We start from the raw sequence: 114122 nt of genomic DNA on the forward strand, positions 1-114122 counted from the left end.
CCCGTGTCACCCGCACGACCGGAGGAGTCGTCCCAGAAATAGGACGCCGTCGTCGAACCGGCCAGCACACCCCGGCCGTTCACATCGGCATCGGCATGCGCCGGATGGGCGGCGGCACCGATCGTCAGCGCCGACAGGGCAGCGGCGGAAAGCATGGCGAAAGAACGCAGGCGAGCAGTCATCAGCAGTCTCCTTGGTGACATCGATCATCAGGGCGGCATGCGCTCGCTTGACTCAGACAAGACATGAAGGCCGTAGCCGGGCACCAACGCCATCGGTCGCTACGTGGAGCGCAAAGGGGGGCGGACCCGGGAAAGGAAGGGTCTCTCACCCGCCGATAGGTACAACACTAACCCAAGAAACGGACAAACGCAAACCTAACACCCCAAAACAGGCAAAGACCTACCGCTGAACCGTAAACCCCGGGCAAGTCACCCCAACATGGGCAAAAGCCCAGGTCACTGTCGCGGGGTGTCCGTATGCAAACCCCGGGCAACGCGCGGGCATTTCCGCCCCCCGCGGACGCCATGACCTGGGCATGAGCCGCGCGGCGGTCACGGCCTGCGGTAGTCGGCCGCCACCCCCACCAGCGAGATCAGGCCCGCGGCGAACTCCATCGCCTCGGCGTGCCCCTCCTCGAACGGCGGCTGGAAGCCGACGCCCTCCCACGTCCGCGCCGCCGGGTTCCACAGGTCGGCGCCGACCTCGAAGTCCCAGCCGTAGACGCCGTGGTCGTACCAGAGCTCGTCGGCGGAGTTGCCGGCCGCCGAGTAGAGCACGTCGGTCACCGGCCCGGTCTGCTGCGGCCAGATGACCGTGCCGCGCTCGGCGGCGATGGCCTGCTCGATGGTGCGGGCCGAGCGCATGAAGTACGCCTCCTCCTGGGCGCTCGGCCTGGGCAGCGCCACCCGGCCGTCGAGCTTGTACGCCCCGGGCGGCCACATGAAGTAGCCGCCGTAGCTGTGCACGTTCATGGCGAAGCGGATGTTGCGGTACGTCTCGGCCAGCCACATCACGTTGCGGCTCTCCGGCTCCGAGTGCTCGGCCGGACCGGCGTACGTGCCGCTCTGGCAGTTGGCCGAGGCGCCGAAGTAGCCGTCCGACAGGGAGCCGACGGCGTAGTTGCGGTTGACGTCCACGCCCCAGGTGTTGCGCTGCGCCGGGTCGGACTGCGCGGCCGGGCAGTGGTTGGTCATGTTCTTCCGCTGGCCGTTGAAGTCGTAGAAGCTGTAGTTCGCGCCGTCGGGGTTGACGGTGGGGACGATGAAGATGTCGGTGCGCTGCAGCAGCCTGCGGGTGGCGGGGTCGCGGGCGTAGTTGCGCAGCAGCCGCTCGGCGGCCTCCACGGTGGCCAGCGGCGCCACCCATTCCCTGGCGTGCTCCTGGGCGTAGGCCAGCACGCCGGTGCGCGAGCCGTCACGGTGGACGCCGACGCGCAGCGCCAGCACCCGCATGGGCTTGCGGGAGACGTCGGCGGGCGCCTTGAGCGAGTCGGTGAGCCGGGTGGCGGGGGCCGCGGCCATGACGCCGGCGCCGGGGTCGGTGCGGTAGGCGGCGGCCTTCAGCCCGGCGCCCGCGGTGGCGTTGATCGCGGCGACGACCTGGGCTGCGGTGCTGACCGGCGTGCCGGAGCCGTCGGTGGCCAGGCTCACCGTGACCTGCTTGCCGGCCACGCTCACCTGGAGCGGCCGGTCCGGCGCGCCGGGGGCGGCCAGCTCGACGGACAGGTCGTTGCCGCCCTCGGAGCCGTAGGCGTCGGAGGTGACCACGATCGCGGCGCCGGGCGGCGTGCCGATCAGCGCCTGGGCGCGGCGGCGGTAGCCGTTGGTGAGGTTGGGCAGCGGGATGACGTCGGTGAGCGACGGGTAACGCCGGTGCAGCGCCTGGATCCGCTCGTTGAGCTGGGCGGGCGGCATGTACTGGCTGACGAAGTCCGTCTGGTAGCCCGGCGCCCGGCGGTCGGGGCGCTCCCCGCCGGGCCATTCCCGGACGCGGGCCTCGGCCGTGCCGCCGGTCGCCGAGGTGACCGTGACGCGCTGCGGCTCGGCCGGCACCGGGGCCGGCGTGCTGAACTGGTGGCCCAGGTAGGCGCCGGCGTCGACGTACGGGACCATCGCGACCTGGCCGGTGGCGCCGCGGCGGCCCGTCCAGGTGGCGGTGAGGGCGGCGCTCTCGCCCGCGCTGCTGCCGGCCTCGACCGACAGGAAGTACCCGTCCCGCGACTTGTACCAGACGGCCCGTTCGATGACGATCTGGTCCTGCGCGGCGGTGGCGGACGGCGCCTGCCGGGCGGCGGGCGGCGTGCCGGCGGCCAGGCCCACGCCGATCGCCCTCAGCTCGGCGAGCTTGCCGGCCGTGACCACGGCGTCCACCTGGACGCTGCCGTCGGCCTGCGGACGCACGCGCTCGGTCAGGTCCGCGCCGGAGGCGACCAGCCGCTCCATCGCGGCCCTGTCGGGCACGGAGAGCGTGACCAGCGACGCCGGCTCGGGGTCGGCCGGCCCCGCCACCGCCGGCAGCGACGACGGCCCGGAGGCGAGGAACGTCGAGGCGACGATCATCAGGATGACTGCGGACGCCCTCAAGCCACGCATCGGCTCCTCCAGGATCACCGGTATCCCGATCATTGAAAGCCGACTTGACCCAACCGGCAAGACCCAGTTTCACCTTTCTGTGGAGGCGGCGACGTCCCGAATCGCCGTGACGACCAGGTCGGGCTGCCGGTACTGGATGTAGTGCTCGGAGGTGCCGGCCACCACCACCCGCCCGCGCGTGGACCGGGCGGCCACCCGCCGGGCCTGGTCCAGGGCGCCGCGCGGCCCGCCGGACGGGATGACGACCACGACCGGCGGGCCGCCCGCCTCCTGCGCCGTCCCGGCGACCTCCGCCGCGCTGTCCAGCGAGGCCCACGCCTCGGCCCTGGCCGCGGCCATGCTGCCCGGCCCGTAGACGACGGGGGCGGCGGCGCGGGCCGCCGGGGTGGCGTCGCCGGGCACCAGGAGACCGCCGGCCAGCCGGAGCAGGCCGATCCTGGCCAGCGCCTGGTTGACGGTGAGCTGGGCGGCCATCAGCGGCCGGGACACCCGCATGGCCGCCACCGCCTCCTCGTCGGTGGCGTCGATCAGCACCAGGCCCGCCGTCACGTCGGGGTACCGCGCGGCGAACAGGCGGACGATCTGGCCGCCGTAGGAGTGCCCGGCCAGGACGTACGGGCCGGGCTCGCCCGCGGCGGCGAGCAGCGCGCGCAGCTCCCCCGCCGCCCGGCCCGCCGTGCGCGGCCCGGGACCCTCCTCGCTCCAGGCGTAGCCGGCCCGGTCGTAGGAGCACACGCGCAGCCCGGCCGACAGCCGCCGCTGGACCTCCTCCCAGCTCGCGCTGGACTCGACCAGGCCCGCCTCCAGCACCACCACCGGGCCGCCGGAACCCGTGCAGCGCAGGTGCAGGCGGTGGCCGCCGACGTCCACCAGGCGGCCCGGGGGCGGGTGGCGGGTGGCGTCGCCGCGCCGGGCGGCCGTCTCGTAGCCGAGCCCCGCGCAGGCTGCCACCAGCACCAGCCCCGCACACCAGGCGGCCAGCCGCCGCACTCTCGTCATGCCGTCGAATCTAGGGATCCGGCCGCCGGGTTTCCTCGTCCTGGCGGGCGAACGCGGGATGGGAGCGGGGTCCCGGAAGGCGGTCCTTCAGCGGGAGGAGGCCGCCCGGCAGGCAAGCTGGAGGGCCAGGCGCTGCCGCGGGTCGGCTAGGTCGGCCTGGAGCAGGCTCTCGATGCGCCGCACGTTCCTGCTGACGGCGTTGCGGTGCAGGTGCAGCTCCTCGGCGGCGCGGGCGGGCGAGCCGTTGTGGTCGAGGTAGGCACGCAGGATGGCCAGCAGGTGGGCGGCCCGCTCGCCGCCGAGGTCGAGGATCGGCTGCAGCAGCTCCCTGACGGCGTGCTGGGCGGCGTCGGAGGCGTACCACTCCTCCAGCATGCGGTCGAGGCCGGCCAGGTCGTAGGTGGCCAGCGGCAGGGTGCTGCGGCGCAGGGCCGTACGCGCCTCGGAGGCGGAGGTGCGCAGGCCGAGCAGGCCCTGGTGGGCGGTGCTGACCCCGCAACGCAGCTCGGCGCCCGCCGGGCGGACCCGTTCCAGCAGGCGGGCGGCGTCGCGCACGGCCTCGCGCAGGCCCGCCCTGCCCTGGTCGCGCCGCTGGCTGCGGACCACGACGAGCGCATCGCCGGCGAGCGCGGCGTTCCAGGCGGCGCCGCCCAGCTCGCGGGCCGCGCGCACGGCCCGCGAGGCGGCGGTCTCCAGCAGGGCGTAGCGTTCCTGGCCGCCGTCGGCCGCGCCGTCGGCGCCGGTGTCCTGGGTCTTGGCGGGGTCCTTCGCGGGTTCCAGGCGCAGGACGACGTGCCAGTCGTCGATCGGCAGGCCGAGGGCCCTGGCGCGGGGGGCCAGCTCCTGGGCCTGGTTCTCGGGGGCGACCAGCAGCTCGGTGAGGAGCTGGGCGCGGGACCGTCCGGGCAGCTCGTCGGAGGGGCCAGCGGCGGCGGCCAGGGCGGCGACCCTGAGCACGATCCCGGCGGCCAGGTCGAAGTGCGTGCCGGCGGGCCCGCCGTCCTGGGCGGTGAACGCGCCGCCGTCGGCCCGGACGGGACGGCCCAGCGCGGCGCCGGCCGCCTCGGCGATGCGCTCCGGGACGCCGCCCGCCGCCGTCACGGCCTCGGCGGCGCGCGCCGTACGGACCAGCGCCTCGGCGGCGTCGCCCGCGATGGCCCGGTCGATGGCCACCACCAGCTCCGCCAGGTCCCCGCCGGCCGCCAGCAGCGCGACCCCGCCCCGCTCGGCCAGCGCGGCGGCGCTCCGGTCGACCGCGGCCTCCAGGGCCTCCAGTGCCGGCCCGGACTCCGCGGTGAGCACGAGCGCCACGGCTGCGGCCGCGGCGGCGTCGCGCAGCGCGACGTCGAGCCGGTAGCCGGCCGCCTGCCGCGCGGCCACGCCGGTCAGGACCAGCACCGACCCCGGCGGCTGGCCCGCGATCCCGCCCAGGTCCTCCACCAGGCGCACGCCCGAGGCCGCCGCCGGCACCGCCGGCCCGGCCAGCCGGCGTACGGCGGGACGCAGCTCTTCCAGCAGAAACATGCCATCAGTGTGCCATCGGCACCCGAAGCCCGGCAAAAAGGTGCGGCGGGAACATCCCTCTCGACCTGCGGCTTCGTAACCTCGACAGCATGGACATCGACACCGGGCTGCTGCCCGCCTTCGCCCGCGGCTGCGCCGTGCTGGGCTCGGGCGGCGGCGGTCCCGTGACCATCGCCCGCGCCGCGGCGCTGCAGGCGCTGGAGGACCACGGGCCGGTACGCGTCGTGCAGCCCGCCGAGCTGGACCCCGAGCTGCTGGTCATGCCTGTGGGCACCGCGGGCTCCTCGGCCGTCATGTCCGAGCGCGTCGGCGGCACCGACGAGCCCGTCTACCTGCGCGACAAGATCGAGGAGCTGTACGGCGCGCCCGTCGGCGCGGTGCTGGCCAGCGAGATCGGCGGCGCGAACGGCTGCCTGGCGGTGGCCTGGGCGGCCCGCGTCGGCCTGCCGCTGGTGGACGCCGACGGCATGAGCCGCGCCTTCCCCCGCATGGACCAGACGGTGATGCAGCTGCGCGGCATCGCGCCCACCCCGGCCGTGCTGTGCGACGAGCGCGGCCGGACCGTCGTCGTCGACCGGGTGACCGGCGGCTGGCTGGAACGGCTGGTACGGGCGTCGCTGGAGGCGTTCGGCGGCCAGGTCGCGACCAGCGAGTACATCATGCGCGGCGACCAGGTGGCCGGCGCCACCGCGCTCGGGTCGGTCACCCGCGCCGTGCGCCTCGGGACGCGGCTGCCCGACCCGCTGGTCACCGGCAAGGTCGCGGAGACGTCCGGGTCGATCCTGGTCGAAGGGCTCGGGTACGACCAGGGGCGGCTGGTCCGCGTCCAGGCGGGCAGCGAGTTCCTGGCCGTCGTCGAGGACGGCGTGCCGCTGGCTGTGGTGCCCGACGTGATCGCGATGCTGGACACGCGTACGGGCGAGGTCGTGCAGGCCGAGCAGGTCCGGTACGGGCTGCGGGTCAGCCTGGTGCGCGTCCCCTGCGACCCGGTCTGGCACACCCCGGAGGGGCTGCGGCTGGCCGGGCCCGCCGCGTTCGGTCTCACGGGCCTTCCCGCCCCTCCCCCACCGCAGGCGCCCCCTGCCCCCGCGACGCCGGGAACCCCGGCGGGCACGGCCTTCAGCCCCTCCCCCACCGAATCCACGGGGTCCACGGGGTCCACGGGGTCCATCGGGTCCACCGAGTCCACCGCATCCACCCGGCCTTCCGGGCCCGCCGGGCGGGAGGCGGGGGCGTGAGGGCCGGGGTGGACGTCGGGCCGACCAACACCGACGCGGCCGTCGTCGCCGACGACGGCCGGGTGCTGGCCACCGTCAAGATCGCGTCGATCCCCGGCGACCCGGTGGCCGGCGTGCGCGCCGCGCTGGAACGCCTGCCGATGGACGGCGAGCCGGCCCAGGTCGCCGTCGGCCTGCGGGGCGCCGCCACCGCCGTGACCAGGCGGTCCGGGCTGCGCAAGGTGGCCGTGCTGCGCATCGCGGGCGTGTCGGCGACCGCGGTGCGCCCGCTGTCCGGCTGGCCGCCCGACCTGCGCGCCGCGGTGAACGCCGGCACCGCCGTCGTGGACGGCGGCGGCGGACTCGACCGCGAGGACCGCACGCCTCTCGACCGCGACGCCGTGGCCCGCTTCGCCGCGGGCGTGGCCGGCACCGCGCAGGCCGTCGCCGTCGCGGGCCTGTTCTCGCCCCTGGACGGCGAGCAGGAGCGCGAGGCGGCCGAGATCGTCCGGGCGGAGCTGGGCGAGGGCGTGCCGATCGCGCTGTCGGCCGATCTCGGCTCGCTCGGCCTGCTGGAACGCGAGAACGCGACCGTGCTGGACGCCGCCCTGTCGGGGTTCGCGGGCGCGGTCTCCGGCGGGCTGGCCACCGCGCTGTCCGGCCTGTGCCCGGGGGCGGCGGTGTTCGTGACGCGCGGCGACGGCACGCTGATGAGCCTGGAGCACCTGGCCCGCCATCCCGGCCTCAGCCTGGGCAGCGGCCCGGCGAGCGTGCTGCGCGGCGCCGGCGCGCTGACCGGGCTCGGTGACGCGGTGGTCGCCGACGTGGGCGCCACCCGCGTCCGCGTCGGCGTGCTGGCCGGCGGGTATCCGGAGGAGGCCGTGGGCGGCGCGGACATCGGCGGCGTGCCCGTCGGGCTGCGCATCCCCGGGCTGATCAGGGTGCCGCGGCCGGTCGATCCGACCGAGCTGGCCGAGGCCGTGGACCGGCTGCAGCCGGGCGCCGGGCTGCTGCCGCTCGTGGTCGTGGGCGGCGGGGAGCACGCCGTGCCGGAGGGGCTGCATCCCGAGCACGGGCCGGCGGCCGGCGCCATCGGCGCGGCGGTCAGCCCGGTCGGCGGCCAGTACGAGCGCATCGTCCGCCTGCCCGACCGCTCGGCGCTGGCGGCGGCGCTCGAACCCGTCGCGGAGGAGGCCAGGGCGGCGGCCGTGCGCGCCGGGGCCGATCCGCGGCGGGTGCGGGTCATCGGCGTGGAGGAGATCCCGCTCGCCTACCTGCCCGGCCCGTTCGTCCGGCTGCGCGCCCGCGCCGCCGGGCCGCCCTCCCTCCTGTGACCCCCGCCCTGAGGCCCCCGCCCTGAGACCAGCCCCGTGACCAGCCCTGAGATCAGACCCAGGACCAGCCCCGTGACCAGCCCCGTGACCAGCTCTGTGACCGCCTGCTCGTGAGCCTCCGCTCGTGAGCCCCCACCACGACCCCCCGACGCGAAGGAAGACCACCATGACCGACTCCGACTACCCGCTGGAGCGGGTGCCGCAGGCCGCCCGCTACTCCTGGTTCAACGTGGCCGTGCAGCGGTTCGGCCAGCTCTCCGACCTGACGCAGTTCCTGCTGGGCGCCACGCTCGGCGCCGGGCTGTCGTTCTGGGGGGCGTTCTGGGCGTTCACGCTCGGCTCGGTGATCCTGGAGGTGGTGTGCATCTTCGTCGGCATCGCCGGGATGCGCGAGGGCCTGTCCACCTCCATGCTGGCCCGCTGGACGGGCTTCGGCCGGTACGGCTCCACGATCATCGGCGTGATCATCGCCCTGAGCCTGTTCGGCTGGTTCGGCGTGCAGACCGCGGTCTTCGCCTCGGGCCTGCACTCGATCATGTCCTGGCTGCCGCTCTGGGTGTGGGCCATGATCGCGGGCATCGGCGTGACGCTGCTGGTCATCCGGGGGTTCAAGGCGATGGGGATGACGGCGTTCATCACCGTGCCGGCGTTCCTGGGCCTGGCCGGCTGGGCGATGTGGGTGGAAATTTCGCGACATGACCTGGGGTCGCTGGTGGCCTCGCCGCCGTTCGGCGAGCCGATCAGCATCGCGACCGGCGCCACCATCGTGGCCGGCTCCTACATCATCGGCGCGGTGACCACGCCCGACATGACCAGGTTCAACCGCAACACCGGCGACGTCGTCAAGCAGACCCTCGTCGGCATCTCCCTCGGCGAGTACGTGCTCGGCCTGGCCGGCGTGCTGCTGGCCTACGCGGTCAAGTCCTCGGACGTCATCGCGATCATCACGGCCTCCTCCGGCGTGATCGGCGTCATCGTCCTCATCTCGGCCACCGTGAAGATCAACAACTGGAACCTGTACTCCGCCGCGCTCGGCCTGCTCAACGCCGTGGAGTCGACGATCGGCGTGCGGCTGAACCGGGTCGCCGTCACCGTGGGCATCGGCGTGCTGGGCAGCGTGCTGGCCGCCGCCGGGATCCTGGAGCGCTTCACCGACTTCCTGCTGATCCTCGGCGTCATCACGCCGCCGGTGGCCGGGATCATGGTCGCCGAGTACTTCATCGTGCGGCGCTGGCGTCCGGTGCTGGACGCCTCCCGCGCCACCGGCACGCTGCCCGAGACCGAGCCGACGTGGGTGCCCGCCACGCTGGTCATCTGGGCCGCCGCCGCGCTGGTCGGCTGGCTCAGCGACCACTACCAGTGGATCGGCATCCCCGCCCTGAACTCCCTGATCCTCGCGGGCCTCGGCTACGTCGTCGCGGGCCGGCTCGGCCTGGTCCGCGGCACCCGCGAGGTCCCCGTCGAGCGGCCCGCGCTCACCGTCTGAGAGTCGCGCGGCCCGCGCTCACCGTCTGAGAAGAGAGTCCTCCTTCATGCGTATCGGCATCGACGTGGGCGGCACCAACACCGACGCCGCCCTCATCGGCGACGACGGCCAGGTGCTGGCCACCGTCAAGTCCCCCACCACCGCGGACGTCACGGGCGGCGTCGCCGCCGCCCTGGCCGGCCTGGGAGCCACCCGGGTGTCCGCGGTGATGATCGGCACCACCCACTTCGTCAACGCCCTGGTGGAGGCCGCCCGGCTGGAGCCCGTCGCGGCCGTCCGGCTCGGCCTGCCCGCCACCGCCGCGCTGCCGCCGCTGGTGGACTGGCCCGACCGCCTGCGCCGGGCGGTCGAGGGCGCGGTCTACCTGTGCCACGGCGGCTGCGAGTACGACGGCGCCCCCGTCTCCCCCCTCGACCCGGACGAGCTGCGCGGCGTCGCCGCCGACATCAGGCGGCGCGGCCTGCGCACGGTCGCGATCTCCTCGGTGTTCTCCCCGGTCAGCGACGCCCACGAGCGCGAGGCCGCGCGGATCCTGGCCGCCGAGCTGGGCCCCGATGTGCACCTGTCGCTGTCCTGCGAGATCGGCCGGGTCGGCCTGCTGGCCAGGGAGAACGCCACGATCGTGAACGCCGCCCTGCGCCCGCTGGCCGGCCGGACCGTGGCCGCCTTCGGCGAGGCGCTGCGGGTGGCCGGGATCGAGGCGCCGCTGTTCCTGTCCCAGAACGACGGCACCCTCATGGACGTGGACCAGGCCCGCCGCTACCCGGTGGCCACCTTCGCGTCGGGGCCGACGAACTCGATGCGCGGCGCGGCGTACCTGTCGGGGCTGACCGACTGCGCGGTGGTGGACATCGGCGGCACCACGTCCGACGTGGGCATCCTGGTCGGCGGGTTCCCGCGCGAGGCCGCAGGGGAGGCGCTGGTCGCCGAGGTGCGCACCAACTTCCGCATCCCCGACGTGCTGTCGATCGGCATCGGCGGCGGCTCCCTGGTCGCCGAGGACGGCACCACCGGCCCGCGCAGCGTCGGCTACCGGCTGACCGAGGAGGCGCTGGTGTTCGGCGGCGGCACGCTGACCGCCACCGACCTGGCCGTGGCCGCCGGGCTGGCCGACATCGGCGACCGCGACAGGGTCGCGCACGTCGACCCGCAGCGCCCGCTCAAGCTCATCGCCGAGCGCGTCTCGGAGGCGGTCGACCGCATGCGCACCTCGTCCGCGCCGCTGCCCGTCGTGCTGGTCGGCGGCGGCAGCGTGCTCATCCAGGAGCTGCCCGGCTTCGACGACGTGCGCCGCCCGGCGCACTTCGAGGTGGCCAACGCGGTCGGCGCGGCCATCGCCCAGGTCGGCGGCGAGGTGGACCGGGTCTTCTCCGGCCCGCGCGAGCGCATCCTGGAGGAGGCCAAGAGCGAGGCGATCATCCGCGCCGAGCGCGGCGGCGCCCGCGCGGGCAGCGTGCGGATCGTGGACGTGGAGGAGCTGCCGCTCGCCTACCTGCCCGGCGACGCCACCCGGATCAGGGTGAAGGCCGTCGGCGACCTGGACCTGGAGAAGATCGATGCGTGAGATCGGAATCGACCGGCTGGACGACATGGCGCGCGGCGCCGGGATCCTCGGCACCGGCGGCGGCGGCGACCCGTACGTGGGCAAGCTGCTGGCCCGCGAGGCCATCCGCAGGCACGGTCCGGTGCCGCTGGTGGCCATCGACGAGGTGCCCGCGGACGCGACCGTCGTGGCCGTCTCGGGCATGGGGGCGCCGACCGTGCTGCTGGAGAAGCTGCCGGCGGGCACCGAGGAGCTGACCGCGCTGCGCGCCCTGGAGGCGGTGCTCGGCCGTCCGGCCACGCACATCGTGCCCATCGAGGTCGGCGGGGTGAACTCGATGATCCCGATCGCCGCCGCCGCCCAGGCGGGCCTGCCGATCGTGGACGGCGACGCGATGGGCCGCGCCTTCCCCGAGGCGCAGATGGTGCTGCCGACGCTGATCGGCGTGCCGAACACGCCGATGGCGCTGGCCGACGACAAGGGCAACACGCTGGTGCTGGAGACGGTGTCCAACGTGTGGGCCGAGCGCCTGGCCAGGGCGGCGTGCGTGCAGATGGGCTGCCAGGTCTCCTGCGCCGACACCGTCATGCGCGGCGACCAGCTGCGCGACGGTCTCGTGCCGGCCACGCTGACGCTGGCCGAGGACCTGGGCCGGGCCGTGCGGCTGGCCCGCGCCGGGCACGCCGACCCGGTGGCGGCGGCCCTGGACGTGCTGGGCGGCCTGAAGCTGTTCACCGGCAAGGTGGTGGACGTCGAGCGCCGCACCACCGGCGGCTTCGCCCGCGGCCAGGCCCGCCTGGAGGGCACCGGCACGCTGGAGCTCAGCTTCCAGAACGAGCACCTGCTGGCCCGCCGGGACGGCGAGATCGTGGCCACCACGCCCGACCTGATCTGCGTGCTGGACACCGACTCGGGCGAGCCGGTCACCACCGAGGCCATGCGCTACGGCCTGCGCGTCACGGTCATCGGCGTGCCGTGCGACCCGCGCTGGGCCTCGCCGGGCGGGCTGGAGCTGGCCGGGCCGCGGTACTTCGGCTACGACTGCGACTACCGGCCGCTGGCCACGACCCCGGCGTAGACCCAGCGTCCGTCGAGCCGGACGAACCTGCTGTGCTCGTCGAGCACGCCCGGCACCCGCCGGTTGACGAAGTGGGCGCGGAACCGCACGGTGCCCTCGGTGTGGACGGGGCTGCCGCCGGTGCTCTCCAGCACCTCCAGCTCCGTCCACGCGACCTTCCTGTCGAGGTCGAGGCGGGCGGGGCGGTCGGCGGGATGCCAGGTGGCCATGAGGTAGGCCTCGTCGCCCACGGCGAACGCGCTGAACCTGGACCGCATGAGCGACTCCGCGGTGGGGGCCGACCCCTCACCGCGGTGGTATCTCCCGCAGCAGTCCGCGTAGGACGCGGGCAGACCGCAGGGGCATGGACGAGGAGGCATGCCCCCCATTGTGCCGCCCCGATGCCGGTCCCGTGCCGCCCTTGCGGCCCCCGGGGGTGCGCGCTGTGGGGTCAGAGGCGGGCGGCCAGCGCGGTCAGGGTCGCCCCGAGCGGGGCGTCGAGCAGGAGCGCGGCGTCGGCGTCGGCGCCGGTCGGGCCCTGGTTGACGATGGCGACGGGCAGCCCCAGCTCGGCGGCCCTGGTGACGAAGCGCAGCCCCGACCTGATCGCCAGCGACGACCCCAGCACGAGCAGCGAGCGCGCCCCGCCCACGAGCGCGAAGCACTCCGCCACCCGATCCCTCGGCACGTTCTCGCCGAAGAAGATCACGTCAGGTTTGAGCAGGCCGCCGCAGGAGCGGCAGTCGACCACCTGGAACCCGGCGACCTGGGCGTCGGTGAGGGCGGCGTCGCCGTCGGGGTTGACGCGGCCCTCGGCGGCCCAGCGCGGGTTGGCCGCGCTGAGGCGGCGCTCCAGCTCGGCGCGCGGGGTGCGTTCGCGGCACGACAGGCACACGACGCGGTCGAGGCCGCCGTGCAGCTCGATCACCCGGCGCGCCCCGGCGGCCTGGTGGAGGCCGTCGACGTTCTGGGTGACGATGCCGGCCAGCAGGCCGCGCCGCTCCAGCTCGGCCACCGCGCGGTGGCCGGCGTTGGGTGCGGCCCGGCCGATCTGCCGCCAGCCGACGTGGCTGCGCGCCCAGTAGCGCCGCCGCGCCTCGGCGCTGCCGGTGAAGCGCTGGTACGTCATCGGCTCGGCGCGCCGGGCCCGCCCGGTCGGGCCCCGGTAGTCGGGAATGCCCGACTCGGTGGACAGCCCGGCCCCGCTGAGCACCACGACACCGCCCCCGGCCACCAGCTCGGCCAGCCGGGCGACGCCGGACACACCGGCCAGAACGGCCGCAGTCTCTCCCACACCCTCCATCATGCCCGCTCAGAGGCAGTGGCCGAGCTCGCCGAGGCCGCCCGCTCAGAGGTGGTGACGCAGCTCGGCCAGGTGGGGCCGCTCAGAGGTAGTTGCTGAGCTCGACCAGGTTCCCGTCGGGGTCCCGCAGGTAGACGCTCCTGATGGGGCCGAGCGCTCCGGTCCGCTCCACCGGGCCCTCCTCGATCCCGACGCCGTGGCGGGCCAGCTCGTCCATGACCGTCTCGACGGGGTCGGCGGTGATCAGGCACAGGTCGGCGCTGCCCGGCACGGGCCGGGCCGCCTTCGGCTCGAACTCGCGTCCCGCCTGGTGCAGGTTGATCTTGCTCTGCCCGAACGCCAGCGCCTGCCGCCCCTCGCCGAACGTCACCGCCTCCATCCCCAGCACCGCGGTGTAGAAGCGCACCGCGGCCTCGACGTCGGCGACGGTCAGCACCAGGTGGTCCAGGCGGTCGATCCTCATGTGGTCCCTCGTTCCTCGATCGGTTCTGCGTTCCATATTCTGCGCATCTCGGGACACGTCCCCAGCAGCTCCCCCAGCGGCCCGCGGCCCGCGACGCGGCCGCGGTCGAGGACGACCACCTGGTCGGCGCGTTCGAGCGCGGCCCGGCGGGAGGAGACCACCAGCAGCGTGGCGGGGCCGTGCCGGGCGACGCGCTCCCACAGCAGGTTCTCGGTCCCGACGTCCAGGGCGGACGACACGTCGTCCACGACGAGCAGGTCCGGGGCGCGGACCAGGGCGCGGGCGGCGGTGGCGCGCTGCACCTGGCCGCCCGACAGGCGCACGCCCCGGGGGCCGACGACGGTCTCCAGGCCGTCCGGCATGGCGGCCAGGTCGTCCTCGAAGGCGGCCAGCTCCAGGGCGCGGGCCAGGTCGGCGTCGTCCGCGGGCAGGCCGAGGAGCAGGTTCTCGCGCAGGGTCTCGGAGAACAGGCGCGGGATCTGGCTCGCGTACGCCGCCCGTCCCGGCACGAGGAACGCGCCGGGGTCGGTCACCGGGCGGCCGTTCCAGGTGATCGTCCCGGCGTCCAGGGGGAGCAGGCCGAGCAGGGCGCGCACGAGCGTGGTCTTGCCCGCGCCGACGGCCCCGGTGACGACGGTGAACGTGCCGCGCCGCAGCGTCAGGTCCACGTCGTGCACCCCGCGCCCACCGGGGTGCCGCACGCTCAGCCCGCGCGCTTCCAGCACCTCCAGCGCCGTCGGCCCGGCCGCCCCCTCGCCGCGCCGCGACGGCTCAGCCGGAGGGGGGAGGCGGGGAGCGGGGCTGGCGGGCGCCCCGTCCGCAGGCGCGAGCGGGGCGGGGTGGACGCGGGTCAGGTCGGAGGTGCCCTGGTGGGGGGCGAGCAGGGCGGTCAGGCGTCCGGCGGAGACGTCCGCTCGGGGCAGGCGGTACAGGACGGAGCCGATGGTGCGCGGCAGCGCGGTCAGCCAGCCGACGTAGCTGGTGAACAGCGCGAGGTCGCCCACGGTGAACTCGCCGCGCCGCATCGCCCCGGCGGCCAGCAGCAGCACGACGCCGACGCCCAGCTCGACCGTGGTGCCGGTGGCGGCCTCCAGCAGGTCGGTGGCCAGGCGGCTGCGTACGGCGGCGTCCCGGCGGCGGGCGTTGAGCGCGCGCAGGCGGTCCAGCGCGGCCCGCTCGGCCCCGGCCGTCTTCAGCACGAGCACGCCGCCGAACAGCTCGCCGACGAAGGCCGTCACGCCCGCGCCCAGCTCCCTGGCCCGCTGGTGCCGCCGTCTGACCACCCGTCCCATGAGCCTGCTCAGCACGCCGATCGCGAGCATCGGCACGACCAGCGTCACCGTGACGACGGGGTCGATCGAGACCATGACCGCCAGCGCCGCCCCGCCGAACAGCACGCCTCCGGCCAGGGGGACCGACTCGTCGGCGAGCTCGACCAGCTCGGCCACGTCGTCGCGCAGCCGGGCCAGCGACTCGCCCGGGGAGCGCGGCAGCCGGGCGGCGACCGGGCCGCGCGCGGTCAGCACCGAGCCCAGCACGTTGGCGCGCAGCAGCGTGGCCGCCGCGTCCCACCAGCAGGAGCCGTAGGACCAGGCGAACAGCAGGACGATCCCGCGGACCAGCTCGACGCCCGCGAACGCCGCGCACAGCCACAACGACTGCCGCAACGTCGCCGGGCTGTGCCCGCTGATCTGGTCGAAGAGCTGCCGCAGCACGAGACCGCCGCCGAGCGGCAGCACGTGGACCGGCAGCCACAGCAGGATCTGCAGCACGTACAGGCGCACGTCGAAGCCGATCAGGCGGCCCGCCACGCCCAGGGCCCGGCGGGCGCTCACCGGCTCACCCCCGCGGCGTCCAGGAGCCGGCCGAACCTGCTGGCGGGGTCGGCGGCCAGGTCGGCGCGGCGGCCGTACTCGACGAGCTTGCCGCGTTCCAGCACGGCGATCTTGTCCACGTGCGCCAGCGAGGAGAGCCGGTGCGCGATGAGCACGCCGGTCCGCCCGTCCAGCAGCCGCCGTACGCCGTCCTCGACGTGCCGTTCTGTGGCCGGGTCGAGCCTGCTGGACGCCTCGTCCAGGATCACCAGGCCGGGGTCGGCCAGGAAGGCCCGCGCGAAGGCGAGCAACTGGGCCTCCCCCGCCGACAGGCCGCCCGGCTCGCCGTCGAGCCCGCCGGGCAGCGCGGCCAGCCGGCCCCCGAGCCCCACCCCGTCCAGCACCTCCAGCAGGCGGGCGTCGTCGTGGGCGGAGGTCAGGGCGCCGAACAGGGTGAGGTTGTCGCGGACGCTGCCGTCGAACAGCCGGACGTCCTGGGTGACCACGCCGACCCGGCGGCGCAGCGACTCGGGGTCGCACTCGCGCAGGTCGAGGCCGCCGATCTCGACCGTGCCGCCGGTCGGGTCGTACAGGCGCAGCAGCAGCTTGGCGAGGGTGGTCTTGCCGCTGCCGGTGCGTCCCACCAGGCCCAGGCGTTCGCCGGGGGCCAGGGTGAGGGTGATGCCCGACAGCGCGCTCTCGCCGTCGTCGGGGTAGGCGAAGCTCACGTCGTCCAGGCGCAGGCCGAGCGCGCCCGAGGCGGGCAGCGGCCGGGGCGCGGCGTGGACGGGCAGCGCGGGCCGCTCGGCCAGCAGGGAGCCGATGCGGGCGAACCCGGCCAGCGCCCCCTGGAACTGCCTGAGCTGGTCGATCAGCCGCTCGAACGGCGTGCGGATCATCAGGGTGTACTGGAAGAGCAGCACGGCGGTGCCGACCGTGAGCGCCCCGGCGTCCAGCAGCCAGGCGGCCAGGGCGAGTATCAGCGCGGTCCCGGCCGCGAACGCCACGTTGGTGGCCGCGAGCAGGCCGCCCGCGATGCGCGAGCCGTGCCACTCGGCGCGGAACCAGGCCGCGGCGACCTGGTGGAAGCGGCCGAGCGCGTGCCGGCCCGCGCCGTTGGCCCGCAGGTCCTCGGCCCCGGCCAGCCGCTCTTCGAGGTGGCCGTAGAGCGCGGCGCTCGCCTCCCGCGACCGGGTCGCCGACGGCACGGCGAGCCGCTGCGCGCCCGCCATGGCGAGGCCGGTCAGCAGGCAGTAGGCCAGGAGCGCCGCGCCCAGCCGCCAGTCGACGGCGAGCACGACGGCGAGCACGCCGGCCAGCAGCAGCAGCCCGGCCACGACGTCGAGCACGAAGGCCACGACGAAGTCGGCCACGGCCGCCACGTCGCCGTCGACGCGTTCGATCAGCTCGCCGGGCGAGTGGCGGGCGTGGAAGGCCAGGTCGAGGCCGAGCGCGTGCCCGGCCAGGTGTTCGCGCAGGCGGTTGGTGCCGTCCCAGGCCAGGCGGCCGGCGAGCCAGGCGGCGGCCATGCGGGCCGCCTGACCGGCGGCGGCCAGGCCGAGATATCCGAGCGCGATGACGATCAGGTGGCGCAGCCCGGCGCCGGCGACGGCGTCGTCGACGAAGCGGCGGGTGACGTGCGGCGCGGCCAGCGGCAGCGCGGTGGCCGCGGCGGTGGCGGCGCCCAGCGCGAGCGCGGCGCGCGGGGCCGGCCGCAGGTGGCGCAGGGCCTGCCGGGCGGGGCTAGTTACATGCGGACGTGTCCTGGTGAGCGGGGATCTCAAGAAGCGTCATGCCCTCTGGATAGGTGGGTGTCCTGTGCTGGGAGGTCATGGACGCTGTCCTCATCGATCCGCTCCTTCGTCCGGCGATCGGTGCCGCCGGGAAGTACAACAGCCGCCGGCGCCGCGCCGCAACCGGTTTTGGCCGCCTACGGGATCTATACGCCGCCTATACAGCCGCTGCTCACGCTGAGCACCGAACGGCCTTACACCCCCCGCGGAGGTTGGACGGTGTTGAAGAAACCCAGGCGGCTGACTCCCTTACCGCCGCTCGTCGTCCTGTTGCTGACGTCAACGGCCCTCGTGCCGCTCCCCGCGCGGGCCGCCCCGCCCGCGCCCGCCAAGGCCCAGGCGGCGGTCGCCTGCCCGGACGAGATGCCCACCGAGATCTCCGCCCGGCTGGCCGCCGCGGTCTGCGGCAAGCGGATCAGGGCGGTCTCGCTGACCACCGAGACCGACGAGTTCTACGTCAACCCGGCCGGCACGGTCACCCAGGAGCACCGCTACCGCCCGGTCCGGGTCAGGCGGGGCGAGGCGTGGGTGCCCGCCGACCCGACGCTCACGGCGGGCCAGGACGGCACGGTCGCGCCGAAGGCCGCCGCGGTGTCCTACAGCTTCTCCGGCGGCGGCGACGGCCCGCTGGTCACCGCCACCGAGCGGGGCACCCGGCTCACCCTCGGCACGCCGCTCGGGGCCCTGCCCAAGCCGGTGCTGGACGGCGCCACCGCCACCTACCCCGACGTGCTGCCGGGCGTGGACCTGGTGCTGACCGCGGACGTGGACGGCTTCGCCGAGAAGCTCGTCGTCAGGACCCGGCAGGCCGCGGCGAACCCGGCGCTGAAGGAGCTGACGTTCGCCACGTCGGTGAAGAAGGGCGAGGTCAGGGCCGACAGGCACGGCAACGTCTCGGTCCTCGACGCCGAGGGCGAGCCGGTGTTCGGCTCGGCGGCGCCGGAGATGTGGGACGCCGCCACCGAGTCGGCCATGACCCGCAACCCGGCCACCCCGGCGCTGGCCGCCCAGCCGGGCCGGCGGGCCAGGATGGGCGTGCGGCTGTCGGGCCGCGAGCTGCGCGTCACCCCCGACGCCGCGCTGCTGGCCGACCCCGCCACGGTCTACCCGGTGACGATCGACCCGAGCTTCACCTCGGCCAAGTCCGGCTGGACGTACGTGGACTCGGCCTATCCCTCCAGCGCGTACTGGAACTCGGCGAACGACGCGACGGCCGGCACCAGCAACGGCGGCGGCTACAAGCGGCGCTCGTTCTTCAACATGGGCCTGTCGGGCCTGGCCGGCAAGCACATCACGGCGGCCACGTTCAACATCAAGGAGACGTGGGCCTGGTCCTGCTCGGCGCGGAACGTCGAGCTGCACAGGACCGCGGCCGTCGGCTCGGGCACGACGTGGAACAACCAGCCCGCCTCGAACCTGAACATCGGCGCCAAGAACGTCGCCTACGGCTGGTCGTCGGCCGGTCAGGGCGGCGCGTCGAGCTGCCCGGCGGCCTGGGTCGGCTGGGACGTCACCGGCGCCGTGCAGAGCGTGGTGAGCGCGAACGGCACGTCGGTCACCTTCATGGTCAAGGCCGGCAGCGAGACCGACAACTACTACTGGAAGCGCTTCGCCAACAACCCCAACATCGCGATCACCTACAACTCGCTGCCGGGCACGCCGTCGGCCCTGGCCGTCGCGCCCTGCTCGGTGTGCGCCAGCCCGGCCGTGGTGGGCGCGGCGCAGCCGACGCTGTCGGCCAAGGTGAGCGACGCCGACGGGCAGGCGCAGCGGGCCGACTTCGAGATATGGACGGCCGACCACGCGACCAAGGTGACCGGCGGCTCGGCCGCGAACGTGGCGAACGGCGCCACCGCCTCCTGGAAGGCCGGCACGGCCCTGGCGAGCACGTCGTACGCCTGGCGGGTGCGCTCGCACGACGGCACCGACTACGGCCCCTGGTCGGCGTGGTTCGCCTTCACGGTGGACGCCGCCCCGCCGCCCGCCCCCGAGGTGTCCTCCGGCGACTACCCGCAGGACGCCTGGGCCAAGGGCGCCGGTCAGGCCGGCCGGTTCACCATCACGCCGGGTTCGGCCGACGCGTCCGCGGTGTTGTGGTCGTTCGACGGCGGCGCCCAGCAGTCCGCCGCCAACACCGGCTCCCCGCACACGGTGAGCTGGACGCCGCCCGCCGACGGCCCGCACACGCTCAAGGCGTGGGTCAAGGACAAGGCGGGCAACCTGTCGGAGGCGACGACGTACGCGTTCAACGCGGGCGGCTCGGCGGTCACCTCGCCCAAGGACGGGCAGTCCACCGCCCGCCGGACGGTCCTCGCCGCCACCGGCAGCGCGGGGCTGAGCGCGGTCGCCTTCTCCTACCGGCGCGGCGAGGCCGACTCCTGGCACCAGGTGCCGGCGGCCGACGTGCGCAGGAAGTCCGACGGGTCGGCGGTCGCCTGGCCGGTGGCGATGAGCGCGGGCGCCTCGCCCGAGCTGGTCTGGGACACCACGCACACGCTGGCCGAGGACGGCTCGATCGAGATCAGGGCCGAGTTCGTCACCTCCTCGGGCACGGCCGCCTCCCAGCCGGTGGACCTGATCGTGGACCGGGACGGCGAGGGCGCCTCCACCCAGCCCGTCGGCCCCGGCTCGGTCAACACGCTGACCGGCGACTTCAGGATGGCCGCCACGGACGCCAACGTGTACGGCATCGGCCTGATGCGCTCGTTCTCCTCGCGTGACCCGCGCAAGGGCTCGGCGCTGCCGGGCGTGGCGGCGATCTTCGGCACCGAGTGGACGCCGACCGGGCTCGCCCAGTCGGGGCAGGGCACGTTCGCCCAGCTCCGGGCCACCTCCGCCACCTCGGTCGAGCTGAGCGGCGAGGGCTCGGCGGTGGCCTTCACCAAGAACGCCGACGGCTCGTACGAGCCGCAGCAGGACGCGGCGAGCCTGAAGCTCACCTTCGACGCCGCGGCCGACCGCTACACCCTGTCGGACGCGAACTCGGCCGAGCGCACGGTGTTCGCCAAGGTGGACGCCGCCGCGCCGATCTACCTGGTGCGGGCGGTCTACCCGGCCAGCGGCAAGGGCAGCACGGCGTTCGTGTGGCAGTCGGTGACCGGCTCGGACGGCAAGGCGCTGGCCCGGCCCGTCAAGATCATCGCGCCGTCGTACACGCAGGCCGACTGCGACGTGGACACGCTGGCGAGCCTGCCGCAGGGCTGCCGCCTGATCAAGCTGGACTACGCCACCACCACGACCGCGGGCGCGCAGCTCGGCGACGTGGCCGGGCAGGTCAAGGCGATCAGCCTGTGGGAGGGCGGCGCGAGCGCGCCGCTGGGCCTGTCGGAGTACCGCTACGACGACCTGGGCCGCCTGCGCGAGCAGTGGAACCCGGCCACCCCCGACATCAGGACGCGCTACGACTACGACCTCGGCGGCCGGGTGAACCGCTACACCCCGCCCGGCGAGCTGCCGTGGACGTTCGCCTACGGCAAGGCCGGCAACGCCGACACCGCCGCGGACGGCATGCTGCTCGCCGTCTCCCGTCCGACGCTGCGGCCCGGCACGCCGAGCGAGACGAACGGCACCGCGGTCACGTCGGTGGTCTACGACGTGCCGATCAGCGGGACGGGGGCGCCGTACGGGATGAGCGAGACGGCCACGGCCGCCTGGGGGCAGAGCGACTCCCCGGTGGACGCGACCGCGATCTTCCCGGCCGACCAGGTGCCGGCCAACCACACCGGCCGCGGCGGCCTGGCCGCCTCCGACTACGGCCGCGCCACGATCACCTACCTGAACGCCTCCGGGCAGACGGTCAACCGGGTGGAGCCCGGCGGCGCGGTCTCCACCAGCCAGTACGACGCGCAGGGCAACACGGTGTTGTCGCTGTCGGCCGGCAACCGGGCGCTCGCCCTCGCCCAGACGCCGGACGCGGGCGCCGAGCTGACCCGGCTCGGGCTGCTCAACGCCTCGCCCGCCGACCGGGCGCGGCTGCTGGCCGAGGAGTCCGCCTACAGCTCCGACGGGCAGCGGATGGTCTCCGAGCTGGGCCCGCTGCACCTGGTCACGCTGAACGGCACGCAGGTCGCGGCCAGGAAGCACACGGTCAACACCTTCGACGAGGGCCGTCCGGCCGACGCCAAGGTGTCGAACCTGGCCACGACGGTGGCGGTGGGCGCGTACGTGCCCGGCGCGACCGCCGACGCCGACGTGCGGACGAGCCGGACGTACTACGACTGGAACACCGGCAAGAGCGTCAGGACGGTGGAGGACCCCGGCGGCCTGGCGATCACCAAGACCACGACGTACGACGCCGACGGCCGGGTGGTGGCCACCACGATGCCGAAGTCGTCGGGCGACGACGCGGGCACCACGACCAGCGAGTACTACACCGCCGACGGCGCCGGCGCGTGCGGCGGCAAGGCCGAGTGGGCCGGGCAGCTGTGCCGGACGAGGTCCAAGACGGGCGTCGGCGACAGCGGCACCCGTCCGGCCGAGCTGGTCACCAAGGTGTACGCCTACGAGCCCGGCGGCCGCGTGTCGTCGGTGACCGAGACGGCCAACGGGGTGACCAGGACGACGACGACCACGTACAACCCGGCGGGCGACATCGTGAAGACCGTCGTGTCCGGCGGCGCCGGGACGGCGGTGCCGGAGGTGAGCACCGTCTACGACGCGGCCGGCCGGGCGGTCAGGACGACGGCCTCCAACGGCACCTCGATCACCCGCGAGTACGACGCGCTGGGCCGCCAGACGTCCTACACCGACGCCGACGGCGGCGTGACCAGGGTCGAGTACGACGCCCTCGACCGCATCACCAGGAAGACCGACGGCGCGCCCTCGACGGTCACCTACGCCTACGACGACGTGCGCGGCGCGCTGTCCACCATGACCGACTCGGTGGCCGGGACGTTCACCGCCACGTACACCGTGGACGGCTCGATCAGCCACGAGAACCTGCCCGGCGGCCTGTCCTACGACCTGGCCCGGGACCCGTCCGGCGCGCCGGTCTCGCGGGTCTACCGGACCGCGGCGGGGGCGCGGCTGCTGGACGACTCGGTGACCTGGTCGATCCACGGCCAGCAGGTGAGCCACAACGGGCTGTCCGCCCAGCGGATCGGCTACGACAAGCTGGGCAGGATCGCCTCGGTGGACGACACCGTGAGCGGCGTGTGCTCGCGCCGGGCCTACGGCTACGACGCCAACTCCAACAGGACGGGCCTGACGACGAGCGCCTGCGACGGCTCGGGGGCGGTCACCGAGAACCACGCCTACGACGGCGGCGACCGGCTGGCCGACGCCGGCTACGAGTACGACGCCTACGGCCGCACCACGGCCACGCCGGCCGGGCTGAAGGCGGAGTACTACACCACCGACCTGGTCCGGCAGATGACGTCGGGGGCGGTGCGGCAGTCGTACACGCTGGATCCGGAGCTGCGCCGCAACACCACCACGCTGGAGCAGCTGTCCGGCGGCACGTGGAGCGCGGCCGGCAGGCGGGTCGAGCACTTCGACGCCGACGACGACACGCCCGCCTGGGTCGTGGAGGGCGGCGCGGTCACCAGGAACGTGCACTCCATCTCCGGCGGCCTGGCCGCGGTCACCTCGGCGACCGGGGACGTGCGGCTCCAGCTGACGAACCTGCACGACGACATCAACGTGGTCTACGCCGGCGGCGTGCCGCTGGCGCTGGACTTCGACGAGTTCGGCAACCCGCGCGCCGGTCAGCCCGCGATGCGCTACGGCTGGCACGGCGCGGCCGAGCGGGCCGCCGACACCCCCGACGGCACGATCCTCATGGGCGTGCGGCTCTACCAGCCGAGACTCGGGCGGTTCCTGCAGACCGACCCGGTGGAGGGCGGCAGCGCCAACGCCTACGACTACGCCAACCAGTCGCCGACCTCCAACGCCGACCTGGACGGCAAGAAGTGGTACTGGTGCACCAACTTCTGGCACTTCGCCTTCAACCACTGCGGCGTCAGCTACGCCTACTACCACGGGAGCTGGCGTTACGTGCAGTGGAAGAAGACGCCGGCCGGGTGGTGGGTGCGCGGCGTGTACTACGACTACTGCACCAAGTCACCCGACAAGCCGCTCGGCTACGACTTCCGCCAGGCGTGCATGATGCACGACTACGGGTACGCCCTGCGCAATATGGGGTATATCCATAGCAAGTACCAGGTGGACTACATCTTCTATTACGTCCTGTACTGGGGCGTGTGCTCCCACTACTTCTTCAAGGGGACATGTCGCCGCATCGCGTACGCGTACTTCCTTTCGGTGGTCGCCTTCGGCCACCCGTGACCTAGGATGAACCACCGGCGGGAGCTACCACGAAAGGCTCCCGCCGGTGCCCTTTTCTCCCGGTCGGCGCAGGGTTGACGGGAGTCGGACGTTGATGCACATTGAAGCAGCTTTGATCTTCCTTGTGCACCAACGTCCTCGCGGGGAGCGCGATGGAGTTCGCCGTACTTGGGCCGCTTCACGTCTCGGATGACCAAGGGCCGCTGCCGCTCGGCGTCGGCAAGCAGCGCACCCTGCTGGCCGAGCTCCTGTGCCGGGCCGGCCGCCCCGTCTCCCCCGCCACGCTCGTCGAGGCCCTGTGGGAGCAGCGCCCGCCGCGCACCGCCGCCGACAACCTCCGCCTGTACGTCCACCAGCTCCGCCGGACGCTCGGCCAGGACCGCATCACCCGCACCGACGCCGGTTTCGTGCTGGCCGTGCACCCCGGCGAGCTGGACGCCGAACGCTTCGAGACCCTGGCCGGCCGCGGCGGCGACGCGCTGTCCGGCGGCGACCACGAACAGGCCGCCACGCTGCTGCGGCAGGCGCTGGAGCTGTGGCGCGGGCCCGCCTACGCGGGGCTGAACCTCACCGCCGGGCTGCGCGACCACGCCCGCCGCCTGGAGGAGGAGCGCCTGGCGGCCCTGGAGCACCGGATCGAGGCGGACCTGGCCCGGGGCCTGCACGCCGTGCTCATCGCGGAGCTGACCGAGCTGGTCGCCGAGCACCCGCTGCGCGAACGCCCGCGCCGCCAGCTCATGCTCGCCCTGGCCCGGTCGGGGCGGCAGGCCGAGGCGCTGGCCAGCTACCGCGAGGCCCGCCGGGTGTTCGCCGCCGAGCTGGGCCTCGACCCCGGCGCCGAGCTCAACCGCCTGCACCAGGCCATCCTCACCGGCACCCTCGACCCGGCCTCGGGCGCCGCCGGGCCCGCGGCGCGCTCCCCCGCCCAGCTCCCGACCGACATATCCGACTTCACCGGACGCGGCGAGCAGCTCGCCCAGCTCACCGCCCTGCTCGGCGACGAGCCGCAGGGCCCCGGCCAGGTGCGGGTGTGCGTGATCGCGGGCATGGGCGGCGTCGGCAAGACCACGCTGGCCGTGCACGCCGCGCACCGCATCGCCCGCCACTACCCCGACGGCCAGCTGCACACGAACCTGCACGGCGCCGAGGCCAGCCCCGCCGACCCCGGCCAGGTGCTGGCCGCCTTCCTCACCGCGCTCGGCGTGCCGCGCTCCACGCTGCCCGAGAGCGTGGACGAGCGGGCCGCGCTGTTCCGCAGCAGCCTGGCCGAGCGGCGCATGCTGATCGTGCTGGACAACGCCGCCTCCGAGCAGCAGGTGCGCCCGCTGCTGCCGGGCACGTCCGGCTGCGCCGTCATCATCACCAGCAGGGCCAGGCTGAGCGGGCTGTCCGGCGCGGCCCTGATCGAGCTGTCGGTGCTGCACCTGCGGCAGGGCGTGCGCCTGCTGTCCAGGATCGCCGGCGCCGGGCGGGTGGAGGCCGAGCCGGAGGCGGCGGCGGAGATCGTCCGGCTCTCCGACGGGATCCCGCTGGCCGTGCGGGTGGCCGGGGCCCGGCTGGTGGCCCGCCCGCACTGGCCGCTGACCCGCCTGGCCGGGCAGCTCAAGGACGAGCGCCGGCGGCTCGACCAGTTCGCCACCGGCGACCTGGCGGTCCGGGCGAGCCTGGCGCTCAGCTACGTGGGGCTGGAACCGGCCGCGCGGCGGGCCTTCCGGCTGCTCGGCACGCTGGAGGTGCCCGACTTCGCCGGATGGGTGGCGGGCGCGCTGCTGGACGTGCCCGTGCCGGTGGGCGAGGAGCTGGTGGAGTCGCTGGTGGACACCCAGCTCGTGCTGATCAGCGGCGTCGATCCGGCCGGGCAGCCGCGCTACCGCTTCCACGACCTGGTCCGCCTGTACGCCCGCGAGCGCGCCGAGCTGGAGGACCGTCCCGAGGCGGTCGCGGCGGCGCTCGGCCGGGCCTTCGGCGGCTGGCTGGCGCTGGCCGAGCAGGCGACCGAGCGTGTCCAGGGCAGTTCGTCGGCCATCATCCACGGCTCGGCCCCGCGCTGGAGCCCGCCCGACGGCACGCCGTGGGACATCCGGCAGGACCCGATGGCCTGGTTCGACACCGAGCGCACCGCGCTGGTCGCGGCGATCCGGCAGGCGTGCGCGCTCGGCCTGGCCGAGGTCGCCTGGGACACCGCCTGCTGCGCCGAGCGCTACTTCGACGTCAGCGGCCTGTTCGACGACTGGCGGGCGCTGCACGAGCGGGTGCTGGCCGCCTGCCTGGCCGCCGGCGACCGGCTGGGCGAGGCGGTGATCCGGCGCGGCCTCATGCACGCCACCACCTGGACCGAGACCGGCGGCGCCATGGCCGCCCAGTACGACGGCGCCGAACGCCTGATCGCCATGTTCACCGAGCTGGACGAGCGGCGCGGCCTGTCCGACGCGTACGTGCTGCGCGCCTGGGGCGAGGCGGCCAGGGGCGACATGGCGCAGGGCCTGCGCTCGGGCCGCATCGCGCTGGAGCTGGCCGAGCGCAGCGGCCACCAGGGCGGCGAGGCCAGGGCGCACGTGTGCATGGCCGTCGCCTACGGCACCAGGGACATCAAGATGGCCATCGTCCACCTGCTGCGCGGCCTGGACCTGGCCGCCAAGCTCGGCAACCCCCGCTTCGAGGCCACCACCCTGCAGTTCCTCGGTCTCGCCCACGCCCACGCCAAGGAGTTCGAGGCCGGGCTGGAGTACATGGTGCGGGCGCTGGCCATCTACCGGCAGATCCGCGACCCGCTGCTGGAGGCGATGGGCCTGGTCGCCCTGGCCAAGCTGTACGCCGGCCACCACGACCCGCGGGCCAGGGCGGTCGCCGAGGCGGCCGAGCTGCTCAGCCGCTCCCACCGGCTGGCCCACCACCGGGCCGACGCGCTGTGGGTGCTGGGCGGGGTGGACCTGGCCGAGGGCCGGGTGAAGGAGGCCGTCGCGCACCTGGAGGAGTCGGTGCGGCTGTGGCGCGCGCGGGGCTGGCAGGAGTTCCTGGCGGGGGCGCTGGACAGCCTGGCCGAGGCGTACACGGCGGCGGGCGACCCGGCGGCGGCGGCCGCGGCCCGGCTGGAGGCTCATTCGCTTGCCGGTTCTCCTCAGCCGGGTTGAGTATCCGAGCGCTCGTGTCCCCGTCCCCGTCGCGGGCATGCTGGCCGTCAGGACCAGTGTGAGGAGAGAGATGCCGCGTTCCGCCCTGCTGTGGGCCGTGATCCTGATCGCCGGAGGCGTCGCCGCCGTGACCGTGTGCGTGCTCACCGCGCCCGCGGTCGCGCCCGGCGCGCCGAAGGACGTCCTCGACTCCCCGGCGCTTGTGCCGGCCTTCGCCGCGCTGGCGGTCCTGGCCGGGCTGGCCGCGTGGGCCGTCCCCCATCCGCTGTGGGGTGCCGTCGCCGCCGCGCCGTTCTTCGTGCACTTCGCCGCCGGGGTGGTGGGCGAGCTGCGCGGGGGCGGGCAGGGGTTGTGGCCGGTCGGGCTGATCTTCCTTATCGGCCTGACGCTGCTGCCGCTGGCCGCCTCGCTCGTCACGTCGCTGATCGCCAGAGCCCGCTGAGCGCCGGTTCCCGCGGAGCCCACGGCGACCGTACTGCGTACGGTACGATCGCCTACCCGCTCCCCATTTGATGTGACAAGAAGGGATTCCGTGGCCACCAGCGCCAAGCCCGACGCCGTACGCACCCGATCCACCGATCACACCGCCGCCGACAGCCACGACGTCATCCAGGTACGCGGCGCCCGCGAGAACAACCTCACCGGCGTCGACCTCGACCTGCCCAAGCGCCGCCTCACCGTCTTCACCGGCGTGTCCGGCTCGGGGAAGTCCTCGCTCGTCTTCGACACGATCGCCGCGGAGTCCCGGCGGCTGATCGACGAGACGTACACCACGTTCGTCCAGAACTTCATGCCGAGCCTGGCCCGTCCCGACGTGGACTCGCTGCGGAACCTCAGCGCGGCGATCATCGTGGACCAGGAGCGGATGGGCGCCAACGCCCGCTCGACCGTCGGCACCGCCACCGACACCTACACGATGCTCCGGATCCTGTTCAGCCGGCTCGGCTCCCCGCAGGTGGGGCCGCCGTTCGCGTTCAGCTTCAACCGCGCCGAGGGCATGTGCCCCGAGTGCGAGGGGCTCGGCAGGGTCGCCGGCGTCGACGTCGACGAGCTGGTGGACCGGGACAAGTCGCTGAACGAGGGCGCCATCAAGGTCCCCGGGTACGCGGTGGACACCTGGTACTGGCAGATCATGGTCGGCTCGGGCCTGTACGACCCCGACACCAAGCTGCGCGACTTCACCCCCGAGCAGTGGGCGGACCTGCTCGACAAGCCCGCCACGAAGATCAAGTACGGCACCAGCAACTTCACCTACGAAGGGCTGGTCACCAAGGTCAAGCGCCAGTACCTGGCCAAGGACCGCGAGTCGATGCAGCCGCAGGCGCGCGCCTTCGCCGACCGGGCGCTCAAGCTGACCGGCTGCACCGCCTGCGGCGGCTCGCGCCTGAACGAGGCCGCCCGGTCCTCCCGCATCGACGGCCGCAACATCGCCGACTGCTCGGCCATGCAGATCAACGACCTGGCCGAGTTCGTCAAGGGCATCGGCGACCCGAGCGTCGGCCCGGTGCTCCAGGGGCTGCGCGACACGCTGGACTCGCTGGTCGAGATCGGCCTCGGCTACCTCAGCCTCGACCGCGAGTCCGGCACGCTGTCGGGCGGCGAGGCCCAGCGGGTGAAGATGGTGCGCCACCTCACCTCCAGCCTGACCGACGTCACCTACGTCTTCGACGAGCCGACGGCCGGGCTGCACCCGCACGACATCCAGCGGATGAACAACCTGCTGCTCCAGCTCCGCGACAAGGGCAACACCGTGCTCGTGGTCGAGCACAAGCCCGAGGTGATCGAGATCGCCGACCACATCGTGGACCTCGGTCCCGGCGCGGGCACCGGCGGCGGCCGCATCTGCTACGCCGGCGACCTCGACGGGCTGCCCGGCTCGGGCACCCTGACCGGCCGCTACCTCGGCCACCGGGCCGCGCTGCGCGCCTCCGCCCGTCCGGCCAAGGGGTGGCTGGAGGTGCGCGGAGCCACGCTGCACAACCTGCGCGGCGTCGACGTGGACATCCCGCTCGGGGTGCTCACCGTCGTCACGGGCGTGGCCGGCTCGGGCAAGAGCTCCCTCATCCACGGGTACGTGTCCGGCCGCGAGGGGGTGGTGGTCGCCGACCAGTCGCCGATCCGCGGGTCGCGGCGCAGCAACCCGGCCACGTACACGGGCGTGCTCGACCCCATCCGCACGGCGTTCGCCAAGGCCAACGGGGTCAAGCCGGCCCTGTTCAGCGCGAACTCCGAGGGCGCCTGCCAGGCCTGCAAGGGCATCGGCCTGATCTACACCGAGCTGGCGATGATGGCCGACGTGGCCTCGGTGTGCGAGGCGTGCGAGGGGCGCCGGTTCACGCCGGAGGTGCTGACGTACCGGCTGCGCGGCAAGAACATCAGCGAGGTGCTGGAGATGCCGGTGGCCGAGGCGCGCGCGTTCTTCCCCAGCGGCCAGGCCAGGACGATCCTCGACCGTCTCGACTCGGTCGGCCTGGGCTACCTCGGGCTCGGCCAGCCGCTCACCACGCTGTCGGGCGGCGAGCGCCAGCGGCTCAAGCTGGCCATCAACATGGCCAAGAACGGCACCACGTACGTGCTGGACGAGCCCACCACCGGCCTGCACCTGGCCGACGTCGACCAGCTCCTGGCCCTGCTCGACCGGCTGGTGGACGACGGCAACACGGTCATCGTCATCGAGCACCACCAGGCGGTGATGGCCCACGCCGACTGGATCATCGACCTGGGCCCCGGCGCCGGCCACGACGGCGGCCAGGTGGTGTTCACCGGCACCCCGGCCGAACTGGTGACGAAGGGCGACTCGCTCACCGCCGTGCACCTGCGCGACTACGTGGGACACCAGGCCCCGTAGCGGACCGGGGCCTCCCGGGCGACGGGCCCGGGAGGCCCCGTGGCGTCGGATCGTCGCGCCCACAGGCAGACCGCGATGCCGCCAGGCAGCACGTCGACCAGCCGTTGCACCTGACGCCCTGGTCGCCGTGGTCGCGGCACAGGCCGTTCTCGCGCTCGACCCAGCGGCCGGCCGTCTGAGCGATTTCTCGATGACTTCTCAATGCCATCTCGAAGACATGACAACGCGGGATGAACCGGTCTCCCTTGATTAGGCTCGAAGATCATGATGATTCGGTTGCTCGGACCGGTGGAGCTGGAGCGCGCGGATCAGACCGGACCGGTACGGCCCCCGCAGGCCGCGCTCGCGCTCGCCGCGCTGGCCTGGGAGGTGGGCCGGGTCGTCCCCGTCGAGACGCTGCTGGCCCGGATCTGGGGCGAGCAGGTGCCGCCGGGCGCCCGGAACACGCTGCACACGATCATCACCCGGCTGCGCCGCGAGGTGCTCGGCGACGAGGGCCGCGTGCTGCGCCGGGTCGGCGGTTATCTGCTCGACGTGGCCGAGCCGGGCGTGGACCTGCGGCGGTTCCGGAGCCTGGCCGAGGAGGCGGCGACGGCGGCCGATCCACGTCCGCCGCTGGAGGAGGCCCTGGCGTTGTGGCGCGGCGACCCGCTGACGGGGCTGCCGGGCGAATGGGCCGCGCGGGTGCGGCGGCGGCTGTGGGAGGAGCGCAAGGAGGTCGTGCTGCGCTGGGCCCGCACGGTCTCGGCCGAGGACCCCGGGGCCGCGGTCGCGGCACTGTCGCCGCTGGCCGAGGCGTACCCGCTGGACGAGCTGGTGGCCGCCGCGCTCATCGGGGCGCTGCACGAGGGCGGCCGGACCGCCGAGGCGCTGGCCCGCTACGCCGGCGTACGCCGCACCCTGGCCGAGGAGCTGGGCGTCGAACCCGGCGCCGCCCTCCGCGACCTCCACCACCAGCTCCTGCGCACCGGCGCGACAGGCCGCACCCGCGGGACGGACCGCCAGGCGACGCCGGAGCCCCGCCCCGGCCCACCGAACAGGGACACACCAGACAGGGAGGCGCCGAGTGTGGCCGTGCCGCCGGTTCCGGCGCAGTTGCCCGCCCGGCTCGCCGGTTTCGTGGGCCGCAAGGCCGAGCTGGAGCGCCTGGCCGGTTCCGCGGCCGTCTGGGTGATCTCGGGACCGCCCGGCGTCGGCAAGTCCTCGCTGGCGCTGCACTGGGCGCACCACCACCGCGACCGGTTCCCCGGCGGTCAGCTCCACGCCCATCTCGGCGCCCTCGACCCGGCCGACGCCTCCGCCGTGCTGCCCCGCTTCCTGGGCGCGCTCGGCGTGCCGGAGTCCCGGATCCCGCTGGGCGTCGAGGACCGGACCGGGCTCTACCGCAGCCTGCTGGCCACCCGCCGGGTGCTCGTCCTGCTGGACGACGCCCGCGCCGCCGACCAGGTCACCCCCCTCCTGGCCACCGCGCCCGGCTGCCTGACGCTGATCACCAGCCGGACGGAGCTGCCCGCGCTGTCGGTCACCACGGGCGCGTCCCTGCTGCACCTGGACACCCTCACCGCCGACGAGTCCCGCCACCTCCTGGCCGCCCGGGTGGGCGAGGCGCGCCTGGCCGCCGAGCCCGAGGCCGCGGAGCTGATCATCGACCGGTGCGGCCGGCTGCCGCTGGCCCTGGCCATCGTCGCCGCCCGGACGGTACGAAGGTCCGACCTGCCGCTGGCCGACATCGCCGCCGACCTGGAACACGCGGACGCCGACCTGGAGCCGTTCGCCGACGCCGATCCGGCGATCGACCTGCGGGCCGTGTTCGGCCGGTCCTACCGGGAGCTCCCGCAGGCGGCGGCGCGGCTGTTCCGCCTGCTCGGGCAGGCGCCCCCGCACCTCCCGCCGGCCGCGGTCGCGAGCCTGGCCGGCCTGCCCGTGGAGCGGACCCGCAGGCTCGTGGACCTTCTGCACCGGGCCAACCTCGTCGAGCTGTCCGCCCGCGACCGCCCGAGGCTGCACGACCTGCTGCGGGCCTACGCCGCCGAGCAGGCCCGCGCCACCGACCGGCTCGCCGCCCGCGAGGCCGCGACCCGCCGCCTGCTGGACCACTACCTGCACTCGGCCTGCGCGGCCAGCGCCGCCTGCTACCCCCACCGTGAGCGCGTCCGGCGGGAGCGGCCCGCCCGCGGCGTCACCGTGGAGCGCTTCACCGGCCAGGCCGAGGCGCTGAGCTGGTACGCCGCGGAGTCGGCGGTGGTGCCCGGGCTGGTGGACGAGGCCGCGCGGGCGGGGCTGGACCGGCACGCCTGGCAGCTCGCCTGGGGGTTCGGCGAGTTCATGCAGCGCCGCGGCCTGTGGGAGGAGAACCTGCGGGTGCAGACGGTGGCGCTGGAGTGCGCCGCGCGGCTCGGCGACCGGCTGGCGCAGGCCGGATGCCACAACGGCCTGGCGCGCGCGCACGCCAGGCTCGGCTCCGACCGGCAGGCGGTCGAGCACTTCGACCGGGCCGTCGAGCTGCACCAGGGCCTCGGCGAGCCGGTCCTTGAGGCGCACCTGCATCTCGGCCTGGCCGTCGCGGTCGGCCGGGTGCGGCCGGGCGAGGAGCTGCGGCACGCGCTGCGGGCCCAGGAGCTGTTCGAGGAGGGCGGCGACGCCATCGGCCAGGCCCGCGCGCTGAACACCGCGGGCTGGTGGCGGGCCCAGCTCGGCCGGTACGACCAGGCGTACGCCGACTGCCGCCGGGCGCAGCGCATCCTGGCCGACCTCGGCTACGCCCAGGGCGAGGGCCACGCCTGGGACAGCATCGCGTACGTGCTGGAGGCCAAGGGCGACCGCGCGGGCGCGGTGGCCTGCTACGAGCGGGCGGCCGCGCTCCTGCTGTCCTGCGACGACCTGCACCCCGCCGCCCAGACGCTGGTCCGGCTCGGCGAGACGCACGCCGCCGCCGGGAACCGCGCGGGCGCCCTGGACGCCTGGCGGCGGGCCGTGGAGTGCTACGAGACGCTCGGCGACGCCGAGGCCGAGACGATCCGCACCCGCTGCGCCGTCCTGCGCCGCCACTGACCAGGCGGGCCGCTACAAGGGCGCTCAGACGGCCAGGCGGGCGAGGATGCGGGCGAACTCCGGCGGCGGCGCCACCACCAGCCTCGTCTGCCCCTGCTGCAACACGATGTCGGCCTTGATCAGCGTCAGCCGTCCCTGGTGCCACCAGTAGACCTGCGCGCTCAGCCCGCCGGTGCGGGCCGCGTGCACCCGCAGCCGCTCGATGGCGCGCACCACCCCGATGCCGTCCACCGGCCGCACCAGCACCGTGTACGGGTCCGGCAGCACCACCAGCACCCCGTCGGCGGGCACCGTGAGGTGGTCGCCGAGCCAGCGCAGATGCGTGGCGGCCGACGGGCTCGCGCCGGTCAGCCGGATCACCGGCGTGCCGCCCAGCTCGATGCGCTCGACCTGCAGCCGCTCGGCCCGCCGGACGTTCGCCACGGCCAGGTCGAGCGCCTGGGCCGTCGGGACGGGCCAGCAGCCGGCCTCCTCGGGCCGCACCAGGCGGGAGCCGACGGTCAGCAGCTCCACCAGGTCGGCGTTGAGGTGCCGCCCCACCACCCGGGTCAGGTCGGGGACCTCGTCCACCGCCTCCACCCGGGTGCGCAGCAGCGGCGCGGCCTGGTCGAGGTCGCAGGCGTCGTAACGCTCGCCGGCGGTGGCCAGGGCGTGCGCGAGGTGCTCGGAGACCAGCACCGGCCAGTCCTCCCTGGCCCGGCGGCCGGCCTCGCGGCGCAGCCCGGTCAGCTTCACCACCAGCTCCGCGACGCCGTCGCCGCGCAGGCTCAGCGACGCGCCGTCGCGGGCGAACTCGCACACGAACCCCAGGGACTCCGCGACGAGGCCGAGCAGGGAGTCGAGGTCGACGTCCTCGATCGGCCGGCGGGAGGGCTCCCGGTCACGCCTGAAGAAGCTCACACACCGTCCCCTCTGTCGGATTCGTCCCTTTAGGTGTCTTCCTACCTTGCCTGCTCGCCGTCGCGGAACGGACCAGCCAGGGAGCACGATTCGGTATCGATAGCCCCAAGCTCCCCCAGCCACACGCTCATCTGTGGTGACCCGTGCCCCACCGGAAGCCCGGCCACCACCGGCACCCCCAGCGGCGCCAGCCGGTCCGCCAGCACCGGGTACGGATCGCCGCAGTCCACCCACGACCCGAGCGCGATCCCGCGCACGCCGTCGAACGCCCCGGCCTGCAGCAGTTGCGTCAGCATCCGGTCGATCCGGTACGGCTCCTCCCCGATGTCCTCCAGCAGCACCAGCTTGCCGTCGAAGGAGGGCTGGTACCGGGTGCCGCACATCGAGGCCAGCAGCGACAGGTTGCCCCCGGTGAGCACGCCCTCGGCCCGTCCGGGCACCAGCACCCGGTCGCCCCGCACGGTCGCGCTCTCCCCCGCCAGCGCCGCCAGCAGGCTCTCCCACGAACGCGGCTCGGGACCCTCCTCGGCGGCGATCGTGTCGCAGGCCGTCATCGGCCCGTGCAGCGTGGGTACGCCCAGCTCGATCGCGAAGGCGTTGTGCAGGGCCGTGATGTCGCTCGACCCGACCAGCACCTTGGGGCCGGCCGCGCGCATGGCGTCCCAGTCGAGCAGGCCGAGCAGCCGGGCCGCGCCGTAGCCGCCCCGGCCGCAGAACACCACCGACACGGCCGGGTCGCACCAGGCGGCCTGGAGGTCGGCGGCGCGGGCGGCGTCCTGGCCGGCCAGGTAGTCGAGGTCCTGGCGGTCGAGCGCGTGCGCCCCGGCCACCACCTTCAGCCCGAGGGCCTCCAACCGCTCGACGCCGCGCTGGAACAGGACGGGTGAGGGCGGCCCCGACGGCATGACGATCGCCACGGTGTCACCTTGCTGCATCGGTCAACTCCTGCACGCCTGGGAGCGCCGGGGCCCGGGTAAGCACCGAAACGCTGATTGGCTCGTTCACCTGCCAAACGGTGTCACACTTGTGGTCCAGTATGCGACTTCCGCCCCACATCCTCGTGGTCAACGGCATCAAGGTCCGCAGGCCCGTCTTCCTGCTCGGCGCCCCGCACTCCGGCGCGGACCTGCTGGCCCGCGCCCTCAAACGCTCCCCCGGCTTCCACGTCACGACCGGCCGGGCGAGCGTGGCGCACGTCGTGTACGCCTTCGCCCGCAAACCGTCCATCGGCCGCACGTCGGGCGCGGTCCGCGTGCTGCGCGACGCGCTGGCCGAGTCCTGGCAGGTCTCCGCGCGGTCGTGCGGGCAGTGCGCCGAGCCGTGCCGGGAGGCGGGCGGCGTGACCGGCAGCGGACCGTGCGTGGAGCCCGGCGAGGTGACGCGGTTCGGCGACGGCAGCCCCGACCTGCTCTACAGCGCGCCCGTGCTGCTCCAGGCGTTCCCCGACGCCCGGTTCGTCCAGCTCATCAGGGACGGCAGGGACGCCGTCGCCGGCATGCTCGGCGACCCGGCGTGCCTGGCCTGGTTCAAGCCCGCGATGCTCTCCGACAGCACCGAGTTCCCCAACGCCTTCCTCGGCGTCAACAAGGACGAGCACCTCGACCGGTGGAAGGGCATGCCCGCGGCGGGCAAGGCGGCGCTGCGCTGGCGCAGCGCCGTGCGGCTGAGCGCCGAGCTGCGCCGCGAGCTGCCCGAGCGGCAGCTCCTCACCGTCCGCTACGAGGACCTGGCGCTGAAGCCCGCCGACACGCTCGCCGCGCTCACCGAGTTCCTGGAGACGCGCGTGTCCAAGGTCGCGCTGTACGGCTCGCGCGCCCCCGAGGTCGGCGCCTGGCGGGCCCGGCTGCGGCCGGCCGACCTGGAGCTGGTGGAGAAGGTCGCCCGGCAGGAGCTCACCCGGCTGGGCTATCTCCCGAGCTGAACTGGGTGCGGTAGAGCTCGGCGTAGTGGCCGCCGCGGGCCAGCAGCTCCTCGTGCCGGCCGCGCTCGGCCACGCGCCCGTCGTGCACGACCAGGATCTCGTCGGCCTCCCTGATCGTGGACAGCCGGTGGGCGATGACCAGCGACGTACGGCCGTGCAGGGCCGTCTTGAGCGCGAGCTGCACGGCCGCCTCGGACTCGGAGTCGAGGTGCGCGGTCGCCTCGTCGAGCACGACCACGCGCGGCGCCTTCAGCAACAGCCTGGCCAGCGCGAGCCGCTGCTTCTCGCCGCCGGACAGCCGGTAGCCGCGGTCGCCGACGACGGTGTCGAGCCCGTCGGGCAGCCCCTCGACGAGGTCGCCGATCTGCGCGGCCCGAAGCGCGTCGCGGATCTCCTCCTCGCTCGCGCCGGGCCTGGCGTAGCGGAGGTTGGCCCCGATCGTGTCGTGGAACAGGTGGGCGTCCTGCATGACGACGCCGACGGTGTCGCGCAGCGAGTCGAGCGTGGCCTCGCGCACGTCGAGCCCGTTGATCCGGACGGCCCCCGCGTTGACGTCGTAGAGCCGGGAGACCAGGGAGGTGATGGTGGTCTTGCCCGCGCCGGAGTGGCCGACCAGCGCGATCATCTCGCCGGGCCGGGCGGTGAAGGAGACGCCCTTCAGCACCTCCTGCGACGGGCCCCCGGAGTCCTGGCGGGCCACCGACTCCAGGGAGGCCAGCGAGACCTCCTCGGCCGCCGGGTAGCGGAAGCGCACGTCGTCGAACTCGACGGTGACCGGGCCCTCGGGCACCGGACGCGCGCCGGGCCGCTGCGCGACCATCGGCTTGAGGTCGAGGATCTCGAAGACGCGGTCGAAGCTGACCAGCGCCGTCATCACGTCGACGTGCACGTTGGACAGGGACGTCAGCGGGCCGTACAGGCGCATCAGCAGGGCGGTCAGGGCCACCAGCGTGCCCAGCTCGAAGGCGCCGCCGACGGCCAGCACGCCGCCGATGCCGTAGACCAGCGCGGTGGCCAGGGCGGCGACCAGGCCGAGCGCGACCCGGAAGACCGTGCCGTACATGCCGACGGTCACGCCGACGTCGCGGACGCGCCCGGCCCGGGCGGCGTAGGTGGCCGCGTCGTCCTCGGGCCTGCCGTAGAGCTTGGCGACCATCGCGCCGGCCACGTTGAACCGCTCGGTGGTGACCGAGCTCATCTCGGCGTCGAGCTGCATCTGCTCGCGGGTCAGCGCGGACATGCGCCGGCCGACGTACTTGGCGGGCACGATGAAGATCGGCAGCAGCACCAGCGCGACCAGCGTGACCTGCCACGACAGCGCCAGCATCGCGCCCAGCACCAGCACCAGGCTGACCACGTTGGACACCACGGACGACAGCGTGCTGGTCAGCGCCCGCTGGGCGCCGATCACGTCGCTGTTGAGCCGGCTGACCAGCGCGCCGGTCTGCGCCCGCATGAAGAAGGCCACCGGCATGCGCTGCACGTGGTCGAAGACCTCGGTGCGCAGGTCGTAGATGAGCCCCTCGCCGATGCGGGCGGAGAACCAGCGCTGCGCCAGCGTCAGGGCGGCGTCGAGGACCGCGAGCGCCGCGATGGCCACCGCCAGGCCGATCACCACGTCGGTGCGGCGGGTCAGGATGCCGTCGTCGATGATCGCCTTCATCAGCAGCGGGTTGGCCACCACGATCACCGCCCCGGCCACCACGAGCAGCAGGAACGCCGCGATCTTCCTGATGTGCGGGCGCGCGTGCCGGCCGATGCGCCGGACCGTGCCCGGCGCGATGCGCTGCTTGGTCACCGAGCCGTCACGGCGCAGTGACGACCAGACCTGAGGGCCGAAGCCCCCTCCCATCATCGCCATACGGGGGATCCCTCCTCCTCCCCCGGATCAGCGTCGCGAGGGCCTGCGGCGATTCCGCGATCCGCTCACGGCGAACCGGAGCCCCGCCTCCGGCCGTCCTACCGCGGGCCGAACAGGGCCTTGACGCGCTTGGCCTGCTCCCTGCCCTCGGCCGCACTCTGCTCCTCCAGGGTGCGCGCCCGCGCCCCCTGGAGGAGGCGCTTCGTCGCCACCGCCGCGTCCCGGTTCGTCGACAGCAGCTCCGCGATCTTGTTCTGTACGGTCTTGTCCAGGTCGCCCCCGGCGACCACCTGCTCCGCGAGGCCGATGCGCATGGCCTCCTCGGCGTACACGTTCCTGGCGGTCAGGCAGATGTCGATCGCCTTGGCCAGTCCGACCAGCTCGACCAGCGGTTTGGTCCCCGTCAGATCCGGGACCAGGCCCAGTGCGGGCTCTTTCATGCAGAAGGTGACGTCGTCGGCCACAATCCGCAGGTCACAGGCGAGCGCGAGCTGGAACCCCGCGCCGATCGCGTGCCCCTGCACGGCGGCGATGGAGACGATCTCCGGGCGGCGCAGCCACAGGAAACCGTCCTGTGCCTGACGTATGCGCTGCTCGAAGGTCTCGCCGTCGGTTGCGGCGGCCGAGCTGAACGAGCCCTGTCCGGGCACTCCCTCCGGTGTGAACATCCGCAGGTCGATTCCTGCCGAGAAGGACGGTCCCTCACCTTTCACGACGACGACGCGCACCTGTTCGGGAAGGCTCTCCCCGATGCGAGCCAACGCCGACCATGTCGCGAACGTCTGGGCGTTGCGCTTTTCCGGCCGGTCCAGCGTGATCGTCGCTATCTCACCGTCCACCTCATGGCGAAGCCCGATCTCCGCCAGCCTTTCGGCAGAGACGTCCTCCGCGTTCCCCCCGCGCCGTGGTGCCTGTGCTTCCGCCATCGCCTGCTCCCTGTGTCCGGTCGCGCACGGGGTGCGCCACCAAGGCTGACCGTCGCGCCCGAGCTTACAGAATATGATTCTGGCTCGGGCGCGACAGCGGCTGACTAGGGACGGGCGGCTGCGGTCGCACGTTCCGAGGCAGCCGTCAGCGCTTGGACTTGCCTCGAGTCGCCCCGCCGCGCCCGCGCAGAGTCACACCGGACTCGCTAAGGATGCGGTGGATGAACCCGTAGGACCGACCGGTCGAAGCGGCCAGGGCGCGGATGCTCTCGCCCTGCGCATAGCGCTTCTTGAGATCGCCGGCCAGTTTTTCCCGGTCGGCCCCGGTGACCCGGGTGCCCTTCTTCAGTGTCTCGGCCACGAGTACCTCCTGTAGTGCCGGACTTCCGCAGCGTTACTCCGCCATGATCAGTCATTTCAGCGGGATCGGCTACCTACTCCACGGGAAAAGATCCGTACCCACTCAAATTAAGATCAGGCAAGTGCCACAAGATCGGAAAATTCGTCGCTCCACGCGTCTTCAGTTCCGTCAGGCAGCAAGATCACCCTATCCGGTGACAAGGCGTCAACGGCACCCTCGTCATGGGTGACGAGGACGATTGCTCCTGAATACGACCTCAGAGCGTTGAGAACCTGCTCGCGGCTGACCGGATCGAGGTTGTTCGTGGGCTCGTCGAGCAGCAGGACGTTGGCGCTCGACAGCACCAGGATCGCCAGCGCGAGCCGGGTCTTCTCGCCGCCGGACAGGACGCCGGCGGGCTTGTCGACGTCGTCGCCGGAGAACAGGAAGGAGCCGAGGACCTTGCGCAGCTCGGTGTCGGTGAACTCGCCGCCCGCCGAGCGCATGTTCTCCAGCAGCGTGCGGGAGGGGTCGAGGGTCTCGTGCTCCTGGGCGTAGTAGCCGACCTTCAGGCCGTGGCCGGGCCGCAGCTCGCCGGTGTCGGGAGACTCGATGCCGCCGAGTATGCGCAGCAGCGTGGTCTTGCCGGCGCCGTTGAGGCCGAGGATGACGACCCTGTGACCTCGGTCGATGGCCACGTTGACGTCGGTGAACACCTCCAGGGAGCCGTAGGACTTCGACAGGCCCTCGGCCATGAGCGGCGTGCGGCCGCACGGCAGGGGCTCGGGGAAGCGCAGGCGGGCGACCTTGTCGCTCTGGCGCTCCTCCTCGGTGCCGGCCAGCAGGCGGTGGGCGCGGCGCATCATGTCCTGGGCCGCCTTGGCCTTGGTGGCCTTGGCGCGCATCTTGTCGGCCTGGGCCAGCAGCGCGCCCGCCTGCTTCTCGGCGTTGGCGCGCTCGCGCTTCCTGCGCTTCTCGTCGGTCTCGCGCTGGGCCAGGTAGGCCGTCCAGCCGACGTTGTAGTGGTCGATCACCGAACGGTTGGCGTCGAGGTGGAGGACCTTGTTGACCGTGGCTTCAAGAAGGCCGACGTCGTGACTGATGATCACCAAGCCACCTTGATGAGATCGCAAAAAATCACGAAGCCACCCGATTGAGTCCGCATCTAGGTGGTTTGTCGGCTCGTCGAGAAGGAGAGTTTCCGCTCCGCTGAAAAGAATTCGCGCCAATTCCACGCGGCGCCGCTGACCGCCGGAAAGCGTTTGCAACGTCTGGCCGAGGACCCGGTCGGGCAGGCCGAGGCTGGAGGCGATGGAGGCGGCCTCGGACTCGGCCGCGTAGCCGCCCAGCACGTGCATCTGGTCTTCGAGCCTGCCGTACTGCTTGACGGCCTTCTCGCGGGTGCGCTCGTCGGCGGAGGACATGCCGACCTCGGCCTCGCGCAGCTTGCGCAGGACCTCGTCGAGGCCGCGCGCCGACAGGATGCGGTCGCGGGCCAGCACCTGCAGGTCGCCCGTACGGGGGTCCTGGGGCAGGTAGCCGATGCTGCCGGAGGAGGTGACCGAGCCCGCGGCCGGCAGCGCCTCCCCCGCGAGCACCTTGGTCAGGGTGGTCTTGCCCGCGCCGTTGCGGCCGACCAGACCTATCTTGTCGCCGGGGTTGACCCGGAAGGAGGCGTTCTCGATGAGCAGGCGCGCGCCCGCGCGCAGCTCGATGTCACTGGCGATGATCATATTGGCGGACACTCCCGAGCTAGGAAACGAGGATTGGGCGTGCGACCGCCGGTCAATCGGGAGTATGCATACAGATCAGTGTAGGGCCCTCGTGCCAGGCGCTACCTCTGCTTATAGGGGCTCCAGGTGCTCTCCGGTACGCGTGTGACGGGTGCCGTCAGGCGGGCAGCGACGTCGCGGCGCCGGCGGCCATCCCGTCGAGCATGAGGTGCAGGTACTTCTCCGGACGGGCGGCCACGGGGGCGGGCAGCCCCCCGGGGTGGCAGGTGAAGACGTTGAGCAGGCTGACGACGTCCTCCCAGGTCACGTCGGGACGCATGCCGCCCTCCGCCTGGGCCCGGCGCACGAGCCCCTGGAGCAGCTCCACCCAGCGCTCCTTGCTCTCGGCGAACTCCGCCGTGCCCGCGACGGCCTCCTGCGGCAGGTGGGCGAGGGCGGCGGCCAGCGCGACGCGGCCGGGGGCGGCGGCCCACAGCACGAAGCCGCGCAGCGCGCTCCAGGCGTCCCGCTCGCCGTCGACGGCGTGCTCCAGGGCCTCGGCCAGCGACTGGACGTAATGCTCGCCCAGCGCGGCGATGAGCGCGTCGCGGTCGGGGAAGCGACGGTACAGGGTGCCGACTCCGACGCCGGCCTGCCGCGCGATGAGCTCCATGGGCGCGTTGACGCCGCGCTCGGCCATCACCCGGGCGGCCGCGTCGAGGATCTTGACCAGGTTCCTTCTGGCGTCCGCGCGCACGTCGCGACCTCCTAAGTGGACGGATCGTTTCCGCTTAGTGTACCGTCCGGCCAAGCGGAAGAAGAGGTTCCACTTAGGAGGCCCATCATGATCGTGATCACCGGCGCGACCGGTTCCATCGGCCGGGCCCTGGTCGCCCAGCTCGCCGACCAGGACGTGCTCGCGGTGTCGCGCACCCCCGCCGACCTGGGCGTACGGCACGCCGTCGGCGACTTCACCCGGCCGGAGACGATCGGCCGGCTGCTGTCCCCCGGCGACCGGCTGTTCCTCAACAGCTCGCCGTTCCCCGGGTTCGCCGAGCGGCTCAACCAGGTCATCGACCTGGCCGCCGAGGCGGGCGTGGCGCAGATCGTCGAGGTCTCGGTGCGCGACGCCGCCCCCGGCGCCGCGCTCAGCGCCGGGCCCCACGGCGAGGTCGACGAGCACCTGCGGGCCTCCGGCGTGCCGCACGCCGTCCTGCAGCCGACCGGGTTCATGCAGAACCTGCTCGCCGAGGTGCGCGGCGACCGCTTCCACGGCTCCTGGGGCAGCGGCGGGATGAACTACATCGACGCCAGGGACATCGCCGCCGTGGCCGCCGCCCTGCTGACCCGGCCGGTGGGCCCGTCGGGCTCGTACCTGCTGACCGGCCCGGAATCGCCCACCCACGAGGAGATCGCGGCGACGCTGACCGGCGTGCTCGGGCGGCCCGTGACCTACGTGGACCTGCCGGTGCCCGAGATGGCCGCGCGGCTGGCCGGGCAGGGGATCCCGGAGCCGTTCGCCACCGAGCTGGCCACCACGCAGGCGACGCTGAGCCGGACCGGCTGGGCGGAGATCACCACGACCGTCCAGGACGTCACCGGCCGCCCGCCGCGCACCCTGGCCGCCTTCGTCGCCGACCACGCCGACGCCTTCGCGTCCTGACCGCTCGACGGACCCCGCAGGGCTCAGGACGGGTCGACCACCCGGATCCGGACGGCCCGGAACCGGGCGGGCGCCTCGCGCAGGACCGCGAGCCTCGGGTCGGGCACCACCAGGAACGGCTCGCTCTCCAGCGCGAACACCGGCGCGAGCCGCCGGTCGCCGCGCAGCGCGTCGACCGCCCGCCGGTCGCCGCCGAGCACCACCGCCTCCAGCTCCCCGAGCCGCGGCACGAGCACCCGCACCGCCGTCTCCGCCGCGCTGTCGAACGCCTGGGCCGCCTGCTTCTGCCGCCTCCTGGCGAAGCGCTGCTGCGACCACCCGCCGGCCGCCGTACGGCCCTGCACCAGCCGCGAGCCGACCTTGGAGTCGAGCAGCTCGGCGCCGTGGAACACCCCGGCCGCGTAACCGCCGAGCCGGACCAGCAGCACGCCCACCCGCCGGGCGGCCTGCGCGTGCGCGACCAGCCTGGTCACGTGCGGCGGGCCGGGGGTCATGGGCGGGAACGGCACGTGCAGCTCGGCCAGCGCGCCGTCGGCGGCGGTCAGGCGGACCACGCGGTCGTCGCCGGCGGCCTCGAAGGGCCCGTGGCGGCCGGCGAACCCGTCGATCCAGGGGTGCACGCGCTCGGGCGGCACCGTGACCCAGCGGCCGCCGCCTCTGGCCGGACGCGCGCTCATGCGGGAAGGGTAACCGAACGACATTCCCTTCACGAGAAGGGGGGAACTATAGCGGAAATGTCGGTGAACTTCGTTTCGGGGGGCTTCTGCCGTAACCGTGCCGGTCGGATCATCTGAACGTGTCCTCCCTGCTCACCAGCCCCGTAGTGGATCTCGACACCGGGGCCGTCATCGCGCAGCCGGCCGTCGTCGACCCGGCGGGCGTGCTCCGGGCGGCTCCGCTGCCCATGGTGCTGCCGCTGCCCCTGCACGTGGTGCTCTCGGGCGCCGGGGCGCTGGCGCCACTCCACGAGGCCCTGCGGCGGGCGGGCAGGCATCCTCGTGAGGCGATCCTGATGCTCACCGGAACGTGCCAGGAGCAGGACCGCCGCCTGCTGAAGGTGGCCCTGGACGGGCTGCGCACGATCGGCTACCTGCTGGGCTTCGCCGACGTGGGCGCGGGCGGCCCGGCGCTGGACGTCGTCACCGACTCCGCGCCGTACCTGCTGGCGCTGGACGAGGAGCTGGTGACCAGGTTGCCCGGCGACCACCGGGCGGCGGCCGTGGCGCGCGCGGTGGTGACGCTGGCCCGCGGGATCGGCGCGCACGTGCTGGCCCCGGGCGTCGAGCGCGAGGGGCAGGTGGCGGTGGCCCGCGGCCTGGGCGTGCGCCTGGCCCACGGCCCGCTGCTGGCGCCCGGCCCCGACGGCAAGATCCGGGTGCCGCTCCCGGTGGCCGACGAGTCGCCGGACACGCTGATGCTCGGCCCGCGGGTGCAGGAGCTGCTGCTCCCGGCGGTGACGCTGCCGGCCGGGGCCAAGGCGGAGGAGGTCGTGGCGGCGTTCGGGCACGAGCCCACGATCACCAGCGTGATCCTGGTGGACGAGTACCAGCGCCCCAAGGGCAGCCTCGACCGCAGCCGCTTCCTGCTGTCCTTCGCCGCCCGGTACGGCCACGCCCTGCACGGCGCCAAGCCCGCCCAGCGCCTGGCCGACCCGCCGCGCACGGTCCCGAGGACGACCCCCGCCATCGCCGCCATGCAGGCCGCCGGCCGGGACGCGGCCCGCATCTACGACGACCTGGTGGTCACCGACGAGCTCAACCGCTGCCTGGGCATCGTCCGGGTGTCGGACCTGATCCGGCAGATCGCCGCCATGCGGACGTGAGACACGGCTGGACCCAGCCCTGTCAGACCCAGCCCTGTGCCTTGGCCCGACGCACGGCCTCGATGCGGTTGCGCGCGTGCGTCTTCTGGATGGCCGAGGACAGGTAGTTGCGTACCGTGCCCTCCGACAGGTGCAGGCGGCGGGCGATGTCCCCGATCGTGGAGCCGTCGGCGGCGGCGGCCAGCACGTCGCGCTCGCGCGCCGACAGCGGGTTCGGCCCCGCGCTCAGCGCCGCCGCGGCCAGCCCAGGGTCGATGACCCGCTCCCCGGCCTGCACCCGGCGGATGGCCGCCGCGAGGTCCTTGGCCGGGCTGTCCTTGACCAGGAACGCCACCGCCCCGGCCTCCATCGCGGTACGCAGGTAGCCGGGCCGCCCGAACGTGGTCAGGATCATCACCCGGCAGCCCGGCACCCGGGCGGCGATCTCGGCGGCGGCGGTGAGGCCGTCCTTGCCGGGCATCTCGATGTCGAGCAGCGCGATGTCGGGGGTCGCGGCGACCGCGACGGCCACGGCCTCCTCCCCGTCGGCGGCCTCGCCGACCACCTCGATGTCGGGCTCCAGGCCCAGCAGCGAGGCCAGCGCGCCGCGGATCATGCCCTGGTCCTCGGCCAGCATCACCCGGATCACGCGGCCGTCCCCACCCTGACCGGCACGAGCACCCGCAGCCGGAACCCGCCCTTGGGCGCGCCGCCGGCCTCCATGGTGCCGCCCGCGCCCGTCACCCGTTCGCGCAGGCCGCTGAGCCCGCTGCCGGTGCCCTGCGGCTCGCCGCCGCGTCCGTCGTCCATGATCTCAAGGGTGGCGTGTTCGCCGTCGTACGTCACCTGGATCTCGCAGCGGGCGGCCCGCGCGTGCCGTACGACGTTGGTGACGCCCTCGCGCACCGCCCAGCCGAACAGCCCGTCGAGCAGGTCGGGCAGCGGTGTGCCGGACACCCGCACCTCGGCCCGCACGCCCGCCGCGCGCAGCACCGACCGGGCGCCGTCGATCTCCTCCGACAGGCTGCGCTGCCGGTAGCCGGTGACCGCCTCGCGCACCTCCACCAGCGCCTGCCTGGCCACCGACTCGATGTCGGCGATCTCCTGCCGCACCTGCGGCGACTCCTCGGCCAGCCGCCCGGCCAGCTCGCTCTTGAGCACGATCAGCGACAGGCTGTGGCCGAGCAGGTCGTGCAGGTCGCGGGCGATGCGCAGGCGCTCCTCCGTGGCCGCCAGCCTGGCCACCTCGCCCTGCGCCTCCTGCAGCCGCAACGTCAGCACCCGGCTGTTGCGGATGCTGATGAACAGCACGCCCAGCGTGACGACCTGCAGCCCCAGGACGATGACGCCGGCGAACTCGTCGCCGGTCAGCACCCCGGCCGCCACCACCACCGCCAGGTTCACCCCCACCCCGGCCAGCGCCCAGGCGGGCGGGAGGGTGAACCCGTAGAGCACGACCGTGTAGACCGGCAGCGTGAGCCAGGCGCCGCCGAAGGCGAACGCGCTGACCACCGCGATCACCGCGGTCACGCCGAGCAGGGGGAAGGTGGCGCGCGAGCGCTCGTGGAAGCTCTTGGCGCTGATCACCGTGCCGACGAAGCAGCCGATGAACGCGACCAGCGCCGCGGCCCCCCAGACCGCCCTGGCCCCCGTGACATCGCCCGCGACGATCTCGGCGATCGGGAAGACGAGGTAGACCATGCCGACGGACATCCCGAGCAACCGCCGCCTGGGCGACGGCCGCCCGTCACCGAAGTGCAGCTTGTCGGCGAAACTCATGCCCGAACAGTAGCCCGGCGGTAGAGGTAGGCGGCAGCCCCGCCCAGGACGACCGCCCATCCGCCGACCACCAGCACGTCGGTCAGCGCGACGCCGTGCCCGGCGACGATGCTCCAGCCGAGGCTCGCGTAGTGGTAGGAGGGCATGACGTCGGCCACGGTCCGCATGGTGTCGCCGAACACCTCCGGCGGGAACCACAGGCCGCCCGCGATGGCCAGGACGAACATGCAGATCATCGCGGCCGGCTGCGCGGCGTCGGCCGTCAGCAGCGACCCGATCGCCAGGCCCAGCGCGATGAACGGGATCGTCCCCAGCCACATGGCCAGCAGCAGCGGCACCCACCGGCCGACCGGCATCGACACGCCCTGCTGGACGATCCCGACGACGGCCACCAGCAGCAGCGAGGGCAGCACGAGCAGCATGGCGGTGCCGAGCTTGGTCGCGATGATCATCCAGTTGGGCAGCGGGGTGATCTGGAGCTGGCGCAGCCAGCCGGACTGCCGTTCGGTCGCCCACGGCACCGCCGAGCTCATCATCGACGAGGCCAGCGCCCCGTAGGCGGCCATGGAGACCATCAGCACGACGCTGTAGCTCACCCCGGCGCCGTCGGTCTGCTTGCCGTAGATGTTGGCGTTGATCAGGTACAGCACGACCGGGAAGATGACCACGAAGATGATGTAGCGCCGGTTGCGCAGCATGCGCATCGCCTCGGTCTTGGCGTAGAACAGCATCAGGACTCCCTGGTGAGCGCGAGGAAGGCGTCTTCGAGGTCGGCGCCGGTGAGCTGGAGGCCCCGTACGTCGAGCTCGGTGCCCCGGAACAGGGCGGCCACGGTCGCGTCGGGGTCGGAGGTGTGCAGCGTGGCGGTGCCGGCGGCGACCTCGACGGCGGTGACGCCGGGCAGCCGGTCGAGCCCGGCCGCGGGCTGGTCGCCCAGCGTGAAGCGGACGACCTGGCCGCCCACGCCCGCCTTGATCTCGGCGGCGGTGCCGTCGGCGGCCAGCCGGCCGCGGGCGATGACGATCACCCGGTCGGAGTGCGCGTCGGCCTCCTCCAGGTAGTGGGTGGCGAACAGCACGGTCCTGCCGCCGGCGGCGTAGTCGTGCATGCTGGCCCAGAACCGCAGCCTGGATTCCACGTCCATGGCGGCGGTGGGCTCGTCGAGCAGCAGGATCTTCGGCGCGCCCGCGATGGCCAGGGCGAACCTGACGCGCTGCGTCTGGCCGCCGGACAGCTTGTTCGCGCGCCGCTTGACCAGGTCCGACAGGTCGGCCAGCTTGAGGATCTCGGCCAGCGGCAGCGGGTCGGGGTAGAGCCGGCGGACGAGGTCGATGAGCTCCTTGACCGACAGCTCGGGGATGAGGGCGCCGTTCTGGAGCATCGCGCCCAGCTCGCCGGCGCGCACCGCGTGGTCGGGCGTGCGGCCGTGGATGGTGATCGTGCCGCTGGTGGGACGCAGCAGGCCGAGCAGCATGTTGATCGAGGTGGACTTGCCGGCGCCGTTGGGGCCGAGCAGAGCCACGGTCTTGCCCGGCTCGATGGCGAGCGAGAGGTCGTCGACGGCAAGCACGTCCCCGTAGCGCTTGCTGACCTGGTCGAACACGATGGCGTTCATGCCAGCAAACGCTACGGGCGCGGCCTTTCCCCCGTTAGTGTGATCCTTCCGGGGTTGGGCGTGACATTTGTCAGAGGCGGCAGGCGTAGATGTCGGTGACCAGGATGGCCCGCGCGCCGATGTCCCAGAGCTGGTCCATCACCTGCTGGTGGCCCTTGCGCCGGACCATGGCCCGGACGGCGACCCAGCCCTCGCGGTGGAGCGGCGAGACCGTGGGCCCCTCCATGCCGGGCGTGAGGGCGATGGCCTCCTCGATGCGCTCGGCGCGGATGTCGTAGTCCATCATCACGAAGTCGCGGGCGTGCACGACGCCCTGCAGGCGGCGGACGAGCTGCCCCATGCCCGGCGTCTCCGGCGCGCTCTGCCGCTTGATCAGCACGCCCTCGGAGCGCATGATCGGCTCGCCGAACACCTCCAGGCCGACGTTGCGCAGCGTGGTGCCGGTCTCCACGACGTCGGCGACCGCGTCGGCCACGCCGAGCCGGATCGCGGTCTCGACGGCGCCGTCGAGCTTGATCACGCGGGCGTCGACGCCCTGGTCGGACAGGTACTTGTCGAGCAGCCCCGCGTAGGAGGTGGCGATGCGCTGCCCGTCGAGGTCCTTGACCGACGACATCGTGCCCGCCTTGGCGGCCAGGCGGAAGGTGGAGCCGCCGAAGCCGAGCGGCATGATCTCCTCCACCGGCGCGCCGGAGTCGATCAGCATGTCGCGGCCGGTGATGCCGAGGTCGAGGGTGCCCTCCCCGACGTAGACGGCGATGTCACGGGGACGCAGGAAGAACAGCTCGCAGCCGTTGTCCTCGTCGACGACGACGAGCTCCTTGCTGTCCCTGCGGGACCGGTAGCCGGCCTCCTTGAGCATGTTCTGGGCGGCTTCGCTGAGCGCGCCCTTGTTCGGTACGGCCAGACGCAGCATGTTCGGGTCTTCTTCCTCACTCATGGTCGACGGGACTCCGGAAGCGGGCGCGAGGCGCCCTAGAGATGCTTGTACACCTCGTCGAGCCCGATGCCCTTGGCGATCATGAGCACCTGCACGTGGTAGAGGAGCTGGGAGATCTCCTCCGCCGCCCTGTCGTTCGACTCGTGCTCGGCGGCCATCCAGCTCTCGGCGGCCTCCTCGACGACCTTCTTGCCGATGGCATGCACGCCGGCGTCGAGCGCGGCCACGGTGCCCGAGCCCGCGGGCCTGGTACGCGCCTTGTCTGACAGCTCGGCGAACAGCTCTTCGAAGGTCTTCATGGTCTCTCTCGTCGGTCGGTTGGCGTGCCTGACAAGCCTAGTCTGCGCGCGGCGGTGACGCCGCCCGGAGTCCGCCACGCGAGACGGCCGCTTCCGGCCCGTCGTCCGGGGGCCGTTCGGTCTCCGGAGGGCCGTTCTAGGCTGGTGGTCATGGACATCGCGACCGTGGGCAAGCTCTGGGACGCCGATCCCGGCTGGTTCAACACCCCTTCGTACGGCCTTCCGCCCCGCCCGGCCTTCGAGGAGTTGCAGGCCGTGCTCACCGAGTGGCGGCACGGCAGCGGCGACTGGGCGCCCTGGGACGCCTCCGTCGGCCGGGCCCGCACGGCCTTCGCCCACCTGGTCGGCGCCGAACCGGCCGACGTGACGGTCGGCTCGACGGTGTCGCAGATCATGTCCACGGTGGCGACCGCGCTGCCGCCGGGGGCGCGGGTGCTGGTGCCGGAGATCGAGTTCACCAGCAACCTGTTCCCGTGGGCGGTGGCGGCCGAGGTCGAGACCGTGCCCGCCGAGCGCCTGGCCGACGCCGTCACGAGCCGCACCGACGCCGTCGCCTTCAGCCTCGTGCAGTCGGCCACCGGCTACGTGACGCCGCTGCACGACGTCGTCGCCGCCGCCCGCGCCCACGACGCGCTGGTCATCGCCGACGGCTCGCAGGCGTGCGGGTGGCTGCCGGTGTCGGTGGCCGACGGGATCGACGTGCTGGCGTGCGCGGCCTACAAGTGGCTCATGGCGCCGCGCGGGGCCGCGTTCGGGTACCTGTCGCCCCGGGTGCGCTCCCGGATGCGCCCGCTGGCGGCCAACTGGTACGCCGGCGACGATCCGGGCGGCTCCTACTACGGGCCGCCGCTGCGGCTGGCCGCCGACGCCCGCGCCTTCGACCTGTCGCCGGCCTGGTTCTGCTACGTCGGCGCGGCGCCCGCGCTCGAACTGCTCAACGAGATCGGCGCCCAGCGCGTCCACGAGCACGACGTCGAGCTGGCCAACCGGTTCAGGGCCGGGCTCGGGCTGGAGCCGTCCGACTCGGCGATCGTGTCGGTGGAGGCGCCGGGCGAGCGGCTGGCGGCGGCCGGCATCCGCGCCGCGGTGCGCGCCGGCCGGGTGCGCGCGGGCTTCCACGTCTACAACACCGTCGACGACGTCGACCGGGCTCTCGACGTCCTGACCTCCTAGCCCTCAGGGAACGGCGAAGCCCGTCGCCCCTCCCCTGCGGGAGGTGCGACGGGCCTGGTCGTTCAGCGGCTCCGGGCGGGATCAGCGCTCGAAGCGGCGGCCGCCGTTGTTGCGGCGGAACCCGCCGTTGCCGCGCTCCTCGGGACGGAAGCCGCCGCCGGAGCGGAAGCCGTCGCGGGGGGCGCGCTCGTCGGAGCGGGCGGGCCGGTCACGGTCGCCCGAGAACGGGCGGCCACGATCGGCGCCGAAGCGGCCGCGGTCGTCGGAGCGGAAGCCGCCGCCGCCACGCTGGCCGTCACGGAACCCGCCGCCACGCGGCCCCTCGGACCGGTAGCCGCGGTCGTCCTGACGGAACGGGCGGTCGTCGGAACGGAAGCCACCACGGTCGTCCTGACGGGCGGGACGCTCGTCGGAGCGGAAACCGCCGCGGTCGTCCTGACGGGCGGGACGGTCGTCGGAGCGGAAACCGCCGCGCGGCCGCTCGCCACGCCTGCGGTCGTCGCCGAACGTGCGCGGCTCGGCCGGACGCTGCCCGCCGCCGAACGGCCGCTCGCCCTCGGCGTGCCGGCGCGGACGACGGTCCTCGCCGGACTCCTCGTGACGGCGCGGACGACGGTCGTCGCCGCCGGCGAAGGTGCCGTCCTCGTGCCGGCGCGGACGGCGCTCGCCGTCGAACTCGCGGCGCGGACGACGCCCGCCCCGGCGCTCGGCGCCGCCGTGACCGCCCTCGCGGCGCGGGCGCAGCGGCTTGCGCACGTCGGGCTCCCACACGGGGATGGCCTCGCCGCTCGGCGTCCTGGCCCCGGCCACCTCGGCCAGCCGGGGGTGCCCCGGGGTGGCCTTGAGCCGGAACGGGTGGATGCCGGCGCGCCTGGTCAGGGCGTCGGTCGAGCGGCGCTCGTTGGGCAGCACCAGGGTGACGACGGTGCCCTTCTCGCCCGCACGGGCGGTACGGCCGCCGCGGTGCAGGTAGCTCTTGTGGTCCTGCGGCGGGTCGACGTGCAGCACCAGGCTGATGTTGTCGACGTGGATGCCGCGGGCCGCGACGTCGGTGCAGACCAGCACGTTGATCGAGCCCTCGCGGAACTCGGCCAGGATGCGGGTGCGCTGGTTCTGGCGCTTGCCGCCGTGCAGGCCGCCGGCCTTGATGCCGACCCGGGCGAGCTGCTTGCACAGCCGGTCGACGCCGTGCTGGGTGCGGACGAAGATGATCGTACGGCCCTCGCGGTTGGCGATCTCGGCCGTGACGTCGAACTTGTCGTCCCGCGTGACCTGCATCACGTGGTGCTCCATGGTGTCGACCGGCGAGGTCGCCGGGGCCACGGAGTGGGTGATCGGGTCCTTGAGGAAGCGGCGCACCAGCTTGTCGACGTCGCCGTCGAGGGTGGCCGAGAACAGCAGGCGCTGCCCGTCGGTCGGGGTCTGGGCCAGCAGCTCGGTGACGACGGGGAAGAAGCCGAGGTCGCACATGTGGTCGGCCTCGTCGAGGACGGAGACCTCGACCTGCGCCAGCGAGCACTCGCCCTGCCGGATCAGGTCGCCCAGGCGGCCCGGGGTGGCGATCACGATGTCGACGCCGCGGCGCAAAGCCTCGATCTGCTTGCCCATGGACATGCCGCCCACGACGACCTTCATCCGCAGCCCGAGGCCGCGGCCGAGCGGTTCGAGCGCGTCGTGCACCTGAAGGGCCAGCTCACGGGTGGGCACAAGGATCATCGCGCGCGGGTGGCCGGCGGCGGGCCGCACCCCCGCGATGCGAGCCATGGTCGGCAAACCGAAGGCCAGGGTCTTGCCCGAGCCGGTCTGGCCACGGCCCAGGACGTCATGGCCGGCGAGCACGTCGGGGATCGTCGCACTCTGGATGGGGAACGGGCTGTCGATGCCCTGCTTGGCCAGACCGCTGATGAGCGGCTTGGGAAGGCCGAGCAGTTCGAACTCGGACGGGCCCGTCTCGGGGGCGGTCTCGTCGAACGCGGGCATGACAGCGTCAAGCATGGTCACGAAATTCGTGCCTTTCAGTCGAAGTGGCGCGTCACTTCTGCGAAAGGACGAGCCGGGACATACGGCCTGATGCCGTACACGTTGCAGTACGCCCGCCATCGTGGCGGGACTTCACAGGGGGGATACACCGGGGCACCGGCCGCAGGCGGCGCGATGACGCGAGATGAGGCGTCTGGTGTATACCTGGTGCCAACGCCGGGGATGTTATCGGATATTCCCTGGCTGGGTACGGACCTTCCGAAACCCTTCGTTGGCACACTGAAACGGCTGACGCCCAACGCCAGCCGTTACAGCTAGAAAGATCAGACGTTGAAGCCTAGCATACGGAGCTGCTCACGCCCCTCGTCAGTGATTTTGTCGGGGCCCCACGGCGGCAGCCAGACCCAGTTGATCTTGACGTCGGAGACCATGCCCTCCAGGGCGGAGTGGGCCTGGTCCTCGATGACGTCGGTCAGCGGGCAGGCCGCGCTGGTCAGCGTCATGTCGATGGTGGCCACCGGCTGACCGGCGTCGGACGGGTCGAGGTTGAGCCCGTAGATGAGCCCCAGGTCGACGACGTTGATGCCGAGCTCGGGGTCGACGACGTCTTTGAGCGCCTCCATGACCTCTTCGACGGTGGTGTCACCGTCGAAGCCGGTCGGAGTCTCCACTGGCTTGCTCATTGGGCACTCCTCACCACAGCGTCCTTGTAGGCCATCCACGACAGCAGCGCGCACTTGACGCGTGCCGGGAACTTGGCCACGCCCGCGAACGCCACCGCGTCCCCGAGCACCTCCTCGTCGGCCTCGACCTGCCCCCGGCCCTGCATGAGCCTGGTGAACTCGTCGACCACCGACAGCGACTCCTCGACCGTCGAGCCGGTGGCCAGCTCGTGCAGCACGGAGGCGGCCGCCTGGCTGATCGAGCAGCCCTGGCCGTCGTAGGAGACGTCTTCGATCTTACCGGCGTCGCCCACCCTGACCCGCAGCGTGATCTCGTCGCCGCACGTCGGGTTCACGTGGTGAACCTCGGCGTCGTACGGCTCGCGCAGCCCCCGCCCCTGCGGGTGCTTGTAGTGTTCCAGGATCAGCTCCTGGTACATCGACTCGCCGATCATGGCTATGCGAACACCTTCTGAACGTGATGGAGGCCGCGCACCAGGGCGTCGATCTCGCCCGTGGTGTTGTACAGGTAGAACGACGCCCGCGTGGTCGCCGGTATTCCGAACCGCAGGTGCAGCGGGCGCGCGCAGTGGTGCCCGACCCGCACGGCGACGCCGAACTGGTCGTCCAGGATCTGCCCCACATCGTGGGGGTGTATGCCTTCCAGCGTGAACGACAGCGTGCTGCCGCGCTGGTCGAGGGAGTCGGGCCCGATCAGCCGCAGCGACGGCACCTCGCGCAGGGCATCGAGGGCGTAGGCCGTCAGCGAGCGCTCGTGCGCCTCGATGGCGTCCATGCCGACCGCGGTGAGGTAGTCGACCGCCGCGCCGAGACCGATCGCCTCGACGATGGGCGGCGTGCCGGCCTCGAACTTGTGCGGGATCGGCGCGTACGTCGAGCGGTCCATCCAGACCGCCTCGATCATCTCGCCGCCGCCCAGGAACGGCGGCATGGCCTCCAGCAGCTCGGTACGGCCCCACAGCACGCCGATGCCCGAAGGGCCGACCATCTTGTGACCGGTGAAGGCCACGAAGTCGGCGCCCAGCGCGGCCATGTCCACCGGGTGGTGCGGCACGGACTGCGAGGCGTCGAGCATGATCAGCGCGCCGACCTCGTGCGCCCGCGCGGCAACGGCGGTGACCGGGTTGACCGTGCCGAGCACGTTCGACTGGTGGGCGATCGAGACGATCTTCGTCCGCTCGGTGACGAGGGCCGGGTCGAAGTCGAGCCGCCCGTCGTCGGTGACGCCGAACCACTTCAGCGTCGCTCCGGTGCGCTGCGCGAGCATCTGCCACGGCACGATGTTGGAGTGGTGCTCCATCTCGGAGATGACGATCTCGTCGCCGGGGCCCAGGGTGAAGCGGGGGTCGCTGTTGGCGGGGTTGCCGAAGGAGTAGGCCACGAGGTTGAGGGCCTCGGAGGCGTTCTTGGTGAAGATCACCTCATCGCGCGAGCCCGCCCCGACGAACGCCGCCACCTTGTCGCGCGCGCTCTCGTACGCCTCGGTCGACTCCGAGCCGAGCACGTGCATGGCCCGCCCGACGTTGCTGTAGTGCAGCGCCAGGTGGTCGCGCATGGTGTCGATGACCTGGTTGGGCTTCTGCGAGGAGTTGCCCGAGTCCAGGTAGACGAGCGGGCGCCCGTCGGGCAGCTCGCGGGAGAAGATCGGGAAGTCCTTCCTGATCTTCTCCACGTCCAAGCTGGTGGAAGTCATGCAGATGCCTTCGTGTACTGCTCGTAGCCCTCGGCCTCGAGCTTGTCGGCCAGCTCCGGCCCGCCCTCCTCGACGATCCGGCCGCCGGCGAAGACGTGCACGAAGTCGGGCTTCACGTAGCGCAGGATGCGGGTGTAGTGGGTGATCAGCAGCACGCCGGTCTCACCCGTGGAGCGGAAGCGGTTGATGCCCTCGGAGACCACCCGCAGCGCGTCGACGTCGAGGCCGGAGTCGGTCTCGTCGAGCACGGCGATCTTCGGCTTGAGCAGCTCGAGCTGGAGGATCTCGTGGCGCTTCTTCTCGCCGCCGGAGAAGCCCTCGTTGAGGTTGCGCTGGGCGAAGGCGGCGTCGATGGACAGGGCGTCCATGCCGGCCTTGAGGTCTTTGGCGAACTCGCGCAGCTTGGGCGCCTCGCCGCGGACCGAGGTGACGGCCGAGCGCAGGAAGTTCGACACCGACACGCCGGGGACCTCGACCGGGTACTGCATGGCGAGGAACAGGCCGGCGCGGGCGCGCTCGTCGACCGACAGCTCCAGCAGGTCGACGCCGTCGAGCAGCACCTGGCCGCCGGTGATCGTGTACTTGGGGTGACCGGCGATCGCGTAGGCGAGGGTGGACTTGCCCGAGCCGTTGGGGCCCATGATGGCGTGCGTCTCGCCGGACTTCACCGTCAGGTTGACGCCGCGCAGGATTTCCTTGTCCTCGACGGCGACCTTGAGGTCACGGATCTCTAGGGTGGACACGTTTATGACTCCTTCGAGAGCGAGACGAGGACGTCGTCGCCGTCGATCTTGACTGTGTAGACGTTCACGGGCTTGGTGGCGGGCGGGCCGGTGGGCTTGCCGGAGCGCACGTCGAAGCACGAGCCGTGCAGCCAGCACTCCAGCGTGCCGTCGTAGACCTCGCCCTCGCTGAGCTTCACCTCGGCGTGCGAGCAGACGTCGTGCAGGGCGAAGACGTCGGCGCCCTTGCGCACCAGCGCCACCGGGGTCTCCCCGACCTCGACGCCGATGACGCCGCCGTCGGGGATGTCGGCGACCTGGCAGACCTTCTCGAAACTCATCGCGCGAGCTCCGCCTCCACCGCGGCCAGCACGCGGTCGCGGATCTCCTCGATCTGGATCTTCTCGATGAGCTGGCCGAGGAAGCCCCTGATGACCAGGCGGCGGGCCTCGTCGTAGGGGATGCCGCGGGCCTGGAGGTAGAAGATGTGCTCGTCGTCGAGGCGGCCCGAGGCCGAGGCGTGCCCGGCTCCGGCGACCTCGCCGGTGAGGATCTCCAGGTTGGGGACCGAGTCGGCGCGGGCGCCGTCGGTGAGGATGAGGTTGCGGTTGAGCTCGTAGGTGTCGGTGCCCTCGGCCTCGACCCTGATGATCACGTCGCCGATCCAGACGGCGTGCGCGTCCTGGCCCTGCAGCGCGCCGCGGTAGTCGACGTTGCTCTTGCAGTTGGGCTGGGAGTGGTCGACCAGGAGGCGGTGCTCCAGGTGCTGACCGGCGTCGACGAAGTAGACGCCGGACATGTCGGCGTCGCCGCCGGGCGCGGTGTAGGCCACGCTGGGCGAGAGCCGGACCAGGTCGCCGCCGAGGGTCACCACGAAGCTGCGGAAGGTCGCGTCCTTGGCGAGCTGGGCGTGGTGGTGGGAGACGTGCACGGCGTCGTCGTCCCAGTCCTGGAGGCTGACGACCTTGAGGTTGGCGCCGTCGCCGACGACGAACTCGATGTTGTCGGCGTAGACGGCGCTGCCCTTGTGGTCGAGCACGACCACGGCCTCGGCCATCGGCTCCACCTTGACCACGATGTGGCCGTAGGCGGCGCCGTCGCCCTCACCGGTCAGGGTGAGCACGGTCGGCCTCGACGTGACGGCCTCGCGCGGCACCGTGATCACGGTCGCCTTCTCGAAGCTGTTCCACGCCTGCGCGCTGACCCGGTCGGTGGGCGTGAACGCCTTGCCGACGCGGGCGTCGTCGCGCCCGACCGTCTCGACGACGACCTCGGGCGCGGCCTCGACGTCGAGGCGCACGTGGCCCACGGGGTCGGCCTTGCCGTTGTGCAGGCCCTTCAGGCGGGACAGCGGCGTGAAGCGCCACGACTCCTCGCGCCCGGTCGGGACCTCGAAGTCGCCCAGTTCGTAGGACGCCTTCTCGTGCAGGGTCGACAGGGGCTTCTCGTTCAGGCCCATCAGCCGACGGCTCCTTCCATCTGCAGCTCGATCAGCCGGTTGAGCTCGAGCGCGTATTCCATGGGCAGCTCGCGGGCGATCGGCTCGACGAAGCCGCGCACGATCATCGCCATGGCCTCGTCCTCGCCGAGCCCGCGGCTCATGAGGTAGAAGAGCTGGTCCTCGCTGACCTTGGAGACCGTGGCCTCGTGGCCCATCGAGACGTCGTCCTCGCGCACGTCGACGTAGGGGTAGGTGTCGGAGCGGCTGATCTGGTCGACCAGGAGCGCGTCGCACTTGACGGTGCTGGCGCTGCCGTGGGCGCCCTCCTCGATCTGCACGAGACCGCGGTAGGAGGTGCGGCCGCCGCCGCGCGCCACCGACTTGGAGATGACGCTGGAGCTGGTGTTGGGCGCCAGGTGCACCATCTTGGAGCCGGCGTCCTGGTGCTGGCCCTCGCCGGCGAAGGCGACGCTCAGCGTCTCGCCCTTGGCGTGCTCGCCCATCAGGTAGACGGCCGGGTACTTCATCGTGACCTTGGAGCCGATGTTGCCGTCGATCCACTCCATGGTCGCGCCCTCGTAGGCGACGGCGCGCTTGGTGACCAGGTTGTAGACGTTGTTCGACCAGTTCTGGATGGTCGTGTAACGGCAGCGGGCGTTCTTCTTCACGATGATCTCCACGACCGCGCTGTGCAGCGAGTCGGAGGAGTAGATCGGCGCGGTGCAGCCCTCGACGTAGTGGACGTAGGAGTTCTCGTCGACGACGATCAGCGTCCGCTCGAACTGGCCCATGTTCTCGGTGTTGATCCGGAAGTAGGCCTGCAGCGGGATCTCGACCTCGACGTTCGGCGGCACGTAGATGAACGAGCCACCGGACCACACGGCGGTGTTGAGCGCGGCGAACTTGTTGTCGCCGACCGGGATCACCGAGCCGAAGTACTCCTTGAAGAGCTCCTCGTGCTCCTTCAGGCCCGTGTCGGTGTCGACGAAGATGACGCCCTTCTCCTCAAGGTCCTCACGGATCTTGTGGTAGACGACCTCCGACTCGTACTGGGCCGCGACGCCGGCGATGAGGCGCTGCTTCTCCGCCTCGGGGATGCCGAGCTTGTCGTAGGTGTTCTTGATGTCGGCGGGCAGCTCGTCCCAGGAAGCGGCCTGCTTCTCGGTCGAGCGCACGAAGTACTTGATGTTGTCGAAGTCGATGCCGGTGAGGTCGGAGCCCCAGGTGGGCAGCGGCTTCTTGGCGAACAGGCGGAGGCCCTTCAGGCGAAGGTCGAGCATCCACTCCGGCTCGTTCTTGAGCGCGGAGATGTTGCGGACGACCTCCTCGGACAGGCCACGCTTGGCCGCCGCGCCCGCGGCATCCGGGTCGGCCCAGCCGAACTTGTAATTCCCGAGGCCTTCCAGCTCCGGGCGGTCGGTGACAGTCACCTTCCGGTCTCCTTGCTCTTGTCTCTGTGTGCGGATTCAGCCAGCGACTTGGGGCTCACGTGGGTCGTGCAGACCCCGTCGCCGTGCGCGATCGTGGCCAGGCGCTGCACCGGGGTGCCGAGCAGTTGCGCGAACGCCTCCGTCTCGGCCTCGCAGAGCTGCGGGAACTCCGCGGCCGCGTGAGCCACCGGGCAGTGGTGCTGGCAGAGCTGGTCGCCGCCCGACTTGGCCTTGCTGGCCGAGGCGGCGTACCCCTCTGCCGACAGCGCCTGCGCCAGCACCTGTACGCGCTGGTCCGCCGGCACCGTCCGCATGACCGGCTCCAGCCGCGTCAGCAGGCTCGACACCTGCGAGCGGGCGAAGTCGGTCACGGCTTCTCGTCCCATGCGCTCGGCCAGGAAGCGGAGTGCGCTCCCGGCGAGGTCGTCATAGGCGTGCTCGAAAGCACTGCGCCCCGCGTCGGTGATGGCGAACAGCTTGGCGGGCCGTCCGCGCCCGCGCTGACCGCGCGGCCTGACCGTGCGAGGCTCTATCATTCCCTCGGCCAGCAACGCGTCGAGGTGCCTGCGCACCGCGGCGGGCGTCAGCCCCAGCCGCTCGCCGAGCGAGGCGGCCGTCACGGGACCATGCTCAAGGATGAGCCTGGCGACGCGCGCGCGGGTGCTGCGCTCGCTACCGGGCTCGATCGTGGGCATGTTTTTCACAACATCAGTGTGCCGTAATTCCTTCCCGCTGCACAAATGAATCGGAGCAGGCCACCAATGGAATTGCTCACGCAGGTAAGGCTTACCTAACCTTTCGGCGTCCCAGGATCGCGAACGCGAGCGTGGAGCAGATGATCAGGCCGAGCATCACGCAGGCCATCGGCACGGCCGTGCCCTCGCCCGCCAGGCCGACCAGCGGGGCCGCCAGCGCGCCCAGCGCGAACTGCAGCACGCCGAGCAGCGCCGAGGCGCTGCCGGCGATCTGGGCGGGCTGCCCGGCCAGCGCGAGCGCGCCCGTGCCGGGCAGGACGAGCCCCTGACCCAGCATGATCACGAACAGGCCCGCCACGATGCCGGCCAGGCCGAGCCCGGTCAGCGCGGCGGTCACCAGCAGCCCGGCGCCCACCAGGCCGGTGACCAGCCCCACGACGACCAGGCGGGCGGGCTCCACGCGGCCCGACAGGCGGCCGCCGAGCTGGGCCATCGCGGTCAGGCCGAGCGCGTTGAGCCCGAAGATGAGCGAGTACTGCTGCGGGGTGGCGCCGTACACCTGCTGGAGCACGAACGGCGAGCCGGAGATGTAGCCGAACATCGCCGCGAAGGCCAGCCCCGCGGTGAGCGCGCAGCCCATGAACGCGCGGTCGCGCAGGAGCTGCCAGAAGGTGCGCACGGTGTGCGCCAGCCCGCCGCTCTCGCGCCGGTCGGCGGGCAGCGTCTCGCGCACCCCCGGCAGCACGGCCAGCAGCAGCACGAGCCCGGCGACGCTGAGCGCCACGAACACGCCGCGCCAGGAGGTGAAGGCCAGCAACTGGGCCCCGGCGATGGGGGCGAGGATCGGCGCCAGGCCGCTGACCAGCATGAGCGTGGCGAAGATGCGGGCGATGGCGGCGCCGTCGTACAGGTCGCGGACGACCGCGCGGACGATGACCAGCGCCGCCCCGCCCAGGACGCCCTGGAGCAGCCGCAGGACGATCAGCACGGGCACCGACGGCGCGAACGCGCACAGCAGCGAGGCCACCATGAACCCCGCCACGCCCACGATCAGCGGGACGCGCCGCCCGCGCACGTCGCTGACCGGGCCGGCGACGACCTGGCCGACGGAGACGCCGATCAGGCAGGCGGTGAGGGTGAGCTGGACCTGCGCGGGAGCGCTGAGCATCTCCTCGGTGATGGCGGGCAGGGCGGGCAGGTACATGTCGATGGACAGCGGGCCGATCGCCGACAGCGCGCCCAGGATCACCAGCAGCAGCCCCCGCCTCCCGCCCTTGGTCTCGCCCTTGCTCCCAATGGCGGCGGACGCGGCTTCTGCCACGGACATGCCTGAACCCCTTCCCCTCGCAGGCCGATGACCCACGAGGGCCGAGGGATCAAACCGGGATTCGGTCCTCCTAATTCCCGGTTATCAGATATTTCATGATGTTTCGTTGAGCTGGATGACGGCGAACGCCGCACCCTGCGGATCGATGAGCTGCGCGAACCTGCCGGGCGGCGCCTCGGTCACGCCGGTGAGCACGTCGGCGCCCGCCTCGGCGGCGGCGTGCAGGGCCGCGTCGAGGTCGGCGACCGCGAAGTAGGTCAGCCAGAACGACGGCAGCTCCGCCGGAGCCTCGCCGGGCATCGGGATCATCCCCGCCACGGCCGCCTCCCCCGCCACCCACTCGGTGTAGGCCATGCCGCCCAGGTCGGACGTGCGCGACGTCCAGCCGAAGACCGCCGAGTAGAAGCGCTCGGCGGCCGGCGCGTCCCGGGTGCACAGCTCGTTCCAGCAGAACGCGCCGGGCTCGTTGACCAGCTCCGCCCCCGCGTGGGCGGCCGCCTGCCAGGCGCCGGCGCAGGAGCCGTCGGGGGCCCGCAGGGTGACCATGGTGCCCTCGTCGAAGACCTCCATGGGCTCCGCCACGACGGCGCCGCCGGCGTCCCTGACCCGGGCGGCCAGCGCGGCGGCGTCGTCGGTGGCGACGTAGGTGTTCCAGAGCGAGGCCGAGCCGCCGTCGCGGACGGGGCCGATCCCGGCGACCTTGCTGCCCTCGTGGACGAACATCCCGTAGCCGCCGGCCGCCGGGTCGTCGACCATGTCGGCCGTCCAGCCGAACAGATCCCCGTAGAACCGGGCCGAGCCGGGAACGTCGGTGCTGGCCAGGTCCACCCAGCACGGGACTCCTGGGTCGTATCCACTGCGTCGCGACATGTGAGGCTCATCGCCGCGCTTCCCCCCGTTCTCACGCCTTTCCGGGGAACGGTCCGGTCAAGGGCCGTCCATTTCCGGGCAGGGCGGCCCGACGGGCGTTCGCCGGGCGCGTACCTGGGGGCCGGACCGCCCGGCGCAGTCCCTAAACTCGTGGCCATGGATTCCCCAGCCGTCGAGATCGTCGACCTGGTCAAACGCTACGGCGGCCGGACCGCCCTCGACGGCCTCACCCTGCGGGCCGGCCGCGGCGCCGTCACCGCCGTCCTCGGGCCCAACGGCGCGGGCAAGACGTCCACGGTCGAGATCTGCGAGGGGTTCCGCAAGGCCGACTCCGGCACGGTGCGGGTGCTCGGCATGTCGCCCACGCTGCCCGAGCTGCGCCCGCGCGTCGGGGTGATGCTCCAGGCGGGCGGGGTGCCGCCGGCGATGCGCTGCGCCGAGTGGCTGCGCCTGGTCGCGCGCTTCTACGCCCGTCCCCACGATCCCGGCGCGCTGCTGACCCGGCTCGGGCTGGCCGAGCACGCGCGCACCCCCTACCGGCGGCTGTCGGGCGGCCAGCAGCAGCGGCTGTCGCTGGCCGCGGCCGTGATCGGCAGGCCGGAGCTGGTGTTCCTCGACGAGCCGACCGCCGGGCTCGACCCGCAGGCCCGGCACGCCTGCTGGGACCTGGTCGGCGAGCTGCGCGGCGCCGGGGTGTCGGTGGTGCTGACCACCCACCACATGGAGGAGGCCGAGCGGCTGGCCGACCACGTCGTGATCATCGACAGGGGGCGCGTGGTGGCCGAGGGCAGCCCGGCCTCGCTGACCGGGGCCGAGCGGCAGCTCAGGTTCAGGGCCCGGCCGGGGCTCACGCTGGAGGAGCTGCTCAACGCGCTCCCGGTGGGCAGCGCGGCCAAGGAGTCGCCGGCCGGCCACTACATCATCGAGGGCCAGGTGGGGCCCGAGCTGCTGGCCACCGTCACGGCCTGGTGCGCGGCGGAGGGCGTCACGGCCGACGACCTGCGCATCGAGCGCCGTACCCTCGAAGACGTCTTCCTCGAACTGACCGGCAGGGAGCTGCGATGACCCCCGTGCTCGACCTCTCGCCCGCGCCGGGCGCCGCGCCGTTCCCGCGCATGGTGCTCGCGCAGGCCGGCTCGGAGGTCCGCACGATGCTCCGCAACGGCGAGCAGCTCCTGCTCACCCTGATCATCCCGGTGCTGCTGCTGGTCGGCTTCTCGCTGGCGCCGCTGGTCGACGTCGGGGGCGGCCGTCGGGTCGACTTCCTGGTGCCGGGCGTGCTGGCCCTGGCCGTCATGTCCACGGCCTTCACCGGGCAGGCCATCGGCACGGGCTTCGAGCGCCGCTACGGCGTGCTCAAGCGGCTGGGCGCGACCCCGCTGTCCAGGGCCGGGCTCATGCTGGCCAAGACGGCCGCGGTGGTGGCCGTGGAGGTCATCCAGGCGGCCGTGATCGTGGCCGTCGGGCTGGCGCTGGGCTGGCGGCCCCACGGGTCGTTCCTGGCCGCGGCGGTGCTGGTCGTGCTCGGCACGGCGGCCTTCAGCGGCCTCGGCCTGCTGATGGCGGGCACGCTGCGGGCCGAGGCGACGCTGGCCGCGGCCAACCTGGTCTACCTGGTGCTGCTGGGGGCGGGCGGGGTGGTGTTCCCGCTGTCGAAGTTCCCCGAGGGCGCGCGGCCGGTCCTGGAGCTGCTGCCGATCTCGGCGCTGACCGGCGGCCTGCGCGCGGTGCTCGCCCAGGGAGCGGCGCTGCCGCTGGGGCCGGTGCTCGTCCTGGCCGGCTGGGCGGTGCTGACCCTGGCGCTGGTCTCACGGCTGTTCCGCTGGGAGTGAGGCGGCCGTTCCGCTGGGGGTGAGGGGCGCGGCCCCCGCGTGCGGAGATGTCGTCCGAGGTCAGTACGCTCTGGACGACCGCCCCACCTGCCGCGCGAGGAGTTCCGTGACCGACTTCGCCCTCGACGATCCCTTCGATCGCCGCCCGGCGCTGCCCCGTCCTGGCCGCCTGCTGCGCCAGGCCGCGGACTCGATCCCGCCCTCGTCGCTCGTCCTGCTGTCCATCGTCTCGGTGCAGCTCGGCGCCGCGTTCGCCAAGAACCTGTTCGCCGTCCTGCCGCCGAGCGCCGTGGTGTTCCTGCGCATCGCGGCGGGCGGCCTGATCATGGCCGCGGTGGCCAGGCCGAAGCTGCGGGGGCTGGGGTGGCGCGACTGGGCGGTGGGGGCCGGTTTCGGCCTGACGCTCGCGCTGATGAACCTGTCGTACTACGAGGCCCTGTCGCGGCTGCCGATGGGCGTCGCGGTGGCGATCGAGTTCCTCGGCCCGCTGGGCGTGGCCGTGGCCGCCTCCCGGCGCAGGCTCGACCTGGCCTGGATCGGCCTGGCGGGGCTCGGCGTGGCGCTGCTGGCGCCCTGGGGGCAGCAGGCGTCGGCGGCCTGGTGGCTCGGCATCGGGTTCGCCCTGGTGGCGGGCGCGTGCTGGGCGGCCTACATCCTGCTGTCGGCGGCGGCCGGGCGGCGTTTCCCCGGCACGACCGGGCTGTCGTTCGCGATGATCGTCTCGACCCTGGTGATCGCGCCGGTGGGCGTCACGACCGGCGGCGCCGACCTGCTCCAGCCGTCGCTGCTGCTGATCGGGCTGGGGGTGGGGCTGCTGTCGTCGGTGATCCCGTACTCGCTGGAGCTGCACGCGCTGCGGCGCATGCCCAAGCACGTGTTCGGCATTCTGATGAGCCTGGAGCCGGCCGTGGCGGCGCTGGCGGGCGTGCTGGTGCTGGGCGAGGTCCTGCACGTGCAGCAGTGGGCGGCGATCGTGTGCGTCGTGGCCGCCAGCCTCGGCTCGACCCGGATGACGGGGCGGTGATCACCGGGCGGTGAGGGCGGCTGAGAAGGTGCCGCCGCGCGCCCGCGGGGATGGGGATCTCTCGGGCGCGCGGCGGAGGGCTCGGCTTGAGGTGGGCGGGTCGCCGAGCCCGGTGAAGGTCAGCGGACGCGGGCGTCCGCGTGACCGGGCTGGTGAGGCCTTCAGGAAGGCGAGTTCGTGAAAGCTTTCACCAACACATTACCGCAAAACGGACAAACCCTCTTAATTCGGACGGTAAAGAACCGCGGCAGCCGTCAGTGCTCGGCCCAGATGCCCCGGACGTGGCCGATGTGCTCGCCCATCAGATGGCCGACCGCCTTGCCGTCGCCGCTCTTGAGCGCGTCGAGCATGGCCAGGTGCTCCCTGGCGGAGTCGGTCAGCGAGCCGCGCTCGGCCAGCTGCGACAGGCCGTAGAGCCGGGCCCGGTTGCGCAGGTCGCGCACCACCTCCACCAGGTGGACGTTCCCGGCCAGGGCCAGCAGCTCCAGATGGAAGCGCAGGTCGGCGTCGATGTAGGCGAGCAGGTCGGCCCGGTCGGCGGCCGAGACGATCTCCTCGGCGATCGGGCGCAGCCGTTCGAACTCCTCGGCGCGGGCACTGTCGGCCAGCCGCGAGACGGTGGGCACCTCGATCAGCTCGCGGATCTGGGTCAGCTCGTCGAGGTCGCGGTCGGACAGCTCGGTCACCCGGAAGCCCTTGTTGCGCACGGCCTCGACCAGGCCCTCCTTGGCCAGGTCGAGCATGGCCTCGCGGACCGGCGTGGCCGAGACGCCGAACTGCGCGGCGAGCACGGGCGCGGAGTAGACCACCCCTGGCCGCATCTCGCCGGTGATCAGCGCGGCCCGCAGCGCGTGCGCGACCTGCTCGCGCAGACTCTGCCGCTCCCCCACCATCGGCAGGTCGAGCCGGTCCTCGGCAGCCATCCGCCTTCCCCTCCTACTTCCACGCCTCGTACGCGGCCGCGGCGACCACCAGGTCCTGCCACGCCATGCCCGTGCTCTTGAACACCCGCGGGCCGGGACCGGCCACCACCCTCCCGGCGATCAGCTCGGCGAGGTTCCCGGCGAGATGACCAGAGGTGATCGTACCGTGGCGGATCGGGATGATCACGTCGCCGGCTTCCTCCAGGGCGGCCGATCTGGCCTCGACGACCACGGTGGCGCGGGCGACGAGGTCGCCGTCGAGCTCGCGGACGCCGGGCTCGTGCGACCCGACCGCGACCACGGTGACGCCGTCCCGGGCGAGCTTACCGGGGAACAGCGGCCGCGCGGCCGTGGTGCAGCAGGCGACGAGGTCGGCGGCCCGGATCGCGTCGGCCACCGCACCGGGCAGCGCACCGGCGGGGGTTCCGGCGGTCGGGGGTTCGGCCGTCAGGGGTTGGGCGGTCAGGGGTTCGGTGGTCAGGGGTTCGGTGGTCAGGGGTTCGGCCGTCAGGGATTCGGTGGTCAGGGGTTCGGCGGTGAGGCCCAGGGCGTGGCAGCGGGCGGCCAGGGCGGCGGCGCGGGCGGGGTCGCGGCCCACGATCGTGACGTGCTCGACCGGCCGCACCTCGCGCAGGGCCAGGACGTGCCCGTACGCCTGCGGCCCGCTGCCGAACACCACCAGGCGGCGCGCGTCCGGCTCGGCCAGGTAGGAGACGGCCAGGGCCGAGACGGCGGGCGTGCGCAGGGACGTGAGCGCGATGCCGTCCAGGGCGGCGAGCGGGGCCAGGGTCGGGCCGTCCAGCAGCAGGTACGTCCCCTGGATGCGGGGCAGGCCGCGCCCGGGGTTGGCGGGCGTGACGGTGACGGCCTTGACCCCGGCGTAGCGGCCGGCGGCGGCGGGCATGAGCAGGAGCTGCCCGGCCGGCAGGTCCACGGCCGGCCGCCGGGGCGTCAGCTCGGGGTCGAGCCCGTCGCGCAGGGCCTGTTCGAGGACGGCCACCGCGCGGCCGACCGGCACCAGCCGCTCCAGCACGGGCCCGTCAATGTAGGGAAGCGCGCTCATCGCAGCGTGAACCCCGTTCCGATCGGGTCGGCGGGATCGAGCTCGAAGACGTGCCGGCCGGTGCGGTAGGCCATGCCCTCGATCTCCGGCACGATCCCCTCGGCCGTCACCCCGGCCACCCGGGCCAGGAAGACGGACCCGACGACGCTCTCGTGCACCAGGGTGCCGCGCAGGCCCGCGTCGTGCAGCAGCGCCATCCTGGCGGCGGTGCCCGACCCGCACGGCGACCGGTCCACCTCGCCGTCGGCGAAGACGGTGACGTTGCGCTGCCGGACACTCCGCCCGGCCCCCGGCAGCTCGCCGCCCGCCGATCCGCCGCCCGCCGATCCCCCGTCCGGCGCGGCGGCGGCCGGCAGGTCGTCGTCCGGCAGGTCGTCGTGGAAGATGACGCCGTAGACGCCGGACAGGCGGTCGTCGCGGGGGTGGCGGGTGGCGGGGTGGCCGGCCAGGGCGGCCTTGATGCGGCGGGCGTGCCCGACCAGGGCGGTCAGATGGCGGGGCTCGACGGACAGACCCAACTCCCCAGCCGAAATAGACGCATAAATCGCCCCGCCGTACGAAATATCAACCTTGGTTCCGGCGACGGCCACGTCCCGGGCGATCACGTACGACGGCACGCTCACGAACGTCACCCCCACAACCCGCCCGCCCGAGCACCGCACCCGCGCCCTGACCCGCCCCGACGGCACGTCCACCACCACGTCGGTCTCCCCGTCGGGATCGGCCGCGACCAGCCCCTCCTGCACCGCGTACGCCCCGAGGGCGATCGTGCCGTGCCCGCAGGCGGTGGAGAAGCCGTCCTTGTGCCAGAACAGCGCGCCGAGATGGGCCCCGGCGTCGTCGGGCGGGACGAGGAAGCAGCCGTACATGTCGGCGTGCCCGCGCGGCTCGTGGCACAGCAGCCGCCTGACGTGGTCGGCGTGGGCGGGCGCGTTCTCCCGCCGGGTGAGCACGTCCGCCCCGGGGATGCCGGGGACGCCTCCGGTGACGATCCGGAACGGCTCACCGCCCGTGTGGTAGTCGACAGTTGTGATCACAGTTCGAAGCCCTCCGGGAACCGGGTCGAGGAAGCCGCCAGGAGTAACATGTCACATTGTCACGTTCCGGAGAAGCCCCTGACGGGACCGTCCCACCTGGCCCGTACCATCGTTGACGTGAAGGAATCCACCGGCCGTCCCAACGTCCTCGTCCGCGCCCTGCGCTCGTTCTGGGCGCCGACCACGCGCTCGATGCGCGGCTGGGCGGTGGCCTCCGTCGTGGCCAACGCGGGCATCGCGGTGACCGGCGCGGGCGTGCGGGTGACCGGTTCCGGGCTCGGCTGCCCGACCTGGCCGAAGTGCACGCCCGACAGTTTCGTGCCCGTCGCCCATCCCGAGATGTCGATGCTCACGATGCTCATCGAGTTCGGCAACCGGCTGCTGACGTTCCTGGTGCTGGCGGTGGGCGCGGCGTGCGTCGTCGCGGCGCTGCGCCTGGTCCCGCGCAGGCGGGCCCTGGTGCGCCTGTCGCTGTTGCAGCCGGCGGGCGTGCTGGCCCAGGCCCTGTGGGGCGGGCTGGTGGTCAGGACCGCGCTCAGCCCGTTCACGGTCGGCATGCACTTCCTGATCTCCATGGCCCTGATCGCCGCCTGCTGGATGCTCTACGCCCGCGCCGGCGAGGGCGACGGCCCGGCCGCCGGGGTCGCCCACCGCGACGTCCGGCGGCTCGGCCACGCGCTGCTCGCGGCCACGGCGGTGCTGCTGGTGGCGGGCGTGGTGGTCAGCGGCACGGGCCCGCACTCGGGCGACGTCATCGCCTCGCGGTTCGGCTTCGACATCGAGACCGTGGCCCGGCTGCACGCCGACATCGTCTACGTCGTCGTCGGCCTGACGTTCGCGCTGCTGTTCGCGCTGCGCGTGACCGGCGCGCCCCGGGCCGCCAGGCGGGCCGCGCTCGGGCTGTTCGCGGTGGAGCTGGCCCAGGGCGTGATCGGCTACACCCAGTACTTCCTGGCCGTGCCGGCCGCGCTGGTGCTGCTGCACGTGCTCGGCGCCTCGCTGGTGTGGATCGCCGCGCTGCGGGTGGTCACCTCGCTGCGCGCCAGAGGCCCGCTGGAGGCCCCGGCCGGCGCCGCTCACACGGAAGCGCCCGTTCCGGTCTGACCGTTGTGCGATGGTATGGGGTGTGGTGCGACTCCCTAGGCTCTCGCGCAGGCTGCTGCGCCGTACCTACCAGGGGCTGGTGCTGGTCAGCGTGCTCGCGCTGGCGCCCATGACCTGGGCCTGGCTCGACAGCTCGCCGCACCGCGTGGTGGCCGACACGGGGGGCTGGCTGGGCCGGGTGCCGCCCGCGCAGGCCGCGCTGGTGCTCGGCGCCGGGCTGTGGCGCACGCAGCCCACGCCCATGCTGGCCCGCCGGCTCGACGTGGCCGCCGAGCTCTACCGGGCGGGCAAGGTGCGGGCGCTGCTGCTGTCGGGCGACAACAGCCGCAAGGACTACGACGAGCCCACCGCCATGCGCGACTACCTGCTGCGCAGGGGCGTGCCGGCGGACGTGATCGTGCTCGACTACGCCGGCTTCGACACCTGGGACTCGTGCGTACGGGCCCGCCGGGTGTTCGGCGCCGAGCGGGTCACCGTCGTCACCCAGGTCTTCCACCTGCCGAGAGCCGTCGCGCTGTGCCGGACGGCCGGGCTGGAGACGTTCGGCGTCGGCGACGACTCCACCCGCCAGTGGGCGGCCACCACGTACGCCTACGCCACCCGGGAGCTGCTGGCCACCGGCAAGGCCGTCGTGGACGCGCTGCTGCTGCACTCCGACCCGGTCTACCCGGGGCCGCGCGAGGTCTCGCTGACCGAGATCCTGGCTCAGCCGGGCGCGCCGGGCGCGTAGCCGGGCGGCGGGGTGCCCCTGGCCATCCGGCGGGCGTGCACGGGCGGCACCGGGAAGTCGGCGCGGGCGGTGCTCATGCACTCCAGCAGGGCCCGCTGCTCCTCGTGGAAGGCCTGCTCGTCGACGATGTGGCGGGCCGCCCGCTCGTGCAGCAGGCCCAGCTCGGTGGCGGCGAGCTGGTAGTCGCGCATGGCGCGCACGCCCCGCTTGCCGCCGTAGGCCCTGGCCCACTGCCTGGCCTGGCGGCGCCTGGCGAACGTGGACAGCATGTAGATGTCGGCCGGCCCGACCAGCTTGGTCGGCTCGTACGGCGGCAGGTAGGTCTGGATGAGCGCGACGATGCGCCGCCGGTCGCGGAACACCACGCCGATCAGCACGACCAGCACCACCAGCAGCGCCAGGTAGGCCACCACGAGCCCCGGGAAGCCGCCGTAGGAGGCCAGGCCGTTCCACAGGCCGTGCAGGATCATCGCCCCCGACCACCCGGCCAGCACCAGGAAGACCCGCTCGGGCCCCTGCCGCTGGGCCGCGTAGGCGACGGCCACCCCGATCATCGAGCTGAACAGCGGATGGGCGAACGGCGACAGGATGCCGCGCAGCACCACGGTGACCGCCAGGCTGCTGACGCCGTTGCCGTTGAGCGCCGACAGGTAGTAGCTGACGTTCTCGCTCATGGCGAAGCCGAGGCCGACCATGCTGGCGTAGATGATGCCGTCGGTGGGGCCGTCGAGCTCGGCCCGGCGGAACTTCAGCAGGCCGAGCAGCACCAGGCCTTTCATCGTCTCCTCGACCACCGGCGCGCCGAAGGTGGCCGCCAGGTTGCGGGCGCTGGTCGGCGAGAGCTTGGCGGTGTCGATGAAGTAGTGGAGGTTGAGCGAGTTGATCGCGCCGGCGACCAGCACGGCGATGCCCGCGCCCCAGGCGAAGGCGAAGATCAGGTTGCTGCGCGGCTCCGGCTCCATGCGGTCCAGCGCCAGCACGGCGGCCAGGAGCAGCGGCACCGGCGCCAGGGCGAGCCCGAGCGCGATGAAGAACTGCACCGGCTCGCCGTTGATCACGTCGAAGGAGAACGAGACCAGGGCGCAGATGCCGGTGAGGACCAGCCCGGTGATCAACGCGAACGACGGGCGGTCCTTCAACACCCAGCGTGGATCACGGGTCGCCATACCGTGACTTTAACGGATCGAAGGGCCGGGGTCCGTGCCGACCGCCCGCCCGGGACAGCCACTCCTCACCGTCCGGACACGCGCCGCGGGGGCCTCGCGCACGGCGGCCGGGACGGTCACGGCGGTCAGGCCAGCAGCGGGTCGATCGCGACGGCGAGGAAGAGCAGCGCGAGGTAGGCGTTGGACCAGTGGAAGAAGCGCATCGGGCGCAGGTCGACGCCGCTCTTGCCGGCGTTGAGCCGGGCCAGCAGGCGGTGGACCTCCCACAGGCAGACCACGCCGAGCACGACCGCGACGACCGGGTAGAACAGCGTGGTGCCGGCCACCGGCCACAGGGCCAGCGAGCACAGCACGGTCGCCCAGGTGTAGGCCACGGACTCCAGGATCACCCGCCGCTCGGTGGCCACCACCGGCAGCATCGGCACCTTGGCCGCCGCGTAGTCCTCCTTGTAGCGCATGGCGAGGGTCCAGGTGTGGGGCGGCGTCCAGAAGAACACCACGCCGAACAGCACCAGGGGCGCCCAGTCGAGCCGCTCGGTGATGCCCGCCCAGCCGATCATGACCGGCATGCAGCCCGCGATGCCGCCCCAGACGATGTTCTGGGCCGTGCGGCGCTTGAGCAGCATCGAGTAGACGATGACGTAGAACAGGATCGCGCCGGTGGACAGCACCGCGGCCAGCCAATTGGTGGTGAGCCACAGGCCAACAGTGGACAAAATCCCCAGGACGATCCCGAAGACCAGCGCGCCGCGCGGCGAGACCTGGTGCCGGGCCAGCGGCCGGCGGCGGGTGCGCCGCATCTTCTGGTCGATGTCGCGGTCGACGTAGCAGTTGAGCGCGTTGGCGCTGCCCGCCGACAGGGTGCCGAAGACCATGACGGCGATCGACTTCCACAGCGGCGGCAGGCCGCCGGCCGCCAGGAACATCACCGGAAGGGTCGTGATCAGCAGCAGCTCGATGATCCGCGGCTTGGTGAGCGCGACGTAGGCCTTCACGACCATGCCGAACGTGCGCGGCGCCCCGGGCTCGGTCGAGGGGGCCGTGGCCTGCCTGTTGGTCAGCACCGTCAAGGCGCTTCCAGCCTGTGCGGAGTCAACGCGTAACCTCTGATTAGAGCGGATCGATGAGTGGCGCCGTGGCGCCTCTGCGAACAAACAAACTGTAGTCGCAGGGGCGGACGGTCCGGCCAATGGGGGGCTTGCGCCATTCATGGACACGCGAGGGTGGAATGGGAATCGATCGCCAGCTCCACTCGGTTAGGGTCCCGTGTGGGCGGGATAGCCAACAGGTACTGCCAAATGACAACTAGATTCCGGAGATCGAGCACTTGAGCACCGAACTCGTGCCAGCCCTTGAATGGACCGACCTCGACAAGAAGGCCGTCGACGTCGTCCGGGCCCTGGCGATGGACGCAGTGGAGAAGGCGGGCTCGGGTCACCCCGGCACCGCCATGAGCCTGGCCCCCGCCGCATACCTGCTGTTCCAGCGCGTGATGCGCCACGACCCCAGCGACCCCAACTGGGCGGGCCGCGACCGGTTCGTGCTGTCGTGCGGCCACACCAGCCTGACGCTCTACATCCAGCTCTACCTGTCGGGCTACGGCCTCACGCTCGACGACCTGCGCCGGCTGCGCCAGTGGGACAGCCTGACCCCGGGCCACCCCGAGCACGGCCACACCGCGGGCGTGGAGACCACCACCGGCCCGCTCGGCCAGGGCCTGGGCAACGCGGTCGGCATGGCGATGGCGGCCCGCCGCGAGCGCGGCCTGTTCGACCCCGACGCCGAGCGCGGCTCCTCGCCGTTCGACCACCACATCTGGTGCTTCGTCAGCGACGGCGACATCGAGGAGGGCATCAGCCACGAGGCCAGCGCCCTGGCCGGCCACCAGAAGCTGGGCAACCTCGTCGTCCTGTACGACGACAACCACATCTCCATCGAGGACGACACCCTCATCGCCAAGTCCGAGGACGTCGTCAAGCGCTACGAGGCCTACGGCTGGCACACCGAGAGCGTCGACTGGACCGCCGGCGGCGAGTACGAGGAGGACGTCCAGGCGCTGTACGAGGCGCTGGAGGCGGCCAAGGCCGAGACCGACCGGCCCTCCTTCATCCGGCTGCGCACGATCATCGGCTGGCCGGCGCCGAACAAGAAGAACACCGGCAAGATCCATGGCGCGGCCCTGGGCGAGGCGGAGATCGCCGCGACCAAGGAGATCCTGGGCATGGACCCGGCCAAGAGCTTCGACGTGCCGGCCGAGGTGCTCCAGCACGCCCGCGAGGTGGTCGCCCGCGGCCGCAACGACCGCGCCGAGTGGGACAAGGGCTACGCCGAATGGCGCCTGGCCAACCCCGAGCGGGCCAAGGAGTTCGACCGCATCTCCCACCGCGAGCTGCCCGCCGGCTGGGCCACGGCCCTGCCCGAGTTCGAGACCGGCTCCTCGATGGCCACCCGCAAGGCCAGCGGCGAGGTGCTGGGCGCGCTCGCGCCGGTGCTGCCCGAGCTGTGGGGCGGCTCGGCCGACCTGGCCGAGTCGAACCTGACCACGATGAAGGGCGAGCCGTCCTTCATCCCCGAGGAGTACCAGACCAAGGACTTCCCGGGTAACCGCTACGGCCGCACGCTGCACTTCGGCATCCGCGAGCACGCCATGGGCGCGATACTCAACGGCATCGCCCTGCACGGCGGCACCCGCCCCTACGGCGGCACGTTCCTGGTCTTCTCCGACTACATGCGCCCGTCGGTGCGCCTGGCCGCGCTGATGAAGCTGCCGGTCACCTACGTCTGGACGCACGACTCCATCGGCCTGGGCGAGGACGGCCCCACCCACCAGCCGATCGAGCACCTGTGGGCGCTGCGCGCGATCCCCGGCCTCGACGTCGTCCGCCCGGCCGACGCCAACGAGACCGCCTACGCGTGGAAGACGATCCTTGAGCACACCGACCGTCCCGCCGCCCTGGCTCTGACCAGGCAGAACGTACCGGTCTACGAGGGCACGAACGCCGACGGCGTGGCCCGCGGCGGCTACGTGCTGCGCGAGGCGTCCGACGGCCAGCCGCACGTGATCATCATCGCCACCGGCAGCGAGGTCGAGGTGGCCGTGCAGGGCCGCGAGCTGCTGGAGGCGCAGGGCATCCCGGCACGAGTGGTGTCGATGCCGTGTGTCGAGTGGTTCAACGGGCAGGACTCCGCTTACCGGCAGACCGTCCTGCCGAGCTCGATCAGGGCTCGGGTCGCGGTCGAGGCCGGCGTCGCGCTCGGCTGGCACCAGTTCGTCGGCGAGTGCGGCGAAGTGGTCAGCCTGGAGCACTTCGGCGCCTCGGCGCCGTACAAGACGCTGTACGAGCAGTTCGGGCTCACGGCCGAGCGCGTGGCGGCCGCGGCCAAGGCGAGCCTCGCCAAGCTGGGTCAGGACAAGGGCGAGACGACGGGAAACTGAGAAGAAGATGAGCGAGAACCTCAACAAGCTGTCCGGCCAGGGCGTTTCCATCTGGCTCGACGACATCAGCCGCGAACGGCTGCGCACGGGCAACCTCGACCAGCTGATCCGCGAGAAGAACGTCGTCGGGGTCACCTCCAACCCGACGATCTTCGCAAGCGCGCTCAGCAAGGGCGACGCCTACAACTCCCAGCTCCACGACCTGGCCGTGCGCGGCGTCACCGTGGAGGAGGCCGTACGCGCCATCACCACGTACGACATCCGCTGGGCCGCCGACGTGCTGCGCCCGGTCTACGACGCCACCGGCGGCGTGGACGGCCGCGTCTCGCTGGAGGTCGACCCCCGCCTGGCCCGCGAGAGCGAGAAGACCGTGGCCGAGGCCAGGGCGCTGTGGTGGATGGTCGACCGGCCCAACCTGTTCATCAAGATCCCGGCCACCCTTGAGGGCCTGCCCGCGATCACGCAGGCGCTGTCGGAGGGCATCAGCGTCAACGTCACGCTGATCTTCTCCCTGGAGCGCTACCGCGCGGTCATGGACGCCTGGCTGGCCGGGCTGGAGGCCGCGCAGGCCAAGGGCCTGGACCTGGCCACGATCGAGTCGGTGGCCTCGTTCTTCGTCAGCCGCGTCGACACCGAGATCGACAAGCGGCTCGACAAGCTCGGCAAGCCGGAGCTGAAGGGCAAGGCGGGCATCGCCAACGCGCGCCTGGCCTACGCCGCCTACGAGGAGGTCGTCAGCTCCGAGCGCTGGCAGCGCCTGCGCGCCGCGGGCGCCCGTCCGCAGCGCCCGCTGTGGGCCTCGACCGGGGTGAAGAACCCCGACTACTCCGACACCATGTACGTCGACCAGCTCGTCGCCCCCGGCACCGTCAACACGATGCCGGAGAAGACGCTCGACGCCACCGCCGACCACGCCCAGGTCACCGGCGACACCGTGCGTCCCTTCTACGAGCAGGCCTGGAACACCATGGCCGCGCTCAAGGACGCCGGCATCGACTACGACGACGTCGTGCGGGTGCTGGAGGAGGAGGGCGTCGAGAAGTTCGAGGCGTCCTGGAACGAGCTGCTGGAGAGCGTCACCAAGAATCTGGTGCCATGATCGAGGTGTCCTACCGCGAGGAGGGGGTGGCCGCGGCCGCCTCCTCCGTCGCGGGGCGCCTCGTCGCCGACGGCGTGCCCGCGCGGCTGGCCGGCGGCGACCCCACGCTGTGGGGTGAGGACGCCGAGGCGGTGGCGGCGGTCCGGCTCGGCTGGCTGACGCTGCCGCGCACCTCCCGCGAGCTCCTTCCCGAGCTGGGCAAGCTCGTGGAGCGGGCGCGCGCCGAGGGCCTGACGAACGTGGTGCTGGCCGGGATGGGCGGCTCGTCGCTGGCTCCCGAGGTGATCTGCCAGACCGCCGACGTGCCGCTGACCGTGCTGGACACGACCGACCCCGCGCAGGTCCGGCGGGCGCTGAGCGACCTGCTGGAGTCCACGGTCGTGGTGGTGGCCAGCAAGAGCGGCTCGACCGTCGAGACCGACTGCCACCTGCGCATCTACGAACAGATCTTCACCGAGGCGGGCATCTCGCCCGCCGACCGGATCGTGGTCGTCACCGACCACGGCTCTCCGCTGGAGCAGCGGGCCGTCGACGGCGGCTACCACCTGGTGCTGGCCGTCCCCGACGTGGGCGGCCGCTACTCGGCGCTGTCGGCGTTCGGGCTGGTGCCGAGCGCGCTGGCCGGGGCCGACGTCGAGCGGCTGCTGGACGACGCCGAGGAGGTGCTGCCGCTGCTGTCGCAGGACACCGGCAACCCCGGCCTCGACCTCGGCGCGGCCCTCGGCGGCGCGGCGCTGGCCGGGCGCGACAAGCTCGTGCTGGAGGACCAGCTCTCCGGCATCAACGGGCTGCCCGACTGGATCGAGCAGCTCGTCGCCGAGTCCACCGGCAAGCAGGGCAGGGGCATCCTGCCGATCGTCAACGCCGACCCCAACCACACCGGCGACGAGCTGGTCGTCGCGATCGAGTCCGACGACGGCGCCGTCCGCGTCGACGGGCCGCTCGGCGGCCAGTTCCTGGTCTGGGAGTACGCGACCGCCGTGGCCGGGCTGCTGCTGGAGATCGACCCCTTCGACCAGCCGAACGTGGCCGAGTCCAAGGAGAACACCGCGGCCCTGCTGGCCCTGCCCGACCTGCCGCTCGGCGCTCCCACGCTGGTCGACGGTCCCGTCGAGGTCTACGGCGCGGTCCGCTCCCACGACCTGCCCGGCGTGCTGGCCGAGCTGCTGAAGGCCATCCCGCACGACGGCTACCTGGCCGTGATGGCCTACCTCGACCGGCTGGCCGCCTTCGACGCGCCGATGCCCGAGGGGGCCGACTTCGAGCAGATGACCGACGCGTGGATGATGGCCGACGCGGCCACGCTGCGCGCCCTGCTCGCCATCCGCACCAACCGGCCGGTGACGTTCGGGTGGGGGCCGCGCTTCCTGCACTCGACCGGCCAATACCACAAGGGCGGGCCGCAGAACGGCGTGTTCCTGCAGATCACGGGGGCGGTGACCGACGACGTCGCCGTGCCCGGGCAGCCGTACACGCTGGGGCGGCTCCAGCTCGCGCAGGCGCTGGGCGACCTGGCCGCGCTGGAGACGCGCGGGCGGCCCGCCGTACGCCTGCACTTGACGGACCGCGCGACGGGTGTCGCGCATTTGCTCGCAGCCGCACAGGAGGTTTGAGATGACTGACGAAGCATCTCCTGAGGAGGAGGTCGTCGCGGTGGCGGCGGCCGTGGCGAACACCGCCACGACATTGGAGGTCGCCGAGGCCAACCCCTTGCGCGACCCGCGTGACAAGCGGCTGCCGCGGGTGGCGGGGCCGTGCGTGCTGGTGCTGTTCGGCGTGACGGGCGACCTGGCCAAGCGCAAGCTGCTGCCGGCCATTTACGACCTGGGCAACCGCGGCCTGCTGCCGCCCGGTTTCTCGCTGGTCGGTTTCGCCAGGCGCGACTGGAAGGACCAGGACTTCGCGCAGTTGACGCACGACGCGGTCAAGGCGCACGCGCGTACGCCGTTCCGCGAGGAGGTCTGGAAGCAGATCCTCGAAGGCATCCATTTCGTGCCGGGCGAGTTCTCCGACGACGGAGCCTTCGACGCGCTGGCGATGGCGTTGGCGGAGATCGACCAGACCCGCGGCACGGGCGGAAACTACGCTTTCTACCTGTCCGTCCCGCCCAAGTTCTTCCCCGTGGTGGTCGAGCAGCTCAAGCGCACCGGCCTGTCCGACGCGCCCGAGGGGTCGTGGCGGCGGGTGGTCATCGAGAAGCCGTTCGGCCACGACCTGAAGTCGGCCCACGAGCTGAACGAGATCACCACGTCGGCGTTCCCGGAGAGCTCGATCTTCCGGATCGACCACTACCTGGGCAAGGAGACGGTCCAGAACATCCTGGCGCTGCGCTTCGCCAACAACCTGTACGAGCCCATCTGGAACCGCAGCTTCGTCGACCACGTGCAGATCACCATGGCCGAGGACATCGGCATCGGCGGGCGCGCCGGCTACTACGACGGCATCGGCGCGGCCCGCGACGTGATCCAGAACCACCTGCTCCAGCTGCTCGCGCTGGTCGCCATGGAGGACCCGACCTCCTTCGACGCCTCGGCGCTGCGCCGGGAGAAGGAGAAGGTGCTCAAGGCGGTGCGGCTGCCGTCCAACCTGGGGCTCAACACCGCCCGCGGCCAGTACGCGGCCGGGTGGCAGGGCGGTGAGAAGGTCGTCGGCTACCTCCAGGAGGAGGGCATCCCCGCCGAGTCGATCACGGAGACGTACGCGGCCATCAAGCTGGAGATCGCCAACCGGCGGTGGGCCGGGGTGCCGTTCTACCTGCGTACCGGCAAGCGGCTGGGCCGCCGGGTCACCGAGGTGGCCGTGGTGTTCCAGCGGGCGCCGCACCTGCCCTTCAGCAAGACCGACACCGAGATCCTGGGCCAGAACGCCCTGGTCATCCGCGTGCAGCCGGACGAGGGCATCACCGTGCGGTTCGGGTCGAAGGTCCCGGGCACCGCCATGGAGGTGCGCGACGTGTCCATGGACTTCGCCTACGGCGAGTCGTTCCTGGAGTCCTCGCCCGAGGCGTACGAGCGGCTGCTGCTCGACGTCATGATCGGCGACCCGCCGCTCTTCCCGCACCAGCGCGAGGTCGAGCTGTCCTGGACGATCCTCGACCCGATCGAGGACTTCTGGGCCACGCAGGGACAGCCCGAGGCCTACGAGTCGGGCTCGTGGGGACCGGAGTCGGCCGACGCGATGATGGCGCGCGACGGCCGCGTGTGGAGGAGACTCTAGTGACGACTTTCATGCTGTCGGACACGACGGCCGGCAAGATCTCGGCGCAGCTCATGCTGCTGCGCCACCAGATGGGCGCGCCCGCCATCGGCATGGTGCTGACCCTCGTGGTGGTCTCCGAGGAGCGCCACCAGTACGACGCGCTGCGCGCCGCCACCGAGGCGGCCCGCGAGCACCCCTCGCGCATCATCGTGGTGATCAAGCGGGAGGAGGCCGAGCCCAACCGCCTCGACGCCGAGCTGCGCATCGGCGAGAACACCCCGGGCGAGGTCGTGGTCCTGCGCCTGTACGGCGAGCTGACCCAGCACGCCGACTCCGTCGTCAGCCCCCTGCTGCTGCCCGACACCCCCGTGGTGGCCTGGTGGCCGGGCGCGGCCCCCGACGTGCCGTCCAAGGACGCGATCGGCGCCCTGGCCCAGCGGCGCATCACCGACGCCAAGGGCTTCGAGAACGGCGGCGCCGCCTCGCTGGTCACCCGCGCCAAGGGGTACGCCCCCGGCGACACCGACCTGGCCTGGGCCCGGCTGACGCCGTGGCGCAGCCTGCTGGCCGCCGCGTTCGACCAGCCGGTGGGCAAGGTGCGCAAGGGCGTGGTGGAGGCCAGCGCCGGGCACCCGAGCGCGCCGCTGCTGGCGGCCTGGCTGTCGGAGCGGCTGGGCGCGCCGGTCAAGGTGGGCGAGTCGGCCGGTCCCGGCCTGACCGCCGTACGGCTGCAGACCGGCGACGGCGAGCTGTCGGTCATGCGTTCCGACGCGCGGCTGGCCACGCTGTCGCGTCCCGGCCAGCCCGACCGGAACGTGGCCCTGGCCAGGCGGCACACCTCCGAGCTGATGGCCGAGGAGCTGCGCCGGCTGGACAGCGACGAGGTCTACGAGGCCGCCGTCAAGCGCTTCGCCCGTACGTACAAGGGCTGACCCCCCTCCACTTGAGAAAGAAGTGTCGTGAGCGTTCCCAACGTTGTCGTGCACCGCGACGCCGACGTCCTGGCCAAGGCCGTGGCGGCGCGCATCATCACGCGCTTGGTCGACGTGCAGTCGGCCAAGGGGTCGGCCTCGATCGTGCTGACCGGCGGCACGGTCGGCATCGCCACGCTGGCCGCCATCGCCGCCACGCCCGCCCGTGACGCCGTCGACTGGCGGCGCCTGGACGTCTGGTGGGGCGACGAACGTTTCGTGCCCACCGGCGACAAGGAGCGCAACGAGACCGGCGCCCGCCAGGCGCTGCTCGACCACGTCGACCTGGACCCCGCCCGGATCCACGTCATGCGCGGCCCCGACTCGGGCATGACGGCCGAGGAGTCGGCCGAGGCGTACGCCGCCGAGCTGCGCGCCGCGGCCCGCCCCGAGGACCACGGCCCGGTGCCGGCCTTCGACGTCATGCTCCTCGGCATGGGCCCCGACGCGCACGTGGCCTCGCTGTTCCCCGGCATGCCCGCCCTGTACGACACGCGCCCGGTCGTCTCCGTCCACGGCTCCCCCAAGCCGCCCCCCACCCGCATCTCCCTGACGCTGCCGGCCATCCAGGCGGCGCGCGAGGTGTGGGTGGTGGCGGCCGGGGAGGAGAAGTCGGGCGCGGTACGCCTGGCGCTGTCGGACTCGGGGCACGTCCAGGTGCCCGCGGCCGGCGCCCGCGGCCGAGCCGGCACCCTGTTCCTCCTGGACCGCGCCGCCGCCGCCAAGATCCCCCCAGAACTGGGCCGCCTGGCCTCCCCCTGACGCTCAACGCGGGTCGGCGGCGGGGGTGCAGGCGAACATCTCGCCGTACCGGCGCTGCGCGATCCGCACGAGCTGAACGAGATCGTCGTCCTGGTCCCGTGCGGGGTTCCTCATGATCGTGATGCCGATGAACGGGCTCGCGTCCCCGCACCGGAACCAGACGCCCGCGCTGCGGAACGGGTACAGCCGGGCCTCGAAGTCGTGTATCTGCCCCTTGCCCAGCTCGGGCGGCAGCTTCACGGGAGAGCCGTCCTTCCCGTGGGCGGCGAAGGTCTCGAAGGTCTCCGGGCGAGCCGACACGTCGTAGCTCGTGATGACGATGCTGCGCTCGTCGTTGGACACCACACACGTGTTCCCCACCGGGTGCCTGCTGTTGGGCCCCGCCTTGTACGAGCCGGTGTAACCGGTCAGCTCGGCGAGCGCGGCGCGCGGGACGAAGTTGCACAGGTAGGGCGGCACGTCGGTGACGGGCCGCCGCACCGGTGCGGGCGTCCCCGTCGGCGTGGTCGTCCGGTCCGGCGTGCAGGCGGCGGCCGAGACGGCGAGGAGCAGGCACAGCAGCGCGGGCAGCGGCCTAGCCATGGTGTTCCCCGGGCTTCTCGGGCTTCCTCATGTGGCTGGTGAACTCGCCGGTGCCGGTCCTCGTCATCCCCTGCGCGTCGCCGAAGTCGCTGGGGATGGTGGTGTGCCGTTCCATCCACTGCAGGAACGCGTCGTATTCGTCGTGGTTCATGGAGGCCGGCGGCTTGACCCGCGGCGGGTCACCGACCACGAAGGGCTGCCCTTCCAACTGCTCGTGGTCGTAGTGCTCGTGCGTGATCGCGGAGGATTCGAGCATCTGTCTCACCAGCTGGTCGACGACCTCCTCGTTCTCGGCCCCTTCCGCGACGTTCCTGACGGTGTGCCCGCCGCCGTGCCCGGCCTGATCGACCATCCACTTCCCGGCGCTGGTGTAGCCGTCCTTCACGAAGTTCTCGTACGCGGCCTTGGCCGCCTCGATGCCCGCCTTCCCCACGAGCCCGGCGCCGGGCACGGGGATCTCGCCGATCCCCATCTCGACCAGCTTCATGAGCTCGGCGTCCGCCGCGTCCGCCTCCTGCCCTCGGGCGATCAGGGCCTGTCCGCGCGCCTCCATGAGGTGTCCGAGACTGCGGGCGTCGTTGGTCACCACGTTCTTCAGCATCGTCTCGTTGCCGGTCATGATCGCTTCGTCGACATCGCGCCGCATGTGGCCGATCTCCCCCATGAGCAGGTTGTCGTAGGCCCTGTCGTCGGCGGCCAGGTCGAGTGTGACCAGATCGAGGTCCGCGGCGCCGAACCGGCCGATGGAGTGCCCCGCGTTGACGCTGGTGAGCTCGCCGGCGGCGGCCCGGGGGGCGTTCTTGTAGAAGGCGGCGGACAGGTCGTCGGCGTGGTCGCCCAGGATGCGGCCCATGTTGTCGCGGATTCCCGAAAGGTCGTCGAGCTCGGACGGGTCCGCGAAGACGACCTTGCCCGTCTCGTCGAGCGTCACGTGGGGCCGCACGTCGTCGGCGTAGATCTGGGTGGCCAGGACGGCCAGGGACTTGGACAGGTCGTCCTGGCCTTTCATCGCGGCCTCCATGGCGCGGCCCAGCGACTCGCCGTGGTCGCCCATGGCCCACTGCGGGCGGCGGTCATGCATCAGGTACGTCAGCAGCTCGCGGTCGGCGAGCAACGCCTGGGCCGGCTCCCTGCCGCGGGCCGCGACGGCCAGCAGCGCGCCGATCGGGTCGGCCGCCCCGATCTCGTCGGTGTCCTGGAACGGCTGCGAGGCGGCGGGAGCGGGCAGGTTGTAGACGTCGGTGTCACGGGGCAGGAAGCGCACCCCGTGCTCCTTGAGGTGGTCGCGGTCCCAGCGGATCATGTCGCGGCCGATCGTACGCATGAACCACGAGCTGTACGCCTCCCGCTCCCCCGCCGCCAGGACCTGGCCGAGCGCCCAGTAACCGGGGGCGGTGAGCCCGCCCATGCCGGGCGCCGGCGTCTCCTCGCGACCGCGTCTGCGTAGGTCGTCCAGGAAGCGGGTGCCGAGCCGTGGAGTGCCCTCCTTGGCGACGGTGGCGTGGGCGAGGGCCGTGGCCAGCACGGACAGCAGCTCCTGGTGCTGCTCGCGCAGCTCGCGCGCCTGCTCCGGGCCCTGGTCGAGCGCCATGCGCACGCGGGCCGACAACTGCACGGGCAGGGTGGTGAGCGCCTGCGGACCGAGCTTGTCCAGCAGGGCCGTGGCGAAGCGGGGGTCGTTCAGCCTGCCCTTGAAGGCGGCGAGCTTCGTGAGCGCGTCCTTGTCGCCGCGTCCGGCCGCCGCGACGAGCCCGGCGGCCTGTTCTGCCTCGACCCGCACTTGGGACGGGATCAGCCGCCCTTCGTCGATGCGTACCGCGCCGGACGGCACCACGGAACCGGGGACGGGGTGGCCGAAGACGTCGGTGTCGACCTGCTCGGTCTCGTAGGCCAGGTCGCGCCGCCGGTACAGGTCGGGCGCCTGCTCGGTCAGCCAGCGGGCCGCCCGGTCGATGACGGCGACCCCCGGGTGGCTCATGCTGATCCCCGCCAGGATCGCGCGCAGCTCGCCCGCGCAGCCGGTCAGGGCCTGGCCCGCCTCCTGCACGCCCTGTCCGAGCCGGTGCATCTCGCGCGGGTCGAGGGAGGAGAACGTCACAGGTTCCTCCGCTCGTCGAGGGAGTAGCGGGCGGCTTCCTCGCGGAGCTCCTCGACGATCTCTCGCAGGCCGCGCCACACCTCCAGCCTGCGGCGCGCGAGGTCCTGGGCGAAGGCGTCGGCGGCCGGGCCCGTCCAGGTGCGTCCGTCCGTCATCTGGCGCACGGCCTCGTCGAGGCAGTGCCAGTGCCGGTCGGACAGCGCCTGCACGCGGCGCTGAGCCTCCAGCAGGTCCGCCGGAGTAGTCATGAGAACCTCCCACCGACCGTGGTACGCACGCCGCGCCCCCTCAGGCTCGATCCGTGCTCCACGATGCCAGGAGAGTCCGGTCGCGTCACGCCGTTCGGTGAGGACGGCATGACGCGACGTGCCTGGCCGTCAGAGGGTGGCGGTCAGGGTGTCGATCTCCTTCAGGAGGGTCTGCTTGCGGTCGGCGGCCAGGTAGGAGGCGTTGACGGCGTTGCGGGCGAGCCGGGCCAGCTCGGGGGCGTCCAGGCCGAGCACGTGGGCGGCGGCCCGGTACTCCCCCGCCAGCGTGGTGGCGAACATGGGCGGGTCGTCGCTGTTGAGGGTGACGTACAGGCCCTCCTCCAGCATCCGGGGCAGCGGGTGGACGGCCAGGTCGGGCACCTGGCCGGTGCAGACGTTGGAGGTGGGGCAGACGTCCAGGGGGAGCTGGGTCTCGCGCAGGTGGGCGACCAGGCGGGGGTCGGACAGGCAGTTGATGCCGTGGCCGATGCGCTCGGCGCCGTAACCCTCGATGACCTCCCACATCGTCTCGGGGCCGCTCATCTCGCCGCCGTGCGGGACGCTGTGCAGGCCGGCGGCGCGTGCGGCGGTGAAGGCGTCGCGGTAGGCGTCTCGGTACTTGGGGCGGTCCTGTTCGATGCCTCCGATGCCGAAACCTACCAATGCGGCGGGAGGTTCGCGCAGAGCGTGGTCGACGGTGATCCGGGCGGCCTCCTCGCCGTACTCGCCGGGGATGTCGAAGATGTAGGCCATCTCCACGCCGTGGTCGGTCAGGGAGCGCCGGGCGGCCAGGTCGAGGGCCTCGGTCACCTCGCGCATGGGCATGCCGACCATGTGGTGGGCGTACGGGGTGACCTGCAGCTCGGCGTACCGGCCGCCCTGTCCGGCGAGGTCCCTGGCCAGCCCGAGGACGAGGGTGGCGACGTCCTCGGGCTCGCGGACGAGGCTGTTGACGGCCTGGTAGACGCGGGCGAAGTGGGGGAAGTCGAGGAAGGTGTAGAAGCGGCGCAGTTCCTCCTCGGAGGTCGGCACCTCACTGCCGGGATGCCGCCGGGACAGCTCCAGCACGGTGTCGACCGAGGCCGAACCGACCAGATGCACGTGCAGCTCCACCTTGGGCAGCGCGTCGATGAAGGCGTCGATGGTCATGGCGAAGACCATAAGCCTGAGATTTCGTCCTAAGACAGAGAACGGGGTGAAATTTCACCTGAAGATGTCAGGATTAGGGCGGCGCGGGTAGGCTCGTGGCCTGTGAGGGATCCCGAGGCTTACGACCGCGGCTTCGCGCGGCTCAGCTCGCACACCGTCCAACCCCTGCTCGCCGCCGTGACCCGAGGCGCCGACGTGACGCCGGGCCTGGACGGCCGGGTGGGGCGGCGTCCGGAGGCAGGCGGTCCAGAGCGGCGTCCGGAGGCAGGCGGTCCGGGGCGGCGCCCGGAGGCAGGCGGTCCGGGACAGCGTCAGGTGCGGATTCTCGACGTCGGGTGTGGCACCGGCGTGGTCACGGCGGCCGCGCTCGCGGCCGGCGCCGAGGTCACCGCTGTGGACGCCGATGCCGCCATGCTGGAGCTGGTCGCCCGCCGCCACCCCGCGGCCACGGTCCGCCGGGCCACCCTGCCCGTCCTGCCGTTCGAGGACGCCTGCTTCGACGCCGTGGCGGGCAACTTCGTCGTCAACCACGTCGCCGACGTCCCGGCGACGCTCGCGGAGCTGCGCCGGGTGCTGCGTCCCGGCGGCGCCGTCGCGCTGACCTGGTGGAAGTCCGACGAGATGACGGCCACGAACGTCTTCGCCGAGGCCCTGGCGGCGGCGGGGGTGCCGTACGAGCCCCCGGTCCGCCCCTTCGCCACCGTGGAACGGCCGGAACGCTTCGCCGGGCTCATTAAAGAGGCGGGCTTCACGGCCGTGGACGTGCGGACGCTGCGCTGGCGGCACCGCGTGGACGTCGCCGCCTGGTGGAGCGGCGTGGTCGAGGCGGGCGGCCCGCGTTTCGAGACGGTCGCCCGGCAGCCGCCGGAGACCTACGCCCGCGTCCGGGCCTGCTACGACCGCCTGGCCGCCCCGTACGCCGGCGCGGGCTTCCCCGTCTGCGCCCACCTGGCCCGCGGCCTGCGCTGACCGGGGCCAGGGCACGTCGTCCACCGATCCTCGCCGAACGGCGGCCCGGCGAAGCCACACCACGGGCCTCAGGCGCCCCGCACCCGGTGAGCGCTCCGGGCTGCGGCACGTGCTTCAGCGGTGGGCGATCTCCTCGAACCGTACGCCCGTGAGCTGCGCGGACACCTCCCACAGCCGCCTGGCGACCTCCTCGGACCTGGCCGTCTCCGAGGGCGTCAGCAGCTTCAGCCGGGGGCCGACGAACTCGCCGCCGGTGATGTCCGGCGAGGTGGCGGCGTACAGGGAGGGGGCGGCGCCGGCGTCGGCCGACCGGAGGAACAGCCGCAGGAGGGGCTGCAGGGGCCCCAGCTTGACGAAGCGGGTCGCGGTGGCGCCCGGGTGGGTGGCCACGCTGATCAGGCGCGTACCGGCGCTGGAGGCCCGTCGCTGGAGCTCCAGGGTGAAGAGCAGGTTGGCGAGCTTGGACCGTCCGTACGCGCTCATCCGGCCGTAGCCGCGTTCCAGGGCGAGGTCGTCGAAGTCGAGCCTGCCCATGGAGTGCGCGTCGCTGGAGACGGTGACCACCCGAGGGTGCGGGGCGGCCAGCAGCCGTGGCAGGAGCAGCCCGGTGAGCGCGAAATGTCCGAGGTGGTTGGTGGCGAACTGCAACTCCCAGCCGTCCTTGGTCAGCCGGCGGGGGATCAGGCCGATGCCGGCGTTGTTGACCAGCAGGTCCACCTTGTCCATCGTGTCGGCGAAGCGCCGGACCGAGGACTGGTCGGCCAGGTCGAGAGCGCCGTACACGACGTCGGCGCCCGGCACCGCCCGCCGGATCTCCGCCACGGCGGCCTCGCCCCTGTCCGCCGAGCGGGCGGCCACGATGACGCGGGCACCGTGCCGGGCCAGCTCGCGGGCGGTGGGCAGGCCGATGCCGCTGTTGGCGCCGGTCACGACGGCCGTTGTGCCGGTGAGGTCCGGGATGTCGGCGGGCGTCCAGGGGGCCATCGCCCCTCCTTGCAGCTGTACGAACGCGTTTTCGTGCACCTTAGTCCAGTCGGCGGCGGGCGTGGCGCTCCTCGCGGCGCGTGACCTCCAGACGTTGCCGGACCTCCTCCAGCCGCTTGCGGGCCTTGGCGAGCTTGCGTTCCAGCCGGGCGACCTTCTCGGCGCGCTCGTCGTAGTCGCGGGTGACCGACTCCAGGGCCTCGGCCCACTCCCGGTGGGCCGCCTCGGCCTCCGCGCGCTCCTTCGCCTTCCTCGCCTCTTCGGCCTCCTTCGCCTCCTTCGCCTCTCGGGCCTGCCGGGCCTCGGCCGCCGCCCGCGCCTCGGCCGCCGCGTCCTTCCCGGCCCGCCCCCGCGCCCTGGATCGGGGCCCGCTGGAGGGGGTGGTGGCGGGCGCGGTGGAAGGGGCAGTGGCGGGGGCGGGGGCGGGGGCGAAGCCGCTGTAGCTGAGCGGTTTGGCCAGGCGGCCGGCCCGCACCTGGTCGGCGGCGCCGGCGTCCACGACGGCCGCGTCCAGCGTCTGGTCCACCTCCGAGGCGGCCGCCGCCGACAGGCCGCCGCCCTGCCTGGCCAGCCTCGCCACCTTGGCGGTCGCCTCGCCGCGCGACCGGGTCAGCTCGGCCAGCGCTCCGGCGTCCTGCGCCTGCCAGGCCGCGCGCAGCCGCTCCCCCACGCCGAGCAGTTCGGCCAGCTCGGCGGGGTGCTCGCGGGCCAGCCGGTTGACCGCCCAGGCCGAGACGGTGGGCTTGCGCAGCTTCGCGATGTCGCGCGAGAGCCGTACGTCGCCCGCCTCCTTGGCCGCGCGGACCTCGGCCGCGCGGGCGGCGGTGAACTCCGCCGGCGGGACTGCGTAGAGGCGGCCGGCCACCTCGTCAAGATCCACACAGGACAAATACCCCACACGGCGTGGTTTGTAGCGCATAGTGGAGGCAGCCCCAGTCGAACGGAGGCCCCCGGTGTTCGAACGCTTCACCGACCGTGCGCGCAGGGTCGTCGTGCTCGCCCAGGAGGAGGCGCGGCAGATGAGCCACGACTACATCGGCACGGAACACATCCTGCTGGGCCTCATCCACGAGGGCGAGGGGCTGGCCGCGCTGGTGCTCGACGGCTGCGGCGTGGAGCTGGAGCACGTACGGGCCTTCGTGGAGCGCGAGGTGGGCCGCGGGGCCAGCTCGCCGAGCGGGCACATCCCCTTCACCCCGCGCGCCAAGAAGGTGCTGGAGCTGTCCCTGCGCGAGGCGTTGCAGCTGCGCCACAACTACATCGGCACCGAGCACATCCTGCTCGGGCTGATCAGGGAGGGCGAGGGGCTGGCCGCCCAGGCGCTGGCCGAGACCGGCGCCGACCTGGCCGACGTCCGGCAGCGCCTGCTCGACCGGGTGGGCCGCGGCACCAGGGAACGTCCGACGGAGGTGTACTTCGGCGGCGGCTCGGTGCTCGCCGAACGGCTCACCCGCATCGAGGAGAGCCTGGAACGCATCGAGCGTCACCTCGGCATCGGCCCGGCCGCCGCCCCAGCCGACTCCGGCGGGCCAGGCGGGCCCGGCGAGCCCGAGGAGGAGGGCCTAGGCTGAGGCCCGCGCGCCGACCGGCAGCCGCGCCTCCACGACGCCCGGGTCCTCGGTCCGGCCGACGGAGGCCCCCAGGGTGGTCAGCAGGCCGCGCATCCGCGCGTTGTCGGCCAGCAGCGTGGCCCTGACCTCGGCATACCCGAGGTCGCGCGCCTGCCGCACCAGCATCCGGGCCAGCACGGTGCCCAAACCACGCCCCTGCCAGCGGTCCTCCACCAGGAAGGCCATCTCGGCGATGCCGGGGTCGGGGGTGAACATGAGGTTTCCCATTTCGCCTTTGTCATATAGGGCCCGACCTGCGGCTCGACCACGTCCCCGATAACCCGCCGAGCAGTTTTGCCCGGTTCTTCTGTGCGCGTTCATCATTCCGCGTGAGAACTACAGCGCTATTCGGCGGGCCGCGCGCAACCGCAATCCCGGCAGCGCAGCGTTTCGGGGTCACCCTCCATCGGCCACCAGAAATGATCGAAGGTGACGATGCATATCCAACGCCGCCACCACGCGGGACGCGGCAGCGGGACCAGCTCACCGTCCATGCCCCGGAACGTAGCGAGCCCCGCACCGGCATGCGGTGCGGGGCTCGCCCACTGATCGGCTTTCCGGCCCGGCTCCCGTGCGGGCCGCCCGCCTCACCCGCCGCGCGCCGCCCGGCGCCGGCGTCGGGCCCGGCTGATCGGCGTCACCGTCGCCAGCGGCAACAGGCCGGGGATCTCCGGCGTCGGCTCGCCCGGCTGCAGCTTCGGGCAGGTCTGGTGATGGGGGGTGAACCGCGTCTCCTGCGGGGCCGGCGCGAGAGCGCCCGCCCCGAGCAGCGATCGCGACACCCAGTGCCGTGGGCCCTTGCGGTAGGCGGCGACGCTTCCGGCCGGGTCGGGCTTGGCGTCCAGGGGCTGGCGCTCGCCGCGCTCGGTGACGGTCCAGAGGATCTTGCGGTTGCAGCCGCCGTCCGGCCAGGTGCAGCGGGACAGCTCTTTGTCGAAGGGGGTCACGGCTCACCTTCCCGGGCGTCGTCGTCGGCGTACATCTGCTCCAGGCGCACGAACGTCTCCAGCACCCGTTCCCAATCTTGCTGGTCAGCGTCGGTCCAGGGACGATCGGCTGGAGGGAAGAGCGGGGCGTCGCACGGGCAGGCGGCGGGGTCCAGGCCGTCTTCGGCGCAGACGGTGCCCAGCATCACGTCGTGGCCCAGGCGGCGCAGCACCTCCCGGTATTCGGGGATGTGCTGGTGCTCGGCGTAGCGGTCTTCGGCCGCGACCATGACGGCGTAGCGGATGATCGCATCAGCGCCGAAGTGCTCCAGGGCCTGCACGGTCATCGGCACCAGGTGCCGGGTGCGCACCCAGCCGGGCGCCAGGCGGTAGCGGCGGAGCTGGGCCAAGATGGCTCGCCCTCGAATCGACTTCTTCCGGTCCGGTTGCGCCGAAGGCGCCTCGCACGCCCGCGCGTTACGGTCCGCAGGCCCGCCTACGGCGGGAACCTGGGGGTTTTGATCTTGACTCTCTTCTCTCTTCTTTTCTTTCTCTAGAAAACCCTCTCTTGTATGTCCGCAATCTGCGGAGCGGCGGGTCCGCAATGTGCGGACCGGCGGTTCCGCATTTTGCGGACTGGTGCCAACCTGCGGCGCTGCGGCGTCTTCGCTGGTGGCGGCCACTCCGCAATCTGCGGACTGGGCCCCGACCTCCCCGCCCGGCTTGTCCTCCTCTGTCCGAGCCGCATTTTGCGGACCGGCCTCGACCTGCGGAGATTGCTCCTCCGAACCGTCCGCTTTACCGAGAGCATGCTCAAGCTCAAGGATCCTCGCCCGCATACGGGCACCCTTGGTGTCTTTGAGCCAGTAGCTGGAAACGAGCCAATTGCCCGTCGCCGGGTCGCGCTGACGGTTGACCCGCACAATGCCCTTCTCCTCCAGCTCCTTCACGCCCCGGTCGAAGGTGTCGGTGCTGATCGACATCACAGCAGCCAGCTCCTGCCGCTTGACTTGCTCCTTCCGCCTGCGCATGCCCCATTCGAGGCCACGAACCAGGCAGATGTAGGCGTCCTTGGCGCGCCGGCTGAGCCCCGGGAAATCCAGGACGAAGTACGCGACCCGGGCGAAGTAGTCAGGCTCCTCGTCGGCGTGCTCGTACCCGAGCTCCACCCCTTCGGGCCCTTCTTGACCGGGCCAGTCCTCCGGGAGCGTCATGCGCGCCCCCCTTGCCTGGCCGCCGCCCCGGCCTGGCCACAGCACGCCGGGGGGAACTGCACACAATTCTTGATCATCAGTGATTCCTGGATCATCTATGGCGATCGGCGCACCCTCATGCGGGCACGGCGACGGTCATGCGGATGGTGAGAGAGCCGCGGGCCGCCAGGACCTGGCGGGCGGAGCGGCGAGCTGGGCCGTCATCGTCGGAACCGGCGAGCGCGCGGAGCTGCCGGCGACGGATCAGCGGTCAGCGCGGGGACCGCAGGGCCCAGAAATTGCGAGACCGAGTTGGCCCCGAACCCCTGTGCCACCCCATACGGGGAAGGTAAAATCGAAGACACGTAGACCACCTAGTCCCTGATCCGGATTGGTCTGCACTTACGTCCCGCGCCTGGCGGCCATGCCGGGCGACGGGACTTATTCATTTGAGGGGAATTGCCTAGCTCTGGCATGGCCGCCACCTGCGCGAGGGAACGACACGGCGGCAACCATGCCCTGGAAACATAGCTCTGTCATGGCATACAGGGCTACTAGTCACGCCCATCGTGTCCGGCGCGCCTGCGCCGCTGGGCCGCGGTCATCTCATTCGTCAGGGGCTTCCCACAGGGTCCGAGCGACCCCTTCACCGCCGGTCGGCGTCCGGGGACGGGACGGGGTGTCCCAGCCGCGCCGCGGCGGCCGCTCCGCCACCACCCGCCAGCCCGCGCCGCGCACCGACGCGCCCGCCTCACCGGCCTCCAGATAGGTGACCAGGCGGGTGTAGCCCAGCGCCTTGGCCGCCTTCCAGGCGCGCGCGTACAGGAAGCTGCAGGCACCCGGAGTGCCGTCGGTGGCCAGCCGCAGAACCTCCAGCGTCTCGCCGTTGTCCAAGAAGCGCGCGATCGGACGGCCCACGATGGCCACACCGATCAGCCGCCGCCCCAGCGCGGTGCCGAGGGAGAACTTGTGGCCGCGCGGTGGCCGGCGGTGGTGGGGATGGTGGTGCCACACCGCGACGAAGTCACATGCCTCTCTGAAGCGGACGGGCACCAGTTGCAGCCTGATCACCCTCGAGCCCTCCGCGCCTGCGGGAAACGTGTCCAGCAGCGCCACTCACCGCCCCGCCTGGCGGGGCGGAACGAGGTGGGCGGGACCGGCCGCCATGCTGCCGCGCCGCCGCCCGAGCACCAGCCAACCGCCGGCCTCCAGCGCCTGGCACAGCTCACGCGCGTACAGGCGCCGCACTCCCGGCTCGTAGCGGCCCGGGGTGACCTCCTCATCCAGGTCGGGCCGGGCCTGCAGCGCGAGCTCGCGCCAGGTCGGCCCGATCCCCTCTCGCTGCCGGTAGGCGGCCACCCAGGCCGCCAGAGCGCGGCAGAGGTCTTCGTCGGCCAGGTCCTCGGCGAGCAGCTGGCGGATGCGGGGCAGGTACGGGCGGGCCCGTTCGAGCAGTTCGGCCTGCGCAGCCTGATAGGCCACCTGGGAAGGGCGGGTACGACGACGACGGGTCATGGCGATCTCCTGGCAAGAGGATGAGGGTGGTCAGAACAGGGCGTCGTGAAGGATCGCCAGGCCGTACTCGACGTCGTCGAAGGCCCAACCGTCCTCGCGCCGGTCGTCCAGCCACAAGGCGACCATCTGGCGGGTCTGCGCGACCGCGGCCGCCAGGCCGACGCCGTGGTTGGCGCCGCCGCACACGCACGTGCAGCGCAGGTCCAGGCCGTTGTAGCAGTTGGCGTCGCAGCGGCCGACCAGCGCGCGGCCGAGGTAGAGGGCGATGAGGGTGCTCACCGGCCGCCCCCGAGCGGCCGCCGGCGAGCCCGGCCCGAGCCGCCGGCGGGGCGGCCCGGGCGAGCAGCAGTGGTCATCCGATCGCGGGGTGCCTGCCGAGGTAGGTGCGGCGAGCGTCCTCGACGATCGCCCGGATGCCCGCGTACGTCTTCCACCCGCACCCGCATCCACAGGCGGCCTCGTAACCGGTGGCGCCGGGGCACTGCTGACGCTCACGCGGCTGGGAAGACGGACCAAGGCGATGGGTGCAGGTCGTGTCGTCGGCGTGCACGCGGCGGATCTTCACCGACGGCTTCTTCGGCTTGCTCATGCCCGCGCCTCTCCGTCGGCGACCGGCATGCCGCCGGCTAGGCCCGCGTACACCACGGCGAGCACGTGCACGCATGCCGTGCAGACGTCCACGCCGAGCGGGTTGGGCACCCACGCGCAGCCGCCCTGGCAGGCGGCGTTCTCCGTGCAGCCGCACAGACGGCAAGCAGCCTCCTCGCCCTCCTCGCCCTCGGCGCCGCGGACGCGCTGCTCCCACAGTGCCCCCACGTGCTCCGGCGTGAGACCGGTCAGAAGCTTCTGGTTCGCCCGGCTGACGAGGTTCTCCGCAGCCGTACGGGCCGCCTCCTCCGGCACGCGGGTGCCGGGGTCGAGGAGGTACTTCAGCAGCTGGTTGAGGTGGTTGGCCTCGGTGATGTTCACGTCACGCTCCTGGTCGGGGGCATCACAGGTGCCCAAGGGGGGTTGAAGAGGTGATCTGTGGGGGCCGCCCGGCCCGGCGCGCCGGGCGGCCAGGATGATCAAGGCGACGAGGCGCCGGCCTCGCCGGGCTCAGGGTCGGGCTGAGCACCGAGCGAGAGAATGTCGCCGAGCAGGCCCTGCCGGAACATGCTCTCGATCCGCTTCTTACCCGGGTCGTGCCCCTTCGGCTTGGTGTACGCCAGCCGGAACTGGCCAGTGCGCACCGGAGGCCGGATCGCGGCCACCTTGACCAGCTCACCCGTATCCGGATCCGGCACATGACCGTCGCTGGTCAGCTGCTCGCTCAGCAGCGTGTGGTACACGGGGTAGACCTCGGTCCGAACGTATTCAGGATGGAGCTGCGCGATGTAGGCGTGCACGTCGGGCAGGTCGAGCGCCCTCTCGGAGATCACCTCGCGCACCTGATGCGGGGCGTGCCGCCGCGCGAAGGCGAGCACCCCCTTCGCGTTCCAGACGATCTCCGGCTCGGGCTCCTGGATGTGGACGGTCGCCACGGCGGGCCCGCCATCGTCCAAGGTGACCCCGACGGACTTCGTGCCGTGCACCAGCTGGGCAGCGGCATACACCTGCTCCGCCCGCTGCCGGGTGAGCTTGAGCTGCGCCGCGATGGCCTGACGGACCACGTCGAGGTAGGCCACGGCGTGGCCCAGCTCCTGCACGCCCTCACCGCGCTCCTCGGCGTCGGCCAGCAACTGCTTGGCCTGGGCGATGTCCTCCTCCGTCGGCGCGAGGGACGGGTCCGGCTCGGTGGCGGGGCCCATCGCCATGGCGGTCAGCTCGGCGAAGTGCAGGTTCTCGAACCCCGGGAGCGCGTCATCGCCGGTGTAGGTCACAGGGCCGTCAGCGCCGGGAACCCCATGGATGGTGGTGCTCGGCGTCTTCTCCTGCAGCCGTTCGACGTCGACGCCGTCCGCCTGGAGTTCCGCGACGAATTCGGCGGCCTCGGCGGGAGAGAGTATGCCGAAACCGAAGTCGCCACCCACGCCGACCCCGTTGGCGTCGCCGACGAGGAACTCAGTCGCGCCCTTCTCGGCGTGCTGCTCGTTCCACAGCTCGGCCATGGTGGGGCCACCCTCGAACAGCGGGGTGTGCCCCGCCGGAGGGGCGGGCAGGTCCTGTGCTGGCGGGGCCGGGGTGAACGTCCCCGTCTCGAAGTCGTACATTCCCGGCCCCATGTCCGGGGTCCACACATCGGGCATGTCAGGCTGCCTTTCCGGTCTTGCCCTGCTGGGCCTGCTGGCGGTTCTTCAGGGCCTGGCCGACCATGGCGGTCAGGACCTCACGGGGCGTCTTGTTCACCTGGCTCGCCTGGGCCAGCGCGGCTTGGGCGTACTGGCCGATTCGGTTGGCCTGAGAGCGGGTGAGGTCAGGGAGCTGCCGGATCTGGTGGCCGACCAGGGCGGAGCAGACCGCCAGCTGAGCGGCCCCCCTGGTGTCGCAGGCGGTGAGCGCCTTGTCCAGCCGGTCGAGCAGTGCGCCGTCCGCGCGCTCGTCGGGCGAGCTGCCGGCGTTGGCGGGAGCGGCAGGGACGTCCTGGGCGGACCGGTCGGCCTGCAGGCGTGCGAAGCGGTTGCCTGGGGCGATCGGCGGCCGCGCCTGGGCGGATCGCTGTTCCTGCTGTTCGTCCTGCTGGAGCGGCGCGTCGAGTGCGCGGCCCAGCCTCACGATCAGGTCGAGCAGCCGTTCGCCGGCCTCGTCGCCGCCGTCAACGGTGACGGTCGTCGACATCAGGGCCGGGTGCCCGGCCTCGGCGAGCAGTTCGAGAAGCTTCTCGCGGTCGCCGGCCTGGTGCGCGGCGAGGGCATCATCGCGCACCGACTCAGGTGTGCGCTCGCTGCCGCACTCGACGTAGTCGCGGCGTGCTGTCGCAGCAGGGTCGAAGCGCAAGCCCTTGAAAATGAACTGCTCCAGGGTGAACCCACCGACCCGGCGGGGCTGCTCAAACTTCTGACCGATGCGCATGTGCTTGGACCGGCAGCCCATGATGACGGGATCTTCGTCGCGGAACATCCGGACGTGCGCGGTCACGGCGAAGGGAATGTCACGCTGGGATTCGATCTTGTAGTCGGTCTCGCCGACGACCGGGTTGCCGTCCTTCCCGATCTTGGCCGTTTCCCGGCCTCGGGCGGTGATCAGCAGAATGCCCTCGAACGTGATCAGCATCTTGAGGAACTCGATGTGCCGACGGTGGTGAACATCCGTCCAAACGTTCGGAGGCACGGTGATCTCCGCGTTGGGGTCCCGCTCCAGGATCGCCCTGTTCTTCCTGCTGGACCGGGCGCGGACGTCTGCCCAGGTCTTCAGCATGTCCCACATCGCCGAGGCCGAGTCGACCACGAGCACGACGGGCTTGCCGCCGGCGGCCCGCACAGCGGCGGCGTGGGCGTGGACCTCGCGGACGCGCTGCATGATCGAGTGCCACGACCCGTCGTGCTGCAGCATCTGGTAGGTGATCTGACCGGTGATGGCGTCGCCGTATTCGTCGCCCGCGGCCTCCCCCAGGTCCAGCCAGAACGAGTCACCGACGAGCGGGCTGGCGGTGAGCTCAGCGCACAGCCAGCTCTTGCCGCTCTTCTCACCGCCCTCGATCAAGATGGACGGTGGCGGGACCAGGCAGTTCGGCGGCCGAGCATTAATCGCGGCAGCCGTCTGCTCGGGCGTGGGAGTGGCCGCGGGCGCCTCATGGCGCTGCTGGGTCGGCATGGGATTTCCCTTCACGGAGTGCGATGGGCCTAGGTGAGAGTGTGCGGTGCAGTTTCAGAGGACCCCTACGAGTCCGAGCCGCCCATGTGGATCACGGGTGGCAGGGGGCTCATCCCGGCTTGGGGTACGGGATGAAGCCCGGTCGCTGCGACTGCGGGGGCAGTCTGGCGAGGCTGAACTTGCGTCCTGTGAGGCGCGCGAACTCCTCCCAGGGCGGCGCCCACCACACGGGCGTCTTGCCGATGCGGTCGTAGGGCTCCGGCGTCTTGACGTCCTGGCGGCCTCGGGTCTGCATCGTCTCCACAGTGCGGACGGAGACGTTGAAGCAGAGCGCGAGTTCCTTGTTGCCCAGCAGGGGCGGCAGGGCGTCGCGGTCGATCTGGGTGAGGTCGACCTGGCCCACTTCTGGGCCGAAGCGTTCGGCGAGCCAGACGTCGGCGCCGCTGGCGATCCAGTCTGGCGGCCCCCACTTGCCGCGACGCTTGTGCGAATAGGCTTGTGGACGGCTGATGCCCCACAGGTCGATCACGCCGCCGACGCCTATGAGCCGGACGGTGCCGATGTCGATGTCGGTGCTGATGATGTTGTTCACCTCCTTTCGAGGCTGCCGACGATGTTGCGAGATGAACACTACACACCCGGTGACCTGCGTGCAAGATGAGCACTACACCTGTGGGATGACGCTGTCACCACCGGCGGTGCCCCGTATGCTCTCCTCGACCGCTCGCTTGGGGCGAGCGGCCCGCCCTTTCACGGAGTGCGGTGTGAAGCGCCCGGCGCGCGAGCCGGGCGCTTCACCTTTCCTCGCCCGGCCGCTCCGCTGCCTGCCCCGTCAGCGGCGGCCACCGGCACCTGGCGACGAGGCAACCCCGCAGCGAACCCGGCCGTGGCAGGATCACCGACGCCCCCGGCCACGACCGACACCAGGATCGACACCATCGCCGACGCCGACGCCGCACCCGCGGCCAGCCGCCAGTCCGCGGCCGGGACGATCGTCAGCTCCTTGCCGGCCAGCACCGTCAGCGCCCCTCCCGCGGCCGCGCGCACGGCGCGCTCGACGGCGTCGGTCCAGAACTCGATCGAGGCCAGCCGCCGCGGCGGCCCCGCCCGGCGGTGTCCGCTCACGTGATCGGCGCGGTCCACGCCGCCTCCCAGGTCTCCCTGTTCACCCGGCCGTTGACCGGGGCGATGCCCTTCTCCTGCTGGAAGGCCGCCGCCACCTCCTGGGAGCCGGGCCCGAACAAGCCGTCGACGACGATCTGCCACCCCCTGCGGGCCATCTGGGCCTGCCAGGTGCGCACGTCCTGCCCGGTCATGAAGGGCGGGTAGTGCAGAACCCGGTGGAACGGCGGCGCTGACGGCGGCTTCTGGCCGGGCCGCAGGTGCCCTCGCTGGATCCAGCCGTAGAGCCATTCACCGGGGCAGTCGGTGTCGTAGCCGTCCCGGTGGCCCTTCACCTCCTGGCCGGCGCCGTTCTGGCGCAGCCATTCGATGGCGTCGACCAGGCCGTGCAGCATCCCGGCCGGAGGGACGACCAGGCCGCTGGTGCCGGCGAGCGCGCAGAGCGCGTAATGGTCGGTGTTGAGGCCGGGACCGTTGGCGGCGGGCAGCACGCCGACCCCTCGGCCGATCAGCACCTGGCGGTGGCTGCAGACGCAGGCGGTGTAGCCGATGTCGTTCCAGCCGTTGGCGTCCATGTGCTGTTCCTGGATGGCGCGCACGAGCCGTACGCACAGGTCGTGGTCGTCCGCGGTGGCGGGATCGACGCGCGAACCGACGTAGTGGATTTTCACTCCGGCGGGCTGGCGGTCCAGCTCGGTGCGGTCGCGGCTGGCACGAGCGTGCCAGGCCGTGCGGGTGACCAGCGTCATGACGGGCTCCCTTGATGGTCGGGTGTGAACGTGGGCCCCGCAGGACCGGGCGGCCCGGGCGGGCCTGGCGGTCCGGCACGACCTGGCGGACCTTGCGGGCCTGGCTCGCCGCGCTGCCCCCGCTCGCCCGCCGGACCCGCAGGCCCTGGCGGGCCCCTGCGGCCCGGCCTTCCGTCTCGTCCCGGAGGGCCTGCAGGACCTCGCGGCCCGGCCGAGCCGGGAGGCCCGGCCTGGCCGGGTGGGCCCGCGGGTCCGTCGCTGCCGCGCTCGCCGGGCGGCCCTGGGGTGAAGCTGACCGCGGGCACTCCACCGAGATCCTCGACCTGTTCCCCGAGCACGTCGCGCTGTTGCTGGGTGCGCTCGAAGTCGCGCCGCAGCTCGTGCAGCTGCAGCGATACCGCGATGAACAGGCCCAGGACCAGCAGCACCGCCCCGGCGAGCACGGCTACGCGGGCCAGGCGGGCCATGCCGGCGCGTGAGGGCGTCACGGCTTGCCGCCGCGGGCCATGAGGACCTGCACGAGCACCCCGCACAAGAAGATCGCGGCGGGGATGAGAGCGGAGTAGATGAGCTGCCGCCAGTCGGTGCCGCGTTGCTTGGCCGCGTTCTCCAGGGCGTCGGCCAGCTTGTCGTGCCCGCTTTCCAGCTTGGCAAGGCGGTCCAGCATGGCCGAGCGTTCAGCCTCGTAGCGGTCGCGCGTGACGAGCTGGTCCAGCCGGGCCGCCACGGCGGTCCACTCGCGCTCCTGGCGCAGGCGCAGGTCGGCCAGGTCCTCGCGGATGTCTGTGCGCAGGTCGCCCAGGCGGCGCATGACCTCCGCGAGGGACGCGGCCTCCTCGCTCATCGGGGCTGGCCCTGGTTAGTGCTGCTCGTCGGTATCGGTGTAGCCGGACAGGTGCCGCGCGGCCTGGTCGGAGACGCCGACCGCGATCAGCGCCTCGTAGACCTGGCGTTGCCGCTCGGTGTCGGCCGCGTGCAGCTCCTCGACGTACCGCTCGTGAGCGGCTTGCAGGTCGGCGAGCGCGGTCTCATACTCGGCGGCGTTGATCTCGCGGGCGCCGTCGGGCAGGACGAACGTGGTGTTGCCGTCGCCGGTGGCCTGCCCCACGGCACCGCCAGGCATGACGTAGTACCGGTCGACGGCATCGGTTGGCTGCTTGGTCATGGGGCCCTCTCCTACAGAATCCACTGAAATGCCCGGATGAATGTCTGGATGCGGTTGTAGGTGGCGCCGGCGCTGCCGCGCCCCATCCGAATGTCGAGGCCGAAGGCGTTGGAGCCGCCGGGCGGCAGGACGAATGGATTCTGAGCGAGGACCTTCGTGACCTGGATGTGGAAATCGTTCTCCGTCGACGACCCGGTGTTGCGGTGGTAGATCATCTCGTCGGTGTACATTCCGACCGCCGCTCCAGCACCGGCGGGCAGCACGAAATCGACGTCCAGCTCGATCTCCACGATCACGTAGGAGTCGCGGCACGGGTCCGGGTTCGTGATCGTGAACGTCCGGGTCTCGACCAGCGTGTCCTGAGCCGCTGGAACGGCCACGTCGGGATACGACTGGTTGGCGGTCGGCGAGTTGCTGGCCGAGACGTACCCGCGCGGCTCCGAGCGCAGCGTGCCGTTGGCGTCGCAGAACACCCGGCCAGCCTGCGTTGTCACGTCGCAGGCGGCGTACGGCCAGGCCGTGACCTTGGCCGCCAGCGGGGAGCCGGCCGACCCGTCCCCGGCCAGGCCGCACGCGGTGGTGATGGCGGCCGCGGTGGCCGCCACCAGGAGGCCGTTGGGGCCGCACTGCAGCTGGTTGCCTGGGGCGGGGTCGAGGCGCGGGGTGGCGGTGATGGGCGATCCAGCCGATCCATCGCCGTCGACCGCGATGCACGGGGTGTCGCCGGTGATGACCGTGGAGCCTGCTCCGGCGGGCACGTACAGGCCCTGGTCACCGCCGAGCGCCAGGTTGTTGCCGGGATCGGTCGACAGCCGGGCGCCGATGACGCCGGAGGCCGGGTCGTAGGTGGCGCCGGGCCCGGCCGACAGGCAGGGCCGGACCTGGGAGCAGTCCACGCTCGCAGGGGTGCTGGAGATGACGCCTGTGGCCGGGTCGTAGGCGATGCCGGTGCCGGCCGACAGGCAGGGCCTGACCTGGTCGCAGGTGACCGTGCCGCCACCTGCGGAGGCGGAGATCACGTAGGGGTTGGTGGTACTTCCGTCACCTGCGACGGCGATGTTCTCGCCAGCCGTCACCACGCAGGAGCATCGGGTGTTACCGCAGCCGCATCGAGCCAACAGGGGCCTCCGTGAAGGGAGTGGGCTTTGCCCGGCCCACAACCAGCGGTAGCGCCCGGCCCATAACCAGCAGCGACAGGGGCGAGTCTATCCCGTCCCCTCCTTCAGGCCCTGGTGTGAGCCGCGTCCTGGCGAGCGCGCCCGCCGGTCTCCCGGCGGGCGGAGGATCCGGATGGGATCTCGCGGGCCAGGGGTAGCGGCCCTTGCAGATCCATCAGTGCGGCCACCCGCGCCCGCAGGTCACGCATGCACCGGGCGCCGAAGCCGCGCAGGCACGCCAGGCCGAGGTCATCGCCCTGGCGTAGATCGCCGATGGTGTGGCGGCCGCCGCGCCGCAGGGCGTTGTAGCTGCGGTTTTCCAAGCCAAGCTCATCGATGAGGAGGTCGTCGGCGAGCGAGCATAGGCGCAGCATGGCCGACACGTCCGGGGGCGGCGGGGGTGGTGTGTGGGGCGGTGTGGCGGCCGGGCCGGGAGGGGATTCGGCCCGACCGCCCGCCCCACTGGCACGAATGTTCCCATTCGCCACAGCTTTACCCATACAACTCGACGATCACGATGCCGTCACCGCCGTCGGCGCCGTCGAAGCTGGCGCCGGTGGACAGGGCTCCCCCGGCACCGCCGCCGCGGCCGCGGGGCACGGTGCCCGCCCCCTCCGAGCCGCGCGCGAACCCGCCATGCCCGAGCCGGGACTCGCCGCCCTGCCCCGCCACCCCGTCGACGCCGTTGATCCGGATCGCGGTGCCGCCCGCGCCACCACCGGAGATGTGCTGTCCGGTGCCCGCAGTGGGGCCGGGGATGCCATTGGCGGTGGCCGGCGACGTGCCGGAGGTCATGTTGGCGGTGCCGCCGTCGCCGCCCGGCGCGATCACGAACCCGCCGAAACTGGAGGAGCCGCCGGGGGCTCCGGCGTTGTTGCCGTTGCCGCCCTTGCCGCCGGCTCCGACCACGATGCTCTCCACCGCGCCCAGCGACGATGCCGAGATCAGGCTCTCGGACCAGCCGCCACCGGCCGCTCCGGGCCGGGCGATGAGCTGGTTGGCGGCGGCGTTGGCGCCGGCGCTTCCGCCTCCGGCCCCCTGGGCCTGCACCCGCACCCGTGCCAGCCACGGGTAGGCACTTTTTTGGAACTGGTGCACGCCGGGGCTGGCGTAGTGGAGGATCGCGCGCAGACCGAGGCTGCCGGCCTTCACGCACAGTTCTCCGTCCTCGTTCACCTCCAGCCGCTCGCCGCACACGCATGCTTTAGCCATGATCGCCTCCAAGGTCGGTCGGTTGGGATGGGGTTGCGGTCAAGTGCACCTGCACCCCCGCAGCCGGTAGGACCGCGGGTGGCGTGCCGGGTTCGGCGGGCAGGGGGATGCGCCAGACGCGGACGGTGACGCGCTCGCGGGTGGCTGTCTCCAGGCACACCTGCACAAGCTCCCCGCGGGCCACCGGCAGCGCGGTCACCACCGGCTCGCAGGTGAGGAGGGTGGGCAGCTGCCAGGTGGCGCGACCGTGCTCGTCGGTGATGACGACCGCAGCGAGTACGCCGCGGCCGGGCGGCCCATCAGCCCCTGGCGGCCCAGCAGGACCGGGCGGGCCGGGTTCGCCCTGCAGGCCGGCGCGGCGCCGGGAGTTCTCCATCGACCGGGCGCGCCGGTCCAGGTCGCTGAGCATGCCCGGCACGGCCCCGTACGGGGAGCGGCGGGCGGCGGTCCCTCTCCACGGCATCGTCGGCTACTCCGTTCCCGCGGGCGCGAGCTGGACCGAGACGCTCTCTCCGTCCGCGGTCTCCCGCACCCGCACTCCGAGGATCTTCAGGGACTGGGCGATGTTGCGGCAGGTCGCGGTGGTCGTCACGTCCACGCACCAGCCGGGCACCAGACTGGGCACGTCCACCCCCGCATCAGGGGCGAGCGTGGTCTGGCTGCTGTCGAGGAACACCGGCGCCGGGCTGGAGGCGCGCAGCCGGGCGCGCGCGGCCGCGGCGGCCGAGGCGTCGTCCAGCACAGAGGTCTCGTCCGTGACACGCTCCAGCAGCCCGTAGTAGGGATGGGTGCCGCCCGCGGTGCCCTTGACGTCCTCGTGCCCGTGGATGATCCACCGGGTGGCGAGCGCGCCGCCTTCCTCGGCCACGTTGAGCCCGTCGGGGAAGTCGGCGTCGGTGAGGCTGCCGACGCGGGCGCAGTGGTCCTCGGGCAGCAGCACGATCGTCCGCCCGACCGCGGTGTAGTCGATGCCGGTGGCGGCCAGGTCGCGCAGGTGGTCACCGGTCTGCCCGACGTCGAGGGTGTAGTCGCGGTCGCCCAGGATGCGTGACGGGCCGACGATCTGCACCTGGTGGCCAGGGTCGTCGGGGGCGAACCCGTCCCGGATCAGCCAGGCGGCGATGTCGATCAGGTCCTCACCCCGGAACGAGATCGTCTCGTGCGGGACGCGGACGTCCAGCCACGACAGGATGTCCAGCGCAGGGATCTCCACGCCCGCCGCTGACCACACCGGCCGCCGGACCGGCCCCTCCCACACCGGCTCGCCGTCCCGCCAGATCACCAGCCGGTGCCGCCAGCTCCGCACCCGGCCCAGCCGCTCGCAGCAGTCGTCGTCCGGCTGGACGAACACCCGCGCCGACGACACCCCGTCCAGCACCCGCGTCCACTCGACCTCGATCAGCTTCTCGGCGACTGCGACCCGGGCCCCGTCCCGGTCGAAGATCTCCGCGGCGTGGACACCGCACCCGACGGCCACTAGTAGCCCCTCCCCGACACGGCGATCTCGATGGTGGCGTCCGCTGCCGGCGGGACGAGCGCGTCGCTGTCGATGCACACGCAGTAGCGGTCGCAGTCCAGCAGCGCCCACGAGGGCGGGCTGCCGTCACGGCCGAACACGTCCGACGACGTCTCGCACACCCCGCCGCACTCGACCATCGCGCGGCCGACCTGCCCATCCAGCGTCAGCACCCCGCCGGCCGGGACGTAGGAGACGTGGTAGACGCTGTGCGGGTTGCACCGCTCCAGCTCGGCGATCTCCTCGCAGGTGAGCCCGTCGTGCTCGTCGGTCCGCTCGTAGAAGGTGATCGTCAGCCGGCGCAGCTCGCTGCTGCCGGCCGACACGGTGATCATCGGGGCGTCAGCGAACCACCCGGCCCGCCCGGACAGGTCCAGGTCGTAGCAGGCGGTGTTGACCGCCAGCGCCGCGCAGTAACACGTCTCCGGCGGGGAAGGCTGCGGCGGCGTCGGCGTGCGGCAGGACGGGTCCGCGCACAGCGACTCCTCGCCGGGGCAGGCCGCCAGCCGGCAGGCCGCCTCGCACGGATCGACCGGCACCTGGTCCAAGGCCGGCCAGCCCGGCCCGGCGCAGCTGGTGGCGGTGAACTCCACCGCCGCCGCCCCCGGGCTGCAGGCGTCTTCGGTCAGGTCGAAGCACACCATCTCGGCGACCGGCTGACCAGGGCCGCCGTGCACGCACCAGGTCACACACTCCTCCCCGGTGTCGGCCGGGAGCGGCGCCTGCAGGATCGGCACCGGGTCGGTCCACTGCCACGGCGTCGCCGCGACCAGCGTCCACTCCACCGTGACGATGTCGGCTCCGGCCGCCTCGCACGCCCCGCCGGCGGCGCACCCGTCACCGGCGCGGGCGATCTCGGTGGGCCCGTCGGTGAGCGCGACCCGGCGCAGCGTGCGGCGGTGCCGCTCGGCGAACACCTCCGGGTCGAGGTCCTCGGCCGGGCAGCAGTTGTAGAGGGTGACGCAGTCGCCGCCGCACGCCTGGCCGGTGCAGCCTTCCAGTGCCGCGGCCAGCCACCGCGCCCCGTACTCCACGCCGCAGCAGGACGAGCCGAGCAGCAGCGCGGTGAACACCATCGTCAGCGGCTGCACCCGGGCCGGGCCGAGCGCGGCGCCGCCGGCGACCGCGCCGGTCACTGCCCGGGTCACCGGGTGCCGGTTGACGCCGGCCACGGACAGGATCATCACGCCGGCGAACTCCGCCGACTCAGGCACGTCCGGATCCCACCACGGCGCCCGGTCCTCCTGCGGACTGGTGTACGGCAGGTCGCCGAGCAGCTCGGCGGTCAGGGTGGGGCATCCGCATCCAGCAGCGTCCACGCTGGTCAGGGGCGAGCCGACGCTGTCGAGGTAGGCGGCCAGCCGGGCCGTGTTGGCGATCTCCGTCTCCCCGACGCGGAGATACCACTCCAGGGCCATCAGAAGCCTCCATCTGCCAGGACCAGGCGGGTGATGACCCGCTCCGCGGTGAGGTGGGCGTCGCCTGCCTCGTAGATGTGCCAGTTGTGCGTGGTGGACCCGCCCTCGCCCAGCGCGCCACCGGCCCCGCTGCGGCGGCCGCCAGCGCCGGCGAGAATGCTGGTCAGGCCGGACTGCTCGGCCAGCTGGCGGGCCCTCGCCGGTTTGGTCAGCGGGATTACCACTTCCGGCTTGCCGCCCTCACCCAGCAGCGACACCATCGGGCTGGTGATGATGCCGCCGTCGGCGTTGGCCCCGAACGCGGGCAGCCCCGACAGGCCGCGCACGTTGGCGACGATGCCGATGGTCACGCTCCGCTCGACGTCGGCGATCACCGCGTTCAGGTCACGGATCTTCCGCTCGGCCGCCTCCGCGCCACGTACCTGGACGTCGGCCCGGTAGTCGCCCTCGTAGTCATCGGCCGCCTTCTTGGTGTCCCGTAGGGACCGCTCCACCGCGGCGATCTGATCGCGGGTCAGGCCCGCGGCCGCCAGCGTGGTCCGCATGTCGGGCGTCAGCTTGCCGCTGAAGGTGTCGCCCAGCGCCGCGGCGGCCGTGCCCAGCTCGGCGCTCTGCGTGGCCAGCTCCAGCGCCGCGAGCCGCGCCTCCCGGGAGTTCCGGCCGGACTCGGCCACCGCCTCGGAGTACGCCTTCTGCTTCTCGGCCACCCCCTGCAGCGCCGTCTGGAAGGCGAACGCCGGATCCACCTGGCCGCGCAACTGGTCGGCCTGCGCCTTCATCGCCGCAGTGACATCCCGCACCGCCGCGGCGGTGCCCTGCTCAGCGAAGGTGATCTCGCGGGAGGCCTCGGCCTTCAGCTTCGCGGTCCCGCTGGCCTGCTGGTAGGTGGCCGACAGCTCCCCTACCGCGGTGCGCAGGTTGCCCGCGTTGACCAGCTCGCCCTGCAGCGCGCCGGTCAGGTCACTGCCCGAGCGGGCGGCCGAGACCTTCACGTTCGCGTCCAGGGCCGCGTTGAGCTGCTTGATCGCGCCCTCTTGGCCCAGGACGGCCTGGGTGACGAGCGCGGTGTCGATGCCGAGCCGTTTGGCCAGGTCGAGTGTCCCGCGCTGCTGCAGCTCGTTGACCACCCACTGCTTGGTGTTGTCGGTCAGGCCGCCGGTCTGCTCATCCAGCGTCGAGGTCAGGTCGGACACCTTCTGCGCGGTCTCCTCCTGCCGCTGCCCGAACAAGCTGATGGCCGTCACGCCGACGGCGATCGCCGCACCCCAGGGCCCGCCGACGAGGCCGAGCAGCCCGGACAGGCCCGTCCGCAAGACGCTCACGCTTCGGGTGGCCGCACCCACCGCCTGCGCCGACAGCCGCTGCGGGAGCTGCGCCAGCGTCTCACCGAAGGCCGAGACCCGGGACCGGAGCGCGACCAGCGCGATCAGCGCCAGCCCGGCGGCCTGCAGCGGCCCCGGCATGTCGGTGAAGGCGAGCGCCACCCCGCTGACCAGGCTGACCAGGGGCGTCAAGACCACGCTCAGCGCGGAGGCGACCGGCCCCAGCTCCCCGACCGCGACCCCGACGTTCACGGCCGCCGGGATGAGCGGGGCGAGCGCTTCCAGCAGGTCGGACGCCCCGCCTGCCAGCGAGGTGAGCGCATCGGTCTCCGACACCCGGTCGATCGCCGACTCGATCGCCTCGAACGTCGCGACCACGCCAGGCCCCAGGGCGACCAGCCCGCTGCCGACCACGGCCAGCGCCTCACCCAGGCCATCACCGACCGACCCCGACAGGTCGGCCACGATCGGGGCGACCCTGCCGAGCTGGGTCAGCAGCTCGGTCAGCACGTCCCCAAATTCGCCGCCGACCGCGCGCAGCGCGCGGAAGGTCTCGACGAGCGCCGCCTGGCCCTCACCGGACTCCACGAACTCACGGACCCGCTCCAAGACGGCATCGATAGAGCCCAGAGCGTCCTGGCCGCTGGTCTCCACGGCGTCGAAGACGGCGCCGACGATCCCGCCCACGTCGGCGACGACGGAGCCGAGCTGCTGGAAGACCTTCAGGGCGTGGTCGACCCAGACCGTCGCGTTCCCGGCGAGCACCGCCTCCTCGAGGAAGGCCGACAACCGGTTGAGCGCGGAGTCGATGGCGCCGCCCAGGCCGTCGAAGCCGGGCAGGCTGGAGGTGACGAACCCACTGGCCGCGAACAGCAGCCGCTCGATCGTCGTGGAGTCGATCGAGGCCAGTGTGGACCGCAGCGCCTCGAAGCCGGCGTCGACCAGACCGACGCCTCCGGCCGAGCTGGCGAACCGCGTGACCTGCAGGCCGAGCCGGGCCAGCTCCCCGGCGGTAGCCGTCATGCCGGCGGCGAGCGGCCCCTCCAGGGCGTCGACAAGCTCGGTGATCTCGCCCCGGAAGGGCGCGAACAGCGCCTGCTGGGCTGCGGCCCGCAGGGCGTCGATCTCGGGCTTGACCCCGTGCAGCTCCCGCGCGACCGACCGGGCCGCCGGCGACAGCCCAACAAGGCTCTCCCCGAACTTGGCCGCCTCCTCGCCGAGCGCGGCCTCGAACGCATCGGACACGCCGAGCAGCGCCAGCTTGAGGGTGCCCGCCGCGCCGGCCAGCAGCAGCACCCCCGCCGGGAGCGCGGCAACGATCCCGACGGCGGGGGCCAGGGCGGCCGCCAGCCCGACGGCTGAGTTCGTCGTGCTGGCCAGAGCCACCGAAAGGGCGGTGACGGCGCCGGCACCGGCCACCAGCTTGCCCAGGCCGCCTGCGGCGACGCCGAGGGCGGTGGCGAGGATGTTGGCGCCGCGTCCGGCGCCCTGGCCGATCGCTCGCCCGATCTGGGTGCCTTCGGCGGCGAAGCGGCCGCGGCTGTCGCGTAGCTTGCCTTGGGCGTCGCGGACGAACTCATCGGCCGCATCGCCGCCGGAGCCTTTGAAGGAGTTGGACAGGCGGCGGCCGGTGGCGCGGGCCTGCCGCTCGACGCCACTGTCATCCAGCTCGACGCGTATGCGGGCCGAGCCGACGATCTCGTCGGCCACCGGGCAACCTCACGAGGTGTGCAGGTTGCCCGGCCCAAAACCAGCGGCGTTCCCAGACTATCGGGTGCGGCCCCGGGAGCTGAGCTGCGCGTCTTCGGCGTTGAGGTCGGCCATCATGGCCAGTGCCTGGGTGCGGGTCATCCCGCCCGGCGCCGGACCCGCCCCCGGGCCTGCCGCCCTGGAGGAAGCCCCAGCGCCAGCCCCGGCCGCGGCTGCTTGCCGCCGGCCTCGCCCGGCCGCCAGGTCGACGGGCGGAGCGTACAGCTTGGCCCGGTTACGGGCCCGTTCGGCGTCGTCGGCCGCTGTGGCGTCCATGGCGGCCTCGGCCGCGTTCAGGAGGCGCGGGAGCGTCCACGAGCGCGGGTCGACGCCCCGGAGCGCGAGGTGACCGTCCCAGGAGGTCCAGGAGGCGGCGATGGAGTGGCAGATGCGGGTGACGGCATAGTAGGGCGCTGCCCGTAGACCTCCATCAGCCACTGCATGAGCTGGATGTGGATCCGCTCGGGCAACTTCAGCCCGACGTCGACCACGGTGGCGCCCTTCAGCTTCTCGGCGTGCGTGGCCGCCTCGTCCGGGTCGCCGGTGTCGAACACCACCTTGCCGGTCTTGTCCTGCACCTCCCACCAGGCGTACAGGCGGGCGGAGTCCGGCAGCATGAACCCGGCGATGAACCGCCGTACGGCAGTTCCCGCGATGCGCAGCACATCGGCCGGGGAGTCCTTGATGTTGGCCGGGTCGATGCCGAGACCGCGGTATGTCTCCTGCAGGCTGTGCCACGCGTCCAGGAACTCATCGCCCATGGTCTCGGGCTTGAATAGCAGCTCGATGTCGTCGCCGATCTCTGCGACGTGCGGCTCGGTGTTGATGGCGAACTTCTGCTTGGCCACCCCTGTCCCCCTGGTCTTCCCCTACGTGCTCGATGCCCGGCCCAGAACCAGCGGCGAGGAACAGCGTAACGAGCCGCACACGCACTGCTACTTTGTCGCCACACACCCAGCCGGCCACGAGAAAGAACCCCATGCCCGACACCCCACCCCCCTCCCCCTCCGGCTCTCCGAGCGAGGACGGCAAGAGCGCTCCGCTCACGACCTTCGCCGTCGCCGGCACACTCCTGGTGGCGGGCACCCTGGTGCTCATCACGCTGGCCGGCCAGCATGACGAGCGCCCCGCCATGCCCGCCACGCTACTGTTATCTAGGGTTGGAGAACCCTTTTAGCAGGTCAGAGGATGATGATCTCTTCTTTCACGTCTGGCAAGTAGACCCCAGCATCGCCGTCAGATCACCGTGAAGGCCCACCGGGGTGAGACGATCACCGCCGCCGAGGGGGTCTATGTGGTCGCAGGTCACAACCCCGGTGTGCACGGCGCAGTCCAGACCGAGGCGCTGGCGTCGCGGTTCGCCGCGCAGATCCAGGTGTCCACCGACTACGAACGACCTCGCCTCGACGTTGAAGATCGACCCGCGCGCCGCACTACTACCCGCCACCGCCCCTCATCGTCGCTCGGCGCCGCCCAGGGCATCGCCGGTTAGGACAGGCCAGCACGCCCCGACCCGTGCCCGGTCCGGTGGCCAGTGCGCCGAACTCCGCGCCGCGGACGCGAATCCAATGTGTCCAGTGCGGATGGCCTGCGGCGCCGGTGCGGTACGTCCAGGGAAGCCCGGTCGCTGACGCGCTCAGCCGGCTGCGGTCGCCTGCTGGTGTGTGCGCCGTAGGACGGTGAGGACTTCGTTGCGCCAGGCGCGGGCGGAGGCCATGGCTTTGGTGAAGGCCGACGACATGTGGATGTGCCCTTTTTGGAGGGAGAAGGTTGCGGGGACTCCAGCTTCGTTGAGCCGTTCGGCGTAGCGTTCGCCGTCGTCGCGCACGGGGTCGTATTCGGCGGACATGATGTAGGCGGCTGGCAGGCCGGACAGGTCTGCCGCGAGCAGGGGAGAGACGTACGGGTTCGTCGGGTCTTGCCCGCCGAGGTAGTACCGGGCGCACATCGTGGCGGTGGCGAGTGTGAGTCCGTATCCGGTGGCGAGTCGCTGATGGGAGGGCAGGCTGAAGGTGAGGTCCAGGGCCGGTACTTCGAGGAGTTGCAGTGCGAGCGCCGGACCGTTCTCGTTGCGGGCTTTGAGTGCGACCGCGGCGGCGAGATTGGCGCCGGCGGAGCCGCCGCCAATGGTGATGAGGTCGGGTCGGATGCCGAGTTCGTCGGCGTGTTCGACCGTCCAAAGCAGGGCCGCGTAGCAGTCGTTGAGTCCGGTTGGGAAGGGGTTTTCGGGCGCCTTGCGGTAATTCACCGCGATGACGACGCATCCAGCTCCGGCTGCGCGTTCGGCGCAGAAGATGTCGATGGCGCTGTTGTTGATCGATCCGCCGATCCATCCGCCGCCGTGCAGGTAGATGTGCGCGGGGTGAGGGCCGGCGGCGATGGGTGTGAAGATGTGCAGGTCGATGGTCCCTTGGTTGACAGGGATGGTGACGGCCTGACGTGATCTCACGGGCGGGGCCGGCTCCATCAGCTGGGATACGAGCGCTTCGCTGCCTGCTTGGTCTTGGGCGCGGAAGGCGGCGAAGTCGTCGATTTCCTCCGGTGAGGGCGGTAGGGAGGCCAGCAGGGGTTCGAGGAACGGGTCGAGCGGCATGGTGTCGTCTCCTTAGGGTTGGAGTGCAGCTTTACAGGCAGGCGCGCAGTGCGCGGCAGAGGGCTTCGGCGCGGTCGTCGGGGATTCCGCCGGGGCGGATGGTCTGGTAGGCGAAGGCCGTCTGGGATTCGGGGTGGGCGAAGGCGAGCTGGCCGCCGAGGCCGTCGTGGCCGAAGCTGCCGGGCCCGGCCATGCCGCGCCGTGTCGAGTGGAGCATGAAGCCGGTTCCCCATCGGTTGCCTTCGTCGAGGCCGATACGAGGCTGGCCTTGGGAGCGGACGGCGCGGGCGTCGTGGATGGTGGCGGGCCTAAGGAGGCGGATGCCATCGATGTCGCCGATGGTGGCGGCATACAGGCGGGCGAGGCTGCGGGCGTTGGTGACTAGGTTCGCGGCGGGGAGTTCCGGGGCGAGGAACTCGGGCGTGCTGGCGGAGGCGGGCATGTCGCCGGCGTTGAAGACGCCGCCGAGGCTCATGGCGCGGACCGCCGTCGGGTCCGCGAGCACTGCGGCGATCGCCTTGGCGGCGGCGGGGTCGGTGATGGGGAGCGGTTGGAGCATCGGGGAGAAGTCGGCCGCGGCCGGGTCGGCTCCGAAGGTCATGGCAAGACCGAGTGGTTCGGTGACGTGGTCGCGCAACCAGTCGCCGACGCTGTGGCCGGTGGCGCGGCGCATGACTTCGCCGACGAGCCAGCCGAAGGTGAGTGCGTGGTAGGCGAATGCGGTGCCGGGGGGCCAGGCGGGCGCTTGGCGGGCGAGGGTCTCGGCCACGGGATGCCAGGACTGCAGATCCTCGGCCGTCAGGTCCTGGTCGGGGGCGACGAGTCCGGCCTGGTGGGCGAGCAGGTGCCGGACGGTGGTGCCCTCTTTGCCGTTCTGGACGTACTCCGGCCAGTACTTGGCCACGGGGGCGTCGAGATCGATCAGGCCTTGTTCGGCGGCCATGAGGACGCAGATGGTGGTGACGCCCTTGCTGACGGAGAACACCACACTGCGGGTGTCGGGTGTCCAGGCGCCGCGTCCGCTCCGTCCGGCCCAGATGTCGATGACCGGTCGCCCTGCGATGTAGACGACGCATGATGCGGCGGTGTCGCCGCGTTGGTCGAAGTTGTCGGAGAAGGCTTCGGCGACCGGTTCGAATCCGGGGGTCACGAGGCCTTGCGGGCGCGGGCTCAAGATGTCTCCGTTCCATTGGAGGTCGTGGTCAGCGGCGCGGCCCCGTGGTCGGGCGCGTCATGTTGCCATTGGGGGTAGTGGTGGCAGGCGACGGTCCGCCCGTCGTCGAGGTGACGGGTTTCGGGTCGGGTCTGTCGGCAGCGGTCTGTCGCGAAGGGGCAGCGAGGCGCGAACGGGCAGCCGCCCTGGGCGCCGGTGGAGTTCTCGGGGACCGTTGCAGCGGGGCGGCGTCGGCGTTGCGTAGTGGGGTCGGCGACTGGTGCGGCGAGCAGGAGCGCCCGGGTGTAGGGGTGGGCCGGGGAGCGGGCGACCAGGTGGGTGGGGCCTGCTTCCATGACCTGGCCGCGGTACAGAACGGTGAGATCGTGGCACAGGTGCCGGACGACCGACATGTCGTGGGAGATGAACAGGTAGCTCAGCCCGTGCTGGTCTTGCAGGTCGGCGAGCAGGTTGAGGATCTGTGCCTGGACCGAGAGGTCCAGTGCGCTGACGGCTTCGTCGCAGATGACCAGGCGGGGCGCGGTCATCAGGGCGCGGGCGATCGAGATCCTCTGGCGTTGGCCGCCGGAGAAGTCGCGTGGGAACCGTGACGCGGCACTGGGCTCCATGCCGACGTCCTTGAGCATGGCGGTGGTGCGGCCGGTGATGTCGTGGCGAGAGTGCGTTCCCTGTGCTCGCAGTGGCTCTGCGAGGGACCGGCCGATGGTGTAGGAGGGGTTGAGTGAGCTGTTCGGGTCCTGGAACACCGCCTGGAGCGTGCTGCCGAGCTTGCGTCGCTGGGCCGGCCGCAGGCGGGTGATGTCTTGATCGAGCAGTTGCACGGCGCCTGAGGCGATGGGCGCGAGGCCGAGAACGGCTTTGGCGAGGGTGGACTTTCCCGAGCCGGACTCGCCGACCAGGCCCATGGTCCTTCCCTGCGGGACGATGAGGGTGACGTCGTCCAAGGCCCAGAACATCGGGTCACGGCGCCGGCGCCGGAAGCCGACGGCGAGGTTGCGGACCGCGAGCGCGGGAGTGTCGGTCACTGCGGTAGTGCTCCTTCCTGGACGAGCTCGTCCACGCGGCTGCACCGGGTCGCCGCATCAGCCCCCACCTGGACCAGGGGGATGGGCGCCGTCGTGCAGGCATCGGTGGTGTGGGCGCAACGTCCGGCGAACCGGCAACCCGCCGGCCAGAAGCCGGGCGGTGGTACACGCCCGGGCAGGGTGGGCAGACGAGCCCCTTCGGCGGCATTGCTGGGGTCGGCGGCCAGTAGGGCGGCGCTGTAAGGGAAGCGCGGCGCGCGGAACAGCGCCTCAACGTCGGCCTTCTCCACGACCTCGCCGGCGTACATGACGACAGCGCGGTCGGCGATGTCCGCCACGACGCCCCAGTCGTGGGTGATGAGCAGGATCGCCATCCCGGTCTCGTGTCGCAGTTCCCGCAGCAGTTGCAGGATCCCGGCTTGGACGGTGACGTCGAGTGCCGTGGTCGGCTCGTCGGCGATCACCAGCTGCGGCCGTCCGGCGAGCGCGAGGGCGATGTTGACGCGCTGGGCCATGCCGCCGGAGATCTGATGCGGATAGGCGGCCAGGACCCGGTCGGTGTCGGTGAGCTTGACCTGGTGCAGCAGCTCGATCGCGCGGGCGCGGGCGTCCCGCCGGGACAGCTCATCGCGACAGCGGATGACCTCGATGAGGTGGCTGCCGATGGTGTGGGTGGGGTCGAGGCTGCCCAGCGCGTCCTGCGCGATGTAGGCGATGCCCGAGCCCCGTACGGCGCGGTAGGCCTTCGGTCCGCCGGCGACCAGGTCCATGCTGGCGAATTCCACGTGCCCTGAGGTGATCTGGACTCCGCTGGGGAGCAGGCCGAGGACCGCCAGTGCGGTCATCGTCTTGCCGCAGCCGGATTCGCCCACGACGGCGACGGTCTCACCCGCTCGGACGGTGAAGCTCGCGTCGCTGACGAGCAGCGGCCCGCCGTCAGCGCTGATCGCCAGGTTCTGGACCTTCAACAGAGCATCGCTGGTGTCGGTTGTGGTAGCGGGTTGAGTCGTGGCCGGTTCCGCGCCGGTGCGTCGGCGCCGGGCCGACAGCCGCTCGCCGGATGAGATGTCGCGGATCGTGTCACCGAGCACGCCGAAGGCGAGCACGGTCAGTGCCAGCGCCACCCCGGGCGGAACGAGCAGCCATGAGCTGGTGGTGATGACCGACGAAGCCTCGCTGATCATTTGGCCCCAGCTGGGCCGGTTGCCGGCGGCGGTGACGCCGAGGAAGGCCAACGCGGCCTGGAACGCAAGCGCCACTCCCGCGAACACCGATCCCTGCACCAGCACGGGACCGAGCACGCGCCGCAGGATGTGACCGGTCATGATCCGCCAGGGACGGACACCGGCGACCCGTGCGGCGATGACGAACAGCTCGTCGCGGACCAGGAGGGTCGCGCCACGCACGACACGCGTGAGCATGGGGGCTCCCAGCACGCCGAGGGTCACCATCGCCGCCGTCGGACTGGAGGAGAAAACGGCGAGGACCACCAGCACCAGGATGATCGAGGGGATGCCGAGGGCCAGTTCGGTGGCCCGGCTGACCGCCGCGTCGATCAAGCCGCCCCGGTAACCGGCCGTGATCCCCAGGGGCAGGCCGAGCGCGAGGAACACCACCAGCGCGATCACCACGTTGACCAGCGACGGGGTGATCCCGTACAGCAGCCGGCTGAGCACGTCGCGGCCGAGTGTGTCGGTGCCGAGCAGATGACCGGCCGAAGGCCCGGCGAGCACGTCGGCCAGGTCCTGTGCCTGGGGCGGATGCGGCGCGAGGGCCGGGGCGAGCAGACCGGCTGCGATCAGCAGGACGAGGTAGGCGGCCGCGATGGCCCCCAGCGGTCTGCGGCGCAGTGCGGTAATCGAGGTTCTCATGACAGCCGCGCCCGGGGGTTGAGGTAGCCGTAGGCCACGTCGACAAGCAGGTTCACCGCGACGACGATGAGGGTGAAGTACACGACCACTCCTTGGATGAGCGGCAGGTCGTGGGCGGAGGTCGCCTGCACAGCGGTGCTGCCGAGCCCGGGGATGGCGAAGATGAACTCCACCGCGACGGTTCCGCCGAGCGCGCCGACGAACACCATCCCGATGACGGTCAGCACCGGGACCGCGGCGTTCTTCAGCGCGTGCCGGTAGACCACCGACAGCTCCGGCACGCCGGCCGCCCGCAGCGTGCGGACGTAGGTCTGGTCCAGGGCCGCCGAGACGGCGTCGCGTGCCTGCCGGGCGATAGTGGCGGTGGCCGGCACCGCCAGCGTGATGACCGGAAGGACCAGCGAGTTCAGCCAGCCTGCGGGATCTTGGCCCAGCGGGATGTATCCGGTGGGCGGGAAGGCCGCGAGCTTGACCGCGAACACCACGACCAGGACCAGTCCCAGCCAGAAGTCGGGCAGCGCCAGGCCGATGATGGAACCGGCCTGCACGAGACGGCCCACCGCACCCCGGCGTGCCGCCCGCACACCCATCAGCACACCCACGGCCGTGGCGACGAGCACGGCGCCGATGATCAGCGAGAGAGAGGGCCCGAGCCGGTCGCCGAGCTGCCCGGCGACCGGCTGCCGGTTGATCAGTGAGCTGCCCAGGTCTCCGTGCAACGCCCCCGACAACCAGTTCCAGTACTGGACCCACAGCGGCCGGTCCAGCCCGAGTTCCTGGCGTGCGGCCTCCAACTGGTCCGCCGTGGCGTTGGGGCCCAGCAATGAACGGGCGGCGTCACCCGGCAGCAACGCCACCAGGGCGAACGACACCACGGACGCCACCAGCACCAGCGGTATCGACCACGCCAGCCGGCGCAGGATGAGTTTCAGCATCATTGTCTCCGTGCTCGGGTGCGCTGCCTCAGCCGGCCGGCCGGAGTTCGGTCAGCCATGGCACACCGGCATTGGCGGTGGTCGCATCGAGCCCGGTGAGGCCCTTGACCAGGTAGTAGCTCAGCGGTGCACCCACCACCGGCAGGCTCCAGGCCTGATCCACCAGGTAGGCGTTGATCTGCTTCTGGATGGCCGCGCCGTCCTGCTCGCCGGCCGCGAAGTACTGCCCGTACAAGGCCTCCAGCTTCGGGTCGACCGTGTGGAGCGGGTTGAACGGGCCCTGCGGGTTGACGAATCCGACGTACAGCGACGCCATGTTGGCCAAACCGTACCCGATGGCCGCCGCGGGGAACTTCCCCGACTGCATCGCGACGAAGTAGTCGTTGGCCACCGCCTTCGTCGTGATCTGGAGCTTGACTCCTACCTTGGCCAGCTGGCCCGCCACCGCCTGCATCATCTTGTCCATCCCGGACAGCGAGGTGTCCAGGACCGGCAACGTGAACCCGTCGGGGTAGCCCGCTTGGGCGAGCAGCTGCTTGGCACGGCCCGGGTCGTAGGCGTAGGCAGAGTTCAGCGACGGATCGTAGGCGGCCTGCCCCGGCAGGGCGTACTGGCTGATCGTCAGCTTCTGATCGCCGTAGAGGGCCTTGGCGATGGCAGCGCGGTCGACCGCGTGGTTCAGCGCCTGCCGGACCCGCACATCGCCGAGCGGCTTGGCCAGCTCCCCCGCCCGGTCGACCAGGTTGAGCCCGGTCAGCGCCTGCGGCGGGGCCGAGACGGTGAGCCCGGCGCCGCGCGCCGCCTGCAGCGTCGTCGGATCCCCCAGCGCGGCCTGTACCTGCCCGGCCCGCATCGCCTGGATCATCGACGAGGGGTTGGGAATCACGCGGATCGTGACCGACTTCCAGCGCTGCCGACTCTTGTCCCAGTAATGCGGATTCGGCACGAACGTGTAGTGGTCTCCCACGACGGTCTGCGATGCCTGCAGCATGTACGGGCCGGCCCCCGCCGTTCCCTTGTCCAGGGTCGCGGGATCGGCCACCGCCTTCGGGCTGGCGATGTCCCCACCGCCGAACGCCTGCGCGAAGGCGAAGGTCAGGTTCGGGTCGGACTTTCTCAGGTTCAGCCGCACCGTCAGGGGCCCTGTGACCTCGACCTCGGAGACGCTCACCAGCAACTGCGCCGGCGACCCGATTTTCTGGCCGCGCGCATAGTCCAGGTAGGTCTTCACAGCCTGGGCGTCCAGGGCGGTGCCGTCGCTGAACTTGAGCCCTTCGCGCAAGGTCAGCTCGTAGACACGGTTGCCCTTGCCGGAGTAGCCCCATTTGACCGCGAGCCCCGGCCCGAACGTGCCGTCTGGCTTCATGACGACCAAGGGGTCGTACGCCCACTGGTAGAAGGCCGAGTACGAGGGATCGCCGATCCCCGGGTTCAGGCTCGGCGGCGACGCAGGAAAGCCGAAGGTGAACTGGTCGCTCACCTGTCCGCCGCTGCTCTTCGCACCGCCCGTCCCGCAGGCGGTGGCGGCGAGCGCGGTGACGGCCGCGGTG

General features: G+C 72.5%; 102 protein-coding genes and 2 pseudogenes (1 of these 104 running past the window's edge). 29 read left to right on the forward strand and 75 right to left on the reverse strand.

Annotated elements, in window-relative coordinates; all coding sequences use genetic code 11:
* From ACIBQ8_RS34920 to ACIBQ8_RS34935, 4 genes and pseudogenes are all read right to left on the reverse strand, one after another.
* Positions 1-182, reverse strand: a pseudogene (locus ACIBQ8_RS34920) (hypothetical protein); the annotation flags it as partial.
* 372 nt (positions 183-554) lie between these two features.
* The gene (locus ACIBQ8_RS34925) at positions 555-2585 is read right to left on the reverse strand and encodes a M14 family zinc carboxypeptidase (RefSeq protein WP_397194106.1); all 2031 of its coding nucleotides are present in this window, start codon (positions 2583-2585) and stop codon (positions 555-557) included.
* Positions 2586-2663: 78 nt separating this feature from the next.
* Complete coding sequence (locus ACIBQ8_RS34930; RefSeq protein ID WP_397194107.1) at positions 2664-3593, reverse strand: alpha/beta fold hydrolase; 930 nt, start codon at positions 3591-3593, stop codon at positions 2664-2666.
* A gap of 87 nt (positions 3594-3680) precedes the next feature.
* On the reverse strand, positions 3681-5117 hold the full coding sequence (locus tag ACIBQ8_RS34935) for a PucR family transcriptional regulator (protein ID WP_397194108.1): 1437 nt from the start codon (positions 5115-5117) through the stop codon (positions 3681-3683).
* Positions 5118-5206: 89 nt separating this feature from the next.
* Here ACIBQ8_RS34935 and ACIBQ8_RS34940 point away from each other — a divergent pair, with 89 nt between their 5' ends.
* From ACIBQ8_RS34940 to ACIBQ8_RS34960, 5 genes are all read left to right on the forward strand, one after another.
* Entirely contained in the window at positions 5207-6355 is a 1149-nt protein-coding gene (locus tag ACIBQ8_RS34940) for a DUF917 domain-containing protein (protein ID WP_397194109.1), read from the forward strand.
* Positions 6352-7668 carry a hydantoinase/oxoprolinase N-terminal domain-containing protein gene (locus tag ACIBQ8_RS34945; protein ID WP_397194110.1) on the forward strand — a complete coding sequence of 439 codons (1317 nt, stop codon included), beginning with the start codon at positions 6352-6354 and terminating at the stop codon, positions 7666-7668. Before ACIBQ8_RS34940 ends, ACIBQ8_RS34945 begins: the two co-directional genes overlap by 4 nt.
* Positions 7669-7834: 166 nt before the next feature.
* Positions 7835-9154, forward strand: coding sequence for a purine-cytosine permease family protein (locus tag ACIBQ8_RS34950; RefSeq protein ID WP_397177276.1), 1320 nt, complete (start codon positions 7835-7837; stop codon positions 9152-9154).
* Between the two features lie 46 nt (positions 9155-9200).
* Positions 9201-10718 carry a hydantoinase/oxoprolinase N-terminal domain-containing protein gene (locus ACIBQ8_RS34955; protein ID WP_397194111.1) on the forward strand — a complete coding sequence of 506 codons (1518 nt, stop codon included), beginning with the start codon at positions 9201-9203 and terminating at the stop codon, positions 10716-10718.
* Complete coding sequence (locus ACIBQ8_RS34960; RefSeq protein ID WP_397177273.1) at positions 10711-11775, forward strand: DUF917 domain-containing protein; 1065 nt, start codon at positions 10711-10713, stop codon at positions 11773-11775. Before ACIBQ8_RS34955 ends, ACIBQ8_RS34960 begins: the two co-directional genes overlap by 8 nt.
* Here the strand turns inward: ACIBQ8_RS34960 and ACIBQ8_RS34965 are convergent.
* From ACIBQ8_RS34965 to ACIBQ8_RS34985, 5 genes are all read right to left on the reverse strand, one after another.
* A complete protein-coding gene (locus tag ACIBQ8_RS34965; protein WP_352329658.1) occupies positions 11745-12032 on the reverse strand; it encodes a YchJ family metal-binding protein in 288 nt (95 codons plus the stop codon). The genes ACIBQ8_RS34960 and ACIBQ8_RS34965 overlap by 31 nt on opposite strands.
* 173 nt (positions 12033-12205) lie before the next feature.
* Positions 12206-13057, reverse strand: coding sequence for an NAD-dependent protein deacetylase (locus tag ACIBQ8_RS34970; protein ID WP_397177562.1), 852 nt, complete (start codon positions 13055-13057; stop codon positions 12206-12208).
* A gap of 82 nt (positions 13058-13139) precedes the next feature.
* Positions 13140-13520 carry a VOC family protein gene (locus ACIBQ8_RS34975; protein WP_397194112.1) on the reverse strand — a complete coding sequence of 127 codons (381 nt, stop codon included), beginning with the start codon at positions 13518-13520 and terminating at the stop codon, positions 13140-13142.
* The gene (locus ACIBQ8_RS34980; protein WP_397194113.1) at positions 13517-15355 is read right to left on the reverse strand and encodes an ABC transporter ATP-binding protein; all 1839 of its coding nucleotides are present in this window, start codon (positions 15353-15355) and stop codon (positions 13517-13519) included. The genes ACIBQ8_RS34975 and ACIBQ8_RS34980 overlap by 4 nt, the downstream gene beginning before the upstream one ends.
* Complete coding sequence (locus ACIBQ8_RS34985; RefSeq protein ID WP_397194114.1) at positions 15352-17118, reverse strand: ABC transporter ATP-binding protein; 1767 nt, start codon at positions 17116-17118, stop codon at positions 15352-15354. Before ACIBQ8_RS34985 ends, ACIBQ8_RS34980 begins: the two co-directional genes overlap by 4 nt.
* 228 nt (positions 17119-17346) lie before the next feature.
* Between ACIBQ8_RS34985 and ACIBQ8_RS34990 the strand changes: the two genes are divergently transcribed.
* The 5 genes from ACIBQ8_RS34990 (at position 17347) to ACIBQ8_RS35010 (ending at position 32442) form a co-directional block, all read left to right on the forward strand.
* Positions 17347-23412 (forward strand): phospholipase A2, encoded by a 6066-nt coding sequence (locus ACIBQ8_RS34990; protein WP_397194115.1) that lies wholly within the window; start codon positions 17347-17349, stop codon positions 23410-23412.
* Positions 23413-23564: 152 nt separating this feature from the next.
* Positions 23565-26543 carry a BTAD domain-containing putative transcriptional regulator gene (locus ACIBQ8_RS34995; RefSeq protein WP_397194116.1) on the forward strand — a complete coding sequence of 993 codons (2979 nt, stop codon included), beginning with the start codon at positions 23565-23567 and terminating at the stop codon, positions 26541-26543.
* 70 nt (positions 26544-26613) lie between these two features.
* Positions 26614-26985, forward strand: a complete 372-nt coding sequence (locus ACIBQ8_RS35000; protein WP_397177260.1) for a hypothetical protein — start codon at positions 26614-26616, stop codon at positions 26983-26985.
* A 90-nt stretch (positions 26986-27075) separates the two neighbouring features.
* Positions 27076-29391, forward strand: coding sequence for an ATP-binding cassette domain-containing protein (locus ACIBQ8_RS35005; protein ID WP_397194117.1), 2316 nt, complete (start codon positions 27076-27078; stop codon positions 29389-29391).
* Positions 29392-29655: 264 nt separating this feature from the next.
* Positions 29656-32442 carry an AfsR/SARP family transcriptional regulator gene (locus tag ACIBQ8_RS35010; RefSeq protein WP_397194118.1) on the forward strand — a complete coding sequence of 929 codons (2787 nt, stop codon included), beginning with the start codon at positions 29656-29658 and terminating at the stop codon, positions 32440-32442.
* A gap of 24 nt (positions 32443-32466) precedes the next feature.
* Here ACIBQ8_RS35010 and ACIBQ8_RS35015 read toward each other — a convergent pair whose 3' ends face one another.
* Together ACIBQ8_RS35015 and ACIBQ8_RS35020 are read right to left on the reverse strand one after the other, a co-directional pair.
* A complete protein-coding gene (locus tag ACIBQ8_RS35015; RefSeq protein WP_397194119.1) occupies positions 32467-33342 on the reverse strand; it encodes a hypothetical protein in 876 nt (291 codons plus the stop codon).
* Positions 33343-33383: 41 nt separating this feature from the next.
* Positions 33384-34277, reverse strand: coding sequence for an LD-carboxypeptidase (locus ACIBQ8_RS35020; RefSeq protein WP_397194120.1), 894 nt, complete (start codon positions 34275-34277; stop codon positions 33384-33386).
* A gap of 101 nt (positions 34278-34378) precedes the next feature.
* Between ACIBQ8_RS35020 and ACIBQ8_RS35025 the strand changes: the two genes are divergently transcribed.
* Positions 34379-35263, forward strand: coding sequence for a sulfotransferase family protein (locus tag ACIBQ8_RS35025; protein WP_397194121.1), 885 nt, complete (start codon positions 34379-34381; stop codon positions 35261-35263).
* Here the strand turns inward: ACIBQ8_RS35025 and ACIBQ8_RS35030 are convergent.
* The 5 genes from ACIBQ8_RS35030 to ACIBQ8_RS35050 all read right to left on the reverse strand — a co-directional run bounded on the left by ACIBQ8_RS35030 (position 35235) and on the right by ACIBQ8_RS35050 (position 40859).
* Entirely contained in the window at positions 35235-37124 is a 1890-nt protein-coding gene (locus tag ACIBQ8_RS35030) for an ABC transporter ATP-binding protein (protein WP_397177249.1), read from the reverse strand. The genes ACIBQ8_RS35025 and ACIBQ8_RS35030 overlap by 29 nt on opposite strands.
* A 98-nt stretch (positions 37125-37222) precedes the next feature.
* Entirely contained in the window at positions 37223-38050 is an 828-nt protein-coding gene (locus ACIBQ8_RS35035; protein ID WP_397177247.1) for an enoyl-CoA hydratase/isomerase family protein, read from the reverse strand.
* Positions 38051-38195: 145 nt separating this feature from the next.
* On the reverse strand, positions 38196-38411 hold the full coding sequence (locus ACIBQ8_RS35040; RefSeq protein WP_125642298.1) for a helix-turn-helix domain-containing protein: 216 nt from the start codon (positions 38409-38411) through the stop codon (positions 38196-38198).
* A 113-nt stretch (positions 38412-38524) separates the two neighbouring features.
* On the reverse strand, positions 38525-40123 hold the full coding sequence (locus ACIBQ8_RS35045; RefSeq protein WP_352325517.1) for an ABC-F family ATP-binding cassette domain-containing protein: 1599 nt from the start codon (positions 40121-40123) through the stop codon (positions 38525-38527).
* Between the two features lie 157 nt (positions 40124-40280).
* Entirely contained in the window at positions 40281-40859 is a 579-nt protein-coding gene (locus ACIBQ8_RS35050; protein ID WP_397194122.1) for a TetR/AcrR family transcriptional regulator, read from the reverse strand.
* 87 nt (positions 40860-40946) lie between these two features.
* Between ACIBQ8_RS35050 and ACIBQ8_RS35055 the strand changes: the two genes are divergently transcribed.
* Entirely contained in the window at positions 40947-41765 is an 819-nt protein-coding gene (locus ACIBQ8_RS35055; protein WP_397194123.1) for an NAD(P)H-binding protein, read from the forward strand.
* A 23-nt stretch (positions 41766-41788) separates the two neighbouring features.
* Here ACIBQ8_RS35055 and ACIBQ8_RS35060 read toward each other — a convergent pair whose 3' ends face one another.
* Positions 41789-42442, reverse strand: a complete 654-nt coding sequence (locus ACIBQ8_RS35060) for an acVLRF1 family peptidyl-tRNA hydrolase (RefSeq protein WP_397177242.1) — start codon at positions 42440-42442, stop codon at positions 41789-41791.
* Between the two features lie 119 nt (positions 42443-42561).
* Here ACIBQ8_RS35060 and ACIBQ8_RS35065 point away from each other — a divergent pair, with 119 nt between their 5' ends.
* Positions 42562-43587 carry an EAL domain-containing protein gene (locus tag ACIBQ8_RS35065; RefSeq protein WP_397177240.1) on the forward strand — a complete coding sequence of 342 codons (1026 nt, stop codon included), beginning with the start codon at positions 42562-42564 and terminating at the stop codon, positions 43585-43587.
* Positions 43588-43609: 22 nt separating this feature from the next.
* Here ACIBQ8_RS35065 and ACIBQ8_RS35070 read toward each other — a convergent pair whose 3' ends face one another.
* The 6 genes from ACIBQ8_RS35070 to ACIBQ8_RS35095 all read right to left on the reverse strand — a co-directional run bounded on the left by ACIBQ8_RS35070 (position 43610) and on the right by ACIBQ8_RS35095 (position 48199).
* Positions 43610-44215 carry a response regulator transcription factor gene (locus ACIBQ8_RS35070; protein ID WP_397177238.1) on the reverse strand — a complete coding sequence of 202 codons (606 nt, stop codon included), beginning with the start codon at positions 44213-44215 and terminating at the stop codon, positions 43610-43612.
* Positions 44212-45345, reverse strand: a complete 1134-nt coding sequence (locus ACIBQ8_RS35075) for a sensor histidine kinase (protein ID WP_397177236.1) — start codon at positions 45343-45345, stop codon at positions 44212-44214. Before ACIBQ8_RS35075 ends, ACIBQ8_RS35070 begins: the two co-directional genes overlap by 4 nt.
* Positions 45342-46076, reverse strand: a complete 735-nt coding sequence (locus ACIBQ8_RS35080) for an ABC transporter permease (protein WP_397194124.1) — start codon at positions 46074-46076, stop codon at positions 45342-45344. Before ACIBQ8_RS35080 ends, ACIBQ8_RS35075 begins: the two co-directional genes overlap by 4 nt.
* The gene (locus ACIBQ8_RS35085; RefSeq protein ID WP_397177232.1) at positions 46076-46960 is read right to left on the reverse strand and encodes an ABC transporter ATP-binding protein; all 885 of its coding nucleotides are present in this window, start codon (positions 46958-46960) and stop codon (positions 46076-46078) included. The genes ACIBQ8_RS35080 and ACIBQ8_RS35085 overlap by 1 nt, the downstream gene beginning before the upstream one ends.
* A gap of 70 nt (positions 46961-47030) precedes the next feature.
* On the reverse strand, positions 47031-47876 hold the full coding sequence (gene hisG / locus ACIBQ8_RS35090) for an ATP phosphoribosyltransferase (RefSeq protein ID WP_352325534.1): 846 nt from the start codon (positions 47874-47876) through the stop codon (positions 47031-47033).
* Positions 47877-47935: 59 nt separating this feature from the next.
* On the reverse strand, positions 47936-48199 hold the full coding sequence (locus ACIBQ8_RS35095) for a phosphoribosyl-ATP diphosphatase (RefSeq protein ID WP_189652386.1): 264 nt from the start codon (positions 48197-48199) through the stop codon (positions 47936-47938).
* Positions 48200-48349: 150 nt separating this feature from the next.
* Here ACIBQ8_RS35095 and ACIBQ8_RS35100 point away from each other — a divergent pair, with 150 nt between their 5' ends.
* Positions 48350-49372 (forward strand): aminotransferase class V-fold PLP-dependent enzyme, encoded by a 1023-nt coding sequence (locus ACIBQ8_RS35100; protein ID WP_397194125.1) that lies wholly within the window; start codon positions 48350-48352, stop codon positions 49370-49372.
* Positions 49373-49453: 81 nt separating this feature from the next.
* Here ACIBQ8_RS35100 and ACIBQ8_RS35105 read toward each other — a convergent pair whose 3' ends face one another.
* The 11 genes from ACIBQ8_RS35105 to ACIBQ8_RS35155 all read right to left on the reverse strand — a co-directional run bounded on the left by ACIBQ8_RS35105 (position 49454) and on the right by ACIBQ8_RS35155 (position 60213).
* Positions 49454-51367: a DEAD/DEAH box helicase gene (locus ACIBQ8_RS35105; RefSeq protein ID WP_397194126.1), complete on the reverse strand. Its 1914-nt coding sequence runs from the start codon at positions 51365-51367 to the stop codon at positions 49454-49456.
* 308 nt (positions 51368-51675) lie between these two features.
* Positions 51676-52035 (reverse strand): metal-sulfur cluster assembly factor, encoded by a 360-nt coding sequence (locus ACIBQ8_RS35110; RefSeq protein WP_352325530.1) that lies wholly within the window; start codon positions 52033-52035, stop codon positions 51676-51678.
* A complete protein-coding gene (gene sufU, locus ACIBQ8_RS35115; RefSeq protein ID WP_352325531.1) occupies positions 52032-52469 on the reverse strand; it encodes a Fe-S cluster assembly sulfur transfer protein SufU in 438 nt (145 codons plus the stop codon). Before sufU ends, ACIBQ8_RS35110 begins: the two co-directional genes overlap by 4 nt.
* Before the next feature lie 2 nt (positions 52470-52471).
* On the reverse strand, positions 52472-53728 hold the full coding sequence (locus tag ACIBQ8_RS35120; protein WP_397177227.1) for a cysteine desulfurase: 1257 nt from the start codon (positions 53726-53728) through the stop codon (positions 52472-52474).
* Complete coding sequence (gene sufC / locus ACIBQ8_RS35125; protein WP_352325533.1) at positions 53725-54471, reverse strand: Fe-S cluster assembly ATPase SufC; 747 nt, start codon at positions 54469-54471, stop codon at positions 53725-53727. Before sufC ends, ACIBQ8_RS35120 begins: the two co-directional genes overlap by 4 nt.
* 2 nt (positions 54472-54473) lie before the next feature.
* The gene (locus ACIBQ8_RS35130; RefSeq protein ID WP_352325535.1) at positions 54474-54791 is read right to left on the reverse strand and encodes a non-heme iron oxygenase ferredoxin subunit; all 318 of its coding nucleotides are present in this window, start codon (positions 54789-54791) and stop codon (positions 54474-54476) included.
* Positions 54788-55909 (reverse strand): Fe-S cluster assembly protein SufD, encoded by a 1122-nt coding sequence (gene sufD, locus ACIBQ8_RS35135; protein ID WP_397177225.1) that lies wholly within the window; start codon positions 55907-55909, stop codon positions 54788-54790. The genes ACIBQ8_RS35130 and sufD overlap by 4 nt, the downstream gene beginning before the upstream one ends.
* Entirely contained in the window at positions 55909-57321 is a 1413-nt protein-coding gene (gene sufB, locus ACIBQ8_RS35140) for a Fe-S cluster assembly protein SufB (protein ID WP_352364380.1), read from the reverse strand. Before sufB ends, sufD begins: the two co-directional genes overlap by 1 nt.
* Positions 57318-58016: a metalloregulator ArsR/SmtB family transcription factor gene (locus ACIBQ8_RS35145; RefSeq protein WP_352328768.1), complete on the reverse strand. Its 699-nt coding sequence runs from the start codon at positions 58014-58016 to the stop codon at positions 57318-57320. The genes sufB and ACIBQ8_RS35145 overlap by 4 nt, the downstream gene beginning before the upstream one ends.
* Positions 58017-58107: 91 nt before the next feature.
* Entirely contained in the window at positions 58108-59343 is a 1236-nt protein-coding gene (locus tag ACIBQ8_RS35150; protein WP_397177223.1) for a multidrug effflux MFS transporter, read from the reverse strand.
* 93 nt (positions 59344-59436) lie between these two features.
* On the reverse strand, positions 59437-60213 hold the full coding sequence (locus tag ACIBQ8_RS35155; protein ID WP_397194127.1) for a VOC family protein: 777 nt from the start codon (positions 60211-60213) through the stop codon (positions 59437-59439).
* A 156-nt stretch (positions 60214-60369) separates the two neighbouring features.
* On the opposite strand from ACIBQ8_RS35155, the gene ACIBQ8_RS35160 reads away from it, so the two are divergent.
* The 3 genes from ACIBQ8_RS35160 to ACIBQ8_RS35170 all read left to right on the forward strand — a co-directional run bounded on the left by ACIBQ8_RS35160 (position 60370) and on the right by ACIBQ8_RS35170 (position 63069).
* Complete coding sequence (locus ACIBQ8_RS35160; RefSeq protein WP_352364386.1) at positions 60370-61278, forward strand: ABC transporter ATP-binding protein; 909 nt, start codon at positions 60370-60372, stop codon at positions 61276-61278.
* Positions 61275-62045, forward strand: a complete 771-nt coding sequence (locus ACIBQ8_RS35165) for an ABC transporter permease (RefSeq protein WP_357983327.1) — start codon at positions 61275-61277, stop codon at positions 62043-62045. The genes ACIBQ8_RS35160 and ACIBQ8_RS35165 overlap by 4 nt, the downstream gene beginning before the upstream one ends.
* Before the next feature lie 106 nt (positions 62046-62151).
* Positions 62152-63069, forward strand: a complete 918-nt coding sequence (locus ACIBQ8_RS35170) for an EamA family transporter (RefSeq protein WP_352328758.1) — start codon at positions 62152-62154, stop codon at positions 63067-63069.
* A gap of 254 nt (positions 63070-63323) precedes the next feature.
* Here ACIBQ8_RS35170 and ACIBQ8_RS35175 read toward each other — a convergent pair whose 3' ends face one another.
* From ACIBQ8_RS35175 to ACIBQ8_RS35185, 3 genes are read right to left on the reverse strand one after another with little or no spacing between them, the layout of a single operon-like run.
* Entirely contained in the window at positions 63324-63992 is a 669-nt protein-coding gene (locus ACIBQ8_RS35175) for a GntR family transcriptional regulator (RefSeq protein WP_352364390.1), read from the reverse strand.
* Between the two features lie 13 nt (positions 63993-64005).
* Positions 64006-65055, reverse strand: coding sequence for an ornithine cyclodeaminase family protein (locus tag ACIBQ8_RS35180; protein ID WP_397194128.1), 1050 nt, complete (start codon positions 65053-65055; stop codon positions 64006-64008).
* A complete protein-coding gene (locus ACIBQ8_RS35185) occupies positions 65052-66092 on the reverse strand; it encodes a proline racemase family protein (protein WP_397194129.1) in 1041 nt (346 codons plus the stop codon). The genes ACIBQ8_RS35180 and ACIBQ8_RS35185 overlap by 4 nt, the downstream gene beginning before the upstream one ends.
* A gap of 117 nt (positions 66093-66209) precedes the next feature.
* On the opposite strand from ACIBQ8_RS35185, the gene ACIBQ8_RS35190 reads away from it, so the two are divergent.
* Positions 66210-67196, forward strand: coding sequence for a heme A synthase (locus tag ACIBQ8_RS35190; protein ID WP_397194130.1), 987 nt, complete (start codon positions 66210-66212; stop codon positions 67194-67196).
* A gap of 22 nt (positions 67197-67218) precedes the next feature.
* Positions 67219-67926 carry a vancomycin high temperature exclusion protein gene (locus ACIBQ8_RS35195; protein WP_397177213.1) on the forward strand — a complete coding sequence of 236 codons (708 nt, stop codon included), beginning with the start codon at positions 67219-67221 and terminating at the stop codon, positions 67924-67926.
* On the opposite strand, the gene ACIBQ8_RS35200 is transcribed toward ACIBQ8_RS35195, so the two are convergent.
* Positions 67902-69092 carry a PrsW family intramembrane metalloprotease gene (locus ACIBQ8_RS35200; protein ID WP_397177211.1) on the reverse strand — a complete coding sequence of 397 codons (1191 nt, stop codon included), beginning with the start codon at positions 69090-69092 and terminating at the stop codon, positions 67902-67904. The two genes, ACIBQ8_RS35195 and ACIBQ8_RS35200, sit on opposite strands and share 25 nt — an antisense overlap.
* 125 nt (positions 69093-69217) lie before the next feature.
* Positions 69218-70162: a heme o synthase gene (locus tag ACIBQ8_RS35205; protein WP_364340061.1), complete on the reverse strand. Its 945-nt coding sequence runs from the start codon at positions 70160-70162 to the stop codon at positions 69218-69220.
* 335 nt (positions 70163-70497) lie between these two features.
* On the opposite strand from ACIBQ8_RS35205, the gene tkt reads away from it, so the two are divergent.
* The 6 genes from tkt to pgl are packed head-to-tail and all read left to right on the forward strand — an operon-like array spanning position 70498 to position 78558.
* Positions 70498-72528, forward strand: coding sequence for a transketolase (gene tkt, locus ACIBQ8_RS35210; RefSeq protein ID WP_397177561.1), 2031 nt, complete (start codon positions 70498-70500; stop codon positions 72526-72528).
* A 7-nt stretch (positions 72529-72535) separates the two neighbouring features.
* A complete protein-coding gene (gene tal, locus ACIBQ8_RS35215; protein WP_397177209.1) occupies positions 72536-73627 on the forward strand; it encodes a transaldolase in 1092 nt (363 codons plus the stop codon).
* Positions 73624-75240: a glucose-6-phosphate isomerase gene (locus tag ACIBQ8_RS35220; protein WP_397177207.1), complete on the forward strand. Its 1617-nt coding sequence runs from the start codon at positions 73624-73626 to the stop codon at positions 75238-75240. The genes tal and ACIBQ8_RS35220 overlap by 4 nt, the downstream gene beginning before the upstream one ends.
* 1 nt (position 75241) lies before the next feature.
* Positions 75242-76843, forward strand: a complete 1602-nt coding sequence (gene zwf, locus ACIBQ8_RS35225) for a glucose-6-phosphate dehydrogenase (protein ID WP_397177205.1) — start codon at positions 75242-75244, stop codon at positions 76841-76843.
* Positions 76843-77757 (forward strand): glucose-6-phosphate dehydrogenase assembly protein OpcA, encoded by a 915-nt coding sequence (gene opcA, locus ACIBQ8_RS35230; protein ID WP_352323011.1) that lies wholly within the window; start codon positions 76843-76845, stop codon positions 77755-77757. The genes zwf and opcA overlap by 1 nt, the downstream gene beginning before the upstream one ends.
* Before the next feature lie 27 nt (positions 77758-77784).
* Positions 77785-78558, forward strand: a complete 774-nt coding sequence (gene pgl, locus ACIBQ8_RS35235) for a 6-phosphogluconolactonase (RefSeq protein WP_352323012.1) — start codon at positions 77785-77787, stop codon at positions 78556-78558.
* A 3-nt stretch (positions 78559-78561) separates the two neighbouring features.
* Here the strand turns inward: pgl and ACIBQ8_RS35240 are convergent, their stop codons facing one another.
* The 4 genes from ACIBQ8_RS35240 to add form a co-directional block, all read right to left on the reverse strand.
* Positions 78562-79140: a hypothetical protein gene (locus ACIBQ8_RS35240; protein ID WP_397194131.1), complete on the reverse strand. Its 579-nt coding sequence runs from the start codon at positions 79138-79140 to the stop codon at positions 78562-78564.
* A complete protein-coding gene (locus ACIBQ8_RS35245) occupies positions 79133-81238 on the reverse strand; it encodes a hypothetical protein (RefSeq protein ID WP_397194132.1) in 2106 nt (701 codons plus the stop codon). Before ACIBQ8_RS35245 ends, ACIBQ8_RS35240 begins: the two co-directional genes overlap by 8 nt.
* Complete coding sequence (locus tag ACIBQ8_RS35250; RefSeq protein WP_397194133.1) at positions 81235-81486, reverse strand: hypothetical protein; 252 nt, start codon at positions 81484-81486, stop codon at positions 81235-81237. Before ACIBQ8_RS35250 ends, ACIBQ8_RS35245 begins: the two co-directional genes overlap by 4 nt.
* A 129-nt stretch (positions 81487-81615) precedes the next feature.
* On the reverse strand, positions 81616-82635 hold the full coding sequence (gene add / locus ACIBQ8_RS35255) for an adenosine deaminase (RefSeq protein WP_397194134.1): 1020 nt from the start codon (positions 82633-82635) through the stop codon (positions 81616-81618).
* 102 nt (positions 82636-82737) lie between these two features.
* On the opposite strand from add, the gene ACIBQ8_RS35260 reads away from it, so the two are divergent.
* Positions 82738-83604 carry a class I SAM-dependent methyltransferase gene (locus ACIBQ8_RS35260; RefSeq protein ID WP_397194135.1) on the forward strand — a complete coding sequence of 289 codons (867 nt, stop codon included), beginning with the start codon at positions 82738-82740 and terminating at the stop codon, positions 83602-83604.
* A gap of 114 nt (positions 83605-83718) precedes the next feature.
* Here the strand turns inward: ACIBQ8_RS35260 and ACIBQ8_RS35265 are convergent, their stop codons facing one another.
* Entirely contained in the window at positions 83719-84588 is an 870-nt protein-coding gene (locus ACIBQ8_RS35265; RefSeq protein WP_397194136.1) for an oxidoreductase, read from the reverse strand.
* 40 nt (positions 84589-84628) lie between these two features.
* Positions 84629-85468 (reverse strand): hypothetical protein, encoded by an 840-nt coding sequence (locus ACIBQ8_RS35270; protein ID WP_397194137.1) that lies wholly within the window; start codon positions 85466-85468, stop codon positions 84629-84631.
* A gap of 73 nt (positions 85469-85541) precedes the next feature.
* Between ACIBQ8_RS35270 and ACIBQ8_RS35275 the strand changes: the two are divergent.
* Positions 85542-85958 (forward strand): annotated as a pseudogene (locus tag ACIBQ8_RS35275) (Clp protease N-terminal domain-containing protein); the annotation flags it as partial.
* Between the two features lie 192 nt (positions 85959-86150).
* Here ACIBQ8_RS35275 and ACIBQ8_RS35280 read toward each other — a convergent pair.
* The 14 genes from ACIBQ8_RS35280 to ACIBQ8_RS35345 all read right to left on the reverse strand — a co-directional run bounded on the left by ACIBQ8_RS35280 (position 86151) and on the right by ACIBQ8_RS35345 (position 95435).
* Positions 86151-86426 (reverse strand): GNAT family N-acetyltransferase, encoded by a 276-nt coding sequence (locus ACIBQ8_RS35280; RefSeq protein ID WP_397194138.1) that lies wholly within the window; start codon positions 86424-86426, stop codon positions 86151-86153.
* Positions 86427-86542: 116 nt separating this feature from the next.
* Positions 86543-86692, reverse strand: a complete 150-nt coding sequence (locus ACIBQ8_RS35285; RefSeq protein WP_397194139.1) for a hypothetical protein — start codon at positions 86690-86692, stop codon at positions 86543-86545.
* A 93-nt stretch (positions 86693-86785) separates the two neighbouring features.
* A complete protein-coding gene (locus ACIBQ8_RS35290) occupies positions 86786-87145 on the reverse strand; it encodes a hypothetical protein (RefSeq protein ID WP_397194140.1) in 360 nt (119 codons plus the stop codon).
* The gene (locus tag ACIBQ8_RS35295; protein ID WP_397194141.1) at positions 87142-88338 is read right to left on the reverse strand and encodes a hypothetical protein; all 1197 of its coding nucleotides are present in this window, start codon (positions 88336-88338) and stop codon (positions 87142-87144) included. Before ACIBQ8_RS35295 ends, ACIBQ8_RS35290 begins: the two co-directional genes overlap by 4 nt.
* Positions 88339-88923: 585 nt before the next feature.
* Entirely contained in the window at positions 88924-89388 is a 465-nt protein-coding gene (locus tag ACIBQ8_RS35300; RefSeq protein WP_397194142.1) for an XF1762 family protein, read from the reverse strand.
* Between the two features lie 45 nt (positions 89389-89433).
* Entirely contained in the window at positions 89434-89832 is a 399-nt protein-coding gene (locus ACIBQ8_RS35305; RefSeq protein WP_397194143.1) for a hypothetical protein, read from the reverse strand.
* Positions 89833-89862: 30 nt separating this feature from the next.
* A complete protein-coding gene (locus ACIBQ8_RS35310; protein ID WP_397194144.1) occupies positions 89863-90111 on the reverse strand; it encodes a hypothetical protein in 249 nt (82 codons plus the stop codon).
* A gap of 73 nt (positions 90112-90184) precedes the next feature.
* Complete coding sequence (locus tag ACIBQ8_RS35315) at positions 90185-90421, reverse strand: hypothetical protein (protein ID WP_397194145.1); 237 nt, start codon at positions 90419-90421, stop codon at positions 90185-90187.
* The gene (locus ACIBQ8_RS35320; protein WP_397194146.1) at positions 90418-90801 is read right to left on the reverse strand and encodes a hypothetical protein; all 384 of its coding nucleotides are present in this window, start codon (positions 90799-90801) and stop codon (positions 90418-90420) included. Before ACIBQ8_RS35320 ends, ACIBQ8_RS35315 begins: the two co-directional genes overlap by 4 nt.
* Positions 90802-90899: 98 nt before the next feature.
* Positions 90900-91922: a hypothetical protein gene (locus ACIBQ8_RS35325; protein ID WP_397194147.1), complete on the reverse strand. Its 1023-nt coding sequence runs from the start codon at positions 91920-91922 to the stop codon at positions 90900-90902.
* A 139-nt stretch (positions 91923-92061) separates the two neighbouring features.
* Positions 92062-93564 (reverse strand): hypothetical protein, encoded by a 1503-nt coding sequence (locus tag ACIBQ8_RS35330; RefSeq protein ID WP_397194148.1) that lies wholly within the window; start codon positions 93562-93564, stop codon positions 92062-92064.
* A gap of 109 nt (positions 93565-93673) precedes the next feature.
* Positions 93674-94156 carry a hypothetical protein gene (locus ACIBQ8_RS35335; protein WP_397194149.1) on the reverse strand — a complete coding sequence of 161 codons (483 nt, stop codon included), beginning with the start codon at positions 94154-94156 and terminating at the stop codon, positions 93674-93676.
* Between the two features lie 158 nt (positions 94157-94314).
* Positions 94315-94707, reverse strand: a complete 393-nt coding sequence (locus ACIBQ8_RS35340; protein ID WP_397194150.1) for a holin — start codon at positions 94705-94707, stop codon at positions 94315-94317.
* The gene (locus ACIBQ8_RS35345; RefSeq protein ID WP_397194151.1) at positions 94686-95435 is read right to left on the reverse strand and encodes an N-acetylmuramoyl-L-alanine amidase; all 750 of its coding nucleotides are present in this window, start codon (positions 95433-95435) and stop codon (positions 94686-94688) included. Before ACIBQ8_RS35345 ends, ACIBQ8_RS35340 begins: the two co-directional genes overlap by 22 nt.
* A gap of 92 nt (positions 95436-95527) precedes the next feature.
* Here ACIBQ8_RS35345 and ACIBQ8_RS35350 point away from each other — a divergent pair, with 92 nt between their 5' ends.
* Entirely contained in the window at positions 95528-95914 is a 387-nt protein-coding gene (locus tag ACIBQ8_RS35350; protein ID WP_397194152.1) for a hypothetical protein, read from the forward strand.
* A 5-nt stretch (positions 95915-95919) separates the two neighbouring features.
* On the opposite strand, the gene ACIBQ8_RS35355 is transcribed toward ACIBQ8_RS35350, so the two are convergent.
* From ACIBQ8_RS35355 to ACIBQ8_RS35400, 10 genes are all read right to left on the reverse strand, one after another.
* Entirely contained in the window at positions 95920-96279 is a 360-nt protein-coding gene (locus ACIBQ8_RS35355) for a hypothetical protein (RefSeq protein WP_397194153.1), read from the reverse strand.
* Positions 96280-96294: 15 nt separating this feature from the next.
* Positions 96295-96600: a hypothetical protein gene (locus ACIBQ8_RS35360; RefSeq protein ID WP_397194154.1), complete on the reverse strand. Its 306-nt coding sequence runs from the start codon at positions 96598-96600 to the stop codon at positions 96295-96297.
* 11 nt (positions 96601-96611) lie between these two features.
* Complete coding sequence (locus ACIBQ8_RS35365) at positions 96612-97676, reverse strand: hypothetical protein (protein ID WP_397194155.1); 1065 nt, start codon at positions 97674-97676, stop codon at positions 96612-96614.
* A gap of 146 nt (positions 97677-97822) precedes the next feature.
* On the reverse strand, positions 97823-98131 hold the full coding sequence (locus ACIBQ8_RS35370; protein WP_397194156.1) for a DNA-directed RNA polymerase subunit alpha C-terminal domain-containing protein: 309 nt from the start codon (positions 98129-98131) through the stop codon (positions 97823-97825).
* A gap of 118 nt (positions 98132-98249) precedes the next feature.
* The gene (locus ACIBQ8_RS35375) at positions 98250-98969 is read right to left on the reverse strand and encodes a hypothetical protein (protein WP_397194157.1); all 720 of its coding nucleotides are present in this window, start codon (positions 98967-98969) and stop codon (positions 98250-98252) included.
* Positions 98962-99432: a hypothetical protein gene (locus ACIBQ8_RS35380; protein WP_397194158.1), complete on the reverse strand. Its 471-nt coding sequence runs from the start codon at positions 99430-99432 to the stop codon at positions 98962-98964. Before ACIBQ8_RS35380 ends, ACIBQ8_RS35375 begins: the two co-directional genes overlap by 8 nt.
* A 6-nt stretch (positions 99433-99438) precedes the next feature.
* Positions 99439-100446: a hypothetical protein gene (locus ACIBQ8_RS35385; RefSeq protein ID WP_397194159.1), complete on the reverse strand. Its 1008-nt coding sequence runs from the start codon at positions 100444-100446 to the stop codon at positions 99439-99441.
* Positions 100446-101903, reverse strand: coding sequence for a hypothetical protein (locus ACIBQ8_RS35390; RefSeq protein ID WP_397194160.1), 1458 nt, complete (start codon positions 101901-101903; stop codon positions 100446-100448). Before ACIBQ8_RS35390 ends, ACIBQ8_RS35385 begins: the two co-directional genes overlap by 1 nt.
* On the reverse strand, positions 101903-104935 hold the full coding sequence (locus tag ACIBQ8_RS35395; RefSeq protein ID WP_397194161.1) for a hypothetical protein: 3033 nt from the start codon (positions 104933-104935) through the stop codon (positions 101903-101905). Before ACIBQ8_RS35395 ends, ACIBQ8_RS35390 begins: the two co-directional genes overlap by 1 nt.
* A gap of 332 nt (positions 104936-105267) precedes the next feature.
* Positions 105268-105822 (reverse strand): hypothetical protein, encoded by a 555-nt coding sequence (locus ACIBQ8_RS35400; RefSeq protein ID WP_397194162.1) that lies wholly within the window; start codon positions 105820-105822, stop codon positions 105268-105270.
* 398 nt (positions 105823-106220) lie between these two features.
* Between ACIBQ8_RS35400 and ACIBQ8_RS35405 the strand changes: the two genes are divergently transcribed.
* Positions 106221-106466: a hypothetical protein gene (locus tag ACIBQ8_RS35405; RefSeq protein WP_397194163.1), complete on the forward strand. Its 246-nt coding sequence runs from the start codon at positions 106221-106223 to the stop codon at positions 106464-106466.
* Between the two features lie 144 nt (positions 106467-106610).
* Here ACIBQ8_RS35405 and ACIBQ8_RS35410 read toward each other — a convergent pair whose 3' ends face one another.
* The 6 genes in view from ACIBQ8_RS35410 to ACIBQ8_RS35435 are tightly spaced (at most 31 nt apart) and all read right to left on the reverse strand, a layout consistent with a single transcriptional unit that may run on beyond the window.
* A complete protein-coding gene (locus tag ACIBQ8_RS35410) occupies positions 106611-107567 on the reverse strand; it encodes an alpha/beta hydrolase (protein ID WP_352319190.1) in 957 nt (318 codons plus the stop codon).
* 31 nt (positions 107568-107598) lie between these two features.
* Positions 107599-108741, reverse strand: coding sequence for a serine hydrolase domain-containing protein (locus tag ACIBQ8_RS35415; protein WP_352319189.1), 1143 nt, complete (start codon positions 108739-108741; stop codon positions 107599-107601).
* Positions 108738-109766, reverse strand: coding sequence for an ABC transporter ATP-binding protein (locus ACIBQ8_RS35420; RefSeq protein WP_352319187.1), 1029 nt, complete (start codon positions 109764-109766; stop codon positions 108738-108740). The genes ACIBQ8_RS35415 and ACIBQ8_RS35420 overlap by 4 nt, the downstream gene beginning before the upstream one ends.
* Positions 109763-111637 (reverse strand): dipeptide/oligopeptide/nickel ABC transporter permease/ATP-binding protein, encoded by a 1875-nt coding sequence (locus tag ACIBQ8_RS35425; protein WP_352319185.1) that lies wholly within the window; start codon positions 111635-111637, stop codon positions 109763-109765. The genes ACIBQ8_RS35420 and ACIBQ8_RS35425 overlap by 4 nt, the downstream gene beginning before the upstream one ends.
* Positions 111634-112572 carry an ABC transporter permease gene (locus ACIBQ8_RS35430; RefSeq protein WP_397194164.1) on the reverse strand — a complete coding sequence of 313 codons (939 nt, stop codon included), beginning with the start codon at positions 112570-112572 and terminating at the stop codon, positions 111634-111636. Before ACIBQ8_RS35430 ends, ACIBQ8_RS35425 begins: the two co-directional genes overlap by 4 nt.
* 28 nt (positions 112573-112600) lie before the next feature.
* On the reverse strand, positions 112601-114122 hold the 3' portion of the coding sequence (locus ACIBQ8_RS35435; RefSeq protein WP_397194165.1) for an ABC transporter substrate-binding protein. Its footprint extends 203 nt past the window's final position; 1522 of the gene's 1725 nt are visible here — the last part of the coding sequence; the start codon falls outside the window, past its right edge — the gene reads right to left on this strand; its stop codon occupies positions 112601-112603.

The sequence above is a fragment of the Nonomuraea sp. NPDC049646 genome (assembly GCF_044465525.1).
Taxonomy (GTDB): domain Bacteria; phylum Actinomycetota; class Actinomycetes; order Streptosporangiales; family Streptosporangiaceae; genus Nonomuraea.

Bases quoted from the DNA above. Each gene is read 5' to 3' on its own strand.
- ACIBQ8_RS35305 (WP_397194143.1), bottom strand. From the start codon at position 89,832: ATGACCCGTCGTCGTCGTACCCGCCCTTCCCAGGTGGCCTATCAGGCT.
- ACIBQ8_RS35410 (WP_352319190.1), bottom strand. From the start codon at position 107,567: ATGCCGCTCGACCCGTTCCTCGAACCCCTGCTGGCCTCCCTACCGCCC.
- tal (WP_397177209.1), top strand. From the start codon at position 72,536: ATGAGCGAGAACCTCAACAAGCTGTCCGGCCAGGGCGTTTCCATCTGG.
- ACIBQ8_RS34950 (WP_397177276.1), top strand. From the start codon at position 7,835: ATGACCGACTCCGACTACCCGCTGGAGCGGGTGCCGCAGGCCGCCCGC.
- ACIBQ8_RS35330 (WP_397194148.1), bottom strand. From the start codon at position 93,564: ATGCCGACCCAGCAGCGCCATGAGGCGCCCGCGGCCACTCCCACGCCC.
- ACIBQ8_RS35265 (WP_397194136.1), bottom strand. From the start codon at position 84,588: ATGGCCCCCTGGACGCCCGCCGACATCCCGGACCTCACCGGCACAACG.
- ACIBQ8_RS34965 (WP_352329658.1), bottom strand. From the start codon at position 12,032: ATGCGGTCCAGGTTCAGCGCGTTCGCCGTGGGCGACGAGGCCTACCTC.
- sufU (WP_352325531.1), bottom strand. From the start codon at position 52,469: ATGATCGGCGAGTCGATGTACCAGGAGCTGATCCTGGAACACTACAAG.
- ACIBQ8_RS35010 (WP_397194118.1), top strand. From the start codon at position 29,656: ATGATGATTCGGTTGCTCGGACCGGTGGAGCTGGAGCGCGCGGATCAG.
- ACIBQ8_RS35025 (WP_397194121.1), top strand. From the start codon at position 34,379: ATGCGACTTCCGCCCCACATCCTCGTGGTCAACGGCATCAAGGTCCGC.
- ACIBQ8_RS35390 (WP_397194160.1), bottom strand. From the start codon at position 101,903: ATGGCCCTGGAGTGGTATCTCCGCGTCGGGGAGACGGAGATCGCCAAC.
- ACIBQ8_RS35220 (WP_397177207.1), top strand. From the start codon at position 73,624: ATGATCGAGGTGTCCTACCGCGAGGAGGGGGTGGCCGCGGCCGCCTCC.
- ACIBQ8_RS34955 (WP_397194111.1), top strand. From the start codon at position 9,201: ATGCGTATCGGCATCGACGTGGGCGGCACCAACACCGACGCCGCCCTC.
- ACIBQ8_RS35240 (WP_397194131.1), bottom strand. From the start codon at position 79,140: ATGGCTAGGCCGCTGCCCGCGCTGCTGTGCCTGCTCCTCGCCGTCTCG.
- add (WP_397194134.1), bottom strand. From the start codon at position 82,635: ATGACCATCGACGCCTTCATCGACGCGCTGCCCAAGGTGGAGCTGCAC.
- ACIBQ8_RS34960 (WP_397177273.1), top strand. From the start codon at position 10,711: ATGCGTGAGATCGGAATCGACCGGCTGGACGACATGGCGCGCGGCGCC.
- ACIBQ8_RS35130 (WP_352325535.1), bottom strand. From the start codon at position 54,791: ATGAGTTTCGAGAAGGTCTGCCAGGTCGCCGACATCCCCGACGGCGGC.
- ACIBQ8_RS35000 (WP_397177260.1), top strand. From the start codon at position 26,614: ATGCCGCGTTCCGCCCTGCTGTGGGCCGTGATCCTGATCGCCGGAGGC.
- ACIBQ8_RS35380 (WP_397194158.1), bottom strand. From the start codon at position 99,432: ATGCCGTGGAGAGGGACCGCCGCCCGCCGCTCCCCGTACGGGGCCGTG.
- ACIBQ8_RS35280 (WP_397194138.1), bottom strand. From the start codon at position 86,426: ATGGGAAACCTCATGTTCACCCCCGACCCCGGCATCGCCGAGATGGCC.
- ACIBQ8_RS35160 (WP_352364386.1), top strand. From the start codon at position 60,370: ATGGATTCCCCAGCCGTCGAGATCGTCGACCTGGTCAAACGCTACGGC.
- ACIBQ8_RS35110 (WP_352325530.1), bottom strand. From the start codon at position 52,035: ATGAGCAAGCCAGTGGAGACTCCGACCGGCTTCGACGGTGACACCACC.
- ACIBQ8_RS35325 (WP_397194147.1), bottom strand. From the start codon at position 91,922: ATGGCCGAGCTGTGGAACGAGCAGCACGCCGAGAAGGGCGCGACTGAG.
- ACIBQ8_RS35175 (WP_352364390.1), bottom strand. From the start codon at position 63,992: ATGGCTGCCGAGGACCGGCTCGACCTGCCGATGGTGGGGGAGCGGCAG.
- ACIBQ8_RS35020 (WP_397194120.1), bottom strand. From the start codon at position 34,277: ATGCAGCAAGGTGACACCGTGGCGATCGTCATGCCGTCGGGGCCGCCC.
- ACIBQ8_RS35060 (WP_397177242.1), bottom strand. From the start codon at position 42,442: ATGAGCGCGCGTCCGGCCAGAGGCGGCGGCCGCTGGGTCACGGTGCCG.
- hisG (WP_352325534.1), bottom strand. From the start codon at position 47,876: ATGCTGCGTCTGGCCGTACCGAACAAGGGCGCGCTCAGCGAAGCCGCC.
- ACIBQ8_RS34940 (WP_397194109.1), top strand. From the start codon at position 5,207: ATGGACATCGACACCGGGCTGCTGCCCGCCTTCGCCCGCGGCTGCGCC.
- ACIBQ8_RS35375 (WP_397194157.1), bottom strand. From the start codon at position 98,969: ATGGCTAAAGCATGCGTGTGCGGCGAGCGGCTGGAGGTGAACGAGGAC.
- ACIBQ8_RS34970 (WP_397177562.1), bottom strand. From the start codon at position 13,057: ATGGAGGGTGTGGGAGAGACTGCGGCCGTTCTGGCCGGTGTGTCCGGC.
- ACIBQ8_RS35105 (WP_397194126.1), bottom strand. From the start codon at position 51,367: ATGCTTGACGCTGTCATGCCCGCGTTCGACGAGACCGCCCCCGAGACG.
- ACIBQ8_RS34975 (WP_397194112.1), bottom strand. From the start codon at position 13,520: ATGAGGATCGACCGCCTGGACCACCTGGTGCTGACCGTCGCCGACGTC.
- ACIBQ8_RS35315 (WP_397194145.1), bottom strand. From the start codon at position 90,421: ATGAGCAAGCCGAAGAAGCCGTCGGTGAAGATCCGCCGCGTGCACGCC.
- ACIBQ8_RS35345 (WP_397194151.1), bottom strand. From the start codon at position 95,435: ATGACGCTGGTCACCCGCACGGCCTGGCACGCTCGTGCCAGCCGCGAC.
- ACIBQ8_RS35150 (WP_397177223.1), bottom strand. From the start codon at position 59,343: ATGTCCGTGGCAGAAGCCGCGTCCGCCGCCATTGGGAGCAAGGGCGAG.
- ACIBQ8_RS35045 (WP_352325517.1), bottom strand. From the start codon at position 40,123: ATGATCATCGCCAGTGACATCGAGCTGCGCGCGGGCGCGCGCCTGCTC.
- ACIBQ8_RS35030 (WP_397177249.1), bottom strand. From the start codon at position 37,124: ATGGCGATGATGGGAGGGGGCTTCGGCCCTCAGGTCTGGTCGTCACTG.
- ACIBQ8_RS35155 (WP_397194127.1), bottom strand. From the start codon at position 60,213: ATGTCGCGACGCAGTGGATACGACCCAGGAGTCCCGTGCTGGGTGGAC.
- zwf (WP_397177205.1), top strand. From the start codon at position 75,242: ATGACTGACGAAGCATCTCCTGAGGAGGAGGTCGTCGCGGTGGCGGCG.
- ACIBQ8_RS35430 (WP_397194164.1), bottom strand. From the start codon at position 112,572: ATGCTGAAACTCATCCTGCGCCGGCTGGCGTGGTCGATACCGCTGGTG.
- ACIBQ8_RS35295 (WP_397194141.1), bottom strand. From the start codon at position 88,338: ATGACGCTCCCGGAGGACTGGCCCGGTCAAGAAGGGCCCGAAGGGGTG.
- ACIBQ8_RS35035 (WP_397177247.1), bottom strand. From the start codon at position 38,050: ATGGCGGAAGCACAGGCACCACGGCGCGGGGGGAACGCGGAGGACGTC.
- ACIBQ8_RS34930 (WP_397194107.1), bottom strand. From the start codon at position 3,593: ATGACGAGAGTGCGGCGGCTGGCCGCCTGGTGTGCGGGGCTGGTGCTG.
- tkt (WP_397177561.1), top strand. From the start codon at position 70,498: ATGGACGCAGTGGAGAAGGCGGGCTCGGGTCACCCCGGCACCGCCATG.
- ACIBQ8_RS35075 (WP_397177236.1), bottom strand. From the start codon at position 45,345: ATGAGTTTCGCCGACAAGCTGCACTTCGGTGACGGGCGGCCGTCGCCC.
- ACIBQ8_RS35145 (WP_352328768.1), bottom strand. From the start codon at position 58,016: ATGCCCACGATCGAGCCCGGTAGCGAGCGCAGCACCCGCGCGCGCGTC.
- ACIBQ8_RS35120 (WP_397177227.1), bottom strand. From the start codon at position 53,728: ATGACTTCCACCAGCTTGGACGTGGAGAAGATCAGGAAGGACTTCCCG.
- ACIBQ8_RS35425 (WP_352319185.1), bottom strand. From the start codon at position 111,637: ATGAGAACCTCGATTACCGCACTGCGCCGCAGACCGCTGGGGGCCATC.
- ACIBQ8_RS35165 (WP_357983327.1), top strand. From the start codon at position 61,275: ATGACCCCCGTGCTCGACCTCTCGCCCGCGCCGGGCGCCGCGCCGTTC.
- ACIBQ8_RS35250 (WP_397194133.1), bottom strand. From the start codon at position 81,486: ATGACTACTCCGGCGGACCTGCTGGAGGCTCAGCGCCGCGTGCAGGCG.
- ACIBQ8_RS34995 (WP_397194116.1), top strand. From the start codon at position 23,565: ATGGAGTTCGCCGTACTTGGGCCGCTTCACGTCTCGGATGACCAAGGG.
- ACIBQ8_RS35085 (WP_397177232.1), bottom strand. From the start codon at position 46,960: ATGAACGCCATCGTGTTCGACCAGGTCAGCAAGCGCTACGGGGACGTG.
- ACIBQ8_RS35360 (WP_397194154.1), bottom strand. From the start codon at position 96,600: ATGACCAAGCAGCCAACCGATGCCGTCGACCGGTACTACGTCATGCCT.
- ACIBQ8_RS35095 (WP_189652386.1), bottom strand. From the start codon at position 48,199: ATGAAGACCTTCGAAGAGCTGTTCGCCGAGCTGTCAGACAAGGCGCGT.
- ACIBQ8_RS35370 (WP_397194156.1), bottom strand. From the start codon at position 98,131: ATGCTGCGCCTATGCTCGCTCGCCGACGACCTCCTCATCGATGAGCTT.
- ACIBQ8_RS35200 (WP_397177211.1), bottom strand. From the start codon at position 69,092: ATGGCGACCCGTGATCCACGCTGGGTGTTGAAGGACCGCCCGTCGTTC.
- ACIBQ8_RS35100 (WP_397194125.1), top strand. From the start codon at position 48,350: ATGGACATCGCGACCGTGGGCAAGCTCTGGGACGCCGATCCCGGCTGG.
- ACIBQ8_RS35055 (WP_397194123.1), top strand. From the start codon at position 40,947: ATGATCGTGATCACCGGCGCGACCGGTTCCATCGGCCGGGCCCTGGTC.
- ACIBQ8_RS35355 (WP_397194153.1), bottom strand. From the start codon at position 96,279: ATGAGCGAGGAGGCCGCGTCCCTCGCGGAGGTCATGCGCCGCCTGGGC.
- ACIBQ8_RS35080 (WP_397194124.1), bottom strand. From the start codon at position 46,076: ATGCTGTTCTACGCCAAGACCGAGGCGATGCGCATGCTGCGCAACCGG.
- ACIBQ8_RS35180 (WP_397194128.1), bottom strand. From the start codon at position 65,055: ATGAGCGCGCTTCCCTACATTGACGGGCCCGTGCTGGAGCGGCTGGTG.
- ACIBQ8_RS35285 (WP_397194139.1), bottom strand. From the start codon at position 86,692: ATGGACGGTGAGCTGGTCCCGCTGCCGCGTCCCGCGTGGTGGCGGCGT.
- sufD (WP_397177225.1), bottom strand. From the start codon at position 55,909: ATGGGCCTGAACGAGAAGCCCCTGTCGACCCTGCACGAGAAGGCGTCC.
- ACIBQ8_RS34935 (WP_397194108.1), bottom strand. From the start codon at position 5,117: ATGTTTCTGCTGGAAGAGCTGCGTCCCGCCGTACGCCGGCTGGCCGGG.